This is a genomic window from Shewanella baltica, assembly GCF_900456975.1.
GTDB lineage: Bacteria > Pseudomonadota > Gammaproteobacteria > Enterobacterales > Shewanellaceae > Shewanella > Shewanella baltica.
This window is the reverse complement of the sequence record NZ_UGYM01000002.1, coordinates 461,374-576,716: the sequence shown is the minus strand read 5'-3', so window position 1 is coordinate 576,716 and position 115,343 is coordinate 461,374. Positions and strand designations below refer to the sequence as shown.

Below are 115,343 nucleotides of genomic sequence, written 5' to 3'. Positions count from 1 at the left end.
TGATACCCTCTACTACCGGATTAAACTGAACGATAAGTCCATTCTCGTGAACGCTGATTCGGGTGAGTTATTGCCTTCAATAACGGAGAAACAAGCCCGAATGATAGCTTCAAACTATCAGCATCACGGGTCTTTAGCCGTCGAGGCTAAGCTTGTTAGTGCAACCCTGCTCACCGATATCGCCCCTGCGGAATTAGCGCCGCGATACTTGCCCGTTTGGAGAATGGATTTTAACGATAGCGCTGCTACAAGCCTTTACCTATCAGCGACAACGGGAGAGTTAGTCACGCGCAGACATGACTATTGGCGTTTATTCGATCTCTTTTGGAAATGGCACATTATGGATTACGACGAAGGTGAAGCCATCGACAATCTTCTACTACTGAGCACGGCTCTAGTCTCTATTGTGGCTGTATTAGCTGGCTTCGTTTTACTTTGGCAGCGCAGAAGGAGGTATCTGAGATGATACCGAATCTTAAACTTAAGCCTAAGCCTCAAAGTAAACGCTTCAAACGTTGGGTCAAAATCGCTCACTATTGGCTCGGTGCCATAGTTAGCATTCAACTGCTACTTTGGCTTGTTACTGGGGTCTATTTCAATTTAACGCCCCATGATGAACTCAAGGGAATGGAGTACCAACAGAGCCATCATCCTGAGCCGCAAAGGCAAGCGTTTGAGCCACAAAAGCTTGTGGATATCGCCCCCTTACTAGCGAAGCACACTCAAGTAGAAAGCCTGACATTAGTGGCGATCGCAGGTAAGCCCGTTTATGTACTCGATGCAAAGGTGCAGGGCTATGCACACCAGTGCCAACAGCAAACCTTGATTGATGCTTATACAGGCAATGTCTTACTTATTGATAAACAAAGCGCGCAACAACTGGCGCTTGAAAGTTACACCGGGCCGGGCAAGATTAGCCAAGTTAAGCAAATCTCAGCCCCCATTAGCGAATGGCCAACCCAGTGCAATTCACTGTGGCAAATAGGTATGGATGATGACCTGTCGACGCGGATTTACATCAATGCGGTTAATGGCGAATTAGTTGGCCATAAAAATGACCACACAGACATCGCCGACTTGATGTTTAAATTGCACTTTATGGATTACCTCAATCAAGGCAGCTTCAACAACCCCTTTAGCTGGCTGTTTGGCATACTGACCTTGTTGCTATCTCTATCTGGCCTGTATTGGGTTGTTGAGAATCTTGTACTCAAGCGCTATCGATTAAGCCTGAGTTGAGTCTTAGTCAGGTGTTAGTTAAGTGCTATTTAAGCGTTAGTTAAGTGGCTAGAACGGCAAAAGCGATTTCATCTCATCGTGCACCGCTATTGGTTAGTCAGTTGCTATTTATTAGCCAGCCGCTATTTGTTAGTCAAGAGTACGTAAGCAAACACACCTAATGACACGATAATAGGACTAAGCGCCCGCGAGCACTCAACACAGCTCGATAATCAATACACTGCGGCTTCGTTATATACACTACTCAGGATCAAACTTCTTCTTGCCTTCGAGTAACGCCTGACGTTCGGCCAAGGGAGTCTGATCGGCGAGCTTTAACACTGCCTTTTGCAGCATCAAGTTATTGGGATAAGTAATAGTATCGCCATTATCGCGATGGATCAGCACATGGAATAACGCAATTTCGATGATCACGCCGCTAATATCTTCATCCTTATCAACCACTCGAATACGCTCGCCGATACGATAGGGAAACACGAAAAAGATCAGCACGCCTGCAGTTAAGTTACTCAATATTGACCACTGAGCGACTAATGCTACGCCCATCACAGCGAAGGCAGATGACACAAATAGCGACACATCTTGATAGCCCAGCCCAAGCGAGACCGCCATCAGTGACAAGGTAATAAAAAACATCACATAGGAAATAAAACGGGTGACTAAACTGGTCCGCGCCACACTCACTTGCTTCATTTGCGCCAGTTTTCTCACCCAATGGGTTAAGGCGCGCTGTAAAAAGAGAAACACTGCAAGATAAATACAGGCAAGCAGGATTTGATTTGTCATAATAGCGGCTCAATTAACTAAAACTGTCTGAATTCTAACTTTTTTGCGCGAGCAGTTATAGCCTGTGCAAGCGAGCCAAACAGCTAAACCGAGTAATAAATCCAATATGGCCGATTCTACCCTCTTACATGAAACCCAAGACGCACTAGGCCCAATCCGCGTAATCGATTACGACGACTCACGGATCCTGTCCTTTGGGGATAACGACGAGCAGAGTAAAATCCTCAAGGCTGCGCCCCATATTCCCCAGCACACTTATGTGCAAGCCATGTTGTTGGTTTTGCTGTTTTGTAAGCCTAAGAGCGCCATCGTTTTAGGTTTAGGCGGCGGCTCGATTATCCATTCTCTGCGCAATTTCGACGCGGCAATAAAGTTGACGGCGGTGGAATTACGCCCCGCGGTGATTGAGTTAGCTAAGCGCTATTTTCAACTGCCGATAGGTAAAAAGCTCAATCTTATCAATGATGATGCCATCGCCTTTTTGGCCGCAGGCGATCATAAAAAAGTCGATGTGATTTTTGCCGATATCTACACAGCCAAAGGCGTTGAAACGGGACAGCTTTCGCCAGTATTCCTTGAGCAATGCACTAACCTCATTAAACCCAACGGTTATTTAGTGCTGAACTGCTGGAAAGAACATAGCCAAAATCGCGAATTATTAGCCGACTTACAACAACACTTTGCCCATGTGAATGCTTGCCTCACTGGCGGCGGTAATTGGGTGATATTTGCGAGCCAATCGCCACAGCTTTTAGGCACGTCGGCCCTGAAAAGTCAGGCTCAATCTTTGTCGCAACAATTGGGTTTTGCCCTTGAGCGATCACTGACACGCTTTGGGCCTTGGATTTAATATTAATATCAGCAAAATAGCTTAAATTAGTTAACCCTAAGGCTGAGCTTTGATATTCTTCTCACACTCCTATGATATGAGCTGTCACCATGAAAAATAAGCACAAATTTATGTTAAGCGTTATGGCTCTGGCGTGCCTTAACTCTCTCAATGCTAACGCCGAGATTTTTAGTTTTGACACTCGTAGCTCACTGAATTCAGATACATTAGTGCTATTCCAAAGCGCTGATGCTACTACCTATGGGATCGATTTTTTACCTCAGTCGACCCAAGACCAATTAAACCTAGCGACGGCAGATAACAGCTTTTCCGGTAAGCAAGGTGAAATCCTCGAGATTTTAGTGCCGAGTGAAATCGATGCTAAGCGGGTTTTACTGGTCGGCATTGGCGATGCAAAAAACCTAACGCCCGGTGATATCAATACAATCGGTGGCAATATTGCAGCCAAACTCGATACGGTTCCCCAAGCTACAGTACGCGTACTCACTCAAGGTTTAACGGCCGCGCCGTTATTTGCCTCAGAGTTGGCCCACGGTATTGAACTGCGCAGCTATCGTTACACTCAGTTCAAGGCGAGTACCCATGCCGAGAAGAACTACCAAATCGCCGTCGATGATTTAAGTGGCAACCAGAAACACCATAAAAATCTGCAAGCGGTTGAAGCTGGCGTGTTTTTAGCGCGCGATCTCACAAATGCGCCCGCAGGCATTATGTATCCAGACAGCTTTGCCAATGAGGCGAGAAAACTCAAATCCCTCGGCGTTAAAGTCACAGTATTAGAAGCCAAAGATATCGAACGCCTACAACTGGGCGCCTTGGCGGCAGTGGGTAAAGGCAGCGAACGCCCACCTAAGTTAGTGGTTGCCCATTGGCCGGGCAGCAAAGATGCGCCAATCGCACTGGTCGGTAAAGGTATCACCTTCGACTCTGGCGGTTACAACATTAAGGCGACGGGCACTTCTATCGCACGGATGAAGTCAGACATGGCGGGCGCAGCCACTGTGCTCGGCACCATTAAAGCCATGGCACTCCAAAAGGCGCCAGTCAACGTAGTCGCGATTATGCCAATGGCGGAGAACATGATCTCTGGCCACGCAATGATCCCTGGGGACGTGATTAAAACTGCCCAAGGGCTAACCGTTGAAGTGCTCAATACCGATGCAGAAGGTCGCTTAGTGCTGGCCGATGGCCTCTGGTATGCCAGAGAAAACTATAAGCCTTCCATCATAGTGGATGTCGCGACCTTAACGGGATCTAAAGTCGGCGCACTCGGCAGCGTATATGCGGGATTGTTTACCGACTCAGAAACCTTGGTTCAGCAGTTAACCTATGCGGGACAACAGGTTGGCGAGAAAGTGTGGCGTCTACCCTTAGATCAAGCCTACGATGATGAGCTTAAATCCACTATCGCGGATCTGAAAAACACCGGAAAAGAAGGCAGCGCAGGCGCTTCCTCTGCGGCCATGTTCTTAAAACGCTTTGCGGGCGAACAGCCTTGGGCACATCTCGATATCGCGGGTAATGCCTTAACCGCCACCGATACCGCCGTTGTTCCTGCGGGCGCCACAGGTTACGGCGTACGCTTACTCAGCACTTGGTTAACTCAATCTAAAGCTAAGTAACCTGAGCTCGGGATAAGCAGAGCCGCTGAATAGGCATCTTTTCGGGCCTCTCTGCGTTGCTCTGTCTAACCATAGCTCGCTATGGCGTACGACAGAGCGCCTTGATATGCGCAAAAATCTGCGCATTCAGTCAGGAAATAGATTTTTCTTTTCAAACTAGGGTCTGTTGATCTTTGCTGTACAAATGGTGTTCAGCAATACATCGGCAGCCACATTAACATAAACGCCAGTGACACCATACTGGCGTAATTTCTTGCTAGCTTGTCATACCTTGTTGATATTGCTCGATAATGTTTAATTCTTCCAAAAGCATTCTCCACTAAATGTCGATACCGATATAAGCACCAATCGACTCTTTCTTGAGGTGTATTCTTATAGCGGCGCCTTGGAATAACAGATTTCCCGCCTTTATTTGCGATAAGTTCACGAAATGCATCGCTGTCATAACCTTTATCTGCAATGACGGTATCAACCTGCTTCAGGTGTTCAATTAAGCTGGGGGCGTGTGTAATATCGTGTTTTTGGCCTTCTGATAATTCGAAATAAATCGGTAATCCTCCGCTGTCGACGGCTAAGTGAATTTTGGTTGAATTACCGCCTCGACTTTTACCAATACTCTCATTATTTAGCGTCGCTGCACCTGCACTGTGCTGGTGAGCCCGCACTATCGAGCCATCAATAAAGACCCATTCTATATCAGCAAGGTTGGCTAAGGCCTTGAATAAATGTGCTAGAACGCCTTTCTTAGACCATAAATGAAACCGTCTAAAGACCGTGCTCCAATGACCGAACTCTTTAGGTAAATCTCGCCAAGGGATACCTGTTCTAAGCCGGTAAAGAATACCTTCGAATGTTTGTCTATGTTCAGGTTTGTCATAAACACGGCCTGTGCTTTTCATTAAATGAAATAGCTTTTCCCAGCGTGCATCGGTTAGCATAAGTCTTGGCATGGCTTGAGGTTATGGTTACTTTTGGCGAAGCAAATTATAACGTCTTGCCATGCTGTCTAAAAATCACTCTCGAAAGATCAACAGACCCTAATCATTTATAGCATTGATTTAGTTTTGTTAAATTTAGATTTTTCGACACTCGTTATCCCGAGTTCAGGTTAAGTAATCACAGCTCACTTGCCGAACACCTCTGCATTCGCAACGCGGCCTTGTTTTAATTGAATTTATATTTAAGGGATATCATTGATATCCCTTTTTTATGCCTGAGATTTAGCTCAACCTATCCACTGAAAAGTCATCGCATACAATCCAGATCCAACCCCAATCACACCAAGTCCGCAGCTGCTGTGGAAAAACCGATTGAGTCCGACCGAATCGCATTAGCATTCGATTTAATCGATTAGGATAATAGTTTTTATCCGTTATCTTAATTTTAAGCGAGTCGGTAATATGCTTCACATCGACAGGACGCAAGCAAATGTCCTCGTTATGAACTTAAGCAATCATCAACTAAATGGAAGCATAAAATGACTCAATCAATTATCAACAGCACAATCAAACCATTCAAAGCCACTGCGTATCACAATGGTGAGTTCGTTCCAGTAACGGAACAAGACCTGTTAGGTAAATGGTCAGTTGTATTCTTCTACCCTGCTGACTTCACCTTTGTTTGCCCAACTGAATTAGGCGACATGGCTGATTACTACGAGCAGCTGAAAGGCATGGGCGTTGAAGTTTACTCAGTATCAACTGACACTCACTTCACTCACAAAGCGTGGCATGACACGTCAGACACCATCAAGAAGATCAACTTCCCAATGCTGGCTGACCCTACAGGCACCATCAGCCGTAACTTCGGCGTGATGATTGAAGAAGACGGTTTAGCACTGCGTGGTACTTTCGTGATTAACCCAGAAGGCCAAATCAAGGTCAGCGAAGTTCACGATTTAGGCATCGGCCGTAGCGCTCAAGAGCTAGTTCGTAAAATTCAAGCAGCTCAATATGTTGCGACTCACGATGGCGAAGTTTGCCCAGCTAAATGGCAACCAGGTGACGACACATTAGCACCGTCTTTAGACCTAGTTGGCAAAATCTAATTTAGCCCAAAGCGTCAACCCCGCCAGTCTAGCGTCCCAAGCTGATTGGCGTTACAGCCAACACAGTTGTAGCGCCACGCAGCAAAGGATTAAGCCCGCCCCTGCAAGGGCCTAGACTGGCCCCCTTATCTCTCCCTTTTACGCGATTTTGGAGTCATCACATGTTAGATGCGAATTTAAAAAATCAACTGCAAACCTATCTGCAAAACCTCAAGAGACCAGTTGAACTTGTCGTGTCTGCAGATGAGAGCAAAAAGTCTCAAGAATTAAAAAGCTTAGCGCAAGACATTGTCAGCCTATCTTCTCTGGTGAGCCTGAAAGAAACTCAGGGCGAACGCACCCCGGCGATGACAGTGATAAACCCACAACTTAATACGCAAATCAGCTTTGCTGGTCTGCCTATGGGTCACGAATTTACCTCACTTGTGTTGGCCTTACTGCACACGGGTGGACACCCAATCAAACTCAGCGATGACATTATCGAGCAGATCCGCAATCTGCCGGGCAAATATGCCTTTGAAACTTACGTCTCACTGACCTGCCAAAACTGCCCAGACGTAGTACAGGCACTGAACATGATGGCGGCGATTAACCCGAATATCACCAACGTGATGATCGACGGCGCCCTATTCCAAGACGAAGTGGCGAGCCGTAACATTATGGCCGTGCCTTCTGTCTACTTAAATGGCGAAGTGTTTGCAGCCGGTCGTATCAGCATTGGCGAGATCCTCAATAAACTGGACACCAATACCGCAAGCCGCAAGGCCGATGAAATTAATGAAAAAGCCCCATTCGAAGTCTTAGTGGTGGGCGGCGGCCCAGCCGGCGCAGCGGCAGCTATTTATGCAGCACGTAAAGGCCTTCGCACAGGTATTGTTGCCGACAAATTTGGCGGCCAAGTCGCTGAAACGGTTGGTATCGAGAACTTTATTTCGGTCAAAGCGACCGAAGGTCCCAAGCTAGTGGCAAACCTTGAAGCCCATGTACGAGACTACGAAGTCGACATCATGGACAACCAAAAGGCAGTGTCGTTATCAACAGATGGCTTGTTCGAGCTTGAACTGGCAAGTGGCGCTAAATTACGTAGCCGTACCGTATTGTTAGCCACAGGTGCACGCTGGCGTGAAATGAACGTCCCCGGCGAGAAAGAATACCGCGGCAAAGGTGTCGCTTACTGCCCACATTGCGATGGCCCGTTATTTAAAGGCAAACGTGTGGCGGTGATTGGCGGCGGTAACTCAGGTATCGAAGCAGCTATCGACCTTGCCAACATAGTAGAACATGTCACTGTGCTGGAGTTTGATAAAACCCTACGCGCCGACGATGTACTGCAACGTAAAGCGGCGTCTATGGGTAACATCAAGATTATTACCCAAGCCATGACCACAGAAGTGACTGGCGATGGCACTCGGGTTAATGGCCTGAACTACACAGACAGAGCAACAGGCGAGAGTCACCATGTCGCACTTGCAGGTATCTTCGTACAGATTGGGCTAGTGCCGAATACCGAGTGGCTAAAAGGTGTGGTTGAACTGACGCCACGTGGGGAAATCATTGTCGATGCCCGCGGTCAAACATCCATCCCTGGAGTATTTGCGGCAGGCGATGTCACTGACACGCCGTTTAAGCAAATTATCATTGCCATGGGCAGCGGCGCGACCGCATCACTGGGTGCATTTGATTACCTCATTCGCCACAGCGATGAAGAAACCGCCGAAACGAAAACCACAGATATAAAAGCGGCTTAATCTTTAAACATTAACCGCATAAGCTAAGAAGCCAGCGCAAGCTGGCTTCTTGTTTTTAAGAGAATTTATATCGAGTCTTGTGAGTTTATCGAACGCTTTAAACTATGGAATAAACTGGCAAATACGAAGGTTGAAAACAACAAGATTAAGCAAAGTAGTCTCACCCAAAGCACTTGCCCCTCAAGTAACCAATTCAAAAAAGCGGAGGAAACCATAAAACTGGCAAGATAGGCATATTGTAATGGTGTCATGTTAGGTACTGCTATCGACTTTTTTCGTTAATAAAATACGCCACCAGCGCATTGGCATGCCCATGACCGAGTTGATGTTCACTCTTAAGCCAAGCCACCATTTCCATATGTTTTTTACCTTCGAGACCTTGCAAAAGCGTTAGCCAGTGGGCGATCGGCTGACCATAGGTTTTCTCGATAGAAGGGAAATATGATGCGGGGCCTTTCACTTTTACGCTATCAGCTACTGTCGTTGGGTGAGTATTTCCTGTCATAACAGATGTCCTTATCTTGATATTTATAGAATTTACGTCAATAAAATCTAGCCTAAAGGTAGGGGTTCTCAAGCCGAATTTGCATTAAGGTTTCAGGCGTATCGACCGCGTTAAAACCAAACTGGGCGTAGAGTCCATGGGCATAGCGGGTGGCGAGCATTATCCGCCTTAATCCCTGTAAATCAGGATGTTCCATAATTGATGTCATCATTAACTTACTTAAGCCTAAGCCACGGTGCGACTCAAGTACAAACACATCGGCAAGGTAAGCAAAGGTGGCTTTATCTGTGATTAAGCGGCCAAAGGCCACTTGCTTAGCTTCACTATCAAGCACAGCAAAACACAGGCTATTGGCTAGCGCTTTACGCAACAATGCCTTTGGCATGCCCTGCGCCCAATAGCTGTTACTGATAAAACCATGAATAACCTCAAAATCCATTTCTGCTTGATCACAACTCACACTATATGTCGGCATGACTCAACTCCCTTTTATCACCAATTAAGTGCAGCATTTGGCATTCAATATCTAGGCTATAACCACGTTATTCATTACAGCAACTACATAGCTTCAATCTGCTCAACCATGAGTTGCAGCGAGAAATTACCGCGATACTCATTCACATCAAGCTTATAAACGATACGAGCATGGTGAATGGTCGCATCGGGCCAAGTGTGTAAATCCACATTAAAAGCAATCGCATCGAGCATCACAGTGCCGCACTGAGTTTCGAGCACGAGCTTAAGGTGACGCTCGCCGACGAGGCGTTGCTGCACTATCGTAAAATAGCCATCAAACAGTGGCTCTTCAAAGGCTTGTCCCCAAGGCCCGGCATTGCGCAGTAACTGGGCCATCTCAAGATTCAGTTCCGTGGGAGTGAGTTCACCATCGGACCACAGCTCGCCAGTTAGCAGTTCAGGTTTGAGCAGTTCACGCACCGCATCATCATAGGCTTTGGCAAATGTCGCAAAACTGCCCGCCTTGAGTGATAAGCCCGCCGCCATTGCATGACCGCCAAACTTGATAATCAGCCCTGGGTGGCGCGTGTTGACCAGCTCGAGTAGGTCGCGCATGTGCAAGCCTTTGATCGAACGCGCCGAGCCTTTAATTTGACCATTGCCGGCATCGGCAAAGGCGATCACGGGTCTGTGGTATTTGTCTTTAATGCGCGAGGCCAAAATACCAATGACGCCTTGGTGCCAATCCTCTTGAAATAGCGCAATGCCCCAAGGTAGCTCGTCTTCGTTGAGCTTTAAGTGCTCGAGACTTTTTAAGGCTTCCTGCTGCATGCCGACTTCCAGCTCACGACGCTCTTGGTTTAACCCATCGAGCTCGGCCGCCATACGCCGCGCGTACATCATGTCTTCACAGAGTAAGGTTTCGACCCCTAGCGCCATTTCATCGAGCCGGCCTGCGGCATTAAGCCTCGGACCCACGGCAAAACCAAAATCAGATGCAACAATGCGCGCAGGATTTCGCTTCGCCACTTCAAGCAGTGCGGTAATCCCCACACGGCAGCGGCCCGCTCGCACGCGCTGCAAACCCGCTTCGACTAAAATGCGATTATTGGCATCCAGCGATACCACATCGGCAACGGTGCCAAGGGCTACGATATCGAGCAGCGTGCCGAGATTAGGCTCAGCAATACCGCGCGTTTGATACCAGTTTCGCGTTCGCAGTTCAGCCCTTAATGCTGTCATCAAATAAAAGGCGACACCGACACCGGCAATCGATTTACTCGCAAAGGGGCAATCGGGTTGATTCGGATTCACTATCGCATCGGCAGCAGGTAACTCATGGCCGGGTAAATGATGGTCGGTAATCACCACTTGCATACCAAAGGCTTTGGCCGCAGCAACGCCATCAATCGATGAAATACCGTTATCGACAGTGATCAGCATTTCAGCCTGTTTAGACGCCGCAACCGCAACAATTTCAGGGCTTAAACCGTAGCCGTAATCGAAGCGATTGGGGATCAAATAATCCACTTTCACCGCGCCCATCATCCGTAGCGCCAACATACATACGCTGGTTGAGGTCGCGCCATCGGCATCAAAATCACCGACGATCAGAATCGACTTATTCGCCAGCATGGCATCGGCAATTAGCGCCGCAGCTTCGGGTAAGCCTTTCATGGTTTCAGGTCTTAATAGACCCTTAAGGACAAGTTCGCATTCGTGGGTGAGCGCACCGCGGCGAGCGTAAAGCTGCTTCAATAGCGGCGAAAGATGAGCGGGTAAATGGCTATCATCAACGGTTGGGCGACGGACTATCTTATGGATCAAGGGACTCAAACTCTCATGAAATCGTGGCGATAAGATAACAAAAAGGTGAGCCTTAAGCTCACCTTTAGTGGGATAAATTTTACTATTCTGACTGTTACTGACGCGCTTCTAAGGTGCGTAATAAGTCCGCAGGGGGTTGATAACCTGGGATCATATTGCCATCTTCTAACACGATTGCCGGCGTACCATTCACACCAAAGGTGGTGCCTAAAGCATATTGCTCGGCAATTTTAGCATCGCATGTTGCTGCTGCCACTTTGCTGCCCGCTTTAGCGTCTGTCATGGCTTTTAATGGATCTTTAGCACACCAGATGGCTTGCATTTCGTCGGCGTTGGCTGACGGCACGCCCGCACGCGGGAAGGCTAAGTAACGCACGGTAATGCCAAGCTTGTTGTAATCGGCCATTTGGCTGTGCAATTTACGGCAATAACCACAGCTGACGTCAGTAAATACAGTGACCACATGTTTTTCATTTTTAGCTTTGTAAACCAACATATGGTCTTCAAGCGGCTTCATCATTTCTAAACGTGGGCCAGCTAATGCCGCTTCAGTTAAGTTTTTCATGCCTTTATCTAGGTCATACAAACTGCCGTGGAACAGTTTTGAACCATCACGACTAATATAGAGCACGCCGCGGTTGGTCATGGCTTGATACAAACCCTCAATCGGCGAATCCTGCATAGAAATGACTTCAACATCCAACATCTCAGTCAGTTTTTGCTTAATAGCAGCTGTATCTGGCGAGGTCGCTGTTGCGGCGTTAGCAAGAGGAGCTACAACAAGGGCAAAAATTAAAGATAATGCTCGGGTTAACTTCATGTGACATCCTATAAATTGGGTCTCGACGAGGAGATTTTGGGGTCGTTCAAACGCGATATACTTAATAGACCCCGTATGGTGGCAAAAAGTTACAGACAAGCCGCGCGGAAAGCAAATTTATGCTGTAACTAAATCCTTTTTCAGCCTCTTGGATGATGCTGTTGATGCAATTCCTGCAACCTTGCCCGCGCCACATGGGTATAAATCTGCGTGGTTGACAGGTCGCTATGGCCTAACAGCAATTGCACCACCCGCAGATCGGCACCGTGATTGAGCAAATGGGTAGCAAAAGCATGGCGCAATGTGTGCGGTGATAATGCGGTTTCAATCCCAGCACGCAGGGCATACAGCTTAATCCGATGCCAAAAGGTTTGCCGCGTCATCATCTGCCCGCGTTTTGACGGAAACACCACATCGGACTGTTTATTGCCGAGCAACTCTTGGCGCGCAAACTTCATGTAGCTCTCGACCTCGGTAATCGCTAATTCACCCAGCGGCACAAGACGCTCTTTGCCGCCCTTACCCACAATGCGCACTAAGCCTTGGCGCAGGCTCATCTGCTCCATCGTCAAGCCAACGAGCTCGCTCACCCTCAAGCCTGTCGCATACAACAGCTCTAGCATGGCTTTGTCGCGACATTCGACGGCATCTTCCACATTGGGCTCAGACAACAAGCGATCGACCTGCGATTCACTCAATGAATCGGGTAAATGGCGGGTTAATTTAGGCGACTCAACTAGGGCCATAGGATCGGCTGAAATCTGCTTGGTCTGCACTAAATAGGTATAGAAACGCCGTAAACTGCTGAGCAGCCGAGCGCTACTGGTGCGCGCAAAATCCTGCTCAACTCTAAAGGCTAAATACGCCCTGACATCGGCCTGAGAAACCGCAAGCAGCGTTACCCCTTGCTGAGCTTGATAACGATCAAAATGGCGCAAATCGGTGCGATAGGCCGATAAGGTGTTGTCACTCAGTCCCTTGCTCGACCAGAGATCATCAAGAAAAACATCAATGAGCGGATCGGGCTGATATGTCTTAGGCACAAAAACTCCATAAAAAAACGGCGTCATCAAATGATACGCCGTTGATATTAACTTAACTACATTTAAGCCTACATCAGCTTAACTGAGTCCCGCGTAAAAACGCGAGTACAAGGCTTAAGCAGCAGCCGTTTGATCACGACCACGACCGAACACTAAACACAGTACTATGGTTGCAATCGTTGGCAGTAACCAAGCCATGCCTTCTTCATAGAGTGGCAGCTTAGATAACACGGGAGACATCACATCCACGACATGGATAAAGCCCTGTGCTAAGCCATTCACCGCTTGACCATCAGCGCCAGTCAGGCTGCTTGCCGCCACTTTAAGGCCATCGAAGATGCCGAAAAACAGTGCCACGCTCAGTACTGCACGGTGTGCAAACTGCGGATTCGCAAAGTAAGCGGTCAAGAAAGTGATGACCACTAAGGCGATTGCCACAGGATAAATCGTCATTAACACAGGAATACTGATGGCGATAAGCTGCGTAAGACCCACGTTAGCAATCACAGCACAAATCACGCTTAAGAAGATCACTAGGAAACGGTAAGACAGTTTAGGCATCAGCTCATTGAAGAACTCTGAACATGCACTTACAAGACCGACCGCTGTGGTTAAACAAGCTAAGGTCACGACCGATGACAGTAAGACTGAGCCTAAATCACCAAATTCACGGGTCACATAGTTTGTTAAGATCTCGCCGCCATTTTTAGCACCGATGGCGATATCGCCTGCGGTCGCACCTAAAAAGAACAGCGACACATACACAAAGGCTAAACCAGCGGCAGCAATAAAGGCGGCGCGGATCAGATATTTAGTTTGAGCACTCGGTTGATCAATCCCCTTTTTGCGCAGGATATCGATAATCAGCATACCAAACATCAAGGACGCTAACGTATCCATAGTGTTGTAGCCTTCCAAAATACCTTTGGTCAGCGGATGGTTTTGATAATCGCCTACGGCTTGGCCCACTTCGGATGCGGGTAAAAACATCACAGATGCAGCCAATCCAACTAACAAGATCAATAAAATAGGCGTTAATACTTTACCTACGCTATCGAGCAGCTTGCCAGGGAAAAGCGCTAATAACATAGTGACAGTGAAGAAACACATGGTGTATAGCAGTTGCGACAGATTCAGTTCTAAACTGCCCAGTAAAAATGTGGCCGTGGTGTCATCGATAAAGGGCTTAGCGCCAATCTCGTAAGCCACTAAACCGGTACGCGGCGCAGCAAACGCAGGGCCGATAATGATATAAATCGCGATAGCCAATGTCGTTGCTGCAAATACTGGCAGCATAGCCATAACCTTACCTTGAGCCTTAGCGACAGCAATCAGTCCAACTAAAGGTAAACCTACGGCGGTAATCAAAAAACCCAACATGGCGAGGGGCATATTACCGCCCGCTAACATTCCCGCGAACGGTGGAAAAATTAGGTTACCTGCCCCTAAAAAGAATGCGAAGGTCATAAAACCTAAGCCCAATGTATCTGCGATACTCATCTGATTGTCTTGCACTGGAAGCCCCATCTTGTCTTATTGTTTTTTTACAAACTTAAGTGATTATGTGTCGATTAGCCATAGCTAAAACAAAGCCCATCCGGAGTGCAAATCTTTGTTTACACAATTCCGTGGTAAATATGTTCGATATCTGTCGAGTTTATAATCTATGACAAACTTTTGTGCAGCCGTACTGACTACTAATTCACCACCAAACTCGTTTACCTATCCGTTAATCATAAAAGTGATTAAAAATGGGGGCGAAACTAATACCAGACTTAAAGCACCAATACAAGACAACAAGACCGTTAGGATAAAAAAAGCGAAATAATGCTAATTAACTGCTAAGAAAAGGTTTCTAAGGCAATAAAATAAAGCGTTAATTAAGTAAAATCTGTGTTGCGCCGTAAAAAATAAAATCTTATGCCGACACAAATTCATACATCTAGCGCAACATCTTCTGTTTAAAAGCATTGGCTAAAAACGAGGGCTAGAATTAGAATACTGCCCGCCCAATATTGGGCCTAACCACCTTAGAACGGCAAAAATTAACTCTCCATGGCATTCACTTTTAAACAATTTCATATCGATGATATGAATTGCGGCATGGCCGTAGGCACAGACAGTGTCGTCCTAGGCGCGTGGGCTCAACTGACCGCAGCAAAAACAGTTTTAGATATTGGTGCTGGCAGCGGCTTACTCAGTTTAATGGCAGCGCAGCGCAGCCAAGCACACATTACCAGTGTCGAATTAGACACCAGTGCAGCCGAGGCTTGCCAGCATAACTTCCACAATAGTCCGTGGGCGAATCGACTCACCTTAGTCAACAGCAGCATCCAAGACTTTTGCCAACAGATTGAGTATCAAGAGTATTTTGATCACATCATTTGTAATCCGCCCTATTTTGAGCAAGGCACACAAGCGATACAATCCCAGCGCGCTATGGCCCGTCACACAGATAGCTTAAGTTTTACCGCGCTACTCGATGCCATTCATGTGTGCCTAGCACCGCAAGGAAACGCAAGCCTCATATTACCCATGCAGAGCATGGCGCGTTTCAATGAGATTTTAGCGCACTCACCGCTCAGTCTGATTGAAATAACTAACCTTATTAGCATAGTAGGGAAAAGCGCTAATAGAGTACTCTGCGTACTCGCACACAAGACTCACCCTCAAATTGCCCCTAAGATCAGTGATATCACTATTCGAGAACTTTCAGGCCAATACACCCAAACCATGGTGCAATTGATCCGAGATTTTTACCTTAAATACTGATATCGAGTCCAGCCCTGACACGTTAAGTAAAGGCCGCTAAGTTTGGCAAAGGTAACGAAGGGGCTAATTCCCCCCAAATTAGATGCTAATACATTGAGCTTAAAGTAATTAACTTATGCCTATTACCATAAAACTTTACCGGCTGAGAAGATAAACACCGGAGATCTAGATAAGTTATTTAAGTTAACCGCCATAACCTTTATAATGCTTCGCTATTATCCGTCGAGACGCTGCGCATGCAATTTGAAGATTTCCAGCTTGACCCTAGCTTATTAGAGTCGCTTAATGCCATGGGGCATCATTCACCCACCACTATTCAGCAAGAAACTATCCCTTATGCCTTAGAGCAAAGAGATATTCTCGCGCGCGCCCCGACAGGAACAGGTAAAACAGCGAGCTTTTTACTGCCATCGCTGCAACATTTAATCGACTTCCCCCGCCGTTTCGCAGGGCAAGCACGTATCCTGATCCTCACGCCAACCCGTGAGTTAGCCAGCCAAATCCACCGTTATGCGTGTCACTTAGCCACTGGCCAAGGTTTAGACATAGCGATCGTGACCGGTGGTGTGCCTTACGGACCGCAGGAAGAAGCCTTAGCGGGCAACGTCGATATTCTGGTCGCGACCCCTGGCCGCCTGATGGAATATTTAGACAAAGGCAATTTCAACGCCCAAGAAGTCGATATCTTAATTATCGACGAAGCCGACCGCATGCTAGACATGGGCTTCTCTTCTGTGGTGCAAGCGATTGCTATCGAAGCCCAAGGCCGCAAACAGAACATGTTGTTCTCTGCCACCTTAGAAGGCGGCGGTGTGCAACGTTTTGCCCGTGAAGTATTGAACGACCCGATTGAAATCGATGTTGAAGCACCTCGCAGCGAAAAAGCCAAGATCCACCAATGGATCCACTTAGCCGATGATAAAGAGCATAAATTTGCCCTGTTATGTCATCTGCTGCGCCAAGAAGATGTGAAACGGACTATCGTGTTCGTAAAAACCCGCGACATCGTTTCTAGCTTAGAAGGCCAGTTACTTAAAGTCGGTATTGCCTGCGCCTTCATGCGTGGCGATATGGAACAGAAAAAACGTTTCCAAGCTTTGAGCCGCTTTACCAAAGGTGAAGTGAACGTCTTGCTGGCAACCGATGTGGCTGCACGCGGTATCGATATCGACGATATCACCCATGTGATCAACTTCGACATGCCACGCTCTGCCGATACCTACATTCACCGTATCGGTCGTACTGGCCGCGCTGGCGCAAAAGGTACTGCGATTTCGTTGGCCGAAGCCCACGACATGCGTATCGTCGGTAAAATTGAGCGTTATATCGAGCAACCGTTGAAACGCCGCGTGATCGAAGAGCTGCGTCCAAAGAACAAAGAAGCGCGGACACCGGGTAAGAAAAAAGCCAAAGTGAAAGCGAAAGAAGCAGCGAAGAAAACCAGCAAGAAAGAAGCGGCAAAGAAAGCGAGTAAAATCGCCCGCAAGAAGAAGTAACGCCAGCTTGAAATAATCCAACTAAAGCCGCTATATGCGGCTTTTTTATTACCTAAATTTAACTCAATGCAATAAATCAACTGACGAGTAAAAGCTAACCTTAAAATATAGAGCATGAAATACGGCCCATTTAGATCTACAAGCTCACAAACGTATTCATTCTTATTTCAATATATTCCAATCACCTAAGTGAACCTTTCATCATTTACCTGCTCTAATTTTCGCCAAAACATCGGTACCTAGTGAGCATATGTGTCAAACCATCACTTTTAGACACATTTAATTTACAAAAATAAATTTATTGGCGCGGCCGACTCTGCTACTTTAACCCCATTACGCGATTAGCATGGATGTAACAATAATATGATGAAGACTCTACTGAGGAGAACATCTCCTTTATTAATTTTGCTGCTATTTGGCTTAGGCGCAAAAATATTAATGCAAACCAAGGAAGCGCCAGAACAAAAACCTGAAGAGATGCCCATTCCTATCGTTGATGTGACGCAAGTGACTCAGCAAACGGTATCGCTAAACTTACCTTCCTACGGTGTGGTTAACCCAAAATATAAAACCCAGCTTGTGACCGAAGTTCAAGGCAGAATGCTGACCATTTCCCCTAATTTTGTTGCGGGCGGCATAGTCAAGAAAGGCGAACAACTCGCGCAAATCGAGCCCTCAGATTACGAGGCTGATTTAATGCAAGCCGAAGCGACACTGGCCCAAGCCACCGCTGCACTGAACGAAGAAATTGCCCGCGGTGAAGTCGCTAAAATCGAATTCAAAGGCTACGACAAAGGTTTACCCCCAGAGTTAGGTCTGCGTATTCCACAGCTTAAAAAAGAGCAAGCCAACGTTAAATATGCGCAGGCAGCACTGGCACGTGCCCAACGTAACCTTGAGCGCACGGTTATCCGCGCGCCGTTCGATGGCATAATCAAAGCGCGCAATGTCGATTTAGGTCAGTATGTTAGCTTAGGTACAAATCTAGGAGAACTCTACGACACTAGTGTTGCTGAAATCCGCTTACCGATTTCCAATGACGATCTAGCCTATCTAGAGTCGGTCGATAATCCCGATACCCAAGTGACGCTGAGCGCCTCTTTGGCGGGTAAAGAAAATACTTGGGATGGCAATATTATCCGCAGCGAAGGCGTGATCGATGCTGAAAATCGCATGGTCTATTTAGTCGCTGAAATCAAAGACCCTTACCTGCGCGCCAATAAAGTTGCTGGCAGCTTACCGCTTAAATATGGCAGCTTCGTCAATGCAGTCATCAAAGGTCGCACCGTCGATGGCATAGTAAAACTACCCCGCCATGTGGTTCGTAACGATCACGTCGCCTTAGTTAACGACAAAAATATTGTTGAAATGCGCCATGTGAATATCGTTCGTAGCGATCTCGACAATGTGTATATCAAGGACAGTCTAAAAACGGGCGAGCGCGTCGCCACCACTCACTTCAACAGCATGGCAAACGGTCAACTGGTTAAAGTCTTAGGTGAAGCGGCATTGCCGACTGAAACGCCAAAAGAAGACACGCCTGAGTCGAGTCTTGCGGCCACTGGAGTGAAATAATGGACACTCAAAAAGGGATCTTAGCCTGGTTCGCCCGCAACAGTGTGGCCGCGAACCTGTTAATGTGGGCATTACTCGTCGGCGGTTTGTTCAGCACTGTCTTGATCAATAAAGAGGTTTTTCCTTCTTTCGAACTCAATTTACTGAATATTTCCGTCGCCTATCCAGGCGCGGCGCCACAGGAAATCGAAGAAGGCATCAACATCAAGATTGAAGAAGCCATCCAAGATATCAACGGTATCAAGAAGGTCACGTCAGTGGCGAGTGAAGGGGTAGGCTCGATTACGGTTGAAGTCGAAGACGGTTACGAAGTGCAAACCGTGCTCGATGAAGCCAAACTGCGATTGGATGCGATTTCGACCTTCCCAGTGAACATCGAAAAACCCAATATCTATCAGATTAAACCTGAAAATAACGTCATTTGGGTGTCTGTCTATGGCGATATGACACTGCACGATATGAAGGAGTTGGCTAAGTCGGTGCGTGACGATTTAACCCAACTGCCAGCCGTGACCCGTGCCAAGGTGACTGGGGTGCGCGATTATGAAATCGCCATCGAAGTATCAGAAGATAAACTACGCGAATACGGCCTAACATTTACACAGGTCGCGTTAGCGGTGCAAAACTCTTCTTTTGACTTACCCGGCGGTTCGATTCGCGCCCAAGATGGCGACATCCTGCTGCGCACCAAAGGCCAAGCCTACACGGGTGATGACTTTGCCAATATCGTCGTCACCACTCGCCCCGACGGTAGCCGGGTGATGTTGCCGCAAGTGGCGACTATCAAAGATGACTTTGAAGAACGGTTGGAATACACCCGCTTTAACGGTAAACCAGCCGCGATTATCGAAGTCACCAGTGTTGATGATCAAAATGCCTTAGACATTGCCGCTCAAGTAAAACAATACGTCGAGGATCGCCGCGCGACGCTTCCTGCCAACGCGCAACTCGATACTTGGGGTGATATGACTCACTACCTCAAGGGCCGCTTAAACATGATGATGTCGAACATGTTTTACGGTGCCTTGCTGGTGTTTATCATCCTAGCTATGTTCCTCGATCTTAAGTTGGCGTTTTGGGTCATGATGGGTCTGCCGGTGTGCTTCCTCGGCACTATGCTGATCATGCCGCTCGAACCTTTCTCGATGACGATCAACATGTTGACCCTGTTCGCCTTTATCTTGGTGCTAGGGATAGTGGTGGACGATGCGATTGTCATCGGCGAGAGCGCCTACACAGAAGTCGAACGCCACGGTCATTCGGTTGACAATGTGATCCGCGGCGCGCAAAAAGTGGCAATGCCCGCGACCTTCGGGGTATTAACCACGATTGCGGCCTTTATACCCATGTTAATGGTTTCTGGCCCTATGGGGATTATCTGGAAATCCATCGGCATGGTAGTCATCCTCTGTTTGGCCTTTTCCTTGGTCGAATCTAAGTTCATCCTGCCTGCGCATTTAGCGCACATGAAGTTTAAAAAGCCCGGTGCGCCAAGGGGATTCTTTGGTCGCCTCAAAGCCAACTTTAACGACAGAGTGCAGCACTTTATTCACCACAGTTATCGCAACTTCCTCGAGCGCTGTATCAAGCAAAGATACAACGTGGTCGCGGCCTTTATCGGTGTGTTGATCCTCTCCATTGCCTTAGTCGCCAGTGGCAAAGTGCGTTGGGTATTCTTCCCAGATATTCCATCGGACTTTATTCAAGTTCAGCTTGAGATGGACGAAGGTAGCTCGGAAGAGAACACTTTGAAAGTGGTGCAGAGCATAGAAGAAGCCCTGTACAAGATGAACGACAAAATGGAGAAAGATAACGGCTATCAAGTGGTGAAACACAGCTTTATCAATATGAGCTCCCGCACCTCTGCCTTTATTTTTGCCGAACTGACGAAAGGCGAAGACCGCGAAGTCGATGGTGTGACGATTGCTGCCGCATGGCGTGAACAATTGCCCGAGCTTCTATCGGTCAAAAAACTCAGCTTTAACGCGAGCACCAACGATGCCGGTGGCGATATATCCTTCAGATTGACCTCAAGCGATCTCGATGAACTGTCCGCGGCCTCTAAAGAGTTGAAGCAAAAACTCGCCAGCTATGAAGGCGTATATGATATTGCCGACAACTTCTCCTCGGGCAGCCATGAGATTCGCCTAAAGATACGTCCAGAGGCGGAAGCCCTTGGCTTGACCCTTTCCGATTTAGCTCGCCAAGTGCGTTATGGTTTCTATGGTTATGAAGCCCAACGTATTTTACGTAATAAAGAAGAAATCAAGGTGATGGTGCGCTACCCATTAGAGCAACGCCGCACTGTGGGTTATCTGGAAAACATGCTGATCCGCACGCCAACGGGCACCTCGGTTCCCTTCTCGACTGTGGCACAAATTGAGAAAGGCGAATCCTACGCCTCAATTACCCGTGTTGACGGTAAGCGAGCGATCACGATTACGGCAAATGCCAACAAAAACATAGTCGAACCTTCAAAAGTGGTACAGGAAATCCAAAAAGATTACCTGCCACAATTACAGGCCAAGTATCCTAAAATCCAAACCGCGCTGGATGGCGGCAGTTTAGATGAACAGAATGCTATGGTCGGTTTGATGCAAGGCTTCTTCTTTGCGCTGTTTACCATTTATGCCCTGATGGCAATCCCACTAAAATCCTACAGCCAGCCGTTGATCATCATGTCGGTGATCCCCTTCGGGATTATCGGCGCCCTGTTCGGCCACTTGATTCAGGGACTCGCGATGAGCGTATTAAGTCTCTGCGGCATAGTGGCACTCGCGGGTGTGGTGGTAAACGACTCTTTGATTTTGGTCGACTTTGTTAACCGTGCGCGGGAACAAGGCCAATCGGTTAGACAGGCGGCAGTGGATTCGGGCTGTTATCGCTTTAGGGCGATTATCTTAACGTCACTCACTACCTTTGTCGGCTTAGTGCCTATTATTCTCGAGCGCAGTTTGCAGGCGCAAATTGTGATCCCTATGGCGACGTCCCTCGCCTTCGGTATCCTGTTCTCGACCGTAGTGACGCTGATCTTAGTGCCGCTGCTGTACATTATACTCGACGATGTTAGCCGCTCTAGCAGCCGCTTCTTCAACTGGTGGTGGCAGCCTAAAAAAACCAATGATGAGGACGTTAAGCATCCGGATTTTGAGCAAGCTGTCACGACTGACTATAAGAAAGACTATTTATAGGCTGTTAACAACAGACAGTTAGCGACAGACAGTTAATCAATGTCTTATCCTTAAAAAGAGAGCTTAGGCTCTCTTTTTTATTGCCTGTGTTCATTCAATTCCACATCAGCATCAAAGTCACTTTGCCGTGAGTTAGTTTGAGCTTTCAAGTTGCGATCTAGCTGACAGTTATGCCATCGGGCTTTCGCTACACTGTGCTCAAGTCGTCAGTTATCGTTAGAATGAAGCCATCATTATGTCTGAGCATCTGCATAAGCAAAACCTTGATAACCCGCACGTTGTCACCACTGAAACCCTAGCGAACGGTCACATCACAGATGAAGTTTGCACGAATGAAACCTGTGCGACCGAAACGCTAGTCTATGATATTCGCCGCAGTCGTTACCTCAATATCACTGGTCGCTGCACCCTGCGCTGCGCTTTCTGCCCAAAACATAATGGCAGTAAACAAATCCACGAATACCAACTTGCCCTGTGCCATCAACCTAAGCCAGAGGAAATTATCCCTCTGCTTGGCGATGTTAAAGACTTCGAAGAATACGTGTTTTGCGGTTATGGCGAGCCAACCTTAAATCTTCCAACGCTACTCACTGTGGCAAAAGAGATCAAACGCAGGGGCGGACGAGTACGGATTAATACCGATGGTTTAGGCAATCTGGTCCATAGACGCAATATTCTACCAGAACTTGCCGACTGCGTTGATAGCTTATCGATTTCACTCAATGCGGATAATGAAGCTGCCTATATTGAACATTGCCGCCCAAAACTCGCCGGTTCCTACGCCGCCGTGCATGCCTTTATTGCCTTAGCGCCACACTATATTGAAACGGTGCAAGTCTCCGCCATCGAAGGATTAACGGGCGTCGATATCGATATCTGCCGTGAACAAGTGGAGTCCTACGGCTGTGAATTTAAACATAGGGTGCTTGGCGCTTTAGGCTAAACGGCATTCTAAAAAGCCATAATCGACTGAAATACCCAAGCAAATAACACTGTCGATGACGTGAGTGGTACATGTGTGATCGTCTTAACTTTTACTAAGGAAATCTTGCTTAGTAACTTGGCACTGTCGTAACAATTCTTTCGTGTTAACATAGCGAAATTAACAGATCACCCACTCATAATCGGTTCATGCTGAAGAATAACCCAAGCACGTATCCCCTAGCGCCGCTGCTCTCTTTAACTCAAGGGATCCATTGGTCGCATCAACGCTTATTAGCCGTTGCAAGCCAGCTCTCTATGCTGGTGATTGGCATGATCATTTTAACCAATTTAATCATTACCTTGGGTGAGCGACGTCTACAGGAAGAATGGGCGACGCAGAGATACAGTGAACTGCAGACCATAGGCACACTGATCACAGATAAAGTGTCTTTCCAGCAATTTCGCACCCAAATTTTTGCCAATGGTGAGCAGCTAAAGCAGTACTTGAGCAATCCTACCGCCAAGCAGCAACTCAAATTACAGGAAGCCTGGATAGATCTGGTGAAGCATATTCCTGAACTGCTCGGCATTGCGCTGTACGATCCCCAAGGCAATTATAAGTTCTCTACCCCTTCTAATTTCAGTAAAGATGCCTTACCGCCAACCTTGCTTGGCGCGAGTCGTAATATGGGTGGTAAAGAGGTTTACACCTCACCACTGGAGTTTGTTCCGATTGAAGGCATGCTAGAACCCTATATGTATCAAATGGCGTGGCTCGAAAAGCCTGATCAGAGTTCTATGGGTTATCTGGTGACATACAACTCTATGGTGCAAATGCTCGAAGCCATAAAGCCGGCTTTTTCGAGTAACAAATCGCCTATGTTAGTGCTCGACACGCAGGGATTACTCTATGCTGGCGCGAGCGATCTCGCCCCGTTAAGCAATATGCCGGAAACCTTAGGGGCAAGTTTGAGACAAAGTTATCCTGCTCTGTGGCGTGATATGTCCATGAGTAATTTTGGTCAATTCCACGGTGAAGAAGCCACCTTTGTTTACCTTAAGATCGAGCTTACCGCCCAGCCAGAAACCCGCAGAGAATACTTTTTACTCTCCTATGTGCGTAACTCCGACATAGCCGCACGTTTTTCCCAGTGGCAAAACATTGTCATAGTGGCATCGCTAATCTTAACCGTTCTCGCCGCTTGGGTTGTGCTGCTCAGCCACATGTATCGTTTACAACAGCGTTCACGCCAATACAGTATCGATGTCGCCAATGGCTTATTTAACAGTGACATCGGCTTTATGATGGTCAACGAAAACGCCAGAGTGATCAGCGCCAACACCAAGGCGGCAGAAGCGACCTTAGTACCACTCGATGAACTCACAGACCGCAGCCTACAACGCACCTTATGCCTCGATGACAGAACCTATGCCGAGCTGATGGAGCAAGTGCATAAAACGGGTCAATGGTCTGGTGAAATCAGTCTAGAAAGTATCAATGGTCCCACGCTGCGGGTGCATATCCGCCAAGCGCCAAGGGCGAGCCGAGGGTCACCGCATCTATTGATCACCCTTGAAGACATCAGTGAATTAGTCAGCAGTAAAGAACAAGCATTTCTCAGTGAGCTTTTATGCGATAGCACAGTGGCGACAGCGCTAACTGATGCCAATGGTAAATTGATTAAAATCAACCCCGTATTTGATGCACTAATGCAACTCAATGGCGATTTAAATCAAGATTTAGCCTCGCTGCTCGCCAACGATTTAGGTAATCAATGGCAAAGAATTAGCGCTCAAATTGCCATGCAAGGTCAGTGGCAGGGGCAAATTCTGTGCTCACCTAAACAGGCGCACTCCAATTGTTTACAGGCCACCTTGAAGGGCCATGTGGCCGCCGATGGTGAGATTGATTATATCGTCTGTACCTTAGAGCAAGCCGCCGAACGCGGCCGAGGCACAGAGAAACGCAGCCTTGTGCCCCATCGCAGTACGATTCTGCTGAGCTTAGTTGATTTAGAGCGTTACTTTAACTCGCTGCCACCGCCAAGCCGCCTGAGTTCAAGCTTACTGCTAATGGATATCAACCCCGAAGGTTTGCTGAGCCACATGAGTGACATCGACCAACTGGCGAACCGCCAGCAGGAAGTCGAAGTTCAATTACTGCTTGAAATTCCTGCCAATTATCAGATTTTGCATTGGCAACTCGGGAAACTGATTGTGATGTTACCTGACACAGATGCGACCCATGCGCACAACTTTGCCCTCAATATGATGGAAAAGCTCAATGGCAATGGCTTAGGTGAAGGGATCAGTATCGGGATTGCGGGTTATCAAGAAGGCCAAACACTTGAGCAGTATCTGAATAATGCCGAAGTCGCCCTAAAACGGGCGAAACAGAATAACGATCAAAATATCGGTCAGGCCTTTACTCGTCATCAATCGTAGATTCGGGCATGTTGACAGAATCGGGCAATTGGCTCTGGGTAATCTCAATAATCGTCGAGCGGTTCATGGTGATTTTGTAGCGAATATACTGCGGGGCTTCGCGGCCATCGCGTAGCACTAAAATCAAGTTAACTTGATAACGCCGCTCAACCGATTCATGGCTGATTTTACCTTCAACTTCCTTATAAATCTTCGCCTTACCCCGCTCTAAGTAGCGGGCAAAGGGCACTAAACTAAAGTTCACTTGCTCTTGAATGGTGGAGTATCCCGCTTGGAACTCACTCTGATTCACCTTAGTGGCAATTTTATAGTGCAGGATTTCCGCATCGACCTTATTTTGGCTATGCCTGTGCTTTAGAATTTCGCTGACTTTATCGGGCAGATCTTGCTGGCGCATAAACTCAAGCCATACTAACTGCTTAGCAATCACCGCCTGACTAGTGGTATCACGCAAAATCCGGCTCCAGCGTGGCCTGCCCCGCTGAATAAAACGCCACATGGCATTACGCACGTCATCCTTAAAGATTTCCCTGAAGCCGTAAATCACCGCCAAGGTCAGCACTAAGGCAATGGTAAAGCCGCTGAAGGCGCCCTGCGCTTGAATAATCAACGCCGACACCACCAGCATCACTAACGCCGTCGCCAGTCCCGTCGTGAACTTTTTAAGGCCAATCCCTAAGGGTTTTAACTCTTCTTTTAGTACCACACCTTGTTGGATTAAACGTCGTAACAACAACATCTTGTTTGAGATGCGGTTAGGATCTTGCTTAGTTTGCGCCGAGTTGTAGTTATGCTCATCCCGATAGGCGCACTCATTGCGACACAGTGTTAGCACCCGTTCTTGGATATCGTTGAAATCACTGGTACGTGTAGCATGGGCGAGTACTTTTAGTAACTGCTGCTCGCAGAACCAAGACAGGTAGTTGTCGGCATTTTCGAAGTAGGATTTCCATTTAGGATCGCCAGGTTCGTTACGGCGAAACTTTTTCAGCAACTGGCCAACTTGTTCGCGTAATTCGTCGAGGGCAAAATAAAAATGGGTTACATCTGTGATTTGATTGAGTTCTTTAACGTCGTTTTCGACTGCAACGGCAAACTGATAGGCGAACAGATTCAAGTACAATCTGAATTCTTCAACGGTGCGGCGATTTAAACTGGCAAAGCGTCCCTGTACCAAAGGTAAGTGTAAGCCTTCTGAATAGTAAGAACGACGGCCGACAATCGCGCTGTAGTAGTACTCTTCTTCATTGAGCGTGTGCGAGCCTATGCCCATTTCCTTTGGTAAAAAGAAATAGAGATCAAGTTGACGATTATCGCCCTTTTCCATCTGGTGGCTGAACTTAATCGACAGGGATTCTTCTTGCTTTACACGTATCTTAGACACAACACCCTTTTCATGAGCCCTCACAGAGACTCATCGCAGTAGACATAAATCAATGAGCACTAATCTTAACTGAAATAAACTCAAATTCACTGATTAAATTCGACTATTTACGATTCGGCATCCACAAATCGTATTGCTGGGTTGGAATAACACCACGGCATAATCCTTAGTGTCATCCATATCTAACACTTCAATACTGAAATTATTCACCCCAGAATCGCGAAACGGTAAACTGCTGATGTTAGAAAGGTATTTCATATGTTCTGGCCAATTTTTTTGCTTTTCCATTTCCGATTCAGTTTTCGCCTCCACCGCCACCTTATAGGTCATGCTATTAGCCTCAATACTGTCGACCTTGCCACGCATCGAAATATGGCCCGCACTGGTGCCATCAAAATTAAAGTAACGGTAGTTGATTTGCGCTTTGTCGGCGGCAATCAATACGTCCACAAGCAGGTAAAATTTATTGTCACTGCTGGCACTGATACTGGGATTCGCACTCGAGTGGCGATCAAACAGTTCTGAACTGCAACTCAACATCATGGTCCGGCTCGTTGCCGACTGTTTATAAATCACCCCGCAAGCCGCAATCAAGGCCGACAAAATAACAATATTGATGGTCCACTTGAGCCATTTAGCCACAGATATCCACCTCGCGCAGCCAGGCAGAGTCGATGAATGCTTTGGGGCGAGAAAAATCGCTGATACTAATATTGCGGAGCACTGACTGGTCGAGTTTTTCACCGCGAAACGTCATATTAAGCACTTGTTTGTCATGGGATAAAGACGCATAAACATCCGCCCAATCGCTCTTGCCACAGGCAATGAGGCCCGCGCTTAAGCGCTCGCCCATTTCGAACAGTAAGGTGTTACTCGCACTGGAGTCGGCATATAAGTTCAAGCGCACTTGCTGACCCGAGGCTAACGACAGTATCGACGTCATCAAAGCTTGGGTCGGCTTGCTGTGATCTGTGTGTTTCAGATAAAACACCGAAAACGCCAACATCACCCCAAATAACACTAAGGCACTCCACAAAGGCACAGTGTGTAGTCTGAGGTAATTGACGCCTCGATATTCGCTGCCGTTTGATGGCCGCAATAAATAACCTTGGCCTTTAACGGTTTCGATCAAGCCCTCGTGCTGAGGGCCTAGAAAGGAGCAGAGCGTGGATATGGCGCGGGACACAGAGGCATCGGTTAATGGCGGACCTTGTCCATCCCCCGTTTTTAGCATGTGCTTTGAAACTAACTGACCTTGGTGTTCAAGCAATAACGTGAGCACTTGTAACTCGGCCCGAGAAAGATGCCAAGATTCATCGCGAGACAACTCAATCAGCATGCCTCGTTCTCGATCAAACCTGCAGTCTCCCAATTGCATACACATTAACTCAACTCCATAAAAACACGGAGTTAAGTCTATGCAAGCCAACCAATGATTAATGTGATCTTGCTAACCCAAGCCAGCAAATAGTTAATTTTCGTGAGACAAGCCGCAAGCCTGTCTCGATAAACGATAATCAAGCTAACGCAGTGTTAGAACATCGCGGCGTTTAACCACATGTGCACTAAAATGCTCGCCACATAACCTAAAGCTATCACAGGCGTCCACCGCAGATGTGCCCCAAAGGTGTAAATGCCGCGCGCTTGCCCCATCAGGGCAACTCCTGCCGCACTGCCAATCGAGAGCAAACTTCCACCTACCCCAGCGGTCAGCGTTACCAGTAACCACTGTCCCAATGCCATATCGGGATTCATGGTCAATACCGCAAACATCACAGGAATATTATCAATCACAGACGAAAGTAAACCCACGGCAACGTTGGCATAGGTGACATCCCAATGTGAGTACATGGCCTCAGACACTAAGCTCAAATATCCCATAAAACCTAGGCCGCCGACGCATAACACTACGCCATAAAAGAACAGCAAAGTATCCCACTCGGCGCGGGAAATGCGGCTGAACACATCAAATGGCACCACACTGCCAAGTTGCTGCAGGCGTAATTTGTCTTGTCTTAATTCCGCCTTTTCACGTTCGCGAGCAACGGAACGATTGAAGGTTTTACGCAGGTAAAAACCAAAGAATTGCAGAAAGCCTAATCCCGTCATCATGCCCAGTACAGGCGGCATACCTAAGAAGGAATGGGCACACACTGCCGTAGCAATAGTGAGTAAAAACAGCCCTACAATGCGTTTAGCACCGGGCTTAGTGTACACATGCTCTTTTTCAGGCTCAGGCACAAAATGCGGGATGAACACACTCATAATGGCGGCGGGTAAGGCAAAGTTAACGAGGGCGGGAATGAACAGATTAAAGAAATCGCCAAAGTGCACTAGGCCCTTTTGCCATACCATTAAGGTCGTGATGTCACCAAAGGGGCTAAACGCGCCACCCGCGTTGGCGGCAACGACAATGTTGATACAGGCAAGGGTAATAAACTTGCGTTGCCCTGCCCCAACCTTCATCACCACAGCGCACATCAGTAAAGCTGTGGTTAAGTTATCGGCCACAGGCGATATGAAAAACGCCATAAAGCCCGTTAACCAAAACACAGTTCGCAGGCTAAAACCACGACCCACCAGCCAGCCGCGGATCGCATCGAACAGATTACGTTCTTCCATGGCATTGATATAGGTCATCGCCACCAGCAAGAAGAGCAGTAGCTCGGCGTATTCGAGCAAGTTTTGCTTGAATGCCGCTTCCGACACTTCGGACATGCCGTTTTGCATATAGACAAAACCTATCATGCCCCAGATGATCCCTGCCGCAACGAGCACAGGTTTCGACTTGCGTAAATGTAATGTCTCCTCGGCCATCACCAATACGTAAGCCAGCACAAACACACAGACAGCGACATAACCCACGCTCGCGGCGGTTAAATTAAGCCGATCTGCCCCTTCTGTCATAGCCCATGCTGCAGGTGAGAATCCGCTCAATATTGCAACGCAGAATAGACTCCACAACGCCATTCCACTGCCTTTAAACAACCGCTGTAATTTCATTAAAGTTCATCTCTACGTAGGAAATTAGTCGAAAATTACCATAGCTTCGGCATAGCAAATGTTGATAAAACGCAACTTTCTATGCATTACCCTATAACCAAAGGCATTTAAAACATTAATTTTTGTATAACTACAGATGTTACTAATAAAGAAAAGCTTAACGTATATTCAACTTAGTCCAAAAACAGCCAATAAAAAAGCACCTCGAAGGTGCTTTTTTGTTTTAAATCAGTGTCACAGCATTAGAAAGCATATAACAAGGTCATATTGGTTTCGGTATCTGTGCTTTTCTTATCATCCAGCGGCTCGCTGTTGTAACGCACAATAATGGCAAACTTCATCGCCAATGCGCCGATAATATTTGCCGTTAATGAGGTTTCAGAACGGGCATCTAACTTGTCACCGTAATCGGCAACGAAACGCTGTTGGAATTTAGAGGTTTCAGTGATTTCAGTTTCAAAGTTAATCACGCCGTGGGCAACAACGCTGTCGTTGGTATCATAACCTTCGATAAGCGCTTGCTCAGTATCCAGACGTTGATAGATATAACCGGGACCCACTTCAACATCTAAAAAGGTCTTGCTGGTATCATACAGTCTATGACCATAACCCGCTGCGCCAGATAGGGTATAGTCATAACCGGTAAACGGGTCGACTTCATAACTGGCATTCGCAAACAGGTAGCTACTATCTGTCATCTTATAGTTACCCTGTGCACCCGCTAAATAACGTTTCGCGGTGACAGAACCGGTATCTTCTTTGTATAAACCTTCTAGTAAGTACTGATTTTCCCAATCGCCTAGCTCATGCTTAAGATTTAAACGTCCCTTAAATGAGGAAGTTTCAGTGTTACCTGTAGTTAAGGTGGCACCTAACTCTGCTTCACCAGCGAACGTTCTGTCGCCTTTTACAAAATCGGCTCCAGCAGTTGCCATAAAAGGTGCAGTCATTAATAGTGCTGCGGTCAGTACTTTTTTCATGTTTAATCGTTCCTGTTCCGTTAAATCCAATCCCTATAAATATCTGTTCGTCCAAGCGAAGCTGAATAAGCACATATTAATATGGGTTAGTTTTTTCCCCTGAAAATCCGCGCAATATTAACATTTACGCTTAAAAAATGAAAACGACCGCTATTTCGTCCATAAAAAAACCCGCATCAGCGGGTTTTTGTCTTAGCGATAACGCTTACATGTTGATCTTAGGATCTAACGCGCCAGACTGATACGCTTTATACATTGCTTGTAAAGACAATGGTTTAATCTTAGATGCTTGACCAGCACAACCGAAAGCTTCGTAGCGAACAGTACAGATGTCTGCCATGGCTTCCATTGACGCTTTCAAGAATTTACGTGGGTCAAATTCACTTGGGTGTTCCGCTAAGAACTTACGTACCGCACCTGTTGATGCTAAACGTAAGTCAGTATCGATATTCACTTTACGCACACCGTGCTTGATACCTTCAACGATTTCTTCTAATGGCACGCCGTAGGTTTCTGGGATCTGACCACCGTATTGGTTGATGATCTGTAACCATTCTTGTGGCACTGAAGATGAACCGTGCATCACTAAGTGAGTATTAGGAATACGCGCATGGATTTCTTTGATGCGGTCGATACGCAGTACATCGCCCGTAGGTTTACGGCTGAACTTGTAAGCACCGTGGCTAGTACCGATAGCGATGGCAAGTGCATCAACATGGGTATCGGCAACAAAACGCGCCGCTTCATCAGGAGTGGTCAGCATTTGATCCATGCTTAATGTACCCACTGCACCAATACCGTCTTCTTCGCCTGCTTGGCCAGTTTCTAAACTGCCTAAACAGCCGATTTCGCCTTCAACTGACACGCCACACGCATGGGCAAATGCCACTGTGCGACGAGTGACATCGACGTTGTAGTCATAAGATGCAGGGGTTTTGCCGTCAGCCATCAAAGAGCCATCCATCATCACTGATGACATGCCTAATTGGATAGAACGCTGACAGATATCAGGATCGGTACCGTGGTCTTGGTGAATACACACAGGAATATCTGGGTACTGCTCAAGGGCTGCAGCCATCAAATATTTTAAGAACTGTGGGCGAGCATATTTACGCGCACCAGCAGAAGCTTGCACAATAACAGGGCTGTCTGTTGCTTCAGCGGCCTGCATGATGGCACGCATCTGCTCTAAGTTGTTAACGTTGAACGCAGGCACACCGTATCCATGTTCTGCTGCGTGGTCGAGTAGTTGTCGTAGGGAAATTAACGCCATTTTGTAACTCCAATAATAGGGTGACTGTCACATTCTGCAACGCTTGGTCACCGAGGTCACTATCGTTTGGATGGATTTTTATACCCGTATTCAGATAGATACCTTAAACAAGCACCTAAAATAAGTACCTGAAAAAATATCTAAAATAAACACGGGCGGTTTTTTTATAATTCTTTTATTTATTATCAAGCTTTGATGATATCAGAGCTTATCGCGGCGTCTTATGCGCCGCGTATTTTAAAACTTAATAATTAAGCGCCGCGCTTTTCTAACATAGCCACAGCCGGTAATTCTTTACCTTCGAGGAACTCGAGGAAAGCGCCGCCGCCAGTAGAAATGTAAGACACTTTATCGGCAATACCGTACTTATCAACCGCAGCCAAAGTGTCACCACCGCCTGCGATAGAGAAAGCTTTTGAATCGGCAATCGCTTGGGCGATACGCTTAGTACCTTCACCAAATTGGTCGAATTCGAACACGCCCACAGGGCCGTTCCACACGATAGTGCCAGCAGATTCGATGATTTTAGCTAGAGCTTCAGCGCTATCTGGACCAATATCAAAAATCATTTCGCCATCAGCGACTTCGCTAACTGATTTTAAGGTTGCCGCAGCCGTTGGGCTAAACTCGCCTGCCACGACTACATCTGTCGGCACAGGAATATCGGCGCCACGACTCTTAGCATTGGCCACTAAACGCTTAGCTTCGTCGATCAAATCCGCTTCATACAGTGATTTACCGACATTGTAGCCCGCCGCCGCGATGAAAGTATTGGCAATACCGCCGCCAACCACTAACTGATCAACGATACCTGAAAGGCTTTCTAGCACGGTCAGCTTAGTCGACACTTTAGAGCCACCGACAATCGCCACCATAGGACGCGCAGGATTATCTAATGCCTTGCCTAAAGCATCTAATTCTTGCGCCAGTAATGGGCCAGCACAGGCGATGGGGGCAAACATGCCCACGCCATGGGTCGATGCTTGGGCGCGATGTGCAGTACCAAAGGCGTCCATCACATAGACATCACACAATGCCGCCATTTTTTGCGACAGCTCTTCGTTGTTCTTGCCTTCGCCCACGTTAAAACGCACGTTTTCGAATACCACGACTTCACCCACAGCAACGTCGACGCCGTCTAAATAGTCGGTCGCTAAACTCACAGGACACGACAAGGCTTTAGCCAAGTAGTCGACCACAGGTTGCATAGAATATTCGGGATTGTATTCACCTTCGGTCGGACGACCTAAGTGCGACATCACCATCACAGCGGCGCCTTTAGCAAGGGCCAACTCGATAGTTGGGAGAGAGGCGCGCAGACGTGCATCACTGGTGACGACGCCGTTGCTGACAGGCACATTGAGATCTTCACGGATAAGCACGCGCTTACCTTGTAGATCCAAATCTGACATATTGATAATTGCCATAGTAACGCTTCCTTTTATAATCAAAAAACAAACTGGTTTCACACATGGCCGGTATCAGTTTACTGCCGCTAGGCGCTCGACATCCCGTCGAATTGGCATATAACTGATTGACCCACCGGTGAATAATCTACTTTTTATCAGCCTCGCTTGGCCGCGATCATCGCCAAACTCGTATCTAACATACGGTTGGCAAAACCCCACTCGTTATCGCACCACAACAGTAACTTCACCAGCTGACCGGCGCTGACACGGGTCTGGGTACCGTCAACAATACTGGAGCGCGGATCATGGTTGAAATCACATGAAACCAAGGGCTCATCAGTATAACCCAAAATGCCGTTAAATCGCCCATTGGCGGCCGACTCCAGCACCTGGTTCACAGTGGCAATATCGACGGTTTTCTCAAGCGTCACAGACAAATCGATTGCGGTCACGTTGATGGTCGGCACGCGCACCGAAATCGCTTCAAATTTATCTTTCATGTGCGGCAAAATCCGCTCAATACCGCGGGCAAGCTTAGTGTCGACTGGAATAATCGATTGGCCGGCGGCGCGGGTACGACGTAAATCATCATGATAAGCATCAATCACTTGCTGATCGTTCATTGCCGAATGGATAGTGGTAATGGCACCGCTTTTAACGCCGAAGTGGCGATCGAGTACGTCGATCACAGGTACGATACAGTTAGTTGTACAAGAAGCGTTGGAAACCACTGTGTGTTCGGCGCGGAGTAAATCGTGATTCACACCATAGACAATCGTACCATCGACATCGGCTGAGGATGGATGGCTTATCAGCACTTGCTTAGCGCCAGCATGAATATGGGCTTCGCAGCTTTGACGATCGAGTAATACACCAGTGGCCTCATAGACAATGTCTATGTCCATTTCATGCCAAGGGAGTTTTGTGGGATCGGGCTCGTGGAGAATTTTTATCGCATCGTCGCCAATCAGCATGTGATCATCGACGAGTTTCACTTTGTGCGCAAACCGACCGTGGGTGGTGTCGTACTGGGTCAGATGAATAATGGCTTCAGGTTTAGCTAATTCATTAATCGCGACAATCTGCATTTGCTGCCGTTTTCCAGACTCGTACAAAGCACGAAGAATAGAGCGGCCGATACGGCCATAACCATTGATAGCGACTCGGATCATTGAGGTCTCAATTTCCTCTAAATACAAAAACGGCCTGCAAAAGATTGCAGGCCGCATTATACAGATTAACACTTAAAAAGTTTAACCTTTTGTATTGAATCTAATCCCTTGAGCGATTAGCCCAATGATTTTGCAGCATTCAGCACATTTTCAACGGTGAAACCGAAGTGATTCAATAGCACGTTACCCGGCGCTGACTCACCAAAAGTGGTCATGCCAACAACAGTGCCTTCAAAACCGACGTACTTGTACCAGAAATCGGTATGCGCCGCTTCGATAGCCACACGTTTAGTCACAGCACGTGGTAATACCGATTCTTTATACGCTGCATCTTGCTTATCGAACTCAGTTGTCGATGGCATAGAGACTACGCGAACTTGTTTACCTTGCTCAGTTAATGCAGCCGCAGAATCCATCGCCAATTGTACTTCGCTACCGGTTGCGATCAGGATCAGTTCTGGTGTACCCGTACAGTCTTGCAGTACATAAGCACCTTTAGCCACGTTGGCTAATTGCTCAGCGGTACGCGCTTGGGCTTTGAGATTTTGACGGCTGAAGATCAGTGACGTTGGGGCATTGCGACGTTGAATCGCAGCTTTCCAAGAAACTGCCGTTTCTGCCGCATCACATGGGCGCCATACGGCCATATTTGGCGTCATACGCAGGTTAGCTAATTGCTCAACTGGCTGATGCGTTGGGCCATCTTCACCTTGACCGATAGAGTCATGGGTATAAACGAAGATGTTTTGAATGCCCATCAGCGCCGACATACGAACTGCGTTACGCGCGTATTCCATGAACATCATGAAAGTTGCGCCGTAGTTGATGAAACCACCATGCAGCGAAGCACCGTTCATAATGCCGCTCATGCCGAATTCACGCACGCCGTAATAAATGTAGTTACCGGCAGGATCGTCTTGAATACCTTTAGAACCAGACCACAAAGTCAAGTTAGAACCCGCTAAGTCAGCAGAGCCGCCTAACAGTTCAGGTAACATAGCACCGAAAGCACCGATAGCATTTTGTGAGGCTTTACGGCTCGCAATACCTTCGGCTTTGTCCTGTGATGCTTGCACGAATGCCTGCGCTTTCTCTTCGAAATCAGCAGGTAATTCACCTTTCAGTACGCGGCGCTCATATTCAGCAGCCAGTTCTGGGTGAGCTGCGCTATAAGCCGCAAACTTCTCGTTCCATGCCGCTTCACGGGCAGCACCGGCTTCTTTGGCATCCCAACCGGCATAAACGTCAGCAGGGATTTCAAACGGTGCGTATGGCCAGCCAAGGAATTCACGGGCTGCGGCGATTTCCGCATCGCCTAATGGCGCGCCGTGGCAATCGTGGCTGCCAGATTTGTTGGGTGAGCCAAAACCGATAATGGTTTTGCAGCAAATCATGGTTGGTTTATCGGTCACCGCTTTCGCCGCTTCGATAGCTGCACGGATTGCCGCGCTATCGTGACCGTCAACACCGGCAATCACATGCCAGCCGTAAGCTTCAAAACGCTTTGGCGTATCATCGGTGAACCAGCCTTCAACATGGCCATCGATAGAAATACCGTTGTCATCCCAAAATGCGACCAGTTTGCCTAGACCTAAAGTACCGGCTAATGAACAGGCTTCGTGGGAAATACCTTCCATCAAACAGCCGTCGCCGACGAAGCAGTAAGTGTAGTGATCAACGATATCGTGACCATCACGGTTAAACTGTGCCGCTAAGGTTTTTTCAGCAATCGCCATACCGACTGCATTGCTGATGCCCGCGCCGAGTGGACCCGTTGTGGTTTCAACACCTGGGGTGTAACCGTATTCTGGGTGACCCGGGGTTTTTGAATGCAATTGACGGAACTGTTTCAGTTCTTCGATTGGTAATTCATAACCTGTCAGGTGAAGTAAAGAGTAGATCAGCATTGAACCGTGACCGTTAGAAAGGACGAAACGGTCTCTATCTACCCATTTAGGATTGGTCGGGTTGTGCTTAAGGAAATCATTCCACAGCACTTCAGCAATATCTGCCATACCCATTGGGGCGCCGGGATGGCCTGAATTTGCTTTTTGAACTGCATCCATACTTAACGCACGGATTGCGTTTGCGAGTACTTTACGGGAAGACATGCTCTCTCCTGCTTGTTTGTGGGGTCTAGCGGGCAATTTGGATGCATATTTTCCCCTACATGCCAGTGTGACGCAAACTAAAATTATCATTCACTCAGCAAAAGATGGCCGTATCGTAAACTCGCAGAAACAAGCTAGTCACTTTACTGGCGTTTACTTGAGTGGGCATCGCAAGGATCACTTGTAATGGAGAAATAAATTTCTCAAAAACATAGCAAACTTAATACTATGAAATATAAGTAAAATAACCACTTTAAGACTGAGCACAGTCGTTTTCAGGTCACAATCTGAGAGGATTTTTTCTCACTGGGGGTGATCGGCAATCAGATTTAAACTAAAATAGCCGTCTAGATGTAGATGCTTCTACACGTTTGAATGCTAACGACGAGATTTTCCTACTATGGCAAAGCACTTGTTTACTTCTGAGTCGGTCTCAGAAGGTCATCCCGATAAGATTGCAGATCAGATTTCTGATGCTGTGCTAGATGCAATTCTGGCTCAAGATCCAAAAGCACGCGTGGCGTGTGAAACTTATGTCAAAACTGGCATGGTATTAGTCGGTGGCGAAGTCACGACTTCTGCTTGGGTTGATATCGAAGAAATCACCCGTAAAACGGTGCGTGAAATTGGTTATACCCACTCAGATATGGGTTTTGATGCAGACTCGTGTGCGGTATTAAACGCCATTGGTAAGCAATCACCTGATATCAATCAAGGTGTAGACCGTGCTGACCCTGCTGAGCAAGGTGCAGGCGACCAAGGGTTAATGTTTGGCTATGCCAACAACGAAACCGACGTCCTAATGCCAGCGCCTATCACTTATGCCCACGCATTAGTGAAGCGTCAGTCTGAAGTGCGTAAAAACGGCACGCTACCTTGGTTACGCCCAGATGCGAAAAGCCAAGTCACGTTTGCCTATGATGATGGCAAAATTGTCGGTATTGATGCTGTCGTATTGTCGACTCAGCACAGAGATGACGTATCACAAGCCGACTTAATTGAAGGCGTGATGGAAACCATCATCAAGCCAGTATTACCGGCTCAATGGCTAAACAAAGACACTAAGTTCTTTATCAACCCAACTGGCCGTTTTGTTATCGGTGGACCAGTAGGCGATTGCGGCTTAACCGGTCGTAAGATCATCGTTGATACCTACGGCGGCATGGCCCGTCATGGTGGTGGCGCATTCTCTGGTAAAGATCCATCAAAAGTTGACCGTAGCGCGGCATACGCTGCCCGTTATGTGGCAAAAAACATCGTTGCTGCAGGTCTTGCTGATCGCTGTGAAATCCAAGTGTCTTACGCTATTGGTGTAGCAGAGCCGACTTCTATCAGCATCGAAACCTTCGGTACGGGTAAAGTGTCTGAAGATTTGCTGATCAAGTTAGTACGTCAACACTTCGAACTGCGTCCATACGGTTTAACGGCCATGCTCGATTTAGCACGTCCGATTTATCAAGCGACTGCCGCTTATGGCCACTTTGGTCGTAACGAATTCCCTTGGGAAGCAACAGACAAAGCTGAAGCACTGCGCGCTGACGCGGGTCTATAATCGGTTTCGATTAAAACCCGTTAATATTGCAAAATATAAAAACCGCTACCCAGCGGTTTTTTTATGCCTGCAATTTGGTTCCCCAAAGCAAGATAAAGGTATCTTCAGTTGTGCAGCATTCATTGTCATTGTTTCCCCTATGACTCACCACCTCTTTGTTTAACAAAAAGCGTCCCTGAGGGCTCAACTAAAAGATCCTGTTTTAGAAGGTCACAGGTGCAACAATGCCAATCCTCCCCAACCCTCTAGCTGTTCGTTCAGCTAAAAAGCTATTACCCCAAAGCAAGATAACTTTATCGTCAGTTATGCAGCATGAATTGTCATTGTTTCCCCAGTGACTCGCCGTAAATATATCCCTATAGGCTCGACGACGGCATCCATGCCGCCAACGGTCACTGTTGCAACAATGCCAATCCTTACTAACCCTATCGCTGTTCGTTCAGCTAAAAAAGCTATTTGCCCCTAAGTGCGCCACGGCTCGAAGAACAGCCCTTTGTTATCTGATAATTTGAGATACTTAAAGTAATGGGTACCCAAAAGAAAGACCTGACCATGAGGAATTGCAAAAATAGTTACAGTGAATCAGACTTACCTAGTCTGGTTCATGAGCATTTGCCCCGCTACGTGTCTTCGCTCATTAGCTTGCTTTATTGAAAAAGCATTTACAATCAAGTAATTATTAGAGATATGGATTAGTTAATTGGTTTTGAAAACGTGCATTCGCGTTTTCCCAGATGGTATATTTAATCGGAAGCTGATAAGTTCATTACAATACAGATAGTTAACTGTGTTGGTCCAACAACGTTAACCGTTATCGCGCATGTGCACAGATAAAATGTTAGAAGAAAATGAATATTAGAACATTCTTACTAGGTTTGATAATTGCCAATTCATATGCATATGGGGCAGATATGAGAGATATCCCGGGGAAAAAAATAACACTTGATTCCTTAAACGAAATGTTCCAGAACATAAAAAATGAAACATCATGGAATATATCTGGCCCCATGCTCTGGGGGTATTTCTTTACACATCACGAACCACAGAAATTAGAGCAAGCAGCCGAAGAATTAATAAAACAAGGATATAAATACGTAGATATATACTTGTCTGATAAAGATGATCCTAATGAGCCAGATATCTATTGGTTACATGTAGAAAAGGTTGAAATTCATTCACCTAAGACACTAGATAAAAGAAACGATGAACTATACATCTTTGCAAATAAGTATGCTTTGGATAACTACGATGGAATGGATGTTGGGCCTGTGAAGCAATAGTGCATCTAATATAAGTTGCCTAACCAGTCTGCTATAGCTCACTTGGCCACGTTGCGGCTCTTACTATTTTGCAAAAGATAAATCCATAGATATTTTAATCCGAATTTAACGAGTTAGAGTTATTGAGGTAACTCATTTATATCCCAAAGTGAGCTCATGAATCACTCTACACCAGACTGATTCACGTCAGCCGCTAAACCTCGTCCTATTGCCCTGTTTGCGGCTATTCTGGGGCGGTTTTTTCCCTTTAGATGAATCAAATCTCTAGAGAACTGATTCATGTCCCTGTTATGCCTATTCCGACTGGTTTTATCGTTTATTGATTAGTTTGTAGCCAAACGAAGCATTGCTAATAGAATAGCTAATCCGAATCTGGCTCATAAGAGTGAATTATCTAACAAGGTTTTGTCCAAAAGCTTGCTGGGTATCTCCTTCATACAGACTGGTTACACTAGTGCCCAAAAGGTGAGCAATGGTGATTGGCGAGACGACCGTCCGCCCCATGGACGGGGCGGTCGAGCATCCAAGGACGGACTGGCTGCGAGTCGACGAGCGAATGCCATGGCAAGCCAGTGTGAGTGGATACCCGTAAACGCTAAACTTCTAACAACTGAAATTACTGCTCCCAAAACACTACTTTCCAACACATTTCTGTCCAAAAGTATGTTGTGTAATCTTTTCAATCCACAGGTTCCGCTAATACCAAAAAAGTGAGCCATGGTGATAGCAAGACGACCGTCCGCCCCATGGACGGGGCGGTCGAGCATCCAAGGACTGACGAGCGAATGCCATGGCAAGCCTGTGTGAGTGGATATCAGCAAACGCTAAACTGCTAACAACTAAAGTGACAGTTCCCCCGACACTACTTTCCAACACATTTCTGTCCAATATTGAGTTTACTGATAGTTGCTATATGATTTAAAAGCAAAAAATCCATTTTTAAGGAAGAAATTTAAGTGAAATTTGAAGTTATTCATGAAGAAAATAACGCGATTGTGGATGCGCTGGTAGACGGCGTTAGGCAATTTAATGCTGGGCTATTAGGGCCTGAGAAATCAGTGCCTTTGACTGTCATAGCACGTGATGAAAATGGCAAGTTGATTGGGGGTGTGGGTGGACGGACTATCTATAAAAACTTCTTAATCAATGTTGTCTGGGTTGATGACCAAACCAGAGGCACAGGGCTTGGGCATAAACTGATGGCGCTTGCCGAAGCTGAGGCGAAACAACGGGGTTGCTTGGTAGCTCAAGTGGATACCTTATCGATTCAAGCCCCTGTGTTTTATGAAAAACAAGGGTTTGAGATCATAGGTACAGTCACCACTACCCCTCAGCGCATCTTTCTGATGAAGAAGTATTGATCAAAAAAGTGGTTGAGGCAGGGGCAGAATAAGCGCACTTAGCAATGGTCGAAATGGGCGTTTTGCATGCACAGTAGACCAATCTGCTCTTGGGATAAAATGGCGCACTCTAGCGCCATTTTTGTATTCGCGCGGCTGACTTGCGCATCGCTCAGTTGCGTTATCGTCGCCGAATAGGCATTGGTTCGGCCACAATCGAGCCAAATATTCCCCACTTGTACCCAATAATGCTGCGCTTGCCCTGAATCGGAAACAAACTCGACTTCAAATCCCCTCGCCTCACATTCATGGTGGGAGCATTCAGATAAGACCAATCTCAAGTTGTCCCAAGCCGATAAATTGACTTCGGCATAGGCCGTTAATAGTGACTCAACAAATTGTACATTCATGTATTTATCTCCGTTATTTAACCTGAACTCGGGTTATTTACACAGTAGAGATTGAATCCTTAATTTCTATCATCGAACAACTAAGCTTGGGTCTTTGCCGCCATTAAATAGTAATCCCGCGCCGACACAGTAAAAAAATCCACTACCTGCATGTTCGCTTTTCCCGAGTGGGCGGCAAAGGAACGTTCATTATCTTCGGCAATAAAGGTCAACATATAGCTAAAATGCGGAGCAACTTGGCGACGAATTTCACTGACTAACGCCTCAAAAATCCCTTGTCCACGGTAGGTTTGCTGCACCCAAATCGGCCCGTATTGGCAAGAGTTGGTCTTAGTTAATTTAGGCCCATCCCAATCGAGTTGCGGCAAACGATTCAACAAAGTGCGATAAATGGGCCAATGTTCGAAAAATCCCCAGCGACCGGCAATCACATAACCGACGATCTGCTGCTCAACCTGCGCCACTACGACCCAATGATGCTGCACTAATTCGCTCAATTCACTGTGGGAAAAAGCTTGCCCTTGCAGTCCCATATTGGCGGAAGCTAATTCGTCATTGAGATGTTTTTTCTCTAGCATCGCTAATAAATCAACATCTTGGGGTAAGGCTAATCTAATCTTCACAGTGTTCTCACGGCATCATCTTGGCTTTAGGCCCAATTTAAGGCCGTCAGTATACTCGGTTGGATTAATAGGCACAGCTAGAACAAGGTATTATTTAGTGCCTTGATTTGCTAAATCCCCTTTTATTTCCCAAACTTAATGAATATTTAGCCCTAGTTAGGCGTTTGTATGTTGCCCGAAACCATTAATCCCAACTTGAGTTTACTTGATAGCGACAATCAACAAGTGAATCTCACTCGCTGGATGCACCAATGTGAGCTAATCAACAGCTATTACAACGCTAACACGGTTTTTATATTCCAAAAGACCAGCGCAGGATTTGAGATCATTGTCAGCGCAATCACTGAAACACCACAATTTACCGCAGGTACTTTGTACCCCGCAGAACTCGAACTTTTTCAACAGATACAAAACAGCCAACCCGACGGTTTATATCAAAACCTTGGCAGCTTTATGTTGGATGATTTACCACGGGATTTTGATGGTATTCAGCACATTCTCTCGCGCCCTATTGCTTGGCCTGATGGCAGCCAATTTGGCGCCCTGTGCGTACTCAACCCACATATGGCAGACCGGCTAGCCAATGCCGCTATGCTCGAACCGTTTCAGATATTGCTGCAGCAGGAATTATCTCTGCTGTGCCAGAACCATCGCATTGAATCCCTTTCGATGCGCGACCAAGAAACCGGCATGCTCAATCATTATGGTTTTTTGATGATGGCGCCAAGACAACTCAATTTAGGCCGCCGCTTTGGTGCCCATGCAGGCATCATCTTCTTTGAATTACTGAGTCCGGATAACACGCCCATCCCCCTAGAAGATAATCACCACAGGCTGTTGGGTAAGTTGATCCAAGATACGATACGGACCGCCGACGTAGCCGCCCACTACAACACCACGCAATTTGTGGTACTGGCCTTTGTCGATGGTGAGCGGGATATTCAGCATATTATGAAGCGGGTAGAAAAACAGTTAGAACAGCAAAACCACCAGCTTAAACTCGATGCGAGTTACAGTTTCTTCACTCCAGAATCCAGCGCCAAACTCGCGCCCATGATGGAACTTGCGCGGGGTAAACTCGATTCAATGCAACCACCAAAGCCTGAGGTTGAAGACACGCCAGTTAAGCCCGCCATAGACTCAAGCTTATACGATAACCCCGCCGCAGATTCGGCGGCGCTTTAAGTTAATGAAGCAGTGATTTAACGAAACGATAGGTTAACCGAGCTTTGATTTAACGAAGTGGCGAGTTAACGAGTTTTTGGTTTAATTACGCAGCAAGAAATCACTTAGATTGCTCATCCTGGCGCTTCGCCCACTGGATAAACAGCACCACGGGATAGGGTGACATTAGAACCAACCCTAAGCCAATCAGGCTTGAGATCAGTAACATGCCGCTTATCTCTAGACTCCATTGCGTCAACATATAGAACCCAAGTCCACAAACTAGCATCAATACACCTAACCAATGTAAAAACTTCAACAAATTCATAGTACTTTTAAATGAGTCCGTCATATAAACCTCTTTAGATCTTGAGTAAAACTTGTCACACTATGGCCATAACCATGGAAAAAGGAACCGTAACGATGTTAAAACAAACATTCATCTTAGGTGCGCTACTGTTGGGACTCACCGCCTGCCAAAGTACCGATGTCGCCCAAAATGAGACCATTCCATTAGAGGGCAGCTGGCACATTGAGATGGTTCAAGGCCAACCGACTATCGATTACAGCCCAGCGCAAATCACCTTTGAGGCCGAAGGCAAATTACACGGCAACAACAGCTGTAATAACTTTTTCGGTCAATATACTCAGCAAGGCCAAGAGCTTAAGCTATCTCCTGCCGGTAGCACAATGAAAGCCTGTGTCGATGCGCTAATGCAGCAAGAGCACAAAGTGATGCAAGCAATGCCATTAGTGGCTAAAGCTAAGCTAGTGCAAGGTCGCCTGACGCTACTCAACAGCGACGGCAAGCCAGTGCTAATCTTGAGCCAACTGAAGTAAGCCCAGTGAAGTAAGCTTCCGCAAAGTAAAATTTGTCCGCATAAAAAACCGCCATTGGCGGTTTTTTCGTTTCACAGCCAGCAACAGAAGCCAACTAGACTTTGGCGCTATTCTCAGCCGCCGTTTCAAGGGCGATATTTTGCTCGGCGAGTACGGCGCTTTGCTCCGTGTCGGCATTGTAATGCGCCATATCCAGCTCATCTTCAGACTTAGCAATCACAGTCGTCGCCACTAAGTCACCGGAGACGTTCACCACAGTGCGCACCATATCTAAAATACGGTCAATCCCCGCTATCAATGCCACCCCTTCTAAGGGCAGCCCTACGGTTGTCAGCACTAACGTCAGCATCACTAAACCCGCACCGGGCACACCCGCAGTGCCAATAGAAGCCAAAGTCGCGGTTAAAATAATGGTGAGATAATCGACGACAGTCAGGTCGATACCAAACGCCTGCGCCACAAACAGTACAGTAACGCCTTGGTATAACGCAGTGCCGTCCATATTGATGGTAGTGCCCAGCGGTAACACGAAGCTAGAAATCTTCTTATGAACGCCTAGGTTTTCACTCGCGCACTTCATGCTTGCAGGGAGCGTGCCCGCAGAGCTCGACGTGGTAAACGCCACTAACATGGCGTTGCTAATGCCTTTAAAAAACTGCAGCGGACTTAACTTCGCAAATCCGCGCAGCAAAAAACTATAGAAACCCAGCACGTGGATAATACAACCAAGGTATACGGCTATGATGACTTTGATCAGGGGCCAAAGCATATCAATACCATACTCTCCCGCCACCCAAGCCATTAGCCCAAAGACGCCGTAGGGTGCGAGTTTCATCACCATATCGGCCAGTTTGTACATGGCTTCGGCGAGGCTTTCGAACACTTTAATCGCAGGTTTACCGTGCTCGCCAATCAGCACTAACGCGATACCTAAGGCGATGGCAAATACGATGACTTGCAAAATTTGGCCGCTTGCCATGGCCGCAATCGGATTGGTCGGCACTATATCAACTAAGGTATCGACTAATGAAGGTACAGCTTTGGCGGTTTGAGTCGCGCCTTCTGCCAGCGTTAATCCTAAGCCTGCGCCGGGCTGCAATACATAACCAACAAGCAGGCCGATACTGATCGCGATAGCCGTGGTAAACAGATAAAACCCAAAGGATTTAAAGCCGATACGCCCCATCTTGCCTGTGTCTTGCATCGACGTAACGCCCACGATCAGCGAGCAAAAAACCAGTGGCACGATCAGCATCTTTATGGCATTGACAAATAAGGTGCCCAGCGGTTTTAACCAAGTGGCTTGCTCACCAAAAATGACGCCGACAATAATGCCTAGCACCATACCAATAACAATTTGCAGCCACAGCGGCACTGACATCCAGCGAGACCAAACACGGCCTAATGCCGACGACTTAGGTTTTGTCATATTCATAACCTTGAATTCGAAACTATGATGGGGCAAAGACCAAAACTAGCGCGCTAGTTTCTCAGTCTACATGAGGCAATCGCCGAGTCTAGCAGAGGGGTTTTCATCGAGGGATGATCTGGGTCACGTTGAGCTAAACTGTCTTAAAATCAGTAACATTAACCAAACGAACTTTGTTAAATTAGCCGCTGGAATGTTAGTTTTTCTGCTTAAGCATCAAAATATTCTGTGACTTTATTTGGCGCAATTTGCTGACGATAAAGCGCTGCTGGCGGTTGCTCACGTTCAATCAAATAACTCCAGTAATCGTCATCAAAACCACTGAAAATAAAGTCCGACTTACCCTTGGCTTTCAGGATCAACCACCACCAAACGAGTCCCCACAAACCAAAACTCAACAAAGTTAAGATAAAATGCAGCTGATGATTTATTTGCTCATCAGCAGTCAGATCAGCAACGGGCAACAACTTAAGTTTATAGCGGCGTGTCGACTTAACGAATCCCATCATATGCTCACTTAGTTCAGAAAAAGGGCACTAGAGATAAGCCTAGCAGATAAGACTTTAGTCGTGCAAAAATCCGCAACAACAATTAAGCTCACTCCGCCAAAACCGCGACTGTCGAACTCGTTATCCCACAATGTTCCATGCTAAAGTGAGCCACAAAATGGTTGTTCACTAAACAAGAGCGGTATTACTCAATAACCGCCTAGGAGTTGTTGTATGTTGATCCGTAAAGCTAAGGCTCAGGACCTCAGTGCCTTAGTCCAATTTAATCAGGCGATGGCCCAAGAAACCGAAGGCTTAGCCTTAGATGAAGCGACACTAACCCGCGGCGTGGGCACGCTACTTGAGAGCCCGCAAAAAGGGTTTTACCTCGTCGCCGAAATTGAAGGTGAAATAGTAGGCTCGCTTATGGTGACATTTGAATGGAGCGATTGGCGCGCCAAGGATTATTACTGGATCCAGAGTGTGTATATTCGCCCGCAAAATCGTCGCCAAGGCATTTATGGCAAGCTCTACAGTGAAGTCAAACAACTGGCCGAAGCCAATGGTGGCGCTGCCAGCTTCCGTTTATATGTCGAGCAAGAAAACCTCGCCGCCCAGCAAACCTATCAAGCCTTAGGGATGAAGCAGAGTTACTATTTAATGTACGAAGAAAAATAAGTCCTTCAATAGCTTATTCGCAATAAAAAAGGATCGGGCCAATGGCACGATCCTTTTTTTACGAGTCACGATTCAGACTAAAAACCTAACGCTAACTCCTCGTTAAGCTTCACTACACTCGCAAAACTTAACGGAAGAAACCAAACAGAATCGCCGTCATCGCCAGTAAACCTGCAATGATCACGAAGATATTGCTGATTCGGCCACGATAGGCTTTTAACGCTGGCACTTTATACACGGCATACATAGGCATCAAGTACAGGATAGCAGCGATAATTGGGCCACCTAAGGCTTCAATCATGCCTAAGATACTTGGGTTGATCACAGCCACAGCCCAGATAGTGACAAACATAAAGCCTAGGATGAACTTGTTGATCTTAGCGTCAGCGACTGATTTGCCGCTTGAGCGTAACTGCTTAACGATCACGCCTTTCATGCCTTCTGTCGCGCCCATGTAATGGCCGAAGAAAGAGGACACAATCGCGATAAAGGCGATTAACGGACCAAAGTAGCTCACAAAACCACTTGAATGCACGTTGGCTAAGTAAGACAGAATCGGTAAGTTCTGCGCTTTCGCTTCTGCCAATTGGGCTGGCGATAACGACAGCACACAAGAGAACACAAACAACATCACAAAGCCCACTAACATCATCGAAGTGTTACGTAAAATGACGTCAGCTTTGCGAGAAGCATTGGCGCCGTGGTCACGTTTCAGTGACACTGAAAACTGTGAAATCGCAGGAGAATGGTTAAAGGCGAACACCAATACAGGGATCGTTAACCACACTGTGCCTAAAAAAGCGCCCGCTTCTGGCACAACTTGTAAGGCATCCATTTTCCATTCTGGGATCAGGTAGAACGACATAAAGGCCAAAATACCCACCAGCGGATATACCAGCAATTGTGTCACTTTCAGCATGAACTTCTCGCCCGCAACCATCACAGCCATCATACCGAGGATCAATACACCCGATAAAATAAAGCGTGGTGGCGATGCCATGCCCAACTGATTGACGATAAAGCTATCGACTGTGTTGGTAATACCCACACCGTAAATTAATACAATCGGATAGATGGCGAAGAAATACAGTATGGTAATGGCTTTACCCGCACCCACACCAAAATGTTCTTCTACTACTTGGGTGATGTCGCTGCCGGGAATGCTTGATGAACAAACAAAACGAGATAAACCGCGATGGGCAAGATAGGTCATAGGACCGATGATCACTGCCATGAGTACGAGAGGCCAAAAGCCGCCCATGCCCGCATTGATGGGTAAAAATAAAATTCCAGCGCCAACGGCTGTGCCAAATAAACTCAACATCCAAGTCGTATCTTGGCGAGTCCAAGGTAAGTGTTTCGTTGAATCTAGATTCTGTGTGCTTTGAGGTGTTCCAAGAACACTGGTCGCATCTTTTTGCATATAAAAGTTACCTTACGGTGTGACTAGCATAATAAATTCGTCGTAAGGATAACCAAAAAAAGCCCATAAAAGTTGATCTGACACTGCTTTATGTAAGGGAATTTCATAATAAACTGATATTGAGATCTAGATCGCTGATTTAATGTAATAAGTTTTCAATGCAGCAGCAAAAAACACACATAAAAAACCGCTTAAAGACACAATATTTTCACCTTAAACCAAAAGCAGCGACATAGCATAAGCGCCGAGAAAAACACCGAATTGGATCTAGATCACAAAAAGCCATAAAACGAGATCCAATGCCGCATATCGATAGCTAAAGTCGATCAAGATCACATCCAATAATGTTAAATTTTTACAAATCGCTATCAGTCGCAAACGCCATAAAAAACGGCTCACTGCGGAACCAACGCCGAAGTGAGCCGTTAACGATTAGCGCAAAATCAGACTTAAGGTTTCTGTAGCATAAGCTCAGTGGTCGACACCACGGCTGGCGCTATATCGGCCTCTTTGAACAACAACGGACGGAAACTTTTCTCGCTTGAGTACAAGATACTTTGATCGGCAAACGCTGGCGTTAGGATATTACTCGACTCAGAGTAAGTTAAAATTCCCCGCGCCACTGGCCCTTCGTCAGTAAAGTTCACCGCCATCATCCAGCTCGACCCATAACGCACTTGGTATCCCTTCGCCGTTAAGCCAGAACTCATCGCCTTGCCTGTAACCACGTCCATCACAGCTGCGTACTTGTGCTGCGGGATTAAAGTGTCGTCACCCGACAGACTGGTCGAGAACACGTTGAATCCACCCTCGGCATTGTGGCTACCCGGCCAAGGTAAACGCGACCCGCTTGGCGTACCGTCCGGCAGCGATTTCTCCACAAATTGCACCTCACCCAATGGCGCATCTAAGGCAAAACCTGCCGCCTCAAGATTCAGTGCGCTATGGGCCAAGGCCACTAAGGCGCTGCCATCTGTGGTCAAGGTTTTAGGTGTCGTCGCCGCATTGGCGGGATCGAATCCTTGGGTCAACATGGTCGTTTGGCTGAATTGGTGGGCAAACTCACGCAGTAAAGCACCGCCTTTGCTGTCGTTATCTTGCTTACCATTCCACGCTTTTAACGCCGTGCACGCCGAAGTGACATCCTTAGATAAACTCGCCGACACCACAACAGGCGTGCTGCCTTGGGCATCACACTGGGCAATCAAATCAGGCAGCACTAACTCAGCAAGATAACTGCGATTAGACAACACCGCCGCTTCGAGTTCTTCCAAGCTAAACTTGCCATCTGCCCCCGCCGCATCTTGCATTAAGCTCAAGCCCATGCGTGTTCGCAGCGACAACTGCCCCGCTTCTGGCCCATACATGGGCGAGAAATAAGACAGCGGTTCATTCAAGTTAGTCGACCAGAATGAGTCATTGGAGTTTTGCACAAAGTCAGTACGCTCAAGCTTTGGCGCGCGGGCATAGGGTGTTGGGCCATCGAAACTAAACAGCGATGTGTTGCCGGGTAAAATCGTAAATCCGGCCTGCGCCTTAGCCGCTTTAATGTCTGGCGAGGTTTTTAACAACACCACTGCCGATTCAGACAATCCCGGGACTGTCGAGTCGTCGATGTAGAAAGCATTACCTTCTTTGTCGGCGTACATAGTGTTATTGAAGATGACGCCGTCGTAATCCTTGAAGGCCTGTTGGAACTCTTCTTTATTGGTCGCCATGTCCATCGCTAACCAATGGTCAACGGGGTCCATATTGCCCATGTTGGCGTCTTGGATCATAAAGGCGCTGCCATCATCCCAACCAAAAGGCGCTAAAGCAGGTGGCGCTTCAACCATAGGGCCTTTTGCCGTGGTGTAAATATCCTTCTCGGCCACTAACATGCCGGCAGGACCAGCATTCACCAGAATCGATACCGTCTCTTTGGTGATCGGCATAGGTTTACCATCGAACAGATATTGCATCCGATCGCCCGAGACTAACTCTAAGTTATACATCACAAAATGTTCGGCGGTTGAGAAGGTATGAGTCCACGCTAAATCTTTGTTAAAACCGATATTAATCGGCCCAGGCATACCCACAAGCGAGCCGCCCATCATGTCTAAATGCCCAGGGATCGTAATATGGGATTGCCAAAAACGCAGGTTACCCGTGTGTGGGAAATGCGGATTGCCGAGCACCATGCCTTTACCGTTTTCGGTTTTATCTTTACCTAAACCCCAACCGTTAGAGCCTAATCCTCGGGGATTGGTCTCTGGCGTGGTGATGTGGGCCGCACGGGCAATCAACTTAGACTGCATATCGGCCACAAATGCAGTTTGGTCTTGGCTGGGCGCAGGCCCTACGATACGCGGCATATATTCCTGCGCATCCCCCGGGTTAGCGTAAAAAATCAAATCGAGGAAGTTGGCGGCGCCCGGTAACAAAGCGATTGAAAACAGATAAGTCACCACATCCTCTGGCACTATAGGTTTGACCCAAGGCTGACCGCTACAGAAAGGTTCTGCCGTTTGTTTACCCGCTTCAACATCGGCAAGATATTGGTTATAACCAGAGGTAAAACCTTGGATCAGCGCCCGAGAGTTTTCACTAAACTGTGGCCATTTTTCTTCGGCTTGTGCTCTGATCTTTAACGCTTTGTAGGCAAAGTCAGAGATCAAGTTGCCGTTATCTTCCGCTGTGGGTTGGCCCGTAGTGAAGTCAATCGACGCATGGGGGCCAAAGTACATGGAACGCTGCGAGTTAGCCTTAATAAAGCCATCGGCTAACACACATAAATTGTCCTGTGCCTGCGCATAACCACTACCAAAACCTAAGCTTTCTAAGTTATCGGCTTGGATATGTGGCACGCCGTAGGTGGTGCGGCGAATATTGGCTTTGAGTAAACCGTTGGGAGCAAAAGCTTGCAGTTGAGTTTCGGGTTCGGTGGGCGTAGTGCTATCTTCGCTATCGTTACAGCCGGCGAGTATTACACCGCAGGCCATCCCCATAGCGATCACGAGTTTGTTGAATTTCATTATTATTATCTCTTGGTTTTGGTTCCTTCAATTGCGTATACCCAAGCTACCTGAAGAGACGAGTTTCAGAGCGTCTAGGGTACTTCAATTCAAGGCGCATCAATGAAAGAATATCGGCCATCTTTTGAATTGGTGCAACACGGAAGTGGAGTGCCCTAGGCGCTCCGTCCCGGCGGGTTTTAACGCACTTTATGCTGTGTTGGTTATTTTTAACTTAGTCCACTAGGTCTGCAAATAACTGCCTTGCCTAAAATGCGTTACATTCCCGCTGAATCCTGCATCTTCAGGTTGTTTGGGTATATACCTTACTGCTTATCCCAGCCTACATTACTGAAGGAGCAATAGTCATATGTCGCTTCCTAGTCCCTAAGGCTGGCTATTGCCTCCCCTACTGTTGGCTTTTTACTGAGCTTCGCCGACGACTGTGGCAGAATAGAAAACCCAAACGCTTAGACACCTCAGACCATTTAAGCAATGATTCAAACGAGCGTCCACATTAAAAGCTGAAATAAACAACTTATATGCAACAAAAAATTATCAAGATAAAAGTGGGTTCTAAAAACCCAGTAAAAATCAACGCGGCAACCAAAGCGATGGCACAACTGTTTCCTGACAGCATCATAGAAGCCAGCGGTATGGATGCACCTTCAGGTGTTGCGGCGCAGCCAATGACAGATAAAGACACTCGCCAAGGGGCGATTAATCGGGTGCGCTACTGTCAACAACAGGATCAACAAGATACTCAAGCCGACTACTATTTTGCGATGGAAGGCGGTGTCGATTGTTTCGACTTTGGCCCAGCCACATTCGCCTATATCGCCATTGGGCATAAAGACCAACTTGCCATTGGCCGCAGCGCAATTTTGCCTCTGCCAATGCAGGTTTATCGGGCATTAGAAGCAGGTGAAGAACTCGGGCATGTGATGGATGGATTGTTCAATACTGTCAATATCAAACAAAAAGGCGGTGCCATAGGTTTGCTCACCCACGGCCACGCGACCCGTGAAAGTAATTACACCCAAGCGATTATTCTCGCCATGGCGCCGCTATTAAATCCCGATATTTACGCACAAACTTGTTAGTAACATGTTGCAAGCGCAGTTGAAGCCCGCTAACTTAGTTGTGACATGCAACCAAACCCATTCGACTATGGCTCAAACAGACGCACCATCGACTCCAGATCCAGTCAAGCCTGTAATTCACGCTAAGCAAACGGCGGAGTCAGGCTCATCCGCCCAACTCAGGCACTTATCTCGCTATCTGGTGAGGAATTTAGGCATGCTCAATGCCGCCTTTGGGGATCTCCCCTTATCGCCCGTGCAAGCCCACGCCCTGTTTGAGATAGGCAAGCAGCCGCTGACCATCAAAGAGCTGGCCTGCAAACTCAGCATAGATAAGTCCAATGCGAGCCGAGCCATTAAGCATCTGATTGATAAAAATCTTGCCCAGAGTCAAATACACCCACGGGACAGTCGCTGTTTAGTAGTACAACTCACGCCCGCGGGGAAGAAGTTACTCCTGAAATTAGATACTCAACAAAATCAATTATTTCAAGAGATCTTAGCCCAACTGACCCCAGCACAAACCTCACAAATCGAAGAGGCACTCATGTTATATAACCAAGCCGTACATAACGCCAAACACCAAAGTGGCTGTCACATTCGTCAAGCCACAGCCCAAGATGATGCCGCGATTGCCAAAGTCATCCGCGATGTCTCGGCCGAATACGGCTTAACCGCGGATAAAGGTTATAGCGTGGCCGACCCGACCTTAGATTGCCTCAGCCAGATTTACTCCCAAGCGGGTGCCAACTATTGGATTATTGAATTAGAGGGGCGCATTTTAGGCGGCGCTGGTATTGCGCCGTTAGCCAACAATGAGGGTGTTTGTGAACTGCAGAAAATGTACTTTATGCCCGAAATTCGCGGCAAAGGACTTGCAACACGCGTAGCGTTAATGGCACTCGATTTCGCCCGCGAAACGGGTTATCAAAGCTGCTATTTAGAAACCACAGCCGCGTTAAATGAAGCCGTAAAACTCTATGAGAAATTGGGCTTTGTACATCTATCCGCTCCCCTAGGGAATACAGGCCACGACGCCTGCGAAATGCCAATGCTGCTAGAACTTAATCAATAGAATACACAGCGGAATTCAAACTGAAGTAACAATGCCAAACAGCCATGATTCAACTTGTTTGGCATTATCAATTTGTATCAACAAATGTTATTCAGCAAGATGATTTTAATTATCAGTCTTAGGGCATAGTTTTTCTTAACTTAATTGCATTAAAATATGGCAATTTTACCTTGCTCAATTTTTAATAAATTGAAAGGCATTTGATACCATTTTGTTAACGGCATTAAATAGGGAACATTATGCTCAGTTGGATTTTTAGTAATAAGAAACTCACTCTTCGGGAAATATGCCTAGATAACACACTTTCGACCTCGGCTAAAATAAAGAAAGTTGATCAATTTCTTGCCGATAGTGGAGATCTCAATTTTATTGATCTCAATATTTCGCCCTGTAACATATTAGTTCCACTATCTTGCCGTCCTCAGTCCGATTTAGTGCTTATAAAATACTTGCTCAACAAAGGCGCTAAAATCGAATGCAATGGTTTCAGTGCCTTGCATTCGGCTATTGAATATAATAACTCTGAACTCGTTACCCTATACCTAGACTCTGGTGCCAATCTTTACTTTCAAAATCAATACAATAATTGCTGGCTCAACTATCTATTTCATCCTAATCCGCAGTATATCTATCAGGATCATCAACGTAGAGATATGATAGATCTTCTACTTGCAGCTAAGTTAGACATCAATAAACCGGTGAGTTTTTGGACCAATGGTGAAGTAAACCACCCGCTAGAAATATTATATGATGAACGAAGTAAAGATCTATTCCTGCATATCATCAATAAAGACATCCCATTAGAAATAGGTAAATTAAGTCTAATTGAAAATATTATTTCCTCGAGCGGATTCTGGGGGATTGAAGCCTTTGCTCCTTTAGTAAAACGCTTTCCTGAATTTAAAAAGTCCCGTTATATTATGGCCAACGACAGCAGCTTCTGGGACGATGCCAATTTACTCGAGCTTTGTGTTTATGCCAAATCACAAGAATATACTGAATATCTGCTAGACCATTATCCGCTGCTCAAAGCTGACTCCCACGCCAAAAGTTTAGTCTATGCGGCATTGACCTCAGAATTTGACCTTAGGATTATCGAAAAACTACTTAAGGCCACCGTCGATATCAATCGCATCTATAGGATGACTCCGCCCGAGGCCGACCATTCCCCCTTGCTCAACCAATATCTTGATCTTGCTAAATTTACCGATGTAAACAAACGGAGTTACATCTATCAAGCCCTTGAACTCTTGCTCAAATATGGCGCTAATCCTAATGCCGAATTTGTGAATACGGGTAAAGCCTATGAGATGTTAGTCTGGTCGAGCTTACGACTACTGATTTATCCAATGGTCGAAAACAAAACCTTTCTGCCCGAGTTCCTCGATCTGTTCCTGCAATATGGCATGGATATCAATAAAAAATTTGGTGCGGTGGATGAACCGACCTTACTCACTCTCTGCCAGCGTGGTTCAGGTAAAGAAGATCAAGCAACACTTATCCAAGTGATGGAATATCTGCTCACCAAGGGGCTGGATTTAAGCCTCACCAATATCTACAACACTAACTATGTGTCTGCGGCGGCTATCTCCTGTCGAACCCAAATACTTGAATGGCTTATTAACCAAGGCGGGGATATTTTTACCCATTGCGGCCACGATAACTCGCCCATTCTACACAAGGCGATTTCGACCTACTGGTGGGATCAAATCTCTGGCCCCATGCGGCGCAATACCGTGGAACTCTTACTGCGCCACGGAGCTAAAATTGAAGAATTCTCAGTAGATGAGCAATTTACGCCACTCATGTGCGCCAGTTACTACGGCGCACAGTCCTGCGTAGAGGCGCTACTCGAACATGGCGCCAATCCCAATGCCATCAATGCCGAAGACACCACCCCCGCCCTTTGCGCTGTGATAGGTGGCAGTTCAATCGAGTTTCCTCGCTTTGAATCAACAGCGGTGCGGATCTTAAGGCTATTGCAACAATATGGCGCCGACTTAACAACTGAGAACTGCCGCGGCAATAGCCCGCTGGTCGCAGCTATAGAGCAGGAATATAAGGAGATTTTCGAAGCGCTGCTGCAAATAGCCTCCTACAGTGAAACTCAGCTTGAGCGAGCACTCGAAGTCGCGGAGCCAGAAAGCTATTTCAGCCGTCGCCTGCTACAACATATTAATGGCGAAACAATGCAACAGCAGACTCAAGTTCAGGCGCAGACTGAAACTAAACCTATCTCAAATATGCAGACAACCGAGACTGCGGATGATAACGCTCCTACTGGCCAACCAGATATAGCGTCTAAAAAGGCCAAATTAGAGGTAAGTAATGCGGCTTCAGATAAAAACCAAATCCCAACGCTGTTCGATCTCAAAACCAAAGTGCAGAGCTTCTTTAAACTTATCGCAAAGGATCCCGATATCACTGTTGCCCAATTTAAAGGCATAGAAGAACAGCTCGATCTGCTGATTGAAAAACTGAATGATTTTAGCTTTTTCCGCAATCAGGCCACCCAAGCGGAGTTTGAAGAAAGCGTGCAGGAATATATTGATGATACGGTCGATGAGATAAACAAGTTAATCGAGGATGATTATCCCGCCCTAACCGAAGCTTTAGTCGATTCAGTCTGGACGATTTTGCAGTACTTTAAGGTTGATATCGAAATTGAAACCGCACTGAGAAAGCGCTTCTGGTAACGATTAGCACCTACTTTGGGTAGCGGTTAGCACCTTAACTGCCAACGAGTACCAAGCATAAAGCCCTAACTTTGGGGCTTTATGCTTTCGAGACTCACACCAGCTGACTTAGCCGCCCGTAACGAAACTCAGACACCCAATCTCAATGTTTGAATGAATTAGCGCTATTTGTTGCCTTATATACAGCCGCTGCGATTTTTGATAGTTCACAAACCAGAATTGGTTATAGGCAAACTGAAAGTGCATCATGTTGTTGATCTAAAATGGATGGCCAGATTTTTTGAAGTCCAACAAGCGATTTATGCCCTGCAAACAGCGCATAAATACTAAGACGTTAGCACTATTCTCTTTAACTAAATTAGTGAGCAATTCTAGTGGAATATACGTTCGGCGAAATTCATAGAAAAATAGAGCAAGAAGAATCATTTGAAAGTAAGACAGAGGATGAAATTGACAGCTTTATTTCGGGAGTAGCAAGCGAACTCTTAAATGACAGCTTATATGCTTTGGAAGATGGTTTAAAAAGTCGAAGAGCGTTACAGAGTAAGATATGGAAATATTGGGGAGCTACTTTTAATCTCTTTGATTTTTATATTGGCAGTTACCTAGACATTGCATCAATGTATCGCGAGTCTGTATTAAAAACGGATGATTGCCTCGATCTTAGGTTCGTTGCTTTGACTCAGCTTCATGCTAAATCTGTGTTAGTTCTGAGAGAAATTCAAGCCTTAATTGAGGCTGGTTATCCTGATGGCGCAATGACTCGGTGGCGTACACTCCATGAATTAGCCGTATGCTCTTGTGTTATTTTTGAATCAGAAAAGTCAGCTAAATATTATCTTTTGTCTGAACATATTACGAATGCTAAAGGTGCAAAGTGTTATAGCGATCATGCAGTTAAATTAAATCATGAGCCATATACGCAATCTGAATTAGATTCAATTGCTTCTTTAAAAGCCGCTGCGCTTACAGAACTAGGCGATGATTATAAAAGTTCAGATTATTTTTGGGCAATGCCATTTTTGGTAGAAAAAGGTTATAAAGGAAATCGTCCTAACCTATATGATTTAGAAGTAAGAGTTGGTTTAGATCACTATCGACCTTACTTTACCTTAGCATGCGAGAAAATCCATGCACCATCCAAATCTAATTATGCAAATTTCGCGGCCTCAGAACTTAATAATGCCGTACTTGTTGTAGGTCCAAGTCATTATGGATATGAGACTCCGATTGATCTTGCAATGTTATCGTCATTAATTACATTTTCTAAATTTTTATTTTTGTTCCCTAATTTAGACTGCACCATATTTTTGAAAATGATTTCACTTGCACAAGAAAAAGTACTAGAGTCCGCATTCGCAAAAAGTGCTAACAAGGCATTTAAATCAAACTAAAACAATTTGTTACACTTAAGCCCTCTACACGTTTCCACCCACTATGTTAGCCCGCTTAACGCGGCGTTCCCCATAGAAATCTTCATACGAAACTCACTAATTCGAACTAAAAGTCTAACTTGGAAATGTCCCAAAGTATGTTGCGTATGTCTTATAAATCTACAGATTACGCGAATGCTCGAAAGGTGCGCCATGGTGATTGGCGAGACGACCGTCCGCCCCATGGACGGGGCGGTCGAGCATCCACGGATGGACTAGCTGCGTGTCGATGAGTGAATGCCATGGCGCACCTGTATGAGTGGAAATCAGCGAACGTAAAATGCCTAATAACTGAAGTTACAGGTTACTCAGCTGTACTAGCACTACACAATTTTCCAACACTCTTTTATCCAAAAGCGACTTACGTTTGATTTAAGGCCTTCCCCCACCTAATACGCCAAATCCCCCAAAACACCTCAGAAAACAAAACTCGCGTTAAGTTGCCTTAACGCGAGTTATGAGTTTCAAGCTTTAACCGCTAATTGAAGCTCTGATTAAGCTCTAGCTTAAGTTTAACGGCTAATCACCAAAATCATCGAGTAGGATGTTTTCTGGCTCAACACCTAGGCTTTCAAGCATCTTTATCACTGAAGAGTTCATGATTGGAGGACCACACATGTAGTACTCGCAGTCTTCTGGTGCCTTATGATTTTTAAGATAATTCTCATAAATCACATTATGGATAAAGCCAGTGTAGCCAGTCCAATTATCCTCAGGCAATGGCTCAGATAACGCCACATGCCAAACGAAGTTGTCATTCTCGGCCGCTAGGGCATCGAAATCCGCTTGGTAAAACACTTCACGGGTCGAACGTGCGCCGTACCAGAAGCTCATTTTACGTGTGGTTTTCTTACTCTTAAGCTGATCGAAAATGTGTGAACGCATAGGTGCCATGCCCGCACCGCCGCCGATAAACACCATTTCCGCATCGGTTTCCTTCACAAAGAACTCACCGAATGGCCCAGAAATCGTCACAGTATCGCCCGCTTTCAGGTTGAAGATGTAAGATGACATCTTGCCCGCTGGCACATTGGCCGATGGCGGCGTCGCAATCCGCACGTTCAGCATAATGCGGCCCTTTTCATCGGGATAGTTGGCCATAGAGTAAGCGCGCAACACTTCTTCATTAACGGTAGAGACAATATCAAACAGGCCGTATTTGTCCCAATCGCCACGGTATTTTTCAGGAATATCAAAGTCAGCGTATTTCACCACATGGGCTGGCGCTTCGATTTGAATATACCCCCCCGCTTTAAAGCGAACATCTTCACCTTCGGGTAACTCAAGCAATAACTCCTTGATAAAAGTCGCCTTGTTATCATTAGAGATCACTTTGCATTGCCACTTTTTCACCCCAAAGATTTCTTCGTCGAGCTCAAGCTCCATATCGGTTTTCACTGAGACTTGGCAGGCGAGACGACACCCTTCTTTAGCCTCTTTCTTGGTGATATGGCCCATTTCAGTCGGCAGAATGTCACCGCCGCCCGATTTGATTTTCACTCGGCACTGACCGCAGGTTCCGCCGCCACCACAGGCTGACGGAATAAAAATACTCTGACTCGCCAAAGCGCCGAGCAACTTGTCACCCGCCGCAACTTGAATGCTTTTTTCGGCATCTTCGTTGATGCTTATTGTCACTTCACCCGTAGCCACTAATTGCTTTTTGGCGATTAGAATCACTATCACCAATAGACAGACCACTAGCGTGAACATGCCTATGCCAATTGCCATTTCCATCGTATTACCCTTTTCTAGCTCTTTTCTAAAAAGAATCTGGTTTCACTTTCTCAATTCTTGGCTCGCCTACTGTAGCTTTACAGCGAGATCCCTGAGAAAGACATAAAGCCCAGCGCCATCAAGCCTGTTGTGATAAAGGTGATACCAATACCTTGTAAGCCTTCGGGAATCGCGTTGAATTTCATTCTTTCACGCAGCCCCGCCAGCAGCACAATTGCCACCGCCCAGCCAAAACCCGAGCCCATAGCAAACACCACTGACTCACCGAAGTTGTAATCACGGTTCGCCATAAAGATCACCCCAGCAAAAATCGCGCAGTTTACTGTGAGCAAAGGTAAGAAGATCCCAAGGGAGTCATACAGGCTAGGAATGTACTTATCCAAAAACATTTCAAGGATTTGCACTAACGCCGCAATCACACCGATGAAAGTGATCAGCTGCAGGTAACTTAAATCGATACCGGGTAATCCCGCCCAAGACAATGCACCAGGTGCGAGCACTTTGACGTAAATCAGCTGGTTTAACGGCACGGCTAAGGTCATGACCACAATCACGGCGACACCTAGACCAAAGGCGGTTGACACTTTTTTAGACACGGCCAAGAAAGTACACATGCCCAAGAAGAACGACAGCGCCATGTTGTCGATAAAAGTGGCCTGCAAAAATAGATTTATATAGTGTTCCATATCTGCTCCTTAACCCCGTTTCCGCTGGATCACATTGATAGTCCAGATCAGCACGCCAATCAGGAAGAAGGCGCTCGGTGGTAACTTGAACATCTCGTTTGGCAAGTACCAGCCGCCATTTTCAATGGTGGTAAACACGCTATGACCGAATAAATTGCCCGTTCCTAACAGCTCGCGTACAAAGGCGACGCTGATCAAAATCAAGCCATAACCTGTCGCATTACCCAGCGCATCGACGACCGCTAAATGCGGTGGATACTTCATGGCGAAGGCTTCTGCGCGGCCCATGATGATACAGTTAGTGATAATTAACCCAACGAATACAGAAAGTTGTTTAGATAACTCGTAGGCCACATCCTGCAGTACCATATCGACGATAATCACCAAAGAGGCGATAACCGTCATCTGCGCGATAATGCGCACACTGGTTGGGATAAAGTTACGGATGGCAGAGATAATCAGGTTGGAAAATACCAACACAAAGGTCACTGCCAGTGTCATCACCACAGCGGTTTGCATTGAGTTACTGACCGCCAGCGCCGAACATACGCCCAGCACTTGCATGGCGACGGGGTTATTGGCAAACACTGGCCCCGTTAGCATGTCACGCATGGATAAAGTGTTGCTCATTTTGCCTCTCCCATCTCACCTTGCAATTCACCCAGCGCGGCCGACGCTTTCAGCTGATTGAAGAAGGTTTGAAATCCCTCAACGCCAAACCAAAACTCCATCGCGCGCTGCACGCCGCGGCCTGTCATAGTCGCGCCACTGACCGCATCCACACCGTGAACATCGCCTTCTTTGGCACCGCCTTTAACAAGACGTATCGAGAACTTGCCTTTTTCATCAAATAATTGCTTACCCTTCCATAGCGATAACCAATGGGGATCGGTCACAAAGTCGCCGATACCTGGGGTTTCGCCATGCTCGTACACGACTAACCCTTTGATGGTATTGAAATCGGGTTCAACCGCCACATAACCGTAGATCATCGACCACAGACCTTTACCGTAGAAAGGCACAACCACACTGTCTAACTTGCCGTCGGCATCGAGCACTTTAAATACGCGCGCATCGTTCGCACGGGTTTTAATCTTGGCGATGTCCTTTTTCGGTGCGCTTGAGGTCTCAGGATTAATCGCCGCCATACGCTCATCGAAATCGAGCACGTTAGCGTCAGAGTCCACCTTACCTGTGTCTAAGTTGATCAATAATGGCTTAACCGATTTAGCGAAAATCTCTCTAAAGTCAGTGTCCTGACCTAAGTTCACATCAGCGGCCATCAACACATAACGCTTCACTTCGTCACGTTTTTTGGCGACTTTACGTTCTTTCAATATGCCTGCTGTGCCTGTGATCATAAACGAGCACAGGAGGCAGAGCGTGATGGTGAAGATCATGGTCCCCACCACAGTATCTTTCTTAAAGACCATGACGTTTTAATCTCCGTTTGATGTTGGCGCGGGCCACCAGATAATCGAACAGCGGCGCCCAAAGGTTGGCGAACAGAATGGCTAACATCACGCCCTCAGGCATTTTTGGGTTAGCGACACGGATAAGCACTGTCATAAAACCAATCAAGGCACCGTAGGCAAATTTGCCTTGGCGAGTGTAGGAAGTGGTCACAGGATCGGTGGCCATAAACATCATCGCCAGCGCAAAACCGCCAGTGACCAGATGCCAAGTCCACGGCATTGCCATCATGTCATTGCTGCTAGAACCGATGTAATTACAGATGGTTGCAGTCGCAATCATGCCCAGCAGCACACCAAGCACAATGCGCCAGTCGGCTAAGCGGCTGATCAGCAATAGTGAACCGCCGATCAAAATGGCTAAGGTGCTAGTTTCACCAATCGCGCCCACGGTAAAGCCAAAAAAGTTGTTCCACCAGTTAGGATCGCTAAAGGCGCTAAACCAAGCGTAATCGGTAAAGCTCAGCTTGCCCGCTGCGGTTTGTGCCAGCGCCGTTGCACCAGAGAAACCATCAACGGCAACCAGCTGTTTAATGGTTGAAACTTCAGAGGGATAGGCGAAGTAGATAAAAGCCAAGCCCGCCAGCGCAGGGTTAAGGAAGTTATATCCCATGCCGCCAAACAGCTCTTTAGCCACAACCACACCAAAGGAAATCCCCATGGCCACCAGCCATAGCGGTGTCGATACTGGCAAAATTAAGGTAAATAGCAGGGCTGTAACGAAGAAGCCTTCGTGCAACTCTTGGCCGCGAACCCGCGCAAACACCACTTCCCAAAACAAACTGGTCAGCAGCGCCGTCAGGTAAATCGGCAGATAAAAACTAAGACCATAGAGGAATAGACCTAATATCCCAGTGTCTTGGCTAAGGCCGCCAAACAGGGTATTAAAGATTTCTAACTTCCAAATATCTGGGGTCGATAAGCCGCCCGCGAGCGCAAGCTGTGCCTGTAGGCCAATGTTATATAGACCGAATAAAATGGCGGGCAGTAAACACAAACCGACTAGCGTCATGGTACGTTTCACGTCAATCGCGTCACGCACATGTACTTTACCCTTAGTGCTGTGGCCACTGGCAATGACGAGTGAACGCAAAAAGCCCTTCATCGACTTACCCGTTGCGTAGTATTCTTCCTGTAAATCTGCGGCTTGCTGTAAATCAGGCTTTTTAACTTGCTTAGTCATTAACCTTCCCTCTCGATAACATCTAGACAGGCACGTAATTCTTTACCAAAGTCATATTTGCCGGGACACACAAAAGTACACAGCGCCAGATCTTCTTCATCTAACTCCAATGCACCTAAGGCCTGCGCCTCATCGGTATCACGCACCACTAAGTCTCGAACGAGCAAAGTGGGTAAAATATCCAGTGGCATCACGCGATCTAGCTGACCAAAGGCCATCATAGCGCGGGCTGAACCGCCCTGATGGGTAGTGAATTCGAACAGCTTAGTGGCACCAAACAAACGTGATGTCACTGCTCGGGTAATAGAGAATTTATCCGAGCCACCCCGTACCCAAGAAAGCACATGGTGCTGCGCATCTTCGCTCAGCACTGACACTTGGTTGTGGAATCGACCTAAAAAGTCATGCACACCAACCGCCGTATGGCCTGATAACACTGAGCCCGATACCACGCGGTTTTGGCCGGGTTTGATGTCATCACTGACTAAAGGACTTAACTCGGCGCCCAACTGAGTGCGCAGTAAACGCGGATTTAGCACGCTCGGGCCACCTAAGGCGACGATGCGGTCGGTATATAACTCACCGGTTTGGAATAACTTGCCGTAGGCAATCACGTCTTGATAGCCGATATGCCATACCTGACGCTCTAAACTCACAGGTAGAATAAAGTGAATATGAGTGCCGACTAAACCTGCAGGATGAACCCCGTCAAAACGGCGCAGCTCAAGTTGCGGCAATGCCTCTTTCACAATAGCTTCGCCCTTATCCTGACACAGGTAAACCTTGCCCTCGGTTAAGCGGCTCAACACCAGCAAGCCAGCTTTAAAAGCCTCGGTTTGCTCGGCGATGATCAAACGCGGATCGGCGGCCAGTGGATTAGTATCAATTGCGGTAACAAAAATCCCTGCGGGCGTGCTATCGAGCGCAGGCACGCGCGAGAAAGGCCGCGTACGCAGTGCAGTCCATAGACCGCTTTTCACTAATTGCGCCTGAACGGTTGACCTTGCTAAAGCGGCGATGTCTTGATGGATCTCGAAGGAAATCTGTCCATCGCGGTTTTCGCCGTCATCACAACGAATGACAACCGATTGTAGAATTCGGCGCTCGCCGCGGTTAATCGCCACGACTTGGCCACTAGCGGGTGCAGTGAACAACACGCCCGGTGTTTTTTTATCTTCAAACAGGGCTTGGCCCTTTTGAACCCAATCGCCCTCTTCGACCAACATCGTCGGCTTAAGCCCAACGAATTCTTCACCCAGAACAGCCACTTGGGATGGCTTAGCACCGAGTTCAATGACCTGTCGCGGCTCGCCAGCAATCGGCAAGTCGAGGCCTTTTTTGATCGTTACAATTTGGTTTGAAAAATCTGCCATCACAAATATCAACCATGAAAAATTTTTAGATAAATTCAGGGTAGAGATTTGTTAACCCAGTTTCCGATATTGGCGTCACATTCCGCCGCAAATTCGTAAGTTAGATACGTAAAATTACGCCGTTTTGTGACATAGATTCACTTCCAAACTGGCCGCGATCTATAAATGTAGTTTTATAACAATTTATTCATAAATACGTTATTGCTGATTTAGTCATACCTAAGGTTTACAAAAATAAGCCAAAATCCCCATCTCAGTGCAGCAAAGCGATAAAACCGTTAAAAGCGCGACTCAGAGAACAAACTTCAACCAATGGCATGCCTCAACAGGGCGCAATACCGTTTAGCGGGCTGGCTATTTTTAGCGCACTAACATTTCAACCTATGGTTTAACCTTTGCTTTACAGCAAAAGCTTGGTAGCCTCAAACTAAGAGAGTTTTCGTAGGAGAAATAGATGGAATACAGACGCATACCGCATTCTAATCTCGAGGTCAGCAAAATCTGTTTGGGCACTATGACTTGGGGCGAACAAAATACCCAAGCCGAAGCATTTGCACAGCTGGACTACGCCATAGGAAATGGCATCAACTTTATCGATACGGCGGAAATGTATCCCGTCCCACCTAAGCCCGAAACCCAAGGGGAAACCGAGCGTATTCTGGGTCAATATATCAAGGCACACGGCAACCGTGACGACTTAGTGATTGCCACTAAAATTGCCGCACCGGGTGGTAAGAGTGATTATATTCGCAAGAATATGGCGCTGGACTGGAACAATATCCACCAAGCGGTCGATGCGTCACTCGAGCGCCTGCAAATCGACACTATCGATCTTTATCAAATCCATTGGCCCGACCGAAATACCAACTTCTTTGGTGAACTGTTTTACGATCAACAGGATCAAGAACATCAAACCCCGATCCTCGAAACCCTAGAAGCCCTCGCCGAAGTGATCCGCCAAGGTAAAGTGCGCTATATCGGTGTGTCGAACGAAACACCTTGGGGCTTGATGAAGTACCTGCAACTGGCCGAAAAACACGGCTTACCGCGTATTGTGAGTGTGCAAAACCCTTATAACTTGCTCAATCGCAGCTTCGAAGTCGGCATGAGCGAAATCAGCCACCGTGAAAACCTGCCGCTGCTCGCCTACTCACCCTTGGCCTTTGGCGCCTTAACCGGTAAATACTGCAACGACCAATGGCCTGAAGGTGCACGCCTGACCTTGTTTAAGCGTTTCGCCCGTTACACAGGTTCGCAAATGGCACTGGAGGCCACGCAAGCCTACGTCGATTTAGCCCACGAGTTCAAACTCACGCCAGCGCAAATGGCGTTAGCCTTTGTTAACTCACGTCAGTTTGTCGGCTCCAATATCATAGGCGCCACCGACTTGTATCAACTGAAAGAAAACATCGACAGCCTGAAAGTCACCTTATCGCCTGAGCTATTAGTGCGATTAAACGAACTGTCCGATAAATTCAGATTACCTTGCCCTTAGCCCCTAGGCTTAGTCGGCGAGTCGTTTGAATAACCAATAGCATCAGGCAATACACCTGATGCTATTGATTTCATTCAGCTCAACGTCCCTTGCCAAGCGCAAATACAATCCCTTTTCGCTCCTCGCTTTAGGTTAACGGCAAGCCCTCAGCCCAAACTCTCTTGCACTGACCAAGTACAAAGCTATCGTATTACCCCCGTTAAACTCGCAGCAGCATACTCAGCCCGATACCCTTCGACGGTCCTCCGGCAAAATGCGTCAGGTTACATTCGGATACAGAGTCCTGTTAAGAACTGAAATATAGTGGCGCCACAGTCACTAGACAGATGTCTTAAGGATCAAAAAATGAAAAAACTTTGCTTTGTAATCACAAGTGTTTTGATGTCGAGCCACGCGCTTGCTGAAAGCAATACCTACATTCGTAACGGTAATATCTATAGTCATCAAGATCAGTTCTTTGCTGGCGCAGGTGTTGCTACTGGCAGTCAATTTTATAAGGGTCAAGATCACCAAACAGGTATCTACCTCAATGGCGGCTACCACGGTGAGGACTTCAACGCCGATCTGTCCGGTATCAACTACCGCTTTTTAGGCACCAACGATAGTGCCGTCAACTTCAGCATTTTTGTGGTTGCCAATCCCGGCTTTGATGCCAATGACGCCGATATTTTAACTGGCATGAAGGATCGTAAATTCAGTGGCGATCTGGGTTTAAACGCCGACATTCATTTAGGCACAGGCACGTTATCAACCAAATTCCAACACGATGTAACAAATGTTTATGATGGTTTTCAAGCTGATATAACCTACTACCATCCAATAAATCTGGGCTTTGGGGATCTGGTGCCTTATGCAGGTGTGCACTATTTCAGTAAAGACTTCGCAAACTACTACACAGGTGTGACGTCATCTGAAGCAACGGCGCAGCGCCCTGCTTATCAAGCCGACGGCACCTTCGCCTATAAGCTGGGTTACGCTTTGGTTATTCCAGTCACTAAGCATTTAGACATTACTCAAGCCACTGGTTACTCGCACATAGCTGCCAACATGGCTGACTCTCCGCTAATCGACAGTAGCAACCAGTGGGTTACTACTCTTGGCGTGAGCTATAGCTTCTAACTAACCTGACGAGACAAGACCATGACATCGATCAAAAAAACGTTTTTATGTGCTGGATTAGCCCTGATGCTTTCAGCTTGCGCCACTTCATACGATACCGAAAAACAATTTTGGTCTTTCGGTAAAGGCTTTGAAACCGCACAGATTGCACCCGATAGCTGGCAGATTAGCTTTGTTGGCAATACCAACACTGACCGCGCATTGGCCCGAAAGTACGTCATGCGTAAATCGGCTGAGTTATGCAAACAGGCTGGTTATAGCTACTTCACTTTCACTCGCGAACAAACCGATCGTGACGCAGTGGGCCAATTTGGGGTAGGAAAGAACAGCAGTAACGATATTTTGTGGGGGAGTTCGACGATGAATCAAGAAACTTCTGTCATGGTCGAAGTCACAGGTTTACATAGCAAACCAGAAAATACGAACTCACGTATCTACGACACGGATTACATACTTAACAATGTCGATGTGAAAGGTTAATTGCAAATCAAACGTGCACCAGCCTAGCTCCTAGGCTGGTGCTGTTTTATCGCTACATCGCGACATTGCTCGCTTTGCCTGATGGTTATGCAGCGTTACGCAGCCGATGAAAACAACTCTGCCCCCAGCGTTAAAATCCAGTCTTAAACTCTTGCTATAAACTCCGCTTTAAAATTCGGCCTTAAATTCCGGTCTAAATCTCCAGTCCGAAACTTTAGCCTTAAACTCAGCGTTAAACTTCAGCCTTGAATTTTAGTGACATGCGAGCGCCACCGAGCTCAGGGGAGCGTCCAATACGTAATGGGGCATTCATCCAACAACCAATTCTGTCGACAATCGCCAACCCCATGCCATGACCGGAATTTCCACGACTGTGCTGACCACGCACAAAAGGCTTAATCACCTGCGCAGACTCCAGTTCATCTATGCCTGGACCGTCATCGTCAACGTGTAACCAGGTCGCGCCCTCCTCGACTGCCAACGTCAGCCGAATCTTTGCCTTACCAAAACGCAGCGCATTATTAAGCAAATTATTCACCTGCATTGATAAGTACTTGGGATCTGTCTTGATCTTGAGTGCTGTGGGATAGGTAACCAGTTCAACTGAAAAATCGGGGTACACTTGGCCTTGATACTTTTCGAGTAGCCAAGCATTGAGTTCAATCGACTGCCAATCGGGCTGGATATTCGCTTCATCGAGGCGGGCATAACTCAGCAACGTCATCACCAAGTCTTCCATCGTGTCTAGATCGCGGTTCAAGCGCTGGAAATACTTCACTCTGAGCTGTTCGCTTTGGGTTTCTTCCAGCGCCTCAATGCCGAATCTTAGCCGTGCGATCGGAGTTTTTAAATCGTGAGAAACAGCTCGACTGAGCAGTTTATTGTCATCGATCAATTGCTGAATACGATCCGCCATGCGGTTGAATTCGCTTTCAATAGCACCTATGTACGACGTTTTTCTAACAGGAATTCTCTGCTGCAACTCCCCCATGCCAAACGCTTGGGTTGCCTTACTGAGATTAACCAGTTGACGGATCAAGGGCGACACCCACACCAACAAAATCAGCACCACGCCGCCATAAAAAAGCATGGTATACAGCTTATTCAAGTCAAAGCTGACATCGGTGGGCGTGACGATATCAGTATTGATGTTTAATACCTTCCCCGTTTTTGGCAGTAAATAATGCAAGGAGATGCCGTCATCGGACTCCAGCAGCAGTGATTCCCCGGCATAAAAAGCGGTTTTTAGGGCAGAGGGTAAAACGAAATCGGCTTCACTCGCTAAAGATAACTGCTCTGAATTTAGCTGGTTCCAGCTTGCGATAAAACCTTGATTGTTAACGCTATCGTTATCGAGCGTTTGCGCCAGTGTGCCACCCAGTAGTTTTAATGCGGCGAGGTTAGTTGCAGGACTGGGCGTTTCTTTTTCAGAGTCTAAAAGTGTTGCAAACTCGCTTATCGACCAGCCTAGGCTCGCAATGGCCACCAGCACCACCAACACCAGAGAAGTCATCAACTTCTTCATAAAGCTTGCTCACCCTCATCGCGGCAAAAAAGGTATCCCTTGCCACGAATGGTTTTCACTTTATAGGGCTGACTCAAGGCTTCCTGCAATTTCTTGCGTAAACGCGATATGCGAATATCAACTGAACGATCTAGGCCATCGTATTCAATGCCTCGCAGCTGAGCCACCAGTTCATTACGACTCACTATCGTGCCCGCCTTCAATGCCAGCAGCCACAACACATCGAACTCATTGGCATTCAAATCCAGCGGCTGTTTATCGATAGTGACCGATTTTGCCGTCGCATTGAGTACCAGCGAATCAAACACTAACTGTTGTTTTTGCTCCTCATCACCCACACGGCGTAACAGGGCTTTTATCCGCGCTAACAACACCTGTGGCCGGATCGGCTTAGTCAGGTAATCATCTGCCCCGACATCTAATCCGCGGATCTCATCCCCATCCTCAACACAAGCCGTCATAAAGAGAATGGGTCCAGCATAAAATGCCCTCGCTTCCTTACAGACATCGAAACCATTCTTAACGGGTAACATCACGTCGAGTAACACTAAGTCAGGTATCTCTTCGGCTATCATCTCTAAGGCAAAATCGCCTTGGCTGGCAACCGTGACTTCGTAACCGTGATCCAGTAAATAATCACTGATCCACTCTGCCAGCGAGATATCGTCTTCGACCACTAAGATGTGCTTTTCAACTGACATATTAGAATAACCTCCAACCTGACTGACTCTGTTTAGGGGCCTTATAAACCCAAGTCACTACCACTTTGACCTGCGCCAGTGGTTGCACATCATCATTACGGATCAAACTAAAGGTCGCCGTTTTATCGCCTTCAAAACTATATTGATATTCTTGCATAGCTTTGCCGCTCCAGCAGATTAGCTGGTGTTGGCGGTCTGTCAGTATGAGGCAGTACTCGCCGCTCGTCGGTGTTTGCCATCGAAACAACACATCTTGATAGCAAGTTTGCCCTTTATGGAGCGCAATGCAGCGCTCTGGGGTCGCAGTAAAAATCACCGAATCGTCCTGACCCCAAGCAAAAAAAGGCGCATTCAGTAACACTAGCCATAAATAAAATCGCTTCATGCCCACGCCCCTAAAACACATAGCTGATAGAGGCATTAAAAAACGATGCATAGCCAGCTTGATTAAAGGGACTGTCCGTCACTTCTTGGGATAATACATTGAAGCGATACATGGCCCGGAAGACAAAATTTTCACTCAGCGGATAGGCAACACCGAGCTCCATGCCGTAGCTAAAAGAACTGCTCGGGTGATATTCGGGAAAGAGTTCAGTTGCTTCTTCTTTGCTGACACCAAAAAGATAACGATTCAAGGTGGCTGATGAGTAGCCTACGCTTCCCAAAACGTGAAAATTCCAATTACGTACCTGCCAAGACTTACCCAATCTGGCGGAACTCTGAATACCCTGATCATCATAATAATCAGATACTAATCTGTACTGAAAAACGTAGTTATCGCCCCAGTAACGCGTCGCACGAAAACCTGCGCCAATATAGAGCGAATCTTCCGATAGTAGATAAGCATTGCGGCCAGCTTCATCGAGTGTGCTGGGATCCACATCTGGACGAGACCATGAACCTTGTAAGTTCGCCAATAACAGATCAAAGGACCAATCCTCTGAACTCCAAAGATTAACCCCAAGATTAACCCCATCCTGAGATTGGTGGATCATCTCAACAAACATGCCTTTGTACTGATACATGCCACTAATCAACAACGACAGTTGCGCAGTGCCAGAACCGGTTTGCCGAACATCAATTTGATTGATCCCGTAAACACTTATACCCAGTTCAAAATCACCGCCATCGGCTAGACGATTGGTGCCTCCGTTGACACTGCTGGCAATATCCGATGCGGCAGCGGTACCGGAAAGCATGCTGAGCGTTAACACAAAAAGCCAAAGAATACGCATGCCCATTTAATCCACATTTCTAGTCGTTATTTAGCGCTACATATTACAACAGTTTGTTAGGGTGTGTTGACGTTTCAGGGTTGTTTTTGCAGCGATTTGGCTGGCTTTTATGCAAGGCAAAGCCCGTGTGGTGTAGTTATTCTACATAAACGGGCGATAACGCGGCAGAAATGCCAGCCAAACGCTGCCCGAAGGGTTCGTCTGGCAAGCTCTTGCTCTTTGTCACTCGTCATTTGAGTAGAATAACTACACTTCACTCCTCGTTTCGCGATCACGAGCTTGCCAGAGCGAACAAAATTCAATCTCGAAACGTCAACACGCCCTAGTCTTTTTATCCGCCACTGCACAAGCAGTGACATTTTTGCGACGATAATATCGTCAGATAACAAGTACAGTCAGCAAAGCGCAAGGAAGTGAACTTAAGCGAGGGGGAAACTTCGCGCCTAATACGCTTATCCGCTGAAACGATTGAGGATGTAACTAAGGTCTTAAAACCTTCATGTTCGTCATTCAACATTAATCAGGATGATAGAATCCATAATAAAAACAAATTAATAGATTAAATCATCCCATCATCGAAACCGATTAAACATTCTTTATTAACAAAGGTTAACTAGACCCAATACTGACTATTCAAGTAGGGTCGGGTCACAAATTAGGATCAACTGTATCTCGCGCTCGACGACTGGTGCGACGCTAAGATAAATCTGACCCATAGAAGAATAATGACTCACTCAAGTTCCCCAACTCACAGAAAGTGGCTTTGGCTACTACTCGGCGTGTGGCTGATTGTCATCCAATCGGTTGCGCTGTCGCATTCTGCTGAACACAGTTTAGAACATGAGCATGCCCACTGTTTCCTGTGCGATTTTGGTCATGAGCAAAATGCAGGTCCATCGTCTGTGCTTATGCCGCCGATGGGATTGCAGCAAGCTGAAAGCATCCCGCAGAAACCTTATCAACAACCGAGTTTACCTTGGTTACGTCACTTCAACGTGCGTGCACCGCCCTTCCTGTTTTAAGCAAATTCAATCATTTAAAAAATCTATTTTTGCTTATCTAAAGGAAAGGCACAATGAAACTTGCACTATCTTCAATAGCGCTAGCAGTGGCTGGCGTGTGTTCACCGGTTATGGCCGCTCAATTACAAGGTCAAGTGACCGATCTGCAAGGCGCACCTATCGCTGGCGCCCTTGTCAGTATCGACGGTGGGACAAGCACAAGCACCAATCCTCAGGGCCAGTATCAGTTAACTGTGGCCGACAATAGTCATATCCATCTCCACATTAGCGATGCCGAGTTTAAGCATGTTGACAGGGATTTGCAGATAACCACTGGCGCGATGACGCAGGATATTTCACTGACGAAAACGGCGATGGAAAACATTGTCGTGACCGCATCGCCGCTCGCCCGCTCTGCGCTCGAAAGCACTACGCCAATTAGTGTACTGACCGAAGATCAACTCAAGCTCAATATCGAGCCGACGCTGGGTGACACCTTAGAAAAACTGCCCGGCGTACAGGCTTCTCATTTTGGTGCGGGGGCGAGTCGCCCCATCATTCGCGGCATGGGTGGTCCTCGAGTGCAAGTGCTTGAAAATGGTCTGTCTGTTGGTGACGCATCAACGGTATCGGCCGATCACGCGGTAACAGCGGAAGCCGCCTCGGCGCAGCAAATTGAGATCCTGCGCGGCCCAGGTACATTGCTTTACGGGAACGGCGCCATTGGCGGCGTGGTCAATGTGGTGGATAAACGCTACCACGAGAGCCCAGTCGATGAGCTGTCGGGGCAATTTGGCACTCGCTACGACACGGCCAGCAATGGCCGCACCTTTAACGGTGATATCGATGGCGGCAATGGTCAGTTCAATTGGCATGTAGATGGCACCCACCGCATTACCGACGATGTTGATATTCCGGGAAATGCCATTGCCAATCTGCCCGAAACCCATGGAAAACTGGCGAACAGTAACCAAAAACTCGACGACTATGCCGCGGGGGTTGGCTATACCGGTGACACGGGATTTGTCAGCGTATCCGGCGCGCGCACTGAATCGAATTACGGTATTCCCGGCCGCGGCGAAGCCGATGCACCCGATATCACCATAGATTTAAAGAAAACCGCATGGCAGCTGCACAGTGGTTTGTTAGATCCATTTGCGGGCTTCAGTAAACTGCGTTTTGATGCGGGCTATACCGATTATCAACATGCTGAGGAAGAAGATGGGGTTGCCGGCACGACTTTCTTTAACAAGCAAAGTGAAGCGCGCTTAAGCCTTAACAATCGTCCTTGGGGTGAGTGGCAAGGCACTATGGGGCTGCATGCTGTACACCGTGACTTTGCCGTTGAAGGTGAAGAAGCGCTGACACCAGACAGCAAAACCGATACCTTAGCCGCCTTTATCGTGCAAGAGCGTAAGGTCGGAGATTTTCGCTTCGAACTCGGCGGCCGCTTAGAGCATTACCGCTTAGCGCCAGACAGCATGACGTTAGACACACTAAATGGCGAACAAACCTACCAAGCCGAAGACTTAGTCGATAATGATCTCACCGTATCGGCGGGCATGGTATGGGACTTCGATCCTGCCTATAACTTAGGACTGTCGCTCACCCGCGCCCAACGTTCGGCCACCGCCGAAGAGCTTTACAGCTACGGTCCCCACGATGCCACCCAAAGCTTTGAACTTGGTTCGCAGTTCAGCGTTGAAAATGGTCAAATCATCACTAACAGTGGCAATAACGATAAAGAGGTCGCCAACAATATCGACTTAACCCTGCGCAAATTAGAGGGTGCGTGGACAGGCTCATTGAGCATGGCCTACAACCGAGTCAATAATTTCTATTACGAGAAAAATACGGGCTTAATCGCCTCTGATATAGTCAACGGCGATGCTGAAGGTGATTTACCGGTTTACCAATACACCCAAGGCGATGCAGAGCTTTATTCCCTCGAGGCCCAAGCCAGCATTCCGTTCAACGATACTTGGTCATTGGATATGTTCAGCGATTACACCCGCGGCAAGTTGATCGATGGTGGTAACTTGCCACTTATTTCGCCCATGCGTATCGGTTCGACCTTAAACTTTGACCAACAACAATGGCACGCTGAAGTCGGCGCGATTGGCTATGCCAAACAAACGGATACGGCCGAAAATGAAACCGAAACAGCAGGATATGCGCTAGTGAATGCCGCCGTCACCTACCGTTTATATACTTCTGCGGGTGACATGCTGTTCTATGTCAAAGGCACGAATCTACTCGACCAAGACGCGCGGCCACACACTTCGTTACTCAAAGATTACGCCCCACTGATGGGACGCAACTTTATGTTAGGTGTCACCTATAACTTCTAAAAAACAAGAGTTGTAAAAGACAATAAATTAAGCCCAAAGCGAAGTCCTAGACTTCGCTTTTATTTTTCAATTAAACAGCACGTACCTTGAACTGCTGCATGGTTTCCCTTAATGAATTGGCCTGCTGAGACAGTGACTCACTGGCTTTTGCAGTTTCATTGGCGCTGCCAAGTACCAATTCCCCTGAATCTCGAATCTCATTAATCCGCTCGCTAATATCCTCAGCGGTGACGGCTTGCTCCTCGCTTGCGGTCGCGACCTGAGCATTGGCCTGAGTCAGTTCAGTTAAGGCATCTAAAATCTCAAATAGGTGCTGCTTGGCTTGATTAACGAGCAGTGACGACTCACTGATTTGCTTGTCGTTATTAGCGAAGGATTCGACTGAGGACTTAGCATCTTTCACGAGTGTTTGGATAAGATCGCTGATCTCCTGCGTGGCGGTTTGGCTACGAGTTGCCAGCGCCCGCACTTCTTCGGCGACTACAGCAAACCCACGTCCTTGATCTCCCGCCCGCGCCGCTTCAATCGATGCATTCAAGGCCAACAAGTTCGTCTGCCCCGCTATCGCATCGACTACAGAGACAAAGTTGAGGATTTTTCCGGTACTCGCTTGAACCTGTTGAATAAGTTGATTCGAATACTGGGCGCTGGCGACTAACTGTTTGGAAATTTTTTCGCTCGCATCGACAACTTCGCAACTTTCTTTCACCTTATGCTCGGCTTGTCCCGCTGAGTATGAAGCGGTTTCTGCACTGCTCGCCACTTCAGTGATCGTTGCCGCCATTTGGGTCATAGAGGCGGCGACTTGGTCGGTATTATCTTGCTGCCTTAACATGGCCTCACGATTATTTTCGGCCACCGCATTAAGCTCAGTCACCATAGAGGCAATTTCTTCACTTCGAGCAATCACTTGGCCGACAGTTTTACTTAAGGTCCACGCCATTTGATTCATACTGACGGTAAGTTCGCCCAGTTCATCCTTAGAATCGACGCGCAGCTCTTGGTTAAAGTTACCCTGTTCCATCTTAGCGGCAGAATTACGTAACCGATTGATAGATTTGACCATGTATTGACTGCAAGCGATGCCAATCAATAAGCCTATGACTAAAGACACGATAGAAATAATCGTTAAGCCATAAATCGCCCTAAGCTCTTCGTCCTCAGTCACAGAAACCGCGGTTTGAGTCATTTGCTCTAACCGCTCAACGAACTGACTTAGCTCAGTATTAAACTCGTTTTGCGCAACCTCTAAGGATTCAACCCGCTTAGCTAAAGCGGCTGGTTCTTCTTTTTGCTGGATACCTGTGATGACAGTAGCAAGTAAAGCTTCATAGTCACCAAAACGTTGAATAATCGTGCTAATATCTTGATTTAACTGCTGCGTTTTTTCATGTAATAGCGGATTTTTAGCCTCTTTTAATGCCGCATTGAGCATAGACTGAGTCGAGAGTAACTCCTTATTAATTTCATCTTTATGCTGAATCACATCCGCAATAAACGCCGCTAAAATGGGCTGACTCGATGCGGCTTCAATATCCGCCGCACGAAACGCTTTTTCTAAAATGACTGAGCTTTCGAGCTGCTTAATGGTAACGTCGGTTGATAATCTCACTAGTGGAATATTTTCCTTTGCAATGCCTTGGATTTCCTCAGAAACTCGCTGCATCTTCAACAGACTAAAACCAGACAAAATCAGGATCAGCACTAACATCACCCCAACGAGGGCGATCATCTTATGTTTAATCCGTAAATCTTTTAAAAACTGCACCATAAAACGGGTCTCCAACAAACACCGATATCAAAGGACGTCCCATTGAGAATAGTCGCAGTTTTCACTTTAGGTGGTTGAATTGAGCCTAAAGTATTAGCTGAATTTAAAAGAAAAACTTAAACATTAGAAAAATCGCATCATAGCTAAGCTCGATGATATGTTTGAAAGTCAAAACCCGTTTAAGGCGCGCGAAATACCAGAGGGCAGAAGTTTGAACAAACGTTGGTGCAATTAGACGCTCAATAGCGCCTTCCAATACCTGCACCTCAACAAACCGCTAAAACTTGCATTAACATGGCAGATCACAGAAGATCCCTTGGCCTTTTTCATTGCCTTTAGCCTCATCTATGACTCAACCTGCATCGCCTACGCCAAATACTGTGACTCACATAGCGACGAATACTGTTACCTCACATCCTTCGGCAAGTGCCTCTCCTGATGTCACTGTGGTTCTTTGTTCATTAGAAGCGGAGCAGCGCAATGCTAAAATTAGGTCGCAATTCCCAGCGTTAAATCAACTGCTTGATGGCTATCCCTTGTGTTATCTCGACACCGCAGCCACCAGCCAGAAGCCACAAATGGTGTTAGATGCCATGGCGCAATTTTACGCTAACGACAATGCCAATGTGCACCGCGCGGCGCACCAGTTATCGGCGCGCTCGACCTTAAGTTATGAAAAAGTGCGCGATCAACTGCAGCAATTTTTAAAGGCCGAACGCCGCGAAGAAATCATCTTTACCCACGGCACCACAGAATCAATCAACTTAGTCGCCTTTGGACTCACTGCACACGTAAGCGCTGGTGATGTGATATTAATCGACGCCGCCGCCCACCACGCCAATATCGTACCTTGGCAGGAGCTGGCAAAACGCACGGGCGCTGTGATTAAGCCAATCCCTCTCGATCAAGCTTGCCGCTTAGATGTCAGCGCCTATAAAACCTTGCTCGAGTTAAAGCCAAAAATCGTCGCGCTTTGCCATGTTTCCAACGCCCTAGGCACAGTCAATCCCGTGGCTCAGTTAGTTCAGTTAGCGAAAGCACAAGGTGCAATAACCTTAGTTGATGGTGCGCAAGCAGTGGCGCATTTAACGCTGGATGTGGCAGAAATCGATTGTGATTTTTACGTTTTTTCGGGGCATAAAATGTATGGTCCCACTGGCGTTGGTGTGCTTTACGGCCGTTTCGACGTGTTAGATAATCTCGCGCCACTATTAACTGGTGGCGAGATGATTAAACGCGTGAGTTTTGAGGCGACTGAATTTGGCAGCCTACCGAATCGCTTAGAAGCGGGTACACCGCCGATTGCCGAAGTTATAGGTTTAGGCGCGGCCATTACATTTTTACAAACCGAGCTCACACCGCAGGTTCAAGCTTATGAAGCTGAATTAGTTAACTATTTACAAAGCCAATTGCGCGCGCTCGGTGAAGTGCATTTATACGGCGCTTTTGATGACAATATTGGCGTTGTCGCCTTTAATCTTGCCGATGAACATCATCAAGATGTGGGTATTTTACTGGATCAACAAGGTATTGCCGTGCGCTGCGGCCATCACTGCGCCATGCCATTAATGCAGAGTCTGAATCTTAAGGGCTGTTGCCGCGCCTCTATCGGTATCTACACCAATAAAGACGATATCGACCGCTTTATTGCTGCGTTGGCCTCGGTAAAAGACTTGCTGCTGTGATCCAGTATTTAACGACTTAACCACGCGACTCATGCGCTCAAGACAAGTTACGCTCAAGAAAAGTTACGCTCAAATAAGTGAGACAGGATTTAGCCCTATGACTGATTCGACTATGCCTATGCCAAGCGAGACCGATTTTCACTATTCAGTGCAAGATGCCGAGACCTTGCTAGCGCGTTTTACCCAGGCACCTAACTGGCAGGAAAGATATCGCCAAATTATGTTGCTAGGGAAAGACTTACCGAGTTTAAGCCCAGAACTTCGCGTCGAAGCCGCTCAAGTAAAAGGTTGTGAAAGTGATGCGTGGATTTATCATCTCGAACAGGCTGGGAAGCACTATTATTTAGCCGATAGCGATGCCCGCATCGTTAAGGGATTGATTGGCTTATTACTTGGTGCCTGCCATGGCAAAAGCCGAGATGAGATCCAAGCATTTGATCCTACAGCTTACTTCAAACAATTGGGGTTAGAAGGTCAGCTCAGCCCATCACGCACCAACGGCCTTAATTCACTCGCAAAAGCAATGGTTGAAGCCACTCTATAGCTTCACGATAGCCACAGGCCAAGGGTTTTCATTTACTGCGACCAGCGATAATTGAAACCGCTTGGCAATAACGAATCATCACAACTCCAGCTCGGGGATAAAGGCCAAAAAAGGGATTTAATCAAAGACTTCTACGCCCTAAAAAGGTATAAAGAAGTTACATTTGAGTTATTGATAGGAACCGAGCATGCCCATCAAGGCAGTCAATCACCACCGTCGTACTCTTCTTAAAGGTCTTGGCGCAGCAACACTATTAAGTCCACTCGCCAGTATGCCAAGCTTTGCCGCCAAACCAAGGCGGATATATGTCGATGGTTTATCCTTCCTTCCCGATGACTTAAGTGATGTAACCGCCTCTAAACTCGATGCCTATCTTTGCGATATTTCGGCGATTGAGACCATAGAACAAGCCGATGGCACTCAAAACTACAAACGCACCTATAAAGCCTGCATGGAAAGCATTAAGCAGGCCGCTAAACGAGTGAGCGATCATCCCGATATTTTACTGCAAGGCCTGAGGGGACGAGATATTCAACGTGCCCGCGACAGCCAGCGCACTGCGGTATTCTTTCAAATCCAAGGCGCAGATTGTGTCGAAGAAGACAGTGAAGCTAATCAGTGGGCACGGGTGGATGAATTCCATCAACAAGGGCTGCGCGTATTACAGCTCACCCACCACTATGGCAACACTTTCGCTGGCGGCGCCTTAGACAGTGATACCAATGGCGGACTCAACAAGCCACTCACCGCCCATGGACGCGAACTTATCGCCAAACTCAATCATGCCAATATCTTGGTCGATGTGAGTCACTCCAGCGCCCAAACCGCTTTAGATGTCGCTAAGATCACGAAGTCTCCCATAGTGCAGAGTCACGGTGCAGCGCGCGGCATAGTTAACCATGCCCGTTGTTCCCCCGATGAAGTGATCCGCGCCATCGGCGATAGCGGCGGCGTATTCGGCATATTTATGATGAGCTTCTGGCTCACCAATAATGCCGTGCCCACGATCGATGACTATATTCGCCAACTGGAATATGTGTCGCGTGTCGGCGGTGTGGATAGTGTGGCAATTGCCAACGACTTCCCGCTGCGTGGCCAAGAAAACCTACTGGCACTCGGTAATGACAACGCCAAAGGCATTAAAGAATATCAAGAATGGTGGTACAGCCTGAGAGCAAAAGGCGTGCTAGGTTTCGATGCAGAGCCAAGGCATGTCGTGATCCCCGAGCTAAATCATATCGATCGCATGAGCCGTATCGATGATGCCTTAGCCAAGGCGCGCTTTAAAGCCACCGACCGCGACCGCTTTATGGGTGGCAACTGGCAACGCGTGCTCAATAAAGTACTACTGTAAATAGCATTGTTTTATCGCCCTATTTAATTTACGTTGTCGAAAAATTTACGGGCTTATCTGCTCGTTTCAGTCTTGGATATTCTATGCTGACCACACTCGCCATTTTCAATTATCGCTCTCTGCGTGAAATCGTCTTGCCCCTAGGGCAACTGAATTTGATCACAGGGGCAAATGGCAGTGGTAAATCGAATCTATACAAGGCGCTACGTTTACTGGCACAAACGGCGCAAGGCGGCGTCGTTAATGCTTTAGCCCAAGAAGGCGGACTCGACTCCAGCTTTTGGGCGGGGCCAGAAAACTTCACCAAAAGCATGTTAGCGGGCGACACAGCCATTGAAGCCACCGTCAGGCAAGCGCCAAAACGCTTAAAGCTCGGCTTTGGCGGCGAGGACTTTAGCTATCTTATTGAACTCGGTTTACCTGAACCCGACGCTACTACGCTGTTTGGCTTAGATCCACAAATCAAGCGCGAAGCCATTTGGAACGGACCTAAGTATCGCCCCTCTACAGTGTTAGTCGAGCGCCGTGGTCCTATGGTGAAAAGCCGCAGTGCTGATGGAAAAGGCTGGATAATCTTAGGCGCCCACCTGCAAACTGGCGACAGTATTTTTACCGAGCTTGCCGATCCCGAGCGCTGCCCAGAAGTGCTCAAGCTTCGCGACAGTATCCGCGCGTGGCGCTTTTACGATCACTTCAGAACCGATGCCGAAGCCCCTGCACGGCGACCACAATTAGGCACGGCCACGCCAGTATTGCACCACGATGGCCGTGATTTAGCCTCGGCAATTCAAACCATTTTTGAGATAGGCGATAAATCGGCTTTCGATCATGCGGTGAGCGATGCGTTTCCCGGTGCTAAGGTTCGAATCGAACCTCAAGCGGGCGGCATTTTAGTGCTCGCGTTTCATCAACATGGTTTATTAAGGCCACTCAATGCCAGTGAATTGTCGGACGGCACCTTGCGTTATTTGCTGTTAATCGCCGCCCTACTGACCCCAAGACCGCCGGAGCTTATGGTATTAAACGAGCCAGAAACCAGTCTGCATCCAGATTTATTGCCCGCGCTGGCACGCTTAATTGCTAAGGTATCAGAGGAGTGTCAACTATGGGTGGTATCCCACGCCAATCGGCTTATCAATGCCTTAAGCCAATTTGAACACTGCAATACCTTGGCCTTAGACAAAACCTTAGGCCAAACGCAGATCCAAGGCCAAGACCTGCTCAATACGCCCAGTTGGCTATGGCAGAATCGTTAGTCGGCGGTGCTGGTGCTAACGCGATTGCCCTCATCAATCGTAAAATACCGCGAGCCATAGGGTTTCTGAGCTGTTAGAAGTCGAAGCAACGCGGTGTTTTTGATGGGGCACAATCGTTAAGTAATCACCAGGGGTTAGCGTAACGGGTTCATCTTGTTCAAATTCAAGCGTCGCCTCCCCTTTAAGTAACATCACCCATTCATGCTGAGTTTGATCGTACCATTGACCGTCGGGCGTAGCTTGCCCATTAGAGACAATGCGCTCTATGGTCACAGTGTCATTACCCGCCAGTTTTTCAAACACTTCCACCGATAAATCAGTGGGTAATTTTGCAAAAAAGTTATCAAGCATTTTGTGTTTATTCCTCTGCTTTTATTCGCTCTCTGTGCTGATTAAACTGTATTTTTAACAATCAAACATTGAGAAACGAAACCATTAACCGCTATGATATGCGCACTGAAATACTCAAGGGCCATGAGTATCCATCAGATAAGCTTATTGTTTTACATATGGATATGGAGATTTCCCCCAATGTCGTTGTTTCGCGCACTAAAAGCCAAATTATTTCCCTCAAGCCAAACTAGCCGCGATCCAAAAGACATTCATCTTCAAACTGAACCACAAGCCCCCAGCCAAGCACAAGAGCAAACGCAGGAGCCGTCAGTCGCTGCGCCGCTATTCCAGCGTCACTTCAGCTTAAAAATCCATGCGACAAAGGCAGACGCTACCGCTTGTGAAGAAAATGCCAACCACGGCTTAACTCTCTATCACTACGATACGCCCCAAGTCATAGAACTCTTAGGCTGGGAAAATGCCAATGAATGCTGCGACTTTCACCAAGCCGAATTCGACCGCCTCGAAATCGGCAATCAATCCCCTTTTCCCGAGCAACACTTTTGGCTCGGCAAAGAAAAAGTCTGCAGTATCATCCCCAAAAAGAGCGACTTAGTAAAAGAGTTGTGGCAGGTTGAACTTAATAATCTAGAGGCTTTATTGATAAGCCACTTTACGCTCGATGCAGACAATATAGTACAAGGTGACATTCAAGATTACGCCAGTTTAACGGGCCAACTGCATCGCACTTACCATCAACTCCATTCTGAAGACGGCGCGGGTATGCTGAGAATAATCACCCAAAGCCCAGGACTTACCCAAGCCGTCGATTCAAACTATTTTGGCGAGCGTAATGGGATTTCGCGCCAATTCGACGCCCTAGGGACGCTGCTGTTTGAAGGCCACTTTGTTAATGACCAACAACTCGGAAAACAAACATGGTACGACCATGAGGGCAAGAAAACGCAAAGTGAAGATCGCCACGCGAATGGCATGTATGTCACCCGTTATCATACGAATGGCAAAATAAGAGAAACCGCCGAACTCGACCGCAGTGGCAACTATATCAATAACTTGGCGCGTTTCTACGAATCGGGAAATTTATGGCTTAACCGCCCTATGGTGGCGAATAAAATCCACGGCATTGAATATATGTACTACGAATGTGGCGCCCTACAAGCCGAAATTACTCATGAGCATGGCCATATAGTGCAAGAGTTTTGGTTTCACACCAATGGCTTGATCAAGCAAACTATCTTCATTAATGACATGGGTAAAAGCGTCGAAACCTTCTACGAAAGCGGTCATATCGCATGGCGAGAGCAGTTCAATCCTGAAGGTTTGATTGAAGGGGATCGTAAAGAGTGGCATCCAAATGGCAAGCTCGCCAAACAACTCAACTTCACTAACGGTATCGCCCACGGCGATCGAGAAAAATGGTATGCCAATGGTCAGCTCGAAGAAAAAATCCCCTTCGAGAATGGCAAAGAGCAAGGCACAGCTTATTGGTACCATGACAATGGCCAACTCGCCCTTGAGATCTACCTTGAAAAGGGACTTAGAGAAGGTCTGTTTAAAAGCTATTACAAAAGCGGCGTGCTTTCGGGAGAAGGCCAATACCAAAATAATCTCTCGGTAGCGCCCTTTATCGAATATTACGAAAACCAGCAAGTTCAAATGTATTTACCGCACACCCAAGGCAACCGTGACGGCACGGCTCGCTGGTTTTATGAAGATGGCACGATACGCACTATCTCAGAATATGAAGTGCGCGACGGCCAAGGCTACCTCAGAGAATCCAGCTTTTATAATAAAAAGGGGATCCTCGAATCCTATCAGAGCCACTCTAATACCCGCTGTGGCTATCATCTTGAGAATAATCAAAGGGAATACTATCAAGATGGTATTGCCGACACTCGCATCGAATACTATGAAGATGGCACTATTCGCTGGTTACTCACCCGTACACAAGGGGATTTATTTAGCTCTAAATCCTTATCACCTCAAGGTTTAATTTTAGAAACTGGCACAATCCAAATTACCGATGGCCGTTATCTCGATGTTGGCCATTGGCAACGGTTTACGCCCCAAGGACAAGTGTATCGTGAAGTTTGGCTAGATGAAGAAGGCCAACTTATAGAAAGTCGTCACTACTTTGATGCTAATCAGCCTCTATCGACTCAAGAAGATGACGAAGCAGAATGGGATAACGCAGAGCCCCTTAATGATGGCTATGATAATTGCGACATCAGTGACTATGATGAAAGCGAAGACGAGAGCGATGACTTTGATTATGATCGTGCTGATTGGGAAAATGACGGGCTAAACCAGCGTTCAGATAACCATGGACATAGCGCTAGCCATAGCAACAATAGCGCATATTTGTCCCGCAACAAGTATCACAGACCCCATGCCGATACCACAGCGAAACAAGCACAAGCTCAAGCCGCAGCGGATGTCGACGCCAAAGAGCCGATATTGTCTTACCACTTAAAATTTGACGACGAAAGTAAGCTTTATTCAATGAAGCGCTATCATCCCAATAGCCACATTGCCGAAGAAGGTAATTTACAGATCCAAGGAGAAGAACAATTCTGGGTCGGTATCCACAATCAATACGACGAGCAAGGTAAGCTCAAGCTCTCCGAAACCTACACTATGGCAGGAGAGCCGATAGAGCATATCACCAGCACGAGTGCGATATTATTAAATTAATCAAGTTGATATGGATAATTTCAGTACCAATAGGTATGAAGGGTGAGTATAGATAATGCGGTAAGCCCTGATTTAACTTGGCTTACCTTATTTGTCTTACTTACCTTAATCGCCAGCTCGATAGAAGTAATGGAAATCTAGTCGCAAGACTAAAAACTAAAGCGCAAAAGTGGCGATAGTCTTTTGAATACCGACGACATCCGTACCACGCTTGAGTTCTTTGACTAAAGGCTCACTCTGGCCTGAGATCCAGATTTTGAGCTCGGCATCCATATCAAAATGGCCTGTGGTTTCCACTTCAAAATGGGTAATGGATTTATACGGTATTGAGTGGTAAGTAACCTTCTTGCCAGTAAGCCCCTGCTTATCAATTAAGATCAGACGTTTATTGGTGAAAATAAACAAATCGCGGATCACTTTGTAGGCGAGTTTTAATTCTTCTTGAATGCCCATGATGGGCCTTAATTCCTCGGCTAATTCCTGTAAATCAACCTCAGAAGCATTACCGAGTAAACCGTCTAACAATCCCATTTTAACATCCCTTATTATTGATATTATTTTCAATAAGATATCCGCTGATCGTCGCATGTGCAATATCGGGCTTTGATGAAAATATGGGAGTAGCTATGGTGAGAACAACATCAATGATAGGTAGGCACATGTAGGCGCACAGATGCTAGCTGAATGGGTGTTAGGAGCATTGCACAGGGCAATGCTCCTAATGACAAGTGTTAAAGGTGTTTCTGGCCTCGCACTTGACGGTTTTCACCGACCACCATCATTTCGCATTTAGGGCAGTCGAATACCAACTTGAGCACATCGTTACCGATTTCAAGCACCATAGGATCGGCCTTAATGCCTGGTACTTCCTTCGGACACAAATTAAAGTTAAAGCGCAGACAATGCTTAGTGATCATCAATGGCACGTCTTCGGTGACGCCGTTTTTCTCATAGGTATCTTGGATCTCAATCACGCCGTGACGTTGATAAAAATCCTTGGCCTTTTCGTTGGCAACATTACCTAAGTAACTCAAATGCTTGACGGGATAAACTGCATCTTGATTATGTTTCCACGGCAGTGGACGCATATAACCTTGTATACGGGCAGCCTCTAAGGCGGCAACGCCATCACGGCGCAGACCATTGAGCACTGACGCTGGCAAGAACCATGCATGTGCCGTATCGATACTGATACTGCGGGCAACAAAGTCGGTGCTACCGAGTTTACCTAGCTGAGTGCGGGTATTTTGTAAGGTCTTGTCGACATCTGTCGCAGGTGTCTTCTCAACCACTAAATTCACTGTGGCGCTTAGGCCATAGATATCAGTCAAGGTCAGCGCCAGTCCGTCTTGAGTGTCGCTCAAACGTAAATCGACGCCGATAATCCGCTTAGAAGATTCTTTCGATAACAGTGCTTCGAAGGCTTGGTTATGGTTACGGTATAAAGTCATGCCGACTTTTAAATCTCGCGGCACCTGCAATATATGCAGTTTTAAGCCTTCGGCGCGGTTAACCCGCAGTCCTTGCAACTTGTCATCCGATTGTTTTGCCATGGCAAAATTCGCAGGGAAGAACGCTAAGCCATCGCCGTTATTAAACTCATGGGTTGAGCTCACTTGGATAAAGTCTTTGCCTATGCTGACCACTTTACCGACTTCTTCGCCTATGTATTTTGGCGAGCGGAAATCTTTAATGCCTTGGCTACGTTCGTTAACAAAGTAATCTGTGCTGCCACGGTTAAAGGTCTTTTCAGGATCGGGGATAAAAGAATGTTCACAGCGGCCGTGGGACGAAGCCTTAAACTCAGGGCGACGCGCCATAATCGCATCCAGCTTTTGGCGATAATGCGCGGTGACGTTTTTAACGTAACTTAAATCTTTTAAGCGACCTTCAATCTTAAACGAGCGAATGCCCGCGTCGATGAGCGCTTCAAGGTTTTCAGTTTGGTTATTGTCTTTTAAAGACAATAAATGTTCATTCTGCGCTAACACATCGCCTTGACGGGTTTTAAGATTGCCCGGCAGACGGCACATTTGCGAGCATTCACCGCGGTTAGCACTGCGGTTACTAAAGGAATGACTCAAGTTACACAAACCACTGTAAGCCACACACAGAGCGCCGTGGATAAAGAATTCGAGCTGCATATTAGTATGCGCGGCCACATCACGGATTTGGCTCAAGCCTAATTCGCGGGCGAGCACCACCTGAGAAAAACCAACTTGCTCTAAGAACGCCACTTTTTCTGGGCTGCGGTTATCCATTTGTGTACTGGCATGCAGGGCAATCGGCGGCAAATTGAGTTGCAATACACCCATGTCCTGCACAATCAGCGCATCGGCACCGGCTTCGTACAATTGCCAAATGAGTTTTTCGGCGTCGGCCAGTTCGTTATCCATCAAAATGGTATTGAGGGCGACGAATACCTGAGCATGATATTGATGAGCATAAGTACAGAGTCGCGCGATATCTTCAACACTGTTACCTGCCGTTGCCCGCGCACCGAATGCGGGCCCCCCTATGTATACCGCATCAGCACCATGGCGTATGGCTTCGATACCGTAGTCAGCATTTTTTGCAGGCGCCAATAACTCAAGGCGGTTATGGACGTGAGAAAGATTCTCGGGAGTGTATATCTCTGGCTGGCTCATGGCTTCAAAGGCTCAACAGGGTCGTTAACAAAAAAGAGCGTAATTATAGCAAGAACTCAAATCCAGCTCTATCAGCAAATCATCAACTAATACGCTTTGCAGCGGCGCTTGAGTTTTCTCAGGAAGCTTAGTCTCACAAGCAATCTTTGGGCGTCGCACTTGCACCCTCAAGCCTAGCAGAGTATCTTTGCGGCGCATTGACGAATAGGCCTCATTATGACTGATTTTATTTACCAACCACCGACAACTCCTTGGCTCGATATTCTTTATCAAGATAAAGACATTATCGTCATAAACAAACCTTCGGGATTGTTGTCTGTGCCCGGTCGCGATCCTGCCCATTACGACAGTGTCTATGCTCGGGTAAAAGCTGAACATCCCCATAGCCAAATCGTCCACCGCCTCGATATGGCGACCTCAGGCGTGATCGTTGTCGCCCTTATTCGTAGCGCCGAACGTGAATTAAAACGTCAATTCCACGATAGAGAAACCAGCAAGACCTACTTTGCAAGGGTCGCTGGTCATATCAAAAATGATACGGGTAGTGTTGATTATCCGCTGATCTGCGACTGGCCAAATCGCCCCAAACAGAAAGTCGATCATCTTGTGGGCAAACCGTCGTTGACTCACTACCAAGTAATAAGTCGCGCCAAACGCTCAACGCTGGTGAAACTCACGCCAATCACTGGCCGCTCACACCAATTACGGGTACATATGATGGCGCTCGGTCATCCGATCTTAGGCGATGGTTTTTATGCCGACCCATTAGCCAAATCCTTAGCCCCTCGCCTATTACTGCATGCGGCAGAACTCACCATCAAACATCCCTACACGGGTGTCAGTATGACTTTTAGCGCAGAAGTGCCTTTTTGTGAGCCTTTGGGCGAACAATGATCACTAAAATCAACTAAGACGGGCAAAATCGGTAGCAATTCCCCATAAAAAAACGTAACTTTATGACAATTCATTACGTTATAGAGAGTTTATTTATGGATACCGCATTTCAGCGCGATCAACTCGATAATCATATCCTCGAAGCCCTAATGCAGGATGCCCGCACGCCCTTTGCCGAACTCGCTAAACGCTTTAGCGTGAGCGCGGGCACTATCCATGTTCGGGTAGAAAAAATGAAGCAAGCTGGGATCATCACAGGCGCGCAGATTACAGTAAATCCTAAAGCCTTAGGTTATGACGTCTGCTGTTTTATCGGTATCAATCTTAAAAGTGCTGGCGATTACCCCGCCGCCATAGCCAAACTCAATGCACTCGAAGAAGTCGTCGAAGCCTATTACACCACAGGCAACTACAGTATTTTCGTAAAGGTAATGTGCCAATCCATCGATGGTTTACAGCACGTACTCATCAATCGCATTCAATCGATCGATGAAATCCAGTCGACAGAAACCTTAATCAGCCTACAAAACCCAATAGTCAGAGCGGTTAAGCCTTAGGCTACAAAAGCAGCAAGCACACACAAACAGAACGACGAATGGCAAAGTGTGATTAACATCTTTTTAACTGCGAAAGTGTTAACCATACGGTATTTTTGTGTTACAACTTCATTGCTGTCATCAAAGAGTGCAGCAAAAACTATAACAATTCAGCTACAAGCACATTAATAAAGTGCTGAAAGCATTAATTGACAAGGAAGAAGTTGTGAAGACAAAACTATCGATCGCGATCTCCGCTGCACTATTATCAAGCGCAGCTATTGCTGGCACTGCAACCCAGTACAACACTACTAACCAAACAGCAGATCAGTATGCGGGACTCAGTGTTACAAAGAATGAAAGTAATGAGCAAAAACAAGCCGTTGCTTGGATGATAAGACTTAAAGCTCCTTCTGTTGCTCAACAGAGCCAATTAAAAGGCTTTAATCGTCAATCAGTAATGAGCAATATCGAAAGTTCACAATCAAAAGTTAAAAATGCTATTCAGAGCATGGATGCCGATATTAAGATTGTCGCAACCACCTCAAAATTGGTTAACTCCATTGTTGTTCAAGGTGATCATAAAAAACTCACTACTTTACTGAAAAATGCTGAAGTTGCAGATATTTTACCTATCTATGACTATAAACTCGATGTTGAAGCGAGTGCTGAGTACATCAAAGCAAAAGCCGTTATCGAAGCAGGTGTAGCATCAGGCAAAGGTCAGCGTGTTGCAATTCTTGATACGGGTGTTGATTACACCCATAAGGCTCTTGGTGGTTCAGGTTTAATTGCAGACTATCAAGCCGCAGTTGCAGCAAAAAGTGAAATGCCAAACTGGCCACAGGGTAAAGTGATTGGTGGTTGGGACTTTGTAAATAACGACCCGAACCCTATTGATGTTACAACTAACCACGGTACTCATGTTAGTCACTCAGTCGTTGGTACAGCACCAGATGTAGAGTTACTCGTCTATTCAGTGTGTAATTCAGGCTGCTCGGGTATTGCACAGCTTAATGCACTAGAAGCCGCTATGGACCCTAATGGTGATGGCGATATCAGTGACCGAGTTGATAGCGTAAACATGTCTTTAGGGGGGGATTTTGGCGATACTGACGGTGGTGCCGTTCAAGTATTGATCGATGAAATGGTTCAACTTGGCGTAAACTTAGTCATTTCTGCTGGTAACGATGGCCCAACACCTTTTGTTGTTGGCGGTCCAAGTACTACCAATAGTGCCTTATCAGTAGGGGCTATGACGCATCCAACAACTAAAGTTGGAAAAGTTGATGCAATGCTCGTTGGTGAATCAATTACTGCAATTGGTGCCGGATTTAATAAATCAAATGCATACAGTTTCACGAACACAACTGCTCCAATAGTTTATCCTTCAACTAACCAAAATGGTTGTGTTGCTTACACAGAAGACTTTACTGGTAAAACGGTACTCATTGATCGTGGAGTTTGCGGGTTCGCCGTTAAGGTTCTAAATGCACAATTAAAAGGTGCTTCATTCGTCATAGTGGCAAACAATGCCGCCAATGCTGGTGCTATTGTGATGGGAGGAGCGGACGATAAGATCACCATTCCATCGGTCATGATTTCAAAAGAAGATGGTGATGCGATCAAAGCAGCACTAGGATCAGGTGACGTACCTTTCAGCATTTCATCAACTGAAGTAACTACAGCTGGAGCAATTGCAACCTTTACTTCACGTGGACCTTCAATTGCAGGTACTTTAAAGCCAGAGATCACCGCTCCTGGTACTGACATATTAACTGCTCACCCAGGTTTAGGAGAAGGATTAACCCCAATTAGCGGAACGTCTTTCTCTAGTCCAATAACTGCTGGTGCAATTAGTATCATTCGTGAGGCGTTACCAAATCGCAACGCGTTTGAAATTAAAGCCACAATTATGAACGCGGCAAACTTAGACGTAACGCTTGAGCCAAAAGAAATCAATCCAGACACTGAGCTAGCACCAATCAGTTATATTGGTTCAGGATTAGTGAATGTTGAGAAAGCCGTTAATCTTCCTGTCGCCGCTTGGAATAAAGAGACTAAACAAGCTGCTTTAGCATTTGGTTTATTGGCTCTAAACAAAACAACTTCAATTACTAAAACTGTTTCTGTTAAGAACTTCTCAACTGCAGAGAAAACCTACACACTAAAAGTCGACCAGCGCTTCCAGAATGACTTAGATTCTGGTGCGCTAAGTTTTGCAGTACCTGCAAGCGTAACGATTCCAGCAGGGCAAACTGTCGACTTTGACGTTACAGCAACAATTGACCCAACAAAACTGCCAGAATGGACTCTAACATCATCCTATGAGCTTGATGGGACTGCTGCTGACGCTTCTACTGCATTAACATTGTCAGAATACGATGGTGCAATCCAATTTATGGATGGCGAAGACAAAGCACTACATTTGGTTTATCACATTCTACCAAAAGCAGCTGCAGCAATTTCAGTTGCAACCGAAGTCACAGCAGATGGTTTAGTACGGACACTAACTAACGTAGGTGCCACTTCAATTACCGATCCATTTACGGCGCCACTCATTGCCACTAGCCCTGTTGATTCATCAAGACGTCACGACCTGCTGAATGCATCGAGTGAACTGTTGTTAAGCAGCTCATGTGATGCAGGTATTGCGATATATAACACGCTGCAAATGCGCGATCCTATTATCCATCCTTTAGCGGGTAACTATTCAGTCGATTATGATCTCAACAATGATGGAGTTTGGGATTACACGGCAGCATCGGCGAACTTAAACTGGTTCAATGATGCATATCCAAGATCTATCTATGGTTTAGTTTCTAAATATGGTACTTCGTCTGGAACATTAGAACCTGTATTCCACGTGACTGGTAATGACTTCCTAACGAGTAAAGCCTGTTTTGAAGATTTAGGCTTAACTCAAGCGGATTTAGGTAAGACTATCAAGGTTCGCTTCCGTGTCGAAGACAGTGACTGGGCTCCAATTCCATCGGGTGATGAAGACAGCGTAGTAGCAACACTTATGCTTGATGGCTCAGGAACCTCTGCAATGCTAGTTGATGCAGAAGGCAATGAAGTCACTGAACTAAAACCGGGAGAAAGTGCAACTTTAGAAGCTCAAGTTGGCGATAATGCGATGGGCTTTATGTTCTTGTCTGATTCAGGCTCAATGTCTGTTGTTGCTAATACGTCAGATGAAGGTAACTCTGCTCCAACAGTAGCCAACGTGACGCTTTCAGTAAACAAAGGAGCTGCAGCTGGAAGTGTGTTAGGCAAATTAACTGCAACAGACCCTGACATGATCACAAGTCCATTCTCCGAGTTTGTCACTCTGAACTCTAACAGCAGCATGGTTGCTGTCGATAAGGATGGTACTGTACATTTAAGTGCTGACGCAGTCATTAATCAACAAAGCAAAACGATGGAAGTAGAAGTTATCGCGCTAGACACTATGGGCAACGCTTCGGCGCCAGCTAAAGTTACTATCATGATTAATAATACTAAGCCTACCGTTTCACCTAGCAGTGCAACTGCGACAGAAAACTCGTATGTTGCATTACTCGCTAATGGCAAAGATGCTGACAAAGATACATTAACATACACTTGGACGCAGACATCAGGTCCAGCAGTGAGCTTTGTTAATGGCTCAGAAAAAATTGGCTTTACGGCACCCGCTGGTGATAATGTTTATACATTCACAGTTGTTGCTTCTGATGGTGTAGATAGCAGTAATGCTGGAACTTCAACTGTAACAGTGAAAGCTAGTGCTTCAACTAGTTCTGGTGGTTCTGGTGGCGGTGCTCTAGGTTGGTTAACAGCCTTGTTGTTACCTCTGGCGGCAATGCGTCGTCGTATGAAGTAACAAGAAGTTAAACAGTAAAAAGGAGGCTAACTAGCCTCCTTTTTTATAACAAGTGTCCCGTCCTGAAATACGTTGACATAAAGAGGACTTCTTTATGACAACATCAAGTAACTCAAGCCGTAAGCGTACTCAACGCGATTACACCTTAGCTTTTAAATTAGGCGTTGTTGAACGTGTTGAAAAAGGCGAAATGACTTACAAGCAAGCGCAGACTCGTTTTGGCATTCAGGGGAAAACAACGGTACTCGTCTGGCTGAGAAAGCATGGTAAACTCGATTGGTCGAAACTCTTTCAGCATCCCCTTATGCCTCCTTCAAAAGAAACCCCAGCCGAAACTATCAAGCGCCTTGAACGTGAGTTAGCCGAAGCGAAACTGCGTAACCAAATTCTCAATGGTATGGTCGATATCATGGACAATGAATACGGAGCCGGCCTCAGAAAAAAGTACTTATCCGGTATCTCTGGCAAGCCAAAACCCAAAGCAAAATAAACCTTGCCGTTGCGTGTCGCGCTGTCGGTATTTCACGGCAAGGTATTTATCAGGCTGTCGCCCGAATGGCGAGCCGAAGCACTGAGCTATCGGTCATCAAAGACTGGGTCCAATATTGGCGTAACTATATGCCACGATTGGGGACGCGTAAGCTCTATACTTTGATACAGCCTAAGCTGGTTGAACATGATATCAAACTCGGGCGAGACGGGTTCTTTACCTACTTGAGAAGTGAAGGCTTGCTAGTTAAGCCCAAGAGAAGCTTCACAAAAACGACATTCAGCAAGCATTGGATGAAGAAGCATCCCAACCTGCTGAAGGAAGAGGGACTACACGATGCCGAGCATGTACTGGTCAGCGATATCACTTATCTCGAATCAGACCAAGGCGTGCACTATTTGTCACTAGTGACTGATGCCGCGTCACGTAAGATAGTCGGTCATCACTTGAGTACGGACATGAAAGCAGAAAGCGTAGTGAAAGCACTGAAAATGGCGGTCAAAGATAAGCGCTATAGCGCTAATGCGGTCCATCACTCAGACCGAGGTTCGCAATACTGCTCAGCCGTTTATCAAGATGAACTGCAGGCCAACCATATTCAGCCGTCGATGACAGACGGTTATGATTGCTATCAAAATGCGTTAGCAGAACGAGTAAACGGGATCCTGAAGCAGGAGTTTTTACTCTACCGGTGTAAAACGCTGGAAGAGCTGAAGAGACTTGTTAGAGAATCGATAGCGATATACAACGAAATGAGACCGCATCTGAGTTTGGATATGGAAACACCCAATCAGGTGCATAATAGAAAAGGCCAGCTACTGGAGCTGGCCTAGAAACTGTCAACCTATCTTAGGACGGGACAGCTCTCAATAAATATGTTTACGAACGTAACCCAATTCCCCGTGAAACTAGATAATACGCTAAGGTCCATAGGGCGACACAGAAACCGATCATAATGGCGATGGATAGTGGCACGCTGATGTCGGCGAAACCTAAAAAACCATAGCGGAACACGTTGATCATATAGACCACAGGGTTGAGTGCCGACACGCCTTGCCAGAAAGGGGGCAAGAGTGACAGCGAGTAAAATACCCCGCCAAGGTAAGTTAATGGGGTAAGTACAAAAGTAGGGATGATACTGATATCATCGAAACTTTTAGCAAAAACAGCGTTAATCAAGCCGCCTAAGGAGAATAGCACTGAGGTTAAAAACACTGTCATTACCACTAAACCGGCATGATGCAAGCTAATGTCGACGAAGAACATGGCCACAAGCGTCACTATTAGGCCGACACATAAACCGCGCGCCACACCGCCACCAACATAGCCAGCAATCAACACATAATGGGGCACAGGAGCCACCATCAGCTCTTCTAAATTGCGTTGAAACTTAGCACTGTAGAATGAGCTCGCCACGTTCGAGTAAGAGTTAGTGATCACTGACATCATGATCAAACCTGGGGCGATAAACTCCATATAAGATACGCCGCCCATCTCTCCAATTCGGCTGCCAACTAAGTTACCAAAAATCAAAAAATACAAGGTCATGGTAATCGCAGGCGGCACTAAAGTCTGGATCCAAATTCGCGTAAAACGATTGATTTCTTTGCTTAAGATGCTTTTAAAGGCGATAAAGTAGAGCTGGTTCATGCAGAGACTCCCTGAGTTTTCTTCACGAGTTCGACGAAGAGTTCTTCTAAGCGATTAGACTTGTTACGCATAGATAGCACTTCTATATTGGCCGCACTTAATTGGCTAAAGACATCGTTGAGATTTTGCTCTTTAACCACATCCACCTCTAAGGTATGAGAGTCAGTTAAGCGACAAGCCATGCCATCGAGTACTGGTGCCGTTGATGTATCGCGACGCAGATCGAGAATAAACGTCTCCATATTCAGCTTACTCAGCAGCGCCTTCATGCTAGTGCATTCCACTAAAATGCCTTTGTCGATAATGCCGATATTACGGCAAAGCATTTCAGCCTCTTCAAGGTAATGGGTGGTCAGGATGATCGTCACGCCTTGCTGATTAATTTGTTTGAGGAACTCCCACATAGAGCGACGCAGTTCAATATCCACGCCTGCGGTAGGCTCATCTAAAATCAACAACTTAGGTTCGTGCATCAGGGCGCGGGCGATCATTAACCGTCGCTTCATACCGCCGGATAATTCCCGCGATTGGCTATTACGTTTTTCCCACAAATCCAGTTGGCTTAAGTATTTTTTGGCGCGCTCAAGGGCAACAGGCTTAGGCACACCATAGTAACCCGCTTGATTCACCACGATTTGCAGTACGGTTTCAAACTGGTTGAAGTTAAACTCTTGCGGCACTAGACCAATACAAAGCTTGGCGTGTTCTAGCTGCTTATCGATATCATAATCAAAGACTTTGACCGAACCTGAACTCTTCTGCACTAAGGAGCTAATAATACCAATCGTGGTGGATTTACCCGCACCATTGGGGCCGAGCAAGGCAAAGAAATCCCCTTGATTGACGGTGAGGCTGATGCCTTTGACCGCTTCGACACCGCCTTTATAGGTTTTTTTAAGCCCTTCGAGTACCAGAGCATGGGTAATATTCGCCATATTTGTACCGATCCTTACACATTAGAAAGTAATAAGATGGTGCTAAAAAACACAATTACAATGATGGGTTGCAGAACTAAAGCAAAAAATTAGCTAATCGATTGAAAAACCAATCTTTAATGGTTCAATTATTTATACTATTTTTTATATAACCGTAAAAAGCAAAACTCCCGCCTGTTGCGGGAGTTTTAAACGGTATCGGACACTTAATCGAGTGGCACGACTTTCGCGATGTAAGGTAGATTGCGATATTGCTCTGCATAATCAATACCATAACCCACGATAAACTCATCAGGGATAGTGAAACCGATAAAATCGACCTTCACATCCACTTCACGACGTTCAGGTTTATCTAGCAGGGTGCACAGTGCAAGGCTCTTAGGCTCGCGCAGTAACAACATCTCGCGCACTTTGCTTAAGGTGTTACCTGAGTCAATCAAGTCTTCCACAATCAATACATCGCGACCGGCGATATCTGATTGCACATCTTTCAGCACTTTCACATCCCGTGAGCTGGTCATAGCATTGCCATAACTGGAAACCGACATAAAATCGATTTCAACATGGCCTTTAATTCGGCGACACAGGTCAGCCATAAAGACCACTGAGCCTTTTAACAAGCCTACCATCAGCAGACGTTCGCTGTGGGCATAATGGGCATTGATTAGCTCGGCCATTTGATCCAATTTCTGGCTTATCTCTTCTGCAGAGATCATCACTTCGGTGGTGTGTTTCATATAAGTCTCAATTGTCGAGGTCGCGGTTAGACTGTTTGTCATAACCCCAGCGACTCGTTAATGCATGGTCAACGCCCAAATGATCGAGAATTCGAGCGACCATGAAGTCTACCAGATCTTCAACCGATTTGGGATTGTGATAAAAACCGGGGGCAGCGGGCATAATGGTCGCGCCGAGGCGAGAAAGACTCAACATATGCTCTAAGTGTATGGCGCTAAAAGGAGTTTCCCTCGGCACTAAGATAAGTTGGCCGCGCTCTTTAATCACCACATCGGCGGCGCGTTCGAGTAAATTATTACTCATTCCGGTAGCCACTGCCGCTAACGTCCCCGTCGAGCAAGGGCAAATCACCATTTGTTTAGGTGCGGCGCTGCCCGATGCAGGCGGTGAAAACCACTCATCTTTGCCTAATACCACTAATTCGCCAGTAATAATCACGGCTTTTTCGTGCAGCAAAGCCAACAGCTGAGCATGGGCTTTGTCGCTGTTGGCGCTTAACTGCAAACCGTGTTCAGTCGCTAATACTACCCGAGCGGCACTGGAGATCATCAAAAACACTTGATAACCCGATACCAATAGACACTCGAGTAACTTAAGCCCATAAGGTGCACCCGAGGCACCTGTCCAAGCTAAGCTAATCGCCTTTGTCGACTTTGTGTAGCTCATCTTAAACCTGCTCTGCAGTTGAACGTAGCTCTAATGCGGCCAATAACTTCTTATGTAACCCGCCAAAGCCACCGTTACTCATCACCACTATGGTGTCACCCGCTTTGGACGTCGCCGCCACTTTGGCGACCACATCATCAATTTGATGTAACACAGTCACAGGGATCACCGCCGCTTCCATGGCTTCTTTCATATTCCAGTCGATGGTATCGGCTTGATATAAAAAGGCTTCGTCGGCTTGCATCATAGAAAAAGCTAAAGTGTCTTTATGGACACCGCTCTTCATAGTGTTTGAGCGCGGCTCGAGTACTACAGTAATCTTGCTCTGACCGACCTTAGCCCGCATGCCTTTTAACGTGGTCGCAATCGCCGTTGGATGGTGGGCAAAGTCGTCGTATACGCTCACACCGTTAACGGTTCCGAGTAATTCGAGTCGACGTTTAGGTGGCATAAACTTAGCTAAGGCTTCAATTGCAGCACTCGGCTTAACGCCCACGTGACGCGCAGCAGCAATGGCCATCATGGCGTTTTCAATATTGTGCTGACCAATCAAATCCCATTCGAGAATGCCTTGGGACTCACCATCAAAAAACACTTCAAAGCGATGACAATCATCACTTAAGGCTTTGCCATACCAACCGCTGCTCGATTCGGCTAAATGATAGGTTTCTTGCTCGCTCCAGCAACCCATATCAATCGTCTGCTTAACAGCATGGGAATCGGCAGGCCAAACGATCTTTCCCTCGCCAGGTACAGTGCGAACTAAATGATTAAACTGTTTTTGAATCGCAGCCAGATCGGCAAAAATATCGGCATGATCGAACTCAAGATTGTTGATCACTAAGGTACGTGGATGATAATGCACGAATTTCGAACGTTTATCGAAGAAGGCACTGTCGTATTCGTCGGCCTCAACCACAAAAAAAGCCGTCTTGCCTAAACGCGCCGACACACCAAAGTTTTGCGGTACACCACCAATTAAGAACCCAGGCTCATAACCACAATCATCTAAAATCCAGGCTAACATGCTAGAAGTCGAGGTTTTACCGTGAGTGCCAGACACTGCCAGTACCCAACGCTCAGGCAAAATATGATCGGCTAAAAACTGCGGGCCAGAGGTATAAGGGATGCCAATGTTCAACACGGCTTCCACGCAGGGATTACCCCGGCTCATGGCATTACCAATGACAACTAAGTCAGGATAATGCCCTGCTTCACCCAGCTGGCTGGGATCAAAACCTTGAATAAGCTCAATGCCTTGGTCCTCTAGTTGCGTGCTCATTGGAGGATAGACATTGGCATCCGAGCCCGTCACTCTGTGCCCTTTTGCCCTAGCCAATAACGCTAGACCACCCATGAAGGTTCCACAAATTCCTAAAATATGTACGTGCATACCGCTCGCTCTGATGTTTTGAATTCAACGCCATTCTAATCCATCGGGCGACAGATTGGCAGGTAACAATCGGCGAAAAGCACTGCAATCGCAAATGGCAGTTTTTAAATCCGTGGATTTCACATTCGAGTTGCAGAACTGAGATTTTTAGATAACAGGAAAACTAACACAAGGTCGAAAACTGTTGCAATGCAGGTACTAACGTAAGTCACGGTAGAGCTGAGCGTGCTGACTGCGGTGACGACTAAATAAGAATTGACGTAACGCTTCGCGCTCTTCGGTTTCAGCCTGAAACTTAACGAAGGCCAGACCTTTCTCGCTACGAATAGGCTCGATATCGACGCGCATAGTCTCGCCATTGGGCAGTTGCAATTGCAGATCTTTACTGCCTAGCAATTGCTTAAATTGCTGCTGTGATTTAGCGCGAATGGCCATGCCAGAACTGGATAACGAGGCAACAGACCATTGCTCACCTTGATCGTGGTCGAATATCCACACATCATCGGCTTGGGTTAACCGCCAACTGCGTTCTACTCCCGAGGCATCGAGCACTTCAGGCACGCCTAAAGTGGGTTGAAACTGTCCAAAGTCATCCACTTTCATCAGTAGCGGAAACCAGAGTTTATAGGGCCCGACTTCGGCTAATAGAGTGAGTTTTGCCTTACCGAGAATCGAGGCGATAACTTGCGGCACTTCAGTTGTGACTGTGAGCACGTGATTGACCAGGGGATCGTTAGTCAAGGCAGTGCCCACACGAGTCGGCGAAAAAAGTTCGCTAAAACAAGCAAGCTCCTCCGCGGATAATCGAGGTTCATCCATCATGATAAGTCCTCCCAAGTTAAATTCCTTATCCCAAAAAGTACCACCAAAGTATGGGATTGTACATTTTTACACCAAAACAGTGGCAAAAAACGGAATATAGGCTAGCAAGGCTAAATTCAAGACTCTATTAGCCATTTGCGCTATTTAACTTGGAAAATGCAGTGGATTGTTATTCCTCGCTTTTTAAACTGCTGGAAGGCGGAGCAAACAAGATACGTAGTCGTTGTTTAACACTCAAGCCTGTCGCGGTGACCTCAGCAAACATGTCTCGCCATTCGCTAAACGTCACTTTAAGGGGATTAAAACTATTTACAGGCTTAGTGATACCGTAAATCACTGTCTCCACTTCGGGCTCAAAAGTGCCAAACAGCTTGTCCCAAATAATCAGCACGCCCGCATAGTTTTTATCTATATATTGGGGATTACGACCGTGGTGCACCCTGTGATGTGACGGTGTATTAAAGACCCATTCCAGCGGTCCGAGTGATTTAATCGCTTGGGTATGCACAAAAAATTGCAATCCCAGATTGAGTAATACCACAAATACCACCCAGTTTGGGTCGAAACCTATGACCACCAGCGGCAACCAAAATAACCACATGCCCGCAAAGGGATACATTAAACTCTGGCGAAACGCCGTGCTAAAATTCATATTCTCAGAGCTATGGTGCACCACGTGAGCCGCCCACATCCAGCGCACTCTATGGCTCGCCCTGTGGAACCAGTAATAACAAAAGTCCTGCGCAACCATCAAGGCAATAAAGCTTAATGGGCCCATTTCAATATCGAATAACTTCCAACCAAACATCGCTAGATACAGCTTAGCGATCAACAAGCCAGTGAGCAGATCGGCGCCTTGATGCATGGCCGCGAGGCTAAAATTACACAGCACTTCTTGGCCGCGATAGCGAGCACTCAACGGTAGTTTTTGTCTTTTATCACCAAAATACCATTCCAGCAAAATACACACGAAAAACAGCGGCGCGAGCACGAGCAGTAACACTTCGGGGTGCTGGATCAGCGAGGCGATATCCATATAAGGTCGTCCTGTTCTCTTGTTGTTTTATGATTATTTTTAGTGTTTTTATATCGATTCTGAGCGAATTTTATAAACGGCTTTAAACGCCACAACACAGACAACCGCGGTCGGTTAGTCGCGTTTGACGACCCGCATTCGGTTACCAGCGGGCATAGTGATCTTCGGCAAGTCCCAGCACATTATTCAACTGGTAACTGCGCCCTTGATTATCAGTAATCGTGCCGCTGAAATGACCGATGAATTGGCGAAAATTACTCTTAAGCAAGAGCAAGTTACGCTTTTCACTGCGACAATTGCGCGCCGCGAACTGTAAATCCACTTGGCCATTTTGACTGTAGACTCGCCAAACCTCGGCGCCGAGCGTGGCGTGTCGATCAAATTCAAATTGCACTGGCCCGAGTAAATGACGCTCGCCATTAATCCAAAAGACATTTTCAGTAGCGCCGGTTTCATTGACGCCAGCAGCTAAATTAAGCCCCATAATGCCCTCATGGATCCGCGCGTTGATCGACGCCCAGCGCCAACTGGTATCGCGGCGCATGTAACCCGCCGAAAAATCATAACCAGCTAAAGCGTGATTCAGCGGCTGCGGCTCATGGGCTACAATCAAACTACCTTTAACCGTCAAACCATTATGCTTTTGTGTGTAAGTCCAGCCGTTGTATCCCGTAGGACTACACATGGCCATAGGCAAACTTAAGGGAGCTGAGTGCAAAGTCACATCGGCTTGAATATTTTTAGTATCAATGATTAACCGCCAACCGCCCTCTACAATCTCAAAGCTTAACTGCGCTCCTTTACGGCCAATACTACTTCGCCCCTCGGCTGGCGATGGCGTCATCTGATAGCCAAATCTTAAAGGTTTTAGCCAATCAAGCTGGGTGAGAGTGTTGGTTTTTATGTCGTATAAATAACAAAACGCACTGCCGACGTAAGCAATATCGGCGAGCGCAATGCCAAGGACATAACGCGGCGTGACCAAAGAGACAAACTGAAATTGTTTATAATCGAAATGCTTGGCCCACGCTGAAGCGGGTTTATCCATAGTATCGAAATAAACAAAGTCCGCTAAACCTAAGGTTTTGACTATGCCATCGAAATGGCCGAAATGGGGTAACCCCTTCGGATTGATCAGGCTATCTGGGGCAATTTGCGTTGCTATCGTTAACATGACTAAGCCTTACAGAAATAACGCGGGAGCATCTGTGCTCTCTCATTCTAAACATCGAATTTTTACTCTAACCCGTCCCCCTTTGCATTAAAAGAGTGCAAGGTCAAAATGTTGTCATTTTGTTGCCAGCCAATATTCTGCTTAATGCTTTAACATCCTAGGTTATAAAACGAAAAAGCGCCCAAAGGCGCTTTAATGCTAGATGCTAGATGCTAGATGCTAGATGCTAGATGCTAAGCAGGACTAGAATCGATAGCTCATTCCAAAGTTGATCCCCTGCAACTCTAACTCCTTCATCGGAAGATATTCATATTCCAAATTCAAACCGAATCCTGACTTAAAGCGATATTGCCAACCAACCGCGCCATAAAAGCCGACATCGTTCGAGTCCATCTCCTGCTTATCCATCTCATAGCTCACTTGAGTGTAGGCAGCGCCCAGCTTGGCATAAAGGCTGTTACCGCGAGACAACGCATACTCTCCGTAGGCTGTGGTTCTAACACCGTTATAACTCAAGTTTTTTATCTCGCTGATAATACTGACAAGCGCACTCGCAACACCACCGGAACCAGCTAAATAACCCGCTTCAACCCCAAAATGCTCGTTGAGCATATAACGGTAATATAAGTCGCCACTCAGGGTGTCACCGGCATCATATTTACCATTCTTAGTTTCAAACTCTTGGCTACCGTAACCTAAACTGCCGCCGAGTATATGGGCAGAATCCCCCGCGAATGCATTGGTGCTCATGATGCTTGACGCCAGTGTCAGGCCCACAATGAACGAAATTAACGACAGTTTTGGCATATTTTGCACCTAAAGAAATGAACTAACCCATAGTGAACGCTGGATATTATCACTAAAAGCTGTACTCCAACTGAATCGAGGTGTTCTGTGGCATCAAAAGTGATTTCTGGTATGCTGTAGCCACTTTTACTTGTACGAGAGATCCCATGAAACGGCTATTACTGACTTTGACTTTTCCCCTGCTGTTCGCGGGCTGTGCCAGCCAAAATCCGACTCATATGGCTTTCAGTCCCCAAGTGCCCAATATCAGCCAACAAACTGCACAACGTGTTCCTATCTCTCTTGAAACCGTCGATACACGCACCGTCGATTACGTGGCGCGCTTTATTGAAGAAGGGACAAAAACACGTTTGGTCGGCCCGAGTGAACCGCCTAAATTGCTGCTCGATGAAGTATTCCGCGCCGGCTTTAGCCAAGCGGGTTATCAAATCGATCCTAGCGCGACTAATTCAGTGCAAATTCAATTAGAAGAATTGCAAATGGATGTCACTAAAAAGACTTTTGGCTATGAGGCAAAACACAGTGTGTTAATCGCAGTGCAAGCCAAAAACTCAACCCAAGAACTGGTTAAACGCTATAAGGCAAAAGGCACCTTGAAAGGCCCTTTAACGCCCGATTTTGCGACCTTAGAGCTGGATATGAATAAATTACTCGGCCAACTCACAGGTGAAATTCTCAATGATCCTGAGCTTAATCAGTTTCTACAACAATAACAGCGTCAGTTTATTATAAGGAAATCAATATGCTCCGTTGGATATCAGCCCTCTTATTTCTCTTTATGAGTCACAATAGCTTCGCACTCGACATTCAGGCCGATACCTTGTATCCCAGAGTCGAGTTTGACACTAGCTTAGGCAAAATAGTGGTCGAACTAGATAGAACACGCGCACCTATCACTGTCGATAACTTTTTAACCTATGTCGTCAAAGGCGAATACGACAACACGATATTTCACCGTGTGATCAGTGACTTTGTGGTGCAAGGCGGTGGACTCACCCCTAAGTATGAAGAGTTGCCAGACGGCAAGCCGATAGTCAACGAATCAGGAAATGGCCTCACCAACAGCATAGGCACTATCGCCATGGCGCGGGAAAACGAGCCGCACTCAGCCACACGCCAGTTCTACTTCAACGTGGCCGACAATACTAAGCTCGACCCATCCAAACGCCGTTGGGGTTATGCCGTATTTGGTGAGGTGATTGAAGGTAAAACTGTCCTAGAAGCTATGGCTGTCGTTGAGACAGGCACGAACACTAAGCTCAATTGGCCTGATGTCCCTGTGACACCTATCATATTGAAAACCGCTAAGTTATTACCTAAACAGTAATCCAAAAATAATTTCGAGCAAAAGCGCTAATTTTGCATCTATACTGTTACAGCAAACAGAAAGGAGGCAAACGATGACGGCAACTGAGTTCATCGATAATAAAGCGCCCCAACTCGCCTTTTATGGAAAAGCGTTTTTGAGTGAAGAACTCGACTTCCATGAAGTGCAACTTTACTTATGGGACACGTTAGAAGAATGGCAGCAATTGAATTCGACTGGCGAAGCGCAAACGGAAACTGAAAAAGTGTTTTGGCACTTGCTCCACAGCTTTAACAGGTGGCCTGACTGTGTGATCCGCGGTAATCAATATCTGCGTAAGCAAGTTAATGATTGCTGTGACTATCTGAGTTTAGGCGGCCGAGTGCCGCAGGGATGCGTCGGGATAAGACCCTAAGTTCAGCATTCCTATCGATAGAAAATGGCCCTGTTATCAGGGCCTTTTTTTATCGCGCAATTCATTCCTCCCCCTTCATTTTTGTGATCTCTTTTACTTAAGGTATTAATACAGGCAATCAATGCCGACAATTAATGCTGACGATAAAAACCGCTGTAAACGCTTAGCAACAGAAGATTAACGCTTAAGCCATATTCAATCACCAAAATGCGCCAAACGAGAGCCTTGTACAAAAGGAATGCCATTAGCCCTTGAACCCTATGGCACCTTACCCGTAAGCTAGGCGGATTAAACACTTAGACTCATACCTATGTCCGCAACAGGTTTTATTCAACGTACACTCGATGCGCTCAGCGTCTATTATCACAAGCGGGTTTTAATCCTATTATTGTTAGGTTTTTCCGCCGGTCTACCGTACATGTTAGTTTTTTCAACGTTATCCTTTTGGTTGCGTGAAGCCGGCGTTGATCGCACTGCTATCGGTTATTTCAGCTGGATTACATTAGCCTATGGCCTTAAATGGGCTTGGTCGCCCTTAGTAGACCGACTCTCGATACCACTGTTAACTCGCTTTCTAGGCCGACGCCGTAGCTGGATGCTGTTCGCTCAGTTGTTATTGGTCGGCGCTATCTTAGGCATGTCGTTCAGCGATCCGCTCAAGGATCTCGAACGCTTGGCACTGTTTGCCTTAATGATTGCCTTCGCGTCTGCCACCCAAGATATTGTGATTGATGCCTTTCGAATTGAATCCGCCCCAGAAAAAATGCAAGCCGCATTAGCCGCCGCCTATCAAGTGGGTTACCGCAGCGCCATGATAGTCGCCACCGCAGGTGCACTCACCATAGCGGCTTGGGTCGAACCCGGTAACACAGCATACAACTTAGTGGCCTGGCAAACCTCTTACCTGATTATGGCGGGCTTGATGTCCGTGGGGATTTTGACCACGCTTTTTAGCCGTGAGCCCAAAGTCGATACCCGCGCCGCCGATGCCACTGAATTAGCCTTAAAACAACGCTTAAGCGCCACTTATCCAAGAATCATCGCCGCTGGTATGTCATGGGTATACACGGCCTGTATTTTACCCTTTATCGACTTTTTCAAACGCTATGGCTACAGTGCTATCCTCATCCTATTGCTGATTTCTTGCTACCGGATCTCGGATATTGTGATGGGCATTATGGCGAACGTCTTTTATGTGGATATGGGCTTCACTAAGGAAGAAGTTGCCTATTTAAGTAAAATCTATGGCCTGATCATGACCTTAGTCGGCGGTGCCTTCGGCGGTGTTTTGTTAGCGCGTTATGGCACGATGAAGATCCTTTTCCTTGGCGCTTTGCTGGTGGCGGTAACCAATCTGTTATTCGCGTGGCAGGCGGTAATTGGCTATAACGTGCCCTTTTTAACCTTTGCCATTTCCGTAGACAACTTTAGCGCAGGAATCGCTACGGTTGCCTTTATGGCCTATCTATCGAGTCTCACGAGTAATGGCTACAGTGCGACGCAATATGCCTTACTGTCTTCGATTATGGTACTGTTCCCAAAGTTTATCGCGGGCTTCTCGGGGGCTTATGTCGACGCATTTGGCTATGTGAACTTCTTTGTCGCCGCCAGTGTTATTGGTTTTCCTGTGTTGTTTTTGGTTATCTTAGTCAACAAGTATGCACCGCACCCAAGTACATCATTAATGGATGATTCGTCAAAAGATACAGCAGCAAAATCGGATTAAGGTCTCATAGCACTTATGTCATCAATATAAAAAAGCCCTCACACCTTGATGTGAGGGCTTTTACATTTAAAGACGAAATGGCAAACGCGATACTGAATCACGTTAAACCAAATTTGCTCGATTAATCTTTAAAGTTATCAAATTGGAAAGGCTGGCCTAACTCAGACTCACGTGCCAACGCCATGACAGCTTGTAAATCGTCACGTTTTTTACCTGTAACTCGTACTTTCTCGCCTTGAATAGACGCTTGCACTTTAAGTTTGCTGTCTTTAATTAGCTTGACCAGTTTTTTAGCGATTAAGGTTTCGATACCTTCTTTAAACTTCACTTTTAGGGAGAAGGTTTTGCCGCTGTGGATGGCTTTCTCATCGACTTCCATCGAAGACGGATCCACATTACGTTTGCTCAGTTGCATACGTAAAATGTCCACTAATTGTTGGCATTGGAAGTCATCTTCAGCGGTTAACGTGACCACATGATCCTTATATTCCACGTCAGCCGTTTTACCGCGAAAATCGAAACGTGTCGCCAGCTCACGCTTAGTATTATCAACCGCATTACGCAGTTCAACTTCATTCACTTCTGACACAATATCCATTGAAGGCATAGTTTTTATGTCCCATATCAAATTAATATGCAGCTAGTTTACCCACACACAGGCCTAAGTTGAAGGTAAAGCCTAGAATAAAAGCGTAATTATGGATGACTTTAGTGGTGGATTTTCCTATCATTGCCCCACTCTAAGCTAATGCAAACATATTTGTGATAACTAAAAACACCCTATTTAAGCTGGCTTTAGCCGTAGCCTTTGTCGTGATCAGTTATCTGGTATTTTCCAGACCAACCTATTCGCAAAGTATTCCGAATATCGACAAGGTAGGCCATCTTGGGAGCTTTTTTTGCCTCTCCTATCTCTCCTACCTCGCTTTCAAACCTAAGTGGTATTGGCTATCGCTCACATTGGCGAGCTATGCCATTTTAATTGAGCTAGTGCAATCGCGCTTGCCCTACCGTAGCGCCTCTGTGGCGGATGTCATTGCCGACTTTGCCGGCATAGCGCTGTTCTACTTTTGTAATTGGGCCTATGGCAAATACTTCCGTGCGGCGCAGTTGCGGGAAGATTAATCCGAACGCTATAAATGGGCACTGATACAAAAACCTTAAGGCTGCGAATATGACTCATGCTGTGGATATTGCCATTTTAGGTGCAGGTGCCGTTGGGCAACTGATCTGTCGCCAATTGACATTTGCGGGCATGAATGTCGGTTTTATCGGCCGTAATGACCTCGAATCTAGCCAGCAAGTACTGAGTTTCACCCCATTAGCGTCTGCAGATGACCATCAACAGATACAAGCTATCCCGTATTCGGTGCCTATCTTAACTGCCGATGCGCTCGACAATATCCGTCTGGTGATTGTCTGCGTTAAAGCCTATCAAGTGCTCGATGCGCTCTCTCCCTTGCTCAAGCAACTGCCTAGCCAATGCCATATTTTGTTATTACACAATGGCATGGGACCTCATTTAGCGCTGGCACCGCTGATTAATGCGCAAGCCAATGGCAGAGGGCTAAGCCTAGGGACAACGTCTCAAGGGGTGTTACGCCAAGCCCCTTGGCTGATTAAGCAAACCGGACAAGGGCTGACTCAGCTGGGGCATTTCACAGGCGCTGAACTGACGGAGCATTATCGCAACGCTTTGCTGGCTGCCATCCCGAGCAGTGAATGGGTCGATACGATTGTGCCTTACCTGTGGCAAAAACTCGCAGTCAATGCCGCCATCAATCCGCTCACGGCGCTATATCAATGCCCCAATGGCAAACTAGCTGAGCCAGATTTTAGTGAAATGATAAATAGTATTATCGATGAGTTGGTCATGGTTGCCGCACATGATGGCGTGTCGCTTGATCAATCATTTTTGCACGACAGGGTCTACCAAGTGATCCGTCTCACTGCGGGGAACTTCTCGTCGATGCACCAAGATATTGCGCATCAAAGGCGAACCGAGATAGACCAAATTAACGGCTATATCTGTGAGCGTGCACAAGCGCACGGTTTAAGTGCGCCAGTCAATACCGAGCTCTGGACGCGAGTCAAACAGCTAGCAGTTTAAGCGAGCACAACTAGCCTAGTTCAATTAAAGTTAACCTAATGTTTAATCAAGATAATCTGTAAATCACGATTTAATTCCCCACATTCATGCAGCGTATTAAAACGCTGACTCCCTTCGCTTTATATCCACTCGACACTATCTGCACTGATACTTGCCAGCAGAACTTATCTTGCACCAATAAAACGCACCAAATCAGGGCGACTTGATTCTGTTTTGCACCGTTTTGCATCAATCCTTGATGCTATTTCGGTGCGACTGAATGTTAACGCAATGATAATAAATGCTTTGTTTATATGGCCTGATTCCTGCTTTATTCCAATAAATTGAGTCTGAAGTTTGTTGGAGAGAAAATTGAAACTGGTCACCGCAATCATTAAACCGTTCAAATTAGACGATGTACGTGAAGCCTTAACTCAGCTCAACGTCCATGGCATGACAGTCACTGAAGTGCGCGGCTTTGGCCGCCAAAAGGGCCATACAGAATTGTATCGTGGCGCCGAATACGCAGTGGACTTTTTGCCTAAGATGAAGCTCGAAGTCGCCATTCACTCCGATCAAGAAGAAGCCGTTATCGAAGCCATTATTGCCGCGGCCCATACAGGCAAAGTGGGCGATGGCAAAATCTTTGTGACCGAACTCCAACAAGTCGTGCGCATTCGCACTTCGGAAGAAGGAGTGGATGCCCTATGATACTAGCGAACTTCAGACTCAGTTTTAAATATCTATTGATATTATTCAGTATGTTGGCGACCAATGCTGTCGCCGATGAGGGTCAGTTCAGCGCCGCAAATACTGCGTGGATCTTAAGCTCATCCGCGCTGGTATTATTGATGACCTTACCCGGATTAGCCTTATTTTACGGCGGTTTAGTACGCAGTAAAAACGTACTCTCGATATTGATGCAGTGCTTCTCTATCGCCGCCCTTGTCTCAGTTTTATGGTTTGCCATAGGTTATTCGCTCGCCTTCGATGCGGGCAATAGTTTTATCGGGGGCTTAGGTAAAGCATTACTGTCAGGCATTGGCCGCGATAGTCTCAGTGGGGATATTCCTGAGCCCCTGTTTATGCTATTTCAAATGACCTTTGCCATTATCACGCCAGCTTTAATCATCGGTGGCTTTGCCGAGCGAATGAAATTCTCAGCTGTGCTCATCTTTTCAGGGGCTTGGTTATTATTGGTTTATGCGCCGATCACCCACTGGGTGTGGGGCGGAGGCTGGTTAGCACAGCTAGGACTGTACGATTTTGCTGGCGGAACCGTGGTGCATATTACCGCCGGGGTTGCAGCACTCGTGGCGGCTAAAGTGCTAGGTCCGCGCAAAGGATTTTTAAACTCGGCGATTATGCCGCACAACCTGACCATGACGGTTACTGGTGCGGGCATGCTGTGGGTCGGTTGGTTTGGTTTTAATGGCGGTAGCGCGCTCGGCGCCAATGGCACTGCAGCCATGGCGATTTTAGCAACTCATCTCGCCGCTTCTATGGGCGCGATGACCTGGGCGGCAATTGAGTGGATTAAGTTTGGTAAACCCAGCGCCCTTGGCATAGTCACCGGCATGGTAGCAGGCTTAGGCACTATCACGCCGGCGTCTGGTTATGTTGGCCCAGCGGGCGCCTTAGTGATTGGTTTACTCGGCGGGATCGTGTGTTTTTACTCAACGGTTTATATCAAACAGAAACTTAAGATCGATGACTCCTTAGACGTTTTCCCCGTACACGGGGTTGGCGGTATTCTCGGAACTCTTTTGGCCGGCGTGTTTAGCTCGACCCAATTAGGCGTCTTTAGCGGCTACGGTTTTGCGGCCGTGAACGAAACCATGATAGACCAACTTGGGGTACAGATTATCGGGGTCGCGGCAACATTCACTTATACAGCTGTGGTCACTTGGTTACTGTTCGTGATCATCCGTAAGCTACTTGGCGGCCTTCGTGTCAGCACAGAACAAGAAGTTAACGGCTTAGATTTATCGGAACACGAAGAAACTGGCTACAGCCTTTGAATGGGCCTCTAGCCAGAGCTGTTAACCAGAAACTTTAAAAAGAGACTTTAACGCTAAGCTTTCAACCAGAGGCTTAAACCAAAGCCTTTAACACGCACTTTTAGCTATAACGCTTGAACAGCAATAAGGGCACCTAGGTGCCCTTATTGCTGACTGATTTTATGATGCTAACGTTTAAAATGCTCGACTAACCATAGCTTTAAATCGGCGAGTTTCATCGGCTTAGCAAAGAGATACCCTTGCAGAAAATGCACTTGGCGACTGGTTAAATAATCCGCCTGCTCCTGCGTCTCAACCCCTTCTGCCACCACGACATAATTCATCTTATGGGAAAGTTCAATAATAGTATCAAGCACATGGGAAGTGACAGAATCTTGTCCTATGGTATCGATAAAACATTTATCAATTTTCAGATAGTCTAACGGCATCGTTTGCAGCAGGGATAAAGTGGTTTGCCCAGTACCAAAATCATCGATGGCCACTAGAATCCCCAACTGGCGTAAGCTTTCAATGCGCTGGCCAATATTCGGCGTTAATAATTGCCGTTCGGTGATTTCAATCAACGGCTTAACGCCAATACGCTCCAGGGAATCCCGCAGATGAATAAATTTCGACTCAATATCATCCTGCGTAAAGTGTTCTGGCGCCACGTTAAACGCAATTCTAAAGCCCGGTTCGACCTTCATATCAGCAAAATCTTTTAATGCCCGCTCAAAAATATAGTTGGTCAATGGGACAATTAACTTGCCCTCTTCGGCAATGGGAATAAACAAATCAGGCCGCACTAAGCCCATTTGTGGGTGCTGCCAACGCACTAATGCCTCAACGCCTTTTGCCTTGCCGTCCTCGGCACAAATCACTGGCTGATAAACTAAGAAAAACTCTTCGTTCTCTATCCCACTGCGAATGTCATCGGCAAGGGAATGGCGAGTAACCCTTGAATAGAGCACAAATAGAATAGTCCCCGTAATCAAGACTATGCTAACGGGCAAAGAAATGGCCAAAAATATCCAAAAGAAATGCCAGAAAAAGGCAGGTGACATTGCTAATAACACTGAAAAATTGTGCTTATCAGAATCGAGCGTCATCACCTCATTTTGTTTAAATTCGGGTGACTCAGGAATCGTTTTACCATTTATAGATAAAGCGACATTGATCACTGCGCTGGGAAACACATTGGGCTGTACAAAGGAGTCTAATAAATATTGCCCTTCAATAATCACAGCAGCGCCGTGCTTAGATATCGGCTCCCAGTTTGATGCTACTATCGCAGGCACCTCAGGCATAAAAGGCGTGCCGCCAATAATAAACTGGTTAGGTATTTCAAGATTTTCAGTGGTACTGACTATGCCTAAAGGAACGTCGATATCACCTGTTTTAGATGAACAATAAACACGTTGTGAATCAAATATTAAAGCTGAGCGAAAGTAAGGCTGGAACAACATATAGTTGTGTAATTCTTGGCACTCAGTGTCCTTCAGCGCCAATGCATAATGGCTGATTTCATCGGCATGAGAGATCAAAGTATCTATGTGACCAACATAAATCCCCCCCACACCTTTGACTTTATCTTCCACAAAATACTGCGCAGAGAGATAACTTGCGACCACAGCAACCCCTATGGGAAACAATATCACTGCCAGCCATTGCCACAATGGCAGATTTAATTTTGCTATTTTTCTTCGCATAGTTCTCTGTTTAGTTCCTTAACTCGCACAGCACTCGGTTAAAAATGGTATCAAAATCTAAGCGGCAAGACGTGTATATGTTTGTATCTCAGTTCATATCAGCTTGATATAAACTGGCTAAATCGAATTTTATTCTAGTATAAAAAACCAGTATGACATCAATGAGTTTTAATCTATTCCCACATCACTAAAATAGCGGCGATAGCGATAAGCACTAATCCAAGCATATCTTTTATCTTCACTTTTTCCTTCAACCAAAAGGTGGCAATCAAGAGCATAAAGAAGACTTCAACTTGACCTAAGGTTTTTACATAAGGCACAGCCTGCAGCGACATAGCACTAAACCAGCCGATAGAACCTAAACAACTGGCGGTACTAGTGAGTAAGGTTAGCTTAGGTCGCTGCCATAACGCGGCCAGTGTGGATTTATCCTTAAGTAACAGATAACTGACTAACACTAAGGTCTGTAGACTAATCACGAATAACAGCACCCAAGCGGCGCTATGGGGGAAGCCGATATTCAAACACAAACTCGCCTCCCGCACCCAAAGCGATGTCAGCGCAAACGAGGTTCCACAAACTAAACCAATCAATACCGTATTGAGCGACAGACTTCGAAGACCTTGTTTGGCACTCAACAGAAAAATCGCCACACCGCCCAGCAACACACCCGACCAACCTAATGGCGACAAATGAGTGCCAAAAAACACTGTGCCTAATATCGCCGCAACCACAGCTTCGCTCTTTGCTAGCCCTGCCCCAATGGCAAAGTTCTGTTGCTTGAACAGTTTTACCATCAAGCCTGTTGCTAGGATTTGCATCGCCGATGCACCTAAAATAAAACCGATAAAACGGCCGCTAAAATCGGGGATACCGACATCCTGCCAAAGATATAAACCTGCTAGATACACGGCGGCAATTGGCCCTGCCCAAATAAAACGCGCTAAGGTCACGCCCGCAACACTCACCTCTTTACTGAGCTGGCTTTGAAACGCATTACGCCAAGCCTGCATAAATGCCGCCAGCAAAGTTAGTAAGATCCACATGAAGGTATTCCGTAAAGAATGAGGTCGGCAATAAAGACGAGGGTTAGGCAAACCTCATCATAAAACATTAATGTTTCAGATAGCTACAGGGTTATGGCAACCCGATTCTTTCAGCTGAAAAACAAAAGCCCCGAACGGGTCGAGGCTTTGGGATTAAATCATTAAGTCACTAATTCATTAAGTCTTAGCTTGCGATTACTTGCTAGTATCGATTGGCTCGAAAGATTTAACCAAATCGTCAATCGCTTTCATTTGCTTCAGATAATTTTCTAACTGATGCAAAGGTAAGGCACATGGGCCGTCGCACTTAGCGTTATCTGGATCGGGATGCGCTTCAATGAATAGACCCGCTAAACCTAGCGCCATACCGCTGCGCGCTAATTCGGTCGCCTGTGCACGACGTCCGCCCGCAGAATCGGCACGGCCACCTGGACGTTGCAGCGCATGGGTCGCATCGAAAATCACTGGATAGCCAGATTGCTTCATCTCATCCATGCCCAACATATCAACGACTAAGTTGTTATAACCAAAGCTTGAACCACGTTCACATAGGATGATCTCGTCATTACCCGCTTCGTTAAACTTAGTGATGATGTGGCGCATTTCGTGCGGCGCTAAAAACTGTGGTTTTTTCACATTGATGATAGCGCCGGTTTTTGCCATAGCGACAACCAGATCAGTCTGGCGGGCTAAGAATGCTGGCAACTGAATGATATCAACCACTTCAGCAACAGGCGCACACTGGTGCACTTCATGCACGTCAGTGATCAAAGGTAAGTTAAAGGTCTTTTTAATTTCTTCAAAAATCTTCAAACCTTCTTCCATGCCTGGGCCACGGTAAGAGTTGATTGAAGAGCGATTCGCCTTATCAAAGGACGCCTTAAACACATAAGGAATACCCAGTTTTTGGGTCACTTCGGCGTAGGTTTCAGCAATCGACATAGCAAGATCGCGAGACTCAAGCACGTTCATGCCACCAAACAACACGAAAGGTTTATCGTTGGCAATCTCGATTGAACCTAGGTTAATGATTTTATTACTCATCGCAACTTCTCTCTAAAATGCTGGAACCTTTCCCAGCGATGAACTGAATATAGGGCTAAGGCCGCTATGCCGCAACTGCTTGTAAAAGCTGGCCACAGAGCCACGCCATGTAAGTCCCTAACGCATAACCAAATACGGCTAACAACACACCAACAGGTGCTAAAGCGGGGTGGAATGCCGCAGCAACGACAGGGGCAGATGCTGCACCGCCGACGTTCGCTTGGCTACCCACGGCCATGTAAAACAGCGGGGCTTTAATCAACTTAGCCACCAATAACATAAAGCCGGCGTGCACTAACATCCAAATAATGCCCACTAAAAAGTACAGAGGCGTGTCGAGCACTTTACTCACATCCATGTGCAGACCAATCGTCGCCACTAAGATGTAAAGGAAGGCCGACGCCACTTTTGATGCCCCCGCCGCCTCTAAATGGCGCACAGGGCTGAAGGACATAGCCAAACCAATGGTTGTGACTATCACCACTAACCAGAAGAACTTAGAGGTTAAACTGTAATCTTCGGTCCAAGGGTAGTTCGCTTCAAAAAATGGCCCAAGGAAATCGGCGGCCATATGGGCAATACCTGTGATACCAAAGCCAACGGCGACAATCAGCATAAGATCGCGCAGATTAGGAATGCGTGCATTTTCAGCGTGATACTTTTCTACTTTATCTTTTAACGCTTCGATTGCTGAGGTATCGGCACCCGTTCTGGCATCAATCTCTTTCGCCTTTGAGGCCATAAATAACAATACGGCCATCCAGATATTGGCGACAATCACATCGACTGTCACCATCACAGAGAAAATATTGCCACCTACCGCATAGATTTCTTTCATCGCGGCTTGGTTTGCGCCGCCACCAATCCAGCTTCCGGCTAAGGTCGTCATGCCGCGCCATACCGCATCAGGACCATCAACTCCAATTAAAGAGGGCTCGATGATCGACACTAACAGCAAGGCAATCGGGCCACCGATGACGATACCGACAGTGCCGGTTAAAAACATGATTAAGGCTTTCGGCCCTAAACTTAAAATAGCTTTTAAATCAACGCTTAAAATTAATAAGACTAAACACGCTGGCAGTAAATAACGTGACGCCACAAAATACAGTTGTGAGGTATTACCGTCGATCACCCCAAAGGTATTCAATAAAGAGGGCAAGAAATAACACAATAAAAGGGCGGGAATGAAACGATAAAACTTCTGCCAAAAAGGATGACTACTGCTACTGGTATAAAATACAAAACCTAGAATTGTCGCGAGTATCCCTAACGCCGTGGCATCGTTCGTCACTAAAGCCGTGCTTGTCATGCTAATTTCTCCCTGTTAATACAGTTATTATTTTATTTTTATTAGAGACTTAACCTTTAAGTCCCTGGGTCAAACTTTCATCTGCCCAGTGTTATTATTTTTGCTGATTGGATTGAACAGTTGATAAATAAGAAGAGCCCCGAAAGGCTCTGCTTTAATGGTAAATCTCGGCATGCTCGTTTAATTCTTTGAGCTGCATCTTCACGATTTCGATCACGGGGTCGTGGGGGCTGTTATCGACAAAATGCTGCAAATCAGCAGCGGCCACATTAATACAACCCAGCTGCTGCGCGATAAAGGCTCGCTCACGATTGAGGTGCACATCATCGCTATGCCATTGCAACAGGAGACTGCAACATTCCATCGCCGCCTCAAATTGATGCGACACTATGCAACCGGCTTTTAGCTCATGCAGCATACGCGTCAGCAGTTTTTTCACCGTTGCTGGCTTTAAGTAACTCGCCTTAAGCTCGGCCGCATTGCCTAACTCGCCGCGCACTAACACATGCAACTGGTGACGGTTAAGCTTCTTGCCTGTCAAAGGATCCAGATAACTCACTTCACCGGCAATCTTGCAACGCAGCACAGTATTACCAGGTAGCAATATCGGTTCAAGCTCAAGATCTAACTGCTTCGCCAGTAACATCAAGACAGTTGCCAGCGTAGTGCTATTCCCTTGGCGGCTAATCAAGCAAGTGCCTAAATCCGCCGCCTCTGTACTGAAGTAGTTATCACGGACACAAAAGCCTAAATCCTCGTAAAACCAATGCAACAGCGCATTAAAACGCTGTTGTTGGTCAACCAAGTAATGACTTAATACGGCTCCCGCCATTTCAAACCAAGCCCATTTAGCGGCTTCTAGTTTAGAAAATCCAAGGTGCGCACCTACATCCAATGCCGACTCGGGCAATGAAATGCCATCTTGCAGAGTGTAGTTACCCATTAACCCAATAATACCGCTTGTTTAAAATGAGCCAATTTAGCAGCATAAACCAGCCAGCCTATCGCGCCTAAGTAAGCAAATACTTTGAACAACTTGTTTCTGTTTGCCTTTATGGCAATCGCACCTAGGACAATGTAAGCAACTACAGCACCGATTTTTTCGGTCATCCAAGGATCCACAAAAGGAAATTGTTGGATCATAAAACACAGGGTTAAACCCGACAGCAATAAGAAAGTGTCGATAACATGGGGCGCTATCTTGAGCAGTTTCTTCTCCATCAAAGCCGATTGGCGCAGATGCAGAACAAAGCGCACGGTAAGCAGCAACACGCTTAACGCGATAAAGGTAAAATGCAGATGTTTAACCGCAGGATATAGACTGTAAAAAGTTTCCATTACGATACTTATGGTCAGTGACAAAGGCGCTAGTTTACCCTAATCCGTGACGGCATACCAATGCCTATCAGCCTAGATAGCCAGAGCTAACATCATAAAAAATCAAACGAGAAGTCACGATGAATTTAAGCTTAATTAACGACGAATCAACCGAGTTCGCCGATGCCGTAAAACAAAAAATTGTCGAGTTTAACCAAGCCCAATGGCAAGGGCTTAGCCGTAAAAATCTCGGCCTCAAATTACAAGATACCGAAGGTAAACTGTTAGCGGGAATAAGCGGCAAAACCTTCGGCAATTGGTTGTTAATTGAGTATCTGTGGGTCGATGGCACCCTAAGACACCAAAAAATCGGCACGCGCTTGCTATTAGAAGCAGAAAGCCAAGCAAAAGCGCGCGGCTGCCAATTTGCCCTGCTCGATACCTTAGATTTTCAAGCTAAGCCCTTCTATGAGCGCCACGGCTATCGCGTACAATGGATACAACAAGCCTACCCAGAAACCGGCA

Annotated in this window: 99 protein-coding genes (2 of these 99 only partly in view); 45 read left to right on the top strand and 54 right to left on the bottom strand. The window is 46.7% G+C overall.

All coding sequences use genetic code 11. The annotated features are described in order from the left end of the window. Together DYH48_RS02580 and DYH48_RS02575 are read left to right on the top strand one after the other, a co-directional pair. A protein-coding gene (locus tag DYH48_RS02580) for a peptidase (protein WP_115333971.1) crosses the window boundary here: on the top strand, positions 1-466 show its 3' portion. The gene continues 200 nt to the left of window position 1, outside the view; the window shows 466 of its 666 coding nt (coding positions 201-666); its start codon lies off the left edge, out of view; the stop codon is at positions 464-466. After that, the gene (locus DYH48_RS02575; RefSeq protein ID WP_115333970.1) at positions 463-1,239 is read left to right on the top strand and encodes a PepSY domain-containing protein; all 777 of its coding nucleotides are present in this window, start codon (positions 463-465) and stop codon (positions 1,237-1,239) included. Before DYH48_RS02580 ends, DYH48_RS02575 begins: the two co-directional genes overlap by 4 nt. Positions 1,240-1,479: 240 nt before the next feature. Here DYH48_RS02575 and DYH48_RS02570 read toward each other — a convergent pair whose 3' ends face one another. After that, the gene (locus DYH48_RS02570) at positions 1,480-2,025 is read right to left on the bottom strand and encodes a mechanosensitive ion channel family protein (RefSeq protein ID WP_006080363.1); all 546 of its coding nucleotides are present in this window, start codon (positions 2,023-2,025) and stop codon (positions 1,480-1,482) included. A 106-nt stretch (positions 2,026-2,131) separates the two neighbouring features. Between DYH48_RS02570 and DYH48_RS02565 the strand changes: the two genes are divergently transcribed. Both DYH48_RS02565 and DYH48_RS02560 read left to right on the top strand, forming a co-directional pair. Continuing rightward, entirely contained in the window at positions 2,132-2,875 is a 744-nt protein-coding gene (locus DYH48_RS02565) for a spermidine synthase (RefSeq protein ID WP_037390879.1), read from the top strand. A gap of 89 nt (positions 2,876-2,964) precedes the next feature. Then, the gene (locus DYH48_RS02560; RefSeq protein ID WP_115333969.1) at positions 2,965-4,497 is read left to right on the top strand and encodes a leucyl aminopeptidase; all 1,533 of its coding nucleotides are present in this window, start codon (positions 2,965-2,967) and stop codon (positions 4,495-4,497) included. Positions 4,498-4,688: 191 nt separating this feature from the next. Here DYH48_RS02560 and DYH48_RS02555 read toward each other — a convergent pair whose 3' ends face one another. Continuing rightward, complete coding sequence (locus tag DYH48_RS02555) at positions 4,689-5,447, bottom strand: IS5-like element ISSod6 family transposase (protein ID WP_087486575.1); 759 nt, start codon at positions 5,445-5,447, stop codon at positions 4,689-4,691. A 527-nt stretch (positions 5,448-5,974) separates the two neighbouring features. Between DYH48_RS02555 and ahpC the strand changes: the two genes are divergently transcribed. Both ahpC and ahpF read left to right on the top strand, forming a co-directional pair. After that, positions 5,975-6,544 carry an alkyl hydroperoxide reductase subunit C gene (gene ahpC / locus DYH48_RS02550; protein WP_006080359.1) on the top strand — a complete coding sequence of 190 codons (570 nt, stop codon included), beginning with the start codon at positions 5,975-5,977 and terminating at the stop codon, positions 6,542-6,544. A gap of 161 nt (positions 6,545-6,705) precedes the next feature. Further along, complete coding sequence (gene ahpF / locus DYH48_RS02545; RefSeq protein WP_115333968.1) at positions 6,706-8,292, top strand: alkyl hydroperoxide reductase subunit F; 1,587 nt, start codon at positions 6,706-6,708, stop codon at positions 8,290-8,292. Positions 8,293-8,554: 262 nt separating this feature from the next. On the opposite strand, the gene DYH48_RS02535 is transcribed toward ahpF, so the two are convergent. From DYH48_RS02535 to brnQ, 6 genes are all read right to left on the bottom strand, one after another. Continuing rightward, positions 8,555-8,797 carry a DUF4287 domain-containing protein gene (locus DYH48_RS02535; RefSeq protein WP_115333966.1) on the bottom strand — a complete coding sequence of 81 codons (243 nt, stop codon included), beginning with the start codon at positions 8,795-8,797 and terminating at the stop codon, positions 8,555-8,557. A gap of 52 nt (positions 8,798-8,849) precedes the next feature. Then, on the bottom strand, positions 8,850-9,272 hold the full coding sequence (locus DYH48_RS02530; protein ID WP_115333965.1) for a GNAT family N-acetyltransferase: 423 nt from the start codon (positions 9,270-9,272) through the stop codon (positions 8,850-8,852). A gap of 83 nt (positions 9,273-9,355) precedes the next feature. Then, positions 9,356-11,080 carry a single-stranded-DNA-specific exonuclease RecJ gene (recJ, locus tag DYH48_RS02525; protein WP_115333964.1) on the bottom strand — a complete coding sequence of 575 codons (1,725 nt, stop codon included), beginning with the start codon at positions 11,078-11,080 and terminating at the stop codon, positions 9,356-9,358. A 94-nt stretch (positions 11,081-11,174) separates the two neighbouring features. After that, positions 11,175-11,900 (bottom strand): bifunctional protein-disulfide isomerase/oxidoreductase DsbC, encoded by a 726-nt coding sequence (dsbC, locus tag DYH48_RS02520; protein ID WP_011845933.1) that lies wholly within the window; start codon positions 11,898-11,900, stop codon positions 11,175-11,177. A gap of 140 nt (positions 11,901-12,040) precedes the next feature. After that, positions 12,041-12,943, bottom strand: coding sequence for a site-specific tyrosine recombinase XerD (gene xerD, locus DYH48_RS02515; protein WP_006080351.1), 903 nt, complete (start codon positions 12,941-12,943; stop codon positions 12,041-12,043). A gap of 114 nt (positions 12,944-13,057) precedes the next feature. Then, the gene (brnQ, locus tag DYH48_RS02510; RefSeq protein WP_006084009.1) at positions 13,058-14,470 is read right to left on the bottom strand and encodes a branched-chain amino acid transport system II carrier protein; all 1,413 of its coding nucleotides are present in this window, start codon (positions 14,468-14,470) and stop codon (positions 13,058-13,060) included. 528 nt (positions 14,471-14,998) lie between these two features. On the opposite strand from brnQ, the gene DYH48_RS02505 reads away from it, so the two are divergent. From DYH48_RS02505 to DYH48_RS02480, 6 genes are all read left to right on the top strand, one after another. Next, complete coding sequence (locus DYH48_RS02505; RefSeq protein WP_115333963.1) at positions 14,999-15,715, top strand: tRNA1(Val) (adenine(37)-N6)-methyltransferase; 717 nt, start codon at positions 14,999-15,001, stop codon at positions 15,713-15,715. 236 nt (positions 15,716-15,951) lie between these two features. Further along, positions 15,952-17,211: an ATP-dependent RNA helicase SrmB gene (gene srmB / locus DYH48_RS02500; RefSeq protein ID WP_006080348.1), complete on the top strand. Its 1,260-nt coding sequence runs from the start codon at positions 15,952-15,954 to the stop codon at positions 17,209-17,211. A 363-nt stretch (positions 17,212-17,574) separates the two neighbouring features. Continuing rightward, positions 17,575-18,786: an efflux RND transporter periplasmic adaptor subunit gene (locus DYH48_RS02495; protein ID WP_107948970.1), complete on the top strand. Its 1,212-nt coding sequence runs from the start codon at positions 17,575-17,577 to the stop codon at positions 18,784-18,786. Continuing rightward, complete coding sequence (locus DYH48_RS02490) at positions 18,786-21,977, top strand: efflux RND transporter permease subunit (protein WP_115333962.1); 3,192 nt, start codon at positions 18,786-18,788, stop codon at positions 21,975-21,977. The genes DYH48_RS02495 and DYH48_RS02490 overlap by 1 nt, the downstream gene beginning before the upstream one ends. Before the next feature lie 235 nt (positions 21,978-22,212). Further along, positions 22,213-22,920: a TatD family nuclease-associated radical SAM protein gene (locus tag DYH48_RS02485; RefSeq protein WP_115333961.1), complete on the top strand. Its 708-nt coding sequence runs from the start codon at positions 22,213-22,215 to the stop codon at positions 22,918-22,920. 188 nt (positions 22,921-23,108) lie between these two features. Further along, positions 23,109-25,346, top strand: coding sequence for a PAS domain-containing protein (locus DYH48_RS02480; RefSeq protein WP_115333960.1), 2,238 nt, complete (start codon positions 23,109-23,111; stop codon positions 25,344-25,346). Here DYH48_RS02480 and DYH48_RS02475 read toward each other — a convergent pair. The 9 genes from DYH48_RS02475 to tkt form a co-directional block, all read right to left on the bottom strand. Continuing rightward, entirely contained in the window at positions 25,327-26,730 is a 1,404-nt protein-coding gene (locus DYH48_RS02475; RefSeq protein ID WP_012090100.1) for a hypothetical protein, read from the bottom strand. The genes DYH48_RS02480 and DYH48_RS02475 overlap by 20 nt on opposite strands. 93 nt (positions 26,731-26,823) lie before the next feature. Next, positions 26,824-27,372: a hypothetical protein gene (locus DYH48_RS02470; protein WP_115333959.1), complete on the bottom strand. Its 549-nt coding sequence runs from the start codon at positions 27,370-27,372 to the stop codon at positions 26,824-26,826. Beyond that, a complete protein-coding gene (locus DYH48_RS02465; protein ID WP_115333958.1) occupies positions 27,365-28,114 on the bottom strand; it encodes a winged helix-turn-helix domain-containing protein in 750 nt (249 codons plus the stop codon). The genes DYH48_RS02470 and DYH48_RS02465 overlap by 8 nt, the downstream gene beginning before the upstream one ends. 149 nt (positions 28,115-28,263) lie before the next feature. After that, a complete protein-coding gene (nhaD, locus tag DYH48_RS02460) occupies positions 28,264-29,733 on the bottom strand; it encodes a sodium:proton antiporter NhaD (protein WP_006080339.1) in 1,470 nt (489 codons plus the stop codon). A 242-nt stretch (positions 29,734-29,975) separates the two neighbouring features. Beyond that, positions 29,976-30,713, bottom strand: coding sequence for a DUF481 domain-containing protein (locus DYH48_RS02455; protein WP_106651514.1), 738 nt, complete (start codon positions 30,711-30,713; stop codon positions 29,976-29,978). Positions 30,714-30,918: 205 nt separating this feature from the next. Continuing rightward, the gene (gene fba, locus DYH48_RS02450) at positions 30,919-31,986 is read right to left on the bottom strand and encodes a class II fructose-bisphosphate aldolase (protein ID WP_006084020.1); all 1,068 of its coding nucleotides are present in this window, start codon (positions 31,984-31,986) and stop codon (positions 30,919-30,921) included. Between the two features lie 251 nt (positions 31,987-32,237). Beyond that, positions 32,238-33,413 (bottom strand): phosphoglycerate kinase, encoded by a 1,176-nt coding sequence (locus DYH48_RS02445; protein WP_115333957.1) that lies wholly within the window; start codon positions 33,411-33,413, stop codon positions 32,238-32,240. Between the two features lie 137 nt (positions 33,414-33,550). Then, positions 33,551-34,567: an erythrose-4-phosphate dehydrogenase gene (epd, locus tag DYH48_RS02440; protein WP_006084022.1), complete on the bottom strand. Its 1,017-nt coding sequence runs from the start codon at positions 34,565-34,567 to the stop codon at positions 33,551-33,553. Between the two features lie 116 nt (positions 34,568-34,683). Next, positions 34,684-36,678, bottom strand: coding sequence for a transketolase (tkt, locus tag DYH48_RS02435; RefSeq protein ID WP_115333956.1), 1,995 nt, complete (start codon positions 36,676-36,678; stop codon positions 34,684-34,686). A gap of 400 nt (positions 36,679-37,078) precedes the next feature. On the opposite strand from tkt, the gene metK reads away from it, so the two are divergent. From metK to DYH48_RS02420, 3 genes are all read left to right on the top strand, one after another. Next, entirely contained in the window at positions 37,079-38,230 is a 1,152-nt protein-coding gene (gene metK / locus DYH48_RS02430) for a methionine adenosyltransferase (protein ID WP_006080333.1), read from the top strand. 911 nt (positions 38,231-39,141) lie between these two features. Then, positions 39,142-39,510 carry a ribonuclease E inhibitor RraB gene (locus tag DYH48_RS02425; RefSeq protein WP_115336078.1) on the top strand — a complete coding sequence of 123 codons (369 nt, stop codon included), beginning with the start codon at positions 39,142-39,144 and terminating at the stop codon, positions 39,508-39,510. A gap of 956 nt (positions 39,511-40,466) precedes the next feature. Continuing rightward, entirely contained in the window at positions 40,467-40,871 is a 405-nt protein-coding gene (locus DYH48_RS02420) for a GNAT family N-acetyltransferase (protein ID WP_011845882.1), read from the top strand. A gap of 38 nt (positions 40,872-40,909) precedes the next feature. Here the strand turns inward: DYH48_RS02420 and DYH48_RS02415 are convergent, their stop codons facing one another. Together DYH48_RS02415 and DYH48_RS02410 are read right to left on the bottom strand one after the other, a co-directional pair. Further along, on the bottom strand, positions 40,910-41,260 hold the full coding sequence (locus DYH48_RS02415) for a hypothetical protein (RefSeq protein ID WP_115333955.1): 351 nt from the start codon (positions 41,258-41,260) through the stop codon (positions 40,910-40,912). Between the two features lie 80 nt (positions 41,261-41,340). Further along, positions 41,341-41,883, bottom strand: coding sequence for a GNAT family N-acetyltransferase (locus tag DYH48_RS02410; protein WP_115333954.1), 543 nt, complete (start codon positions 41,881-41,883; stop codon positions 41,341-41,343). A gap of 168 nt (positions 41,884-42,051) precedes the next feature. On the opposite strand from DYH48_RS02410, the gene DYH48_RS02405 reads away from it, so the two are divergent. Beyond that, on the top strand, positions 42,052-43,068 hold the full coding sequence (locus DYH48_RS02405) for a GGDEF domain-containing protein (RefSeq protein ID WP_115333953.1): 1,017 nt from the start codon (positions 42,052-42,054) through the stop codon (positions 43,066-43,068). A 100-nt stretch (positions 43,069-43,168) separates the two neighbouring features. Here DYH48_RS02405 and DYH48_RS02400 read toward each other — a convergent pair whose 3' ends face one another. Further along, positions 43,169-43,399, bottom strand: a complete 231-nt coding sequence (locus DYH48_RS02400) for a hypothetical protein (RefSeq protein ID WP_006080327.1) — start codon at positions 43,397-43,399, stop codon at positions 43,169-43,171. Between the two features lie 71 nt (positions 43,400-43,470). Here DYH48_RS02400 and DYH48_RS02395 point away from each other — a divergent pair, with 71 nt between their 5' ends. Further along, a complete protein-coding gene (locus DYH48_RS02395) occupies positions 43,471-43,887 on the top strand; it encodes an META domain-containing protein (protein WP_011845877.1) in 417 nt (138 codons plus the stop codon). A gap of 94 nt (positions 43,888-43,981) precedes the next feature. Here DYH48_RS02395 and DYH48_RS02390 read toward each other — a convergent pair whose 3' ends face one another. Continuing rightward, positions 43,982-45,316 carry a dicarboxylate/amino acid:cation symporter gene (locus DYH48_RS02390; RefSeq protein ID WP_115333952.1) on the bottom strand — a complete coding sequence of 445 codons (1,335 nt, stop codon included), beginning with the start codon at positions 45,314-45,316 and terminating at the stop codon, positions 43,982-43,984. Between the two features lie 209 nt (positions 45,317-45,525). Next, entirely contained in the window at positions 45,526-45,822 is a 297-nt protein-coding gene (locus DYH48_RS02385) for a hypothetical protein (RefSeq protein WP_115333951.1), read from the bottom strand. Between the two features lie 216 nt (positions 45,823-46,038). Here DYH48_RS02385 and DYH48_RS02380 point away from each other — a divergent pair, with 216 nt between their 5' ends. Then, positions 46,039-46,482, top strand: a complete 444-nt coding sequence (locus DYH48_RS02380) for a GNAT family N-acetyltransferase (RefSeq protein WP_006084032.1) — start codon at positions 46,039-46,041, stop codon at positions 46,480-46,482. A 127-nt stretch (positions 46,483-46,609) separates the two neighbouring features. Here DYH48_RS02380 and DYH48_RS02375 read toward each other — a convergent pair whose 3' ends face one another. Beyond that, the gene (locus DYH48_RS02375) at positions 46,610-47,905 is read right to left on the bottom strand and encodes an SLC5/6 family protein (protein ID WP_006084033.1); all 1,296 of its coding nucleotides are present in this window, start codon (positions 47,903-47,905) and stop codon (positions 46,610-46,612) included. Positions 47,906-48,354: 449 nt separating this feature from the next. Continuing rightward, positions 48,355-50,919, bottom strand: coding sequence for an acylase (locus DYH48_RS02370; RefSeq protein WP_115333950.1), 2,565 nt, complete (start codon positions 50,917-50,919; stop codon positions 48,355-48,357). A gap of 521 nt (positions 50,920-51,440) precedes the next feature. On the opposite strand from DYH48_RS02370, the gene yjjX reads away from it, so the two are divergent. The 4 genes from yjjX (at position 51,441) to DYH48_RS02345 (ending at position 57,145) form a co-directional block, all read left to right on the top strand. Next, positions 51,441-52,001 carry an inosine/xanthosine triphosphatase gene (gene yjjX / locus DYH48_RS02360; RefSeq protein ID WP_115333949.1) on the top strand — a complete coding sequence of 187 codons (561 nt, stop codon included), beginning with the start codon at positions 51,441-51,443 and terminating at the stop codon, positions 51,999-52,001. A 4-nt stretch (positions 52,002-52,005) separates the two neighbouring features. Further along, on the top strand, positions 52,006-53,055 hold the full coding sequence (locus DYH48_RS02355; RefSeq protein ID WP_172481138.1) for a bifunctional helix-turn-helix transcriptional regulator/GNAT family N-acetyltransferase: 1,050 nt from the start codon (positions 52,006-52,008) through the stop codon (positions 53,053-53,055). Positions 53,056-53,294: 239 nt separating this feature from the next. Beyond that, a complete protein-coding gene (locus DYH48_RS02350; RefSeq protein ID WP_115333948.1) occupies positions 53,295-55,751 on the top strand; it encodes an ankyrin repeat domain-containing protein in 2,457 nt (818 codons plus the stop codon). A gap of 374 nt (positions 55,752-56,125) precedes the next feature. Then, positions 56,126-57,145: a DUF5677 domain-containing protein gene (locus DYH48_RS02345; RefSeq protein ID WP_115333947.1), complete on the top strand. Its 1,020-nt coding sequence runs from the start codon at positions 56,126-56,128 to the stop codon at positions 57,143-57,145. A 558-nt stretch (positions 57,146-57,703) separates the two neighbouring features. On the opposite strand, the gene nqrF is transcribed toward DYH48_RS02345, so the two are convergent. The 6 genes from nqrF to DYH48_RS02315 all read right to left on the bottom strand — a co-directional run bounded on the left by nqrF (position 57,704) and on the right by DYH48_RS02315 (position 63,635). Beyond that, positions 57,704-58,921, bottom strand: a complete 1,218-nt coding sequence (gene nqrF, locus DYH48_RS02340) for an NADH:ubiquinone reductase (Na(+)-transporting) subunit F (protein ID WP_115333946.1) — start codon at positions 58,919-58,921, stop codon at positions 57,704-57,706. Positions 58,922-58,998: 77 nt separating this feature from the next. After that, a complete protein-coding gene (gene nqrE, locus DYH48_RS02335; protein ID WP_106651538.1) occupies positions 58,999-59,607 on the bottom strand; it encodes an NADH:ubiquinone reductase (Na(+)-transporting) subunit E in 609 nt (202 codons plus the stop codon). 9 nt (positions 59,608-59,616) lie between these two features. After that, positions 59,617-60,237, bottom strand: coding sequence for an NADH:ubiquinone reductase (Na(+)-transporting) subunit D (locus DYH48_RS02330; protein WP_006080314.1), 621 nt, complete (start codon positions 60,235-60,237; stop codon positions 59,617-59,619). After that, the gene (locus tag DYH48_RS02325; protein WP_115333945.1) at positions 60,234-61,040 is read right to left on the bottom strand and encodes a Na(+)-translocating NADH-quinone reductase subunit C; all 807 of its coding nucleotides are present in this window, start codon (positions 61,038-61,040) and stop codon (positions 60,234-60,236) included. The genes DYH48_RS02330 and DYH48_RS02325 overlap by 4 nt, the downstream gene beginning before the upstream one ends. Beyond that, positions 61,030-62,262: an NADH:ubiquinone reductase (Na(+)-transporting) subunit B gene (locus DYH48_RS02320; RefSeq protein ID WP_115333944.1), complete on the bottom strand. Its 1,233-nt coding sequence runs from the start codon at positions 62,260-62,262 to the stop codon at positions 61,030-61,032. The genes DYH48_RS02325 and DYH48_RS02320 overlap by 11 nt, the downstream gene beginning before the upstream one ends. Then, positions 62,262-63,635, bottom strand: a complete 1,374-nt coding sequence (locus DYH48_RS02315) for a Na(+)-translocating NADH-quinone reductase subunit A (protein ID WP_071938532.1) — start codon at positions 63,633-63,635, stop codon at positions 62,262-62,264. The genes DYH48_RS02320 and DYH48_RS02315 overlap by 1 nt, the downstream gene beginning before the upstream one ends. 454 nt (positions 63,636-64,089) lie before the next feature. Between DYH48_RS02315 and DYH48_RS02310 the strand changes: the two genes are divergently transcribed. The 3 genes from DYH48_RS02310 to DYH48_RS02300 all read left to right on the top strand — a co-directional run bounded on the left by DYH48_RS02310 (position 64,090) and on the right by DYH48_RS02300 (position 66,729). Continuing rightward, positions 64,090-65,130: an NADP(H)-dependent aldo-keto reductase gene (locus tag DYH48_RS02310; protein ID WP_115333943.1), complete on the top strand. Its 1,041-nt coding sequence runs from the start codon at positions 64,090-64,092 to the stop codon at positions 65,128-65,130. Positions 65,131-65,475: 345 nt separating this feature from the next. After that, positions 65,476-66,249: an outer membrane protein OmpV gene (gene ompV / locus DYH48_RS02305; RefSeq protein WP_012090121.1), complete on the top strand. Its 774-nt coding sequence runs from the start codon at positions 65,476-65,478 to the stop codon at positions 66,247-66,249. Positions 66,250-66,270: 21 nt separating this feature from the next. After that, positions 66,271-66,729: a CC0125/CC1285 family lipoprotein gene (locus DYH48_RS02300; protein WP_006080308.1), complete on the top strand. Its 459-nt coding sequence runs from the start codon at positions 66,271-66,273 to the stop codon at positions 66,727-66,729. Positions 66,730-66,961: 232 nt separating this feature from the next. Here the strand turns inward: DYH48_RS02300 and DYH48_RS02295 are convergent, their stop codons facing one another. Genes DYH48_RS02295 through DYH48_RS02280 form a run of 4 tightly spaced genes read right to left on the bottom strand, consistent with a single transcriptional unit; the run spans position 66,962 to position 70,190 of the window. Next, positions 66,962-68,254 carry an ATP-binding protein gene (locus tag DYH48_RS02295; protein WP_115333942.1) on the bottom strand — a complete coding sequence of 431 codons (1,293 nt, stop codon included), beginning with the start codon at positions 68,252-68,254 and terminating at the stop codon, positions 66,962-66,964. After that, entirely contained in the window at positions 68,251-68,955 is a 705-nt protein-coding gene (locus tag DYH48_RS02290; protein WP_006080306.1) for a response regulator, read from the bottom strand. The genes DYH48_RS02295 and DYH48_RS02290 overlap by 4 nt, the downstream gene beginning before the upstream one ends. Position 68,956: 1 nt before the next feature. Beyond that, positions 68,957-69,340, bottom strand: a complete 384-nt coding sequence (locus tag DYH48_RS02285; protein ID WP_006080305.1) for a DUF3019 domain-containing protein — start codon at positions 69,338-69,340, stop codon at positions 68,957-68,959. Between the two features lie 10 nt (positions 69,341-69,350). Then, positions 69,351-70,190 carry a MipA/OmpV family protein gene (locus DYH48_RS02280; RefSeq protein WP_115336076.1) on the bottom strand — a complete coding sequence of 280 codons (840 nt, stop codon included), beginning with the start codon at positions 70,188-70,190 and terminating at the stop codon, positions 69,351-69,353. Between the two features lie 725 nt (positions 70,191-70,915). Here DYH48_RS02280 and DYH48_RS02270 point away from each other — a divergent pair. Further along, a complete protein-coding gene (locus DYH48_RS02270) occupies positions 70,916-71,212 on the top strand; it encodes a hypothetical protein (protein ID WP_006080303.1) in 297 nt (98 codons plus the stop codon). Positions 71,213-71,265: 53 nt separating this feature from the next. Beyond that, the gene (locus DYH48_RS02265; RefSeq protein WP_115333941.1) at positions 71,266-73,542 is read left to right on the top strand and encodes a TonB-dependent receptor; all 2,277 of its coding nucleotides are present in this window, start codon (positions 71,266-71,268) and stop codon (positions 73,540-73,542) included. A gap of 70 nt (positions 73,543-73,612) precedes the next feature. Here the strand turns inward: DYH48_RS02265 and DYH48_RS02260 are convergent, their stop codons facing one another. After that, positions 73,613-75,313: a methyl-accepting chemotaxis protein gene (locus DYH48_RS02260; protein WP_115333940.1), complete on the bottom strand. Its 1,701-nt coding sequence runs from the start codon at positions 75,311-75,313 to the stop codon at positions 73,613-73,615. 347 nt (positions 75,314-75,660) lie between these two features. Here DYH48_RS02260 and DYH48_RS02255 point away from each other — a divergent pair, with 347 nt between their 5' ends. The 4 genes from DYH48_RS02255 (at position 75,661) to DYH48_RS02240 (ending at position 80,152) form a co-directional block, all read left to right on the top strand. Beyond that, positions 75,661-76,998 (top strand): aminotransferase class V-fold PLP-dependent enzyme, encoded by a 1,338-nt coding sequence (locus DYH48_RS02255; protein ID WP_115333939.1) that lies wholly within the window; start codon positions 75,661-75,663, stop codon positions 76,996-76,998. A gap of 97 nt (positions 76,999-77,095) precedes the next feature. After that, positions 77,096-77,542 (top strand): SufE family protein, encoded by a 447-nt coding sequence (locus DYH48_RS02250; RefSeq protein ID WP_115333938.1) that lies wholly within the window; start codon positions 77,096-77,098, stop codon positions 77,540-77,542. 187 nt (positions 77,543-77,729) lie between these two features. Further along, entirely contained in the window at positions 77,730-78,896 is a 1,167-nt protein-coding gene (locus tag DYH48_RS02245; protein ID WP_172481137.1) for a membrane dipeptidase, read from the top strand. 83 nt (positions 78,897-78,979) lie between these two features. Next, positions 78,980-80,152 carry an AAA family ATPase gene (locus tag DYH48_RS02240; RefSeq protein WP_115333937.1) on the top strand — a complete coding sequence of 391 codons (1,173 nt, stop codon included), beginning with the start codon at positions 78,980-78,982 and terminating at the stop codon, positions 80,150-80,152. Between the two features lie 33 nt (positions 80,153-80,185). On the opposite strand, the gene DYH48_RS02235 is transcribed toward DYH48_RS02240, so the two are convergent. After that, complete coding sequence (locus DYH48_RS02235; protein WP_115333936.1) at positions 80,186-80,503, bottom strand: cupin domain-containing protein; 318 nt, start codon at positions 80,501-80,503, stop codon at positions 80,186-80,188. 180 nt (positions 80,504-80,683) lie between these two features. Between DYH48_RS02235 and DYH48_RS02230 the strand changes: the two genes are divergently transcribed. Continuing rightward, positions 80,684-83,200: a toxin-antitoxin system YwqK family antitoxin gene (locus tag DYH48_RS02230; RefSeq protein WP_115333935.1), complete on the top strand. Its 2,517-nt coding sequence runs from the start codon at positions 80,684-80,686 to the stop codon at positions 83,198-83,200. A gap of 156 nt (positions 83,201-83,356) precedes the next feature. Here the strand turns inward: DYH48_RS02230 and DYH48_RS02225 are convergent, their stop codons facing one another. Next, positions 83,357-83,731: a PH domain-containing protein gene (locus DYH48_RS02225; protein ID WP_006084057.1), complete on the bottom strand. Its 375-nt coding sequence runs from the start codon at positions 83,729-83,731 to the stop codon at positions 83,357-83,359. Between the two features lie 200 nt (positions 83,732-83,931). Next, complete coding sequence (locus DYH48_RS02220) at positions 83,932-85,848, bottom strand: peptidase U32 family protein (protein ID WP_115333934.1); 1,917 nt, start codon at positions 85,846-85,848, stop codon at positions 83,932-83,934. A 216-nt stretch (positions 85,849-86,064) separates the two neighbouring features. Here DYH48_RS02220 and rluA point away from each other — a divergent pair, with 216 nt between their 5' ends. The 4 genes from rluA (at position 86,065) to DYH48_RS02195 (ending at position 92,466) form a co-directional block, all read left to right on the top strand. Beyond that, the gene (gene rluA / locus DYH48_RS02210; protein ID WP_115333932.1) at positions 86,065-86,742 is read left to right on the top strand and encodes a bifunctional tRNA pseudouridine(32) synthase/23S rRNA pseudouridine(746) synthase RluA; all 678 of its coding nucleotides are present in this window, start codon (positions 86,065-86,067) and stop codon (positions 86,740-86,742) included. 95 nt (positions 86,743-86,837) lie between these two features. Continuing rightward, complete coding sequence (gene asnC / locus DYH48_RS02205) at positions 86,838-87,299, top strand: transcriptional regulator AsnC (protein ID WP_006080290.1); 462 nt, start codon at positions 86,838-86,840, stop codon at positions 87,297-87,299. Between the two features lie 205 nt (positions 87,300-87,504). After that, the gene (locus tag DYH48_RS02200; protein ID WP_012588502.1) at positions 87,505-91,143 is read left to right on the top strand and encodes a S8 family serine peptidase; all 3,639 of its coding nucleotides are present in this window, start codon (positions 87,505-87,507) and stop codon (positions 91,141-91,143) included. Between the two features lie 94 nt (positions 91,144-91,237). Further along, a protein-coding gene (locus DYH48_RS02195) for an IS3-like element ISSba4 family transposase (RefSeq protein ID WP_115333931.1) occupies positions 91,238-92,466 on the top strand; the annotation gives its coding sequence in 2 pieces (ribosomal slippage) (positions 91,238-91,589 and positions 91,589-92,466; 1,230 coding nt in all). Positions 92,467-92,512: 46 nt separating this feature from the next. Here the strand turns inward: DYH48_RS02195 and DYH48_RS02190 are convergent. The 9 genes from DYH48_RS02190 to DYH48_RS02150 all read right to left on the bottom strand — a co-directional run bounded on the left by DYH48_RS02190 (position 92,513) and on the right by DYH48_RS02150 (position 100,854). Next, complete coding sequence (locus DYH48_RS02190; RefSeq protein ID WP_006080287.1) at positions 92,513-93,283, bottom strand: ABC transporter permease; 771 nt, start codon at positions 93,281-93,283, stop codon at positions 92,513-92,515. After that, a complete protein-coding gene (locus tag DYH48_RS02185; RefSeq protein WP_071938544.1) occupies positions 93,280-94,218 on the bottom strand; it encodes an ABC transporter ATP-binding protein in 939 nt (312 codons plus the stop codon). The genes DYH48_RS02190 and DYH48_RS02185 overlap by 4 nt, the downstream gene beginning before the upstream one ends. Before the next feature lie 206 nt (positions 94,219-94,424). Then, positions 94,425-94,955, bottom strand: coding sequence for a hypoxanthine phosphoribosyltransferase (hpt, locus tag DYH48_RS02180; protein ID WP_011845844.1), 531 nt, complete (start codon positions 94,953-94,955; stop codon positions 94,425-94,427). A 7-nt stretch (positions 94,956-94,962) separates the two neighbouring features. Continuing rightward, on the bottom strand, positions 94,963-95,622 hold the full coding sequence (locus DYH48_RS02175) for a flavin prenyltransferase UbiX (protein ID WP_115333930.1): 660 nt from the start codon (positions 95,620-95,622) through the stop codon (positions 94,963-94,965). A gap of 1 nt (position 95,623) precedes the next feature. Continuing rightward, a complete protein-coding gene (mpl, locus tag DYH48_RS02170) occupies positions 95,624-97,015 on the bottom strand; it encodes a UDP-N-acetylmuramate:L-alanyl-gamma-D-glutamyl-meso-diaminopimelate ligase (protein ID WP_115333929.1) in 1,392 nt (463 codons plus the stop codon). Positions 97,016-97,213: 198 nt separating this feature from the next. Continuing rightward, positions 97,214-97,837, bottom strand: coding sequence for a hypothetical protein (locus DYH48_RS02165; protein WP_006080282.1), 624 nt, complete (start codon positions 97,835-97,837; stop codon positions 97,214-97,216). 169 nt (positions 97,838-98,006) lie between these two features. Then, positions 98,007-98,873 carry a sterol desaturase family protein gene (locus tag DYH48_RS02160; protein ID WP_115333928.1) on the bottom strand — a complete coding sequence of 289 codons (867 nt, stop codon included), beginning with the start codon at positions 98,871-98,873 and terminating at the stop codon, positions 98,007-98,009. 142 nt (positions 98,874-99,015) lie between these two features. Next, a complete protein-coding gene (locus DYH48_RS02155) occupies positions 99,016-100,047 on the bottom strand; it encodes a DUF2804 domain-containing protein (RefSeq protein WP_115333927.1) in 1,032 nt (343 codons plus the stop codon). Between the two features lie 243 nt (positions 100,048-100,290). Further along, complete coding sequence (locus DYH48_RS02150) at positions 100,291-100,854, bottom strand: porin family protein (RefSeq protein ID WP_115333926.1); 564 nt, start codon at positions 100,852-100,854, stop codon at positions 100,291-100,293. 146 nt (positions 100,855-101,000) lie between these two features. On the opposite strand from DYH48_RS02150, the gene DYH48_RS02145 reads away from it, so the two are divergent. The 4 genes from DYH48_RS02145 to DYH48_RS02130 all read left to right on the top strand — a co-directional run bounded on the left by DYH48_RS02145 (position 101,001) and on the right by DYH48_RS02130 (position 104,301). Then, a complete protein-coding gene (locus DYH48_RS02145) occupies positions 101,001-101,567 on the top strand; it encodes a YajG family lipoprotein (RefSeq protein WP_006080278.1) in 567 nt (188 codons plus the stop codon). Between the two features lie 29 nt (positions 101,568-101,596). Beyond that, complete coding sequence (locus DYH48_RS02140) at positions 101,597-102,181, top strand: peptidylprolyl isomerase (protein WP_012588510.1); 585 nt, start codon at positions 101,597-101,599, stop codon at positions 102,179-102,181. A 73-nt stretch (positions 102,182-102,254) separates the two neighbouring features. Beyond that, complete coding sequence (locus DYH48_RS02135; protein WP_006080276.1) at positions 102,255-102,575, top strand: hypothetical protein; 321 nt, start codon at positions 102,255-102,257, stop codon at positions 102,573-102,575. Positions 102,576-102,885: 310 nt separating this feature from the next. Further along, positions 102,886-104,301, top strand: coding sequence for an AmpG family muropeptide MFS transporter (locus tag DYH48_RS02130; protein WP_115333925.1), 1,416 nt, complete (start codon positions 102,886-102,888; stop codon positions 104,299-104,301). A 121-nt stretch (positions 104,302-104,422) separates the two neighbouring features. Here DYH48_RS02130 and DYH48_RS02125 read toward each other — a convergent pair whose 3' ends face one another. After that, on the bottom strand, positions 104,423-104,908 hold the full coding sequence (locus DYH48_RS02125; RefSeq protein WP_006080274.1) for a YajQ family cyclic di-GMP-binding protein: 486 nt from the start codon (positions 104,906-104,908) through the stop codon (positions 104,423-104,425). Positions 104,909-105,063: 155 nt separating this feature from the next. Here DYH48_RS02125 and DYH48_RS02120 point away from each other — a divergent pair, with 155 nt between their 5' ends. The 4 genes from DYH48_RS02120 (at position 105,064) to DYH48_RS02105 (ending at position 108,411) form a co-directional block, all read left to right on the top strand. Beyond that, positions 105,064-105,426, top strand: a complete 363-nt coding sequence (locus tag DYH48_RS02120) for a VanZ family protein (RefSeq protein WP_006080272.1) — start codon at positions 105,064-105,066, stop codon at positions 105,424-105,426. Between the two features lie 49 nt (positions 105,427-105,475). Continuing rightward, positions 105,476-106,411, top strand: coding sequence for a ketopantoate reductase family protein (locus tag DYH48_RS02115; RefSeq protein WP_115333924.1), 936 nt, complete (start codon positions 105,476-105,478; stop codon positions 106,409-106,411). 351 nt (positions 106,412-106,762) lie between these two features. After that, positions 106,763-107,101: a P-II family nitrogen regulator gene (locus DYH48_RS02110; RefSeq protein WP_006080270.1), complete on the top strand. Its 339-nt coding sequence runs from the start codon at positions 106,763-106,765 to the stop codon at positions 107,099-107,101. Continuing rightward, positions 107,098-108,411, top strand: coding sequence for an ammonium transporter (locus tag DYH48_RS02105; RefSeq protein WP_115333923.1), 1,314 nt, complete (start codon positions 107,098-107,100; stop codon positions 108,409-108,411). Before DYH48_RS02110 ends, DYH48_RS02105 begins: the two co-directional genes overlap by 4 nt. Positions 108,412-108,578: 167 nt before the next feature. On the opposite strand, the gene DYH48_RS02100 is transcribed toward DYH48_RS02105, so the two are convergent. The 6 genes from DYH48_RS02100 to DYH48_RS02075 all read right to left on the bottom strand — a co-directional run bounded on the left by DYH48_RS02100 (position 108,579) and on the right by DYH48_RS02075 (position 114,839). Beyond that, the gene (locus tag DYH48_RS02100; protein WP_115333922.1) at positions 108,579-110,099 is read right to left on the bottom strand and encodes an EAL domain-containing protein; all 1,521 of its coding nucleotides are present in this window, start codon (positions 110,097-110,099) and stop codon (positions 108,579-108,581) included. Between the two features lie 173 nt (positions 110,100-110,272). Continuing rightward, the gene (locus tag DYH48_RS02095; RefSeq protein ID WP_115333921.1) at positions 110,273-111,145 is read right to left on the bottom strand and encodes a DMT family transporter; all 873 of its coding nucleotides are present in this window, start codon (positions 111,143-111,145) and stop codon (positions 110,273-110,275) included. A gap of 195 nt (positions 111,146-111,340) precedes the next feature. Continuing rightward, positions 111,341-112,189 carry a 3-deoxy-8-phosphooctulonate synthase gene (gene kdsA, locus DYH48_RS02090; protein ID WP_006080266.1) on the bottom strand — a complete coding sequence of 283 codons (849 nt, stop codon included), beginning with the start codon at positions 112,187-112,189 and terminating at the stop codon, positions 111,341-111,343. Between the two features lie 64 nt (positions 112,190-112,253). Continuing rightward, on the bottom strand, positions 112,254-113,501 hold the full coding sequence (locus DYH48_RS02085) for a DUF819 family protein (protein ID WP_012090149.1): 1,248 nt from the start codon (positions 113,499-113,501) through the stop codon (positions 112,254-112,256). 154 nt (positions 113,502-113,655) lie between these two features. Continuing rightward, positions 113,656-114,444, bottom strand: coding sequence for a SirB1 family protein (locus tag DYH48_RS02080; RefSeq protein ID WP_115333920.1), 789 nt, complete (start codon positions 114,442-114,444; stop codon positions 113,656-113,658). Then, positions 114,444-114,839, bottom strand: coding sequence for a SirB2 family protein (locus tag DYH48_RS02075; RefSeq protein WP_006080263.1), 396 nt, complete (start codon positions 114,837-114,839; stop codon positions 114,444-114,446). Before DYH48_RS02075 ends, DYH48_RS02080 begins: the two co-directional genes overlap by 1 nt. 119 nt (positions 114,840-114,958) lie before the next feature. Between DYH48_RS02075 and DYH48_RS02070 the strand changes: the two genes are divergently transcribed. Next, positions 114,959-115,343: the 5' portion of a GNAT family N-acetyltransferase gene (locus DYH48_RS02070; RefSeq protein ID WP_115333919.1), read on the top strand. It continues 29 nt past the right edge of the window; only the first 385 of its 414 coding nucleotides appear in the window; it begins with the start codon at positions 114,959-114,961; the stop codon falls past the right edge of the window.

Excerpts from the sequence above, each read along its gene's own strand:
- DYH48_RS02575 (WP_115333970.1), top strand. The coding sequence starts at position 463 with ATGATACCGAATCTTAAACTTAAGCCTAAGCCTCAAAGTAAACGCTTC.
- DYH48_RS02570 (WP_006080363.1), bottom strand. The coding sequence starts at position 2,025 with ATGACAAATCAAATCCTGCTTGCCTGTATTTATCTTGCAGTGTTTCTC.
- DYH48_RS02565 (WP_037390879.1), top strand. The coding sequence starts at position 2,132 with ATGGCCGATTCTACCCTCTTACATGAAACCCAAGACGCACTAGGCCCA.
- DYH48_RS02560 (WP_115333969.1), top strand. The coding sequence starts at position 2,965 with ATGAAAAATAAGCACAAATTTATGTTAAGCGTTATGGCTCTGGCGTGC.
- DYH48_RS02555 (WP_087486575.1), bottom strand. The coding sequence starts at position 5,447 with ATGCCAAGACTTATGCTAACCGATGCACGCTGGGAAAAGCTATTTCAT.
- ahpC (WP_006080359.1), top strand. The coding sequence starts at position 5,975 with ATGACTCAATCAATTATCAACAGCACAATCAAACCATTCAAAGCCACT.
- ahpF (WP_115333968.1), top strand. The coding sequence starts at position 6,706 with ATGTTAGATGCGAATTTAAAAAATCAACTGCAAACCTATCTGCAAAAC.
- DYH48_RS02535 (WP_115333966.1), bottom strand. The coding sequence starts at position 8,797 with ATGACAGGAAATACTCACCCAACGACAGTAGCTGATAGCGTAAAAGTG.
- DYH48_RS02530 (WP_115333965.1), bottom strand. The coding sequence starts at position 9,272 with ATGCCGACATATAGTGTGAGTTGTGATCAAGCAGAAATGGATTTTGAG.
- dsbC (WP_011845933.1), bottom strand. The coding sequence starts at position 11,900 with ATGAAGTTAACCCGAGCATTATCTTTAATTTTTGCCCTTGTTGTAGCT.
- brnQ (WP_006084009.1), bottom strand. The coding sequence starts at position 14,470 with ATGGGGCTTCCAGTGCAAGACAATCAGATGAGTATCGCAGATACATTG.
- DYH48_RS02505 (WP_115333963.1), top strand. The coding sequence starts at position 14,999 with ATGGCATTCACTTTTAAACAATTTCATATCGATGATATGAATTGCGGC.
- srmB (WP_006080348.1), top strand. The coding sequence starts at position 15,952 with ATGCAATTTGAAGATTTCCAGCTTGACCCTAGCTTATTAGAGTCGCTT.
- DYH48_RS02495 (WP_107948970.1), top strand. The coding sequence starts at position 17,575 with ATGATGAAGACTCTACTGAGGAGAACATCTCCTTTATTAATTTTGCTG.
- DYH48_RS02490 (WP_115333962.1), top strand. The coding sequence starts at position 18,786 with ATGGACACTCAAAAAGGGATCTTAGCCTGGTTCGCCCGCAACAGTGTG.
- DYH48_RS02485 (WP_115333961.1), top strand. The coding sequence starts at position 22,213 with ATGTCTGAGCATCTGCATAAGCAAAACCTTGATAACCCGCACGTTGTC.
- DYH48_RS02480 (WP_115333960.1), top strand. The coding sequence starts at position 23,109 with ATGCTGAAGAATAACCCAAGCACGTATCCCCTAGCGCCGCTGCTCTCT.
- DYH48_RS02465 (WP_115333958.1), bottom strand. The coding sequence starts at position 28,114 with ATGTGTATGCAATTGGGAGACTGCAGGTTTGATCGAGAACGAGGCATG.
- nhaD (WP_006080339.1), bottom strand. The coding sequence starts at position 29,733 with ATGAAATTACAGCGGTTGTTTAAAGGCAGTGGAATGGCGTTGTGGAGT.
- DYH48_RS02455 (WP_106651514.1), bottom strand. The coding sequence starts at position 30,713 with ATGAAAAAAGTACTGACCGCAGCACTATTAATGACTGCACCTTTTATG.
- fba (WP_006084020.1), bottom strand. The coding sequence starts at position 31,986 with ATGGCGTTAATTTCCCTACGACAACTACTCGACCACGCAGCAGAACAT.
- DYH48_RS02445 (WP_115333957.1), bottom strand. The coding sequence starts at position 33,413 with ATGGCAATTATCAATATGTCAGATTTGGATCTACAAGGTAAGCGCGTG.
- epd (WP_006084022.1), bottom strand. The coding sequence starts at position 34,567 with ATGATCCGAGTCGCTATCAATGGTTATGGCCGTATCGGCCGCTCTATT.
- tkt (WP_115333956.1), bottom strand. The coding sequence starts at position 36,678 with ATGTCTTCCCGTAAAGTACTCGCAAACGCAATCCGTGCGTTAAGTATG.
- metK (WP_006080333.1), top strand. The coding sequence starts at position 37,079 with ATGGCAAAGCACTTGTTTACTTCTGAGTCGGTCTCAGAAGGTCATCCC.
- DYH48_RS02425 (WP_115336078.1), top strand. The coding sequence starts at position 39,142 with ATGAGAGATATCCCGGGGAAAAAAATAACACTTGATTCCTTAAACGAA.
- DYH48_RS02415 (WP_115333955.1), bottom strand. The coding sequence starts at position 41,260 with ATGAATGTACAATTTGTTGAGTCACTATTAACGGCCTATGCCGAAGTC.
- DYH48_RS02405 (WP_115333953.1), top strand. The coding sequence starts at position 42,052 with ATGTTGCCCGAAACCATTAATCCCAACTTGAGTTTACTTGATAGCGAC.
- DYH48_RS02400 (WP_006080327.1), bottom strand. The coding sequence starts at position 43,399 with ATGACGGACTCATTTAAAAGTACTATGAATTTGTTGAAGTTTTTACAT.
- DYH48_RS02395 (WP_011845877.1), top strand. The coding sequence starts at position 43,471 with ATGTTAAAACAAACATTCATCTTAGGTGCGCTACTGTTGGGACTCACC.
- DYH48_RS02390 (WP_115333952.1), bottom strand. The coding sequence starts at position 45,316 with ATGACAAAACCTAAGTCGTCGGCATTAGGCCGTGTTTGGTCTCGCTGG.
- DYH48_RS02385 (WP_115333951.1), bottom strand. The coding sequence starts at position 45,822 with ATGGGATTCGTTAAGTCGACACGCCGCTATAAACTTAAGTTGTTGCCC.
- DYH48_RS02380 (WP_006084032.1), top strand. The coding sequence starts at position 46,039 with ATGTTGATCCGTAAAGCTAAGGCTCAGGACCTCAGTGCCTTAGTCCAA.
- DYH48_RS02375 (WP_006084033.1), bottom strand. The coding sequence starts at position 47,905 with ATGCAAAAAGATGCGACCAGTGTTCTTGGAACACCTCAAAGCACACAG.
- DYH48_RS02370 (WP_115333950.1), bottom strand. The coding sequence starts at position 50,919 with ATGAAATTCAACAAACTCGTGATCGCTATGGGGATGGCCTGCGGTGTA.
- yjjX (WP_115333949.1), top strand. The coding sequence starts at position 51,441 with ATGCAACAAAAAATTATCAAGATAAAAGTGGGTTCTAAAAACCCAGTA.
- DYH48_RS02355 (WP_172481138.1), top strand. The coding sequence starts at position 52,006 with ATGTTGCAAGCGCAGTTGAAGCCCGCTAACTTAGTTGTGACATGCAAC.
- DYH48_RS02350 (WP_115333948.1), top strand. The coding sequence starts at position 53,295 with ATGCTCAGTTGGATTTTTAGTAATAAGAAACTCACTCTTCGGGAAATA.
- nqrF (WP_115333946.1), bottom strand. The coding sequence starts at position 58,921 with ATGGAAATGGCAATTGGCATAGGCATGTTCACGCTAGTGGTCTGTCTA.
- nqrE (WP_106651538.1), bottom strand. The coding sequence starts at position 59,607 with ATGGAACACTATATAAATCTATTTTTGCAGGCCACTTTTATCGACAAC.
- DYH48_RS02330 (WP_006080314.1), bottom strand. The coding sequence starts at position 60,237 with ATGAGCAACACTTTATCCATGCGTGACATGCTAACGGGGCCAGTGTTT.
- DYH48_RS02325 (WP_115333945.1), bottom strand. The coding sequence starts at position 61,040 with ATGGTCTTTAAGAAAGATACTGTGGTGGGGACCATGATCTTCACCATC.
- DYH48_RS02320 (WP_115333944.1), bottom strand. The coding sequence starts at position 62,262 with ATGACTAAGCAAGTTAAAAAGCCTGATTTACAGCAAGCCGCAGATTTA.
- DYH48_RS02315 (WP_071938532.1), bottom strand. The coding sequence starts at position 63,635 with ATGGCAGATTTTTCAAACCAAATTGTAACGATCAAAAAAGGCCTCGAC.
- DYH48_RS02310 (WP_115333943.1), top strand. The coding sequence starts at position 64,090 with ATGGAATACAGACGCATACCGCATTCTAATCTCGAGGTCAGCAAAATC.
- ompV (WP_012090121.1), top strand. The coding sequence starts at position 65,476 with ATGAAAAAACTTTGCTTTGTAATCACAAGTGTTTTGATGTCGAGCCAC.
- DYH48_RS02300 (WP_006080308.1), top strand. The coding sequence starts at position 66,271 with ATGACATCGATCAAAAAAACGTTTTTATGTGCTGGATTAGCCCTGATG.
- DYH48_RS02295 (WP_115333942.1), bottom strand. The coding sequence starts at position 68,254 with ATGAAGAAGTTGATGACTTCTCTGGTGTTGGTGGTGCTGGTGGCCATT.
- DYH48_RS02290 (WP_006080306.1), bottom strand. The coding sequence starts at position 68,955 with ATGTCAGTTGAAAAGCACATCTTAGTGGTCGAAGACGATATCTCGCTG.
- DYH48_RS02285 (WP_006080305.1), bottom strand. The coding sequence starts at position 69,340 with ATGAAGCGATTTTATTTATGGCTAGTGTTACTGAATGCGCCTTTTTTT.
- DYH48_RS02280 (WP_115336076.1), bottom strand. The coding sequence starts at position 70,190 with ATGCGTATTCTTTGGCTTTTTGTGTTAACGCTCAGCATGCTTTCCGGT.
- DYH48_RS02270 (WP_006080303.1), top strand. The coding sequence starts at position 70,916 with ATGACTCACTCAAGTTCCCCAACTCACAGAAAGTGGCTTTGGCTACTA.
- DYH48_RS02265 (WP_115333941.1), top strand. The coding sequence starts at position 71,266 with ATGAAACTTGCACTATCTTCAATAGCGCTAGCAGTGGCTGGCGTGTGT.
- DYH48_RS02260 (WP_115333940.1), bottom strand. The coding sequence starts at position 75,313 with ATGGTGCAGTTTTTAAAAGATTTACGGATTAAACATAAGATGATCGCC.
- DYH48_RS02255 (WP_115333939.1), top strand. The coding sequence starts at position 75,661 with ATGACTCAACCTGCATCGCCTACGCCAAATACTGTGACTCACATAGCG.
- DYH48_RS02250 (WP_115333938.1), top strand. The coding sequence starts at position 77,096 with ATGACTGATTCGACTATGCCTATGCCAAGCGAGACCGATTTTCACTAT.
- DYH48_RS02245 (WP_172481137.1), top strand. The coding sequence starts at position 77,730 with ATGCCCATCAAGGCAGTCAATCACCACCGTCGTACTCTTCTTAAAGGT.
- DYH48_RS02240 (WP_115333937.1), top strand. The coding sequence starts at position 78,980 with ATGCTGACCACACTCGCCATTTTCAATTATCGCTCTCTGCGTGAAATC.
- DYH48_RS02235 (WP_115333936.1), bottom strand. The coding sequence starts at position 80,503 with ATGCTTGATAACTTTTTTGCAAAATTACCCACTGATTTATCGGTGGAA.
- DYH48_RS02230 (WP_115333935.1), top strand. The coding sequence starts at position 80,684 with ATGTCGTTGTTTCGCGCACTAAAAGCCAAATTATTTCCCTCAAGCCAA.
- DYH48_RS02225 (WP_006084057.1), bottom strand. The coding sequence starts at position 83,731 with ATGGGATTGTTAGACGGTTTACTCGGTAATGCTTCTGAGGTTGATTTA.
- DYH48_RS02220 (WP_115333934.1), bottom strand. The coding sequence starts at position 85,848 with ATGAGCCAGCCAGAGATATACACTCCCGAGAATCTTTCTCACGTCCAT.
- rluA (WP_115333932.1), top strand. The coding sequence starts at position 86,065 with ATGACTGATTTTATTTACCAACCACCGACAACTCCTTGGCTCGATATT.
- asnC (WP_006080290.1), top strand. The coding sequence starts at position 86,838 with ATGGATACCGCATTTCAGCGCGATCAACTCGATAATCATATCCTCGAA.
- DYH48_RS02190 (WP_006080287.1), bottom strand. The coding sequence starts at position 93,283 with ATGAACCAGCTCTACTTTATCGCCTTTAAAAGCATCTTAAGCAAAGAA.
- DYH48_RS02185 (WP_071938544.1), bottom strand. The coding sequence starts at position 94,218 with ATGGCGAATATTACCCATGCTCTGGTACTCGAAGGGCTTAAAAAAACC.
- hpt (WP_011845844.1), bottom strand. The coding sequence starts at position 94,955 with ATGAAACACACCACCGAAGTGATGATCTCTGCAGAAGAGATAAGCCAG.
- DYH48_RS02175 (WP_115333930.1), bottom strand. The coding sequence starts at position 95,622 with ATGAGCTACACAAAGTCGACAAAGGCGATTAGCTTAGCTTGGACAGGT.
- mpl (WP_115333929.1), bottom strand. The coding sequence starts at position 97,015 with ATGCACGTACATATTTTAGGAATTTGTGGAACCTTCATGGGTGGTCTA.
- DYH48_RS02165 (WP_006080282.1), bottom strand. The coding sequence starts at position 97,837 with ATGATGGATGAACCTCGATTATCCGCGGAGGAGCTTGCTTGTTTTAGC.
- DYH48_RS02160 (WP_115333928.1), bottom strand. The coding sequence starts at position 98,873 with ATGGATATCGCCTCGCTGATCCAGCACCCCGAAGTGTTACTGCTCGTG.
- DYH48_RS02155 (WP_115333927.1), bottom strand. The coding sequence starts at position 100,047 with ATGTTAACGATAGCAACGCAAATTGCCCCAGATAGCCTGATCAATCCG.
- DYH48_RS02150 (WP_115333926.1), bottom strand. The coding sequence starts at position 100,854 with ATGCCAAAACTGTCGTTAATTTCGTTCATTGTGGGCCTGACACTGGCG.
- DYH48_RS02145 (WP_006080278.1), top strand. The coding sequence starts at position 101,001 with ATGAAACGGCTATTACTGACTTTGACTTTTCCCCTGCTGTTCGCGGGC.
- DYH48_RS02140 (WP_012588510.1), top strand. The coding sequence starts at position 101,597 with ATGCTCCGTTGGATATCAGCCCTCTTATTTCTCTTTATGAGTCACAAT.
- DYH48_RS02135 (WP_006080276.1), top strand. The coding sequence starts at position 102,255 with ATGACGGCAACTGAGTTCATCGATAATAAAGCGCCCCAACTCGCCTTT.
- DYH48_RS02130 (WP_115333925.1), top strand. The coding sequence starts at position 102,886 with ATGTCCGCAACAGGTTTTATTCAACGTACACTCGATGCGCTCAGCGTC.
- DYH48_RS02125 (WP_006080274.1), bottom strand. The coding sequence starts at position 104,908 with ATGCCTTCAATGGATATTGTGTCAGAAGTGAATGAAGTTGAACTGCGT.
- DYH48_RS02115 (WP_115333924.1), top strand. The coding sequence starts at position 105,476 with ATGACTCATGCTGTGGATATTGCCATTTTAGGTGCAGGTGCCGTTGGG.
- DYH48_RS02105 (WP_115333923.1), top strand. The coding sequence starts at position 107,098 with ATGATACTAGCGAACTTCAGACTCAGTTTTAAATATCTATTGATATTA.
- DYH48_RS02100 (WP_115333922.1), bottom strand. The coding sequence starts at position 110,099 with ATGCGAAGAAAAATAGCAAAATTAAATCTGCCATTGTGGCAATGGCTG.
- DYH48_RS02095 (WP_115333921.1), bottom strand. The coding sequence starts at position 111,145 with ATGTGGATCTTACTAACTTTGCTGGCGGCATTTATGCAGGCTTGGCGT.
- kdsA (WP_006080266.1), bottom strand. The coding sequence starts at position 112,189 with ATGAGTAATAAAATCATTAACCTAGGTTCAATCGAGATTGCCAACGAT.
- DYH48_RS02085 (WP_012090149.1), bottom strand. The coding sequence starts at position 113,501 with ATGACAAGCACGGCTTTAGTGACGAACGATGCCACGGCGTTAGGGATA.
- DYH48_RS02080 (WP_115333920.1), bottom strand. The coding sequence starts at position 114,444 with ATGGGTAACTACACTCTGCAAGATGGCATTTCATTGCCCGAGTCGGCA.
- DYH48_RS02075 (WP_006080263.1), bottom strand. The coding sequence starts at position 114,839 with ATGGAAACTTTTTACAGTCTATATCCTGCGGTTAAACATCTGCATTTT.